Source organism: Bacillus capparidis, assembly GCF_017832095.1.
GTDB classification, from domain to species: Bacteria; Bacillota; Bacilli; order Bacillales; family Bacillaceae; genus Bacillus; species Bacillus gobiensis.
Genome location: NZ_JAFDST010000006.1, coordinates 57,672 through 173,014, shown reverse-complemented (window position 1 = coordinate 173,014; position 115,343 = coordinate 57,672). Strand labels below are relative to the sequence as shown.

Annotated in this window: 117 protein-coding genes, 1 tRNA gene and 1 riboswitch (2 of these 119 cut by a window edge); of the genes, 54 read left to right on the top strand and 64 right to left on the bottom strand. The window is 39.9% G+C overall.

Annotated features, from left to right (window positions below; genetic code table 11):
* The 10 genes from JOC74_RS20180 to JOC74_RS20135 form a co-directional block, all read right to left on the bottom strand.
* Positions 1-330, bottom strand: the 5' end (the start) of a protein-coding gene (locus tag JOC74_RS20180) for a PQQ-dependent sugar dehydrogenase (RefSeq protein WP_225970321.1). Its footprint begins 729 nt before the window's first position; only the first 330 of its 1,059 coding nucleotides appear in the window; it begins with the start codon at positions 328-330; its stop codon lies beyond the left edge, outside the window.
* A gap of 365 nt (positions 331-695) precedes the next feature.
* Positions 696-2,129, bottom strand: a complete 1,434-nt coding sequence (locus tag JOC74_RS20175; RefSeq protein WP_053602304.1) for an MDR family MFS transporter — start codon at positions 2,127-2,129, stop codon at positions 696-698.
* 766 nt (positions 2,130-2,895) lie between these two features.
* Complete coding sequence (locus JOC74_RS20170) at positions 2,896-3,972, bottom strand: glycosyltransferase family 4 protein (RefSeq protein ID WP_053602303.1); 1,077 nt, start codon at positions 3,970-3,972, stop codon at positions 2,896-2,898.
* Between the two features lie 50 nt (positions 3,973-4,022).
* A complete protein-coding gene (locus tag JOC74_RS20165) occupies positions 4,023-5,111 on the bottom strand; it encodes a glycosyltransferase family 2 protein (protein ID WP_053602302.1) in 1,089 nt (362 codons plus the stop codon).
* A 46-nt stretch (positions 5,112-5,157) separates the two neighbouring features.
* Complete coding sequence (locus JOC74_RS20160) at positions 5,158-5,877, bottom strand: glycosyltransferase (RefSeq protein WP_053602301.1); 720 nt, start codon at positions 5,875-5,877, stop codon at positions 5,158-5,160.
* Between the two features lie 646 nt (positions 5,878-6,523).
* On the bottom strand, positions 6,524-7,882 hold the full coding sequence (locus JOC74_RS20155; protein WP_053602300.1) for an LLM class flavin-dependent oxidoreductase: 1,359 nt from the start codon (positions 7,880-7,882) through the stop codon (positions 6,524-6,526).
* Between the two features lie 19 nt (positions 7,883-7,901).
* Positions 7,902-8,753: a MetQ/NlpA family ABC transporter substrate-binding protein gene (locus tag JOC74_RS20150; protein WP_053602299.1), complete on the bottom strand. Its 852-nt coding sequence runs from the start codon at positions 8,751-8,753 to the stop codon at positions 7,902-7,904.
* Between the two features lie 73 nt (positions 8,754-8,826).
* Positions 8,827-9,480: a methionine ABC transporter permease gene (locus JOC74_RS20145; RefSeq protein WP_053602298.1), complete on the bottom strand. Its 654-nt coding sequence runs from the start codon at positions 9,478-9,480 to the stop codon at positions 8,827-8,829.
* Positions 9,419-10,501, bottom strand: coding sequence for a methionine ABC transporter ATP-binding protein (locus tag JOC74_RS20140; protein ID WP_053602297.1), 1,083 nt, complete (start codon positions 10,499-10,501; stop codon positions 9,419-9,421). The genes JOC74_RS20145 and JOC74_RS20140 overlap by 62 nt, the downstream gene beginning before the upstream one ends.
* A 33-nt stretch (positions 10,502-10,534) precedes the next feature.
* Entirely contained in the window at positions 10,535-11,365 is an 831-nt protein-coding gene (locus tag JOC74_RS20135; protein ID WP_053605954.1) for a MetQ/NlpA family ABC transporter substrate-binding protein, read from the bottom strand.
* A gap of 363 nt (positions 11,366-11,728) precedes the next feature.
* Here JOC74_RS20135 and JOC74_RS20130 point away from each other — a divergent pair, with 363 nt between their 5' ends.
* The 16 genes from JOC74_RS20130 (at position 11,729) to JOC74_RS20055 (ending at position 23,910) form a co-directional block, all read left to right on the top strand.
* Positions 11,729-13,045: a homocysteine synthase gene (locus tag JOC74_RS20130; RefSeq protein WP_053602296.1), complete on the top strand. Its 1,317-nt coding sequence runs from the start codon at positions 11,729-11,731 to the stop codon at positions 13,043-13,045.
* 335 nt (positions 13,046-13,380) lie between these two features.
* The gene (locus JOC74_RS20125) at positions 13,381-13,569 is read left to right on the top strand and encodes a YezD family protein (RefSeq protein ID WP_053602295.1); all 189 of its coding nucleotides are present in this window, start codon (positions 13,381-13,383) and stop codon (positions 13,567-13,569) included.
* A gap of 185 nt (positions 13,570-13,754) precedes the next feature.
* Positions 13,755-13,922 (top strand): Fur-regulated basic protein FbpA, encoded by a 168-nt coding sequence (locus tag JOC74_RS20120; protein WP_053602294.1) that lies wholly within the window; start codon positions 13,755-13,757, stop codon positions 13,920-13,922.
* A 34-nt stretch (positions 13,923-13,956) separates the two neighbouring features.
* Positions 13,957-14,421 carry a riboflavin kinase gene (locus tag JOC74_RS24035; protein WP_280882965.1) on the top strand — a complete coding sequence of 155 codons (465 nt, stop codon included), beginning with the start codon at positions 13,957-13,959 and terminating at the stop codon, positions 14,419-14,421.
* A 365-nt stretch (positions 14,422-14,786) separates the two neighbouring features.
* Positions 14,787-15,803 carry an LLM class flavin-dependent oxidoreductase gene (locus JOC74_RS20110; protein ID WP_053602293.1) on the top strand — a complete coding sequence of 339 codons (1,017 nt, stop codon included), beginning with the start codon at positions 14,787-14,789 and terminating at the stop codon, positions 15,801-15,803.
* Positions 15,793-17,121, top strand: a complete 1,329-nt coding sequence (locus JOC74_RS20105) for an LLM class flavin-dependent oxidoreductase (RefSeq protein ID WP_211086297.1) — start codon at positions 15,793-15,795, stop codon at positions 17,119-17,121. Before JOC74_RS20110 ends, JOC74_RS20105 begins: the two co-directional genes overlap by 11 nt.
* A gap of 14 nt (positions 17,122-17,135) precedes the next feature.
* The gene (locus JOC74_RS20100; protein ID WP_053602291.1) at positions 17,136-17,405 is read left to right on the top strand and encodes a glutaredoxin family protein; all 270 of its coding nucleotides are present in this window, start codon (positions 17,136-17,138) and stop codon (positions 17,403-17,405) included.
* A gap of 63 nt (positions 17,406-17,468) precedes the next feature.
* Positions 17,469-17,999: a GNAT family N-acetyltransferase gene (locus JOC74_RS20095; RefSeq protein WP_098945178.1), complete on the top strand. Its 531-nt coding sequence runs from the start codon at positions 17,469-17,471 to the stop codon at positions 17,997-17,999.
* A 23-nt stretch (positions 18,000-18,022) separates the two neighbouring features.
* The gene (locus JOC74_RS20090; RefSeq protein WP_053602289.1) at positions 18,023-18,841 is read left to right on the top strand and encodes a transporter substrate-binding domain-containing protein; all 819 of its coding nucleotides are present in this window, start codon (positions 18,023-18,025) and stop codon (positions 18,839-18,841) included.
* A 37-nt stretch (positions 18,842-18,878) separates the two neighbouring features.
* A complete protein-coding gene (locus JOC74_RS20085) occupies positions 18,879-19,580 on the top strand; it encodes an amino acid ABC transporter permease (RefSeq protein WP_053602288.1) in 702 nt (233 codons plus the stop codon).
* A 17-nt stretch (positions 19,581-19,597) separates the two neighbouring features.
* Entirely contained in the window at positions 19,598-20,308 is a 711-nt protein-coding gene (locus JOC74_RS20080; protein ID WP_053602287.1) for an amino acid ABC transporter permease, read from the top strand.
* A complete protein-coding gene (locus JOC74_RS20075) occupies positions 20,305-21,075 on the top strand; it encodes an amino acid ABC transporter ATP-binding protein (protein WP_053602286.1) in 771 nt (256 codons plus the stop codon). The genes JOC74_RS20080 and JOC74_RS20075 overlap by 4 nt, the downstream gene beginning before the upstream one ends.
* Positions 21,076-21,104: 29 nt before the next feature.
* Positions 21,105-21,719, top strand: a complete 615-nt coding sequence (locus JOC74_RS20070; RefSeq protein ID WP_082363659.1) for a GNAT family N-acetyltransferase — start codon at positions 21,105-21,107, stop codon at positions 21,717-21,719.
* Complete coding sequence (locus tag JOC74_RS20065; RefSeq protein ID WP_053602285.1) at positions 21,634-22,809, top strand: amidohydrolase; 1,176 nt, start codon at positions 21,634-21,636, stop codon at positions 22,807-22,809. The genes JOC74_RS20070 and JOC74_RS20065 overlap by 86 nt, the downstream gene beginning before the upstream one ends.
* Before the next feature lie 249 nt (positions 22,810-23,058).
* The gene (locus tag JOC74_RS20060; RefSeq protein WP_053602284.1) at positions 23,059-23,658 is read left to right on the top strand and encodes a TetR/AcrR family transcriptional regulator; all 600 of its coding nucleotides are present in this window, start codon (positions 23,059-23,061) and stop codon (positions 23,656-23,658) included.
* Positions 23,659-23,766: 108 nt separating this feature from the next.
* Entirely contained in the window at positions 23,767-23,910 is a 144-nt protein-coding gene (locus JOC74_RS20055; RefSeq protein ID WP_192841163.1) for a P-loop NTPase family protein, read from the top strand.
* Here the strand turns inward: JOC74_RS20055 and JOC74_RS24380 are convergent.
* The 3 genes from JOC74_RS24380 to JOC74_RS20040 all read right to left on the bottom strand — a co-directional run bounded on the left by JOC74_RS24380 (position 23,848) and on the right by JOC74_RS20040 (position 24,820).
* Positions 23,848-24,114 (bottom strand): aldo/keto reductase, encoded by a 267-nt coding sequence (locus tag JOC74_RS24380; protein WP_211086296.1) that lies wholly within the window; start codon positions 24,112-24,114, stop codon positions 23,848-23,850. The two genes, JOC74_RS20055 and JOC74_RS24380, sit on opposite strands and share 63 nt — an antisense overlap.
* Positions 24,115-24,164: 50 nt before the next feature.
* Positions 24,165-24,386 (bottom strand): aldo/keto reductase, encoded by a 222-nt coding sequence (locus tag JOC74_RS20045; protein WP_053602283.1) that lies wholly within the window; start codon positions 24,384-24,386, stop codon positions 24,165-24,167.
* Positions 24,387-24,529: 143 nt separating this feature from the next.
* A complete protein-coding gene (locus tag JOC74_RS20040; RefSeq protein ID WP_053602282.1) occupies positions 24,530-24,820 on the bottom strand; it encodes a putative quinol monooxygenase in 291 nt (96 codons plus the stop codon).
* A gap of 153 nt (positions 24,821-24,973) precedes the next feature.
* On the opposite strand from JOC74_RS20040, the gene JOC74_RS20035 reads away from it, so the two are divergent.
* Together JOC74_RS20035 and JOC74_RS20030 are read left to right on the top strand one after the other, a co-directional pair.
* The gene (locus JOC74_RS20035) at positions 24,974-25,189 is read left to right on the top strand and encodes a helix-turn-helix domain-containing protein (RefSeq protein ID WP_082363657.1); all 216 of its coding nucleotides are present in this window, start codon (positions 24,974-24,976) and stop codon (positions 25,187-25,189) included.
* Positions 25,146-25,460, top strand: coding sequence for a winged helix-turn-helix transcriptional regulator (locus JOC74_RS20030; protein WP_053602281.1), 315 nt, complete (start codon positions 25,146-25,148; stop codon positions 25,458-25,460). Before JOC74_RS20035 ends, JOC74_RS20030 begins: the two co-directional genes overlap by 44 nt.
* 240 nt (positions 25,461-25,700) lie before the next feature.
* Here the strand turns inward: JOC74_RS20030 and fsa are convergent, their stop codons facing one another.
* Positions 25,701-26,381 carry a fructose-6-phosphate aldolase gene (gene fsa, locus JOC74_RS20025; RefSeq protein ID WP_053602280.1) on the bottom strand — a complete coding sequence of 227 codons (681 nt, stop codon included), beginning with the start codon at positions 26,379-26,381 and terminating at the stop codon, positions 25,701-25,703.
* 200 nt (positions 26,382-26,581) lie between these two features.
* Positions 26,582-26,716, bottom strand: coding sequence for a BA3454 family stress response protein (locus JOC74_RS20020; RefSeq protein ID WP_053602279.1), 135 nt, complete (start codon positions 26,714-26,716; stop codon positions 26,582-26,584).
* Between the two features lie 380 nt (positions 26,717-27,096).
* Here JOC74_RS20020 and JOC74_RS20015 point away from each other — a divergent pair, with 380 nt between their 5' ends.
* The 3 genes from JOC74_RS20015 (at position 27,097) to JOC74_RS20005 (ending at position 29,186) form a co-directional block, all read left to right on the top strand.
* Entirely contained in the window at positions 27,097-27,735 is a 639-nt protein-coding gene (locus JOC74_RS20015) for a LysE family translocator (protein ID WP_053602278.1), read from the top strand.
* A 74-nt stretch (positions 27,736-27,809) separates the two neighbouring features.
* On the top strand, positions 27,810-28,595 hold the full coding sequence (locus JOC74_RS20010; RefSeq protein ID WP_053602277.1) for an aminoglycoside adenylyltransferase domain-containing protein: 786 nt from the start codon (positions 27,810-27,812) through the stop codon (positions 28,593-28,595).
* 24 nt (positions 28,596-28,619) lie between these two features.
* The gene (locus JOC74_RS20005) at positions 28,620-29,186 is read left to right on the top strand and encodes an SF0329 family protein (RefSeq protein ID WP_053602276.1); all 567 of its coding nucleotides are present in this window, start codon (positions 28,620-28,622) and stop codon (positions 29,184-29,186) included.
* A 226-nt stretch (positions 29,187-29,412) separates the two neighbouring features.
* Here JOC74_RS20005 and JOC74_RS20000 read toward each other — a convergent pair whose 3' ends face one another.
* Positions 29,413-30,501, bottom strand: a complete 1,089-nt coding sequence (locus JOC74_RS20000; RefSeq protein ID WP_053602275.1) for a citrate synthase/methylcitrate synthase — start codon at positions 30,499-30,501, stop codon at positions 29,413-29,415.
* Positions 30,502-30,602: 101 nt separating this feature from the next.
* On the opposite strand from JOC74_RS20000, the gene JOC74_RS19995 reads away from it, so the two are divergent.
* From JOC74_RS19995 to JOC74_RS19955, 9 genes are all read left to right on the top strand, one after another.
* Positions 30,603-31,478: a LysR family transcriptional regulator gene (locus tag JOC74_RS19995; protein WP_053602274.1), complete on the top strand. Its 876-nt coding sequence runs from the start codon at positions 30,603-30,605 to the stop codon at positions 31,476-31,478.
* A 246-nt stretch (positions 31,479-31,724) separates the two neighbouring features.
* Positions 31,725-32,459: a UMP kinase gene (pyrH, locus tag JOC74_RS19990; protein WP_053602273.1), complete on the top strand. Its 735-nt coding sequence runs from the start codon at positions 31,725-31,727 to the stop codon at positions 32,457-32,459.
* 367 nt (positions 32,460-32,826) lie between these two features.
* Positions 32,827-33,921, top strand: coding sequence for an ABC transporter substrate-binding protein (locus JOC74_RS19985; RefSeq protein WP_053602272.1), 1,095 nt, complete (start codon positions 32,827-32,829; stop codon positions 33,919-33,921).
* Entirely contained in the window at positions 33,911-34,762 is an 852-nt protein-coding gene (locus tag JOC74_RS19980; RefSeq protein WP_053602271.1) for an alkaline phosphatase family protein, read from the top strand. The genes JOC74_RS19985 and JOC74_RS19980 overlap by 11 nt, the downstream gene beginning before the upstream one ends.
* A gap of 17 nt (positions 34,763-34,779) precedes the next feature.
* Positions 34,780-35,616: an ABC transporter permease gene (locus JOC74_RS19975; protein WP_053605953.1), complete on the top strand. Its 837-nt coding sequence runs from the start codon at positions 34,780-34,782 to the stop codon at positions 35,614-35,616.
* Positions 35,613-36,425: an ABC transporter permease gene (locus JOC74_RS19970; RefSeq protein ID WP_225970319.1), complete on the top strand. Its 813-nt coding sequence runs from the start codon at positions 35,613-35,615 to the stop codon at positions 36,423-36,425. Before JOC74_RS19975 ends, JOC74_RS19970 begins: the two co-directional genes overlap by 4 nt.
* Complete coding sequence (locus JOC74_RS19965) at positions 36,406-37,410, top strand: ABC transporter ATP-binding protein (RefSeq protein ID WP_211086295.1); 1,005 nt, start codon at positions 36,406-36,408, stop codon at positions 37,408-37,410. Before JOC74_RS19970 ends, JOC74_RS19965 begins: the two co-directional genes overlap by 20 nt.
* Positions 37,407-38,186: a DeoR/GlpR family DNA-binding transcription regulator gene (locus tag JOC74_RS19960; protein WP_053602269.1), complete on the top strand. Its 780-nt coding sequence runs from the start codon at positions 37,407-37,409 to the stop codon at positions 38,184-38,186. Before JOC74_RS19965 ends, JOC74_RS19960 begins: the two co-directional genes overlap by 4 nt.
* A 12-nt stretch (positions 38,187-38,198) precedes the next feature.
* Positions 38,199-39,194, top strand: a complete 996-nt coding sequence (locus tag JOC74_RS19955) for a histidinol phosphate phosphatase domain-containing protein (protein ID WP_053602268.1) — start codon at positions 38,199-38,201, stop codon at positions 39,192-39,194.
* Between the two features lie 58 nt (positions 39,195-39,252).
* Here JOC74_RS19955 and JOC74_RS19950 read toward each other — a convergent pair whose 3' ends face one another.
* The 3 genes from JOC74_RS19950 to JOC74_RS19940 all read right to left on the bottom strand — a co-directional run bounded on the left by JOC74_RS19950 (position 39,253) and on the right by JOC74_RS19940 (position 42,156).
* On the bottom strand, positions 39,253-40,056 hold the full coding sequence (locus JOC74_RS19950; RefSeq protein WP_053602267.1) for a C40 family peptidase: 804 nt from the start codon (positions 40,054-40,056) through the stop codon (positions 39,253-39,255).
* Positions 40,057-40,288: 232 nt separating this feature from the next.
* Positions 40,289-41,695, bottom strand: a complete 1,407-nt coding sequence (locus JOC74_RS19945; protein ID WP_053602266.1) for a SpoVR family protein — start codon at positions 41,693-41,695, stop codon at positions 40,289-40,291.
* Between the two features lie 134 nt (positions 41,696-41,829).
* Positions 41,830-42,156: a DUF3889 domain-containing protein gene (locus tag JOC74_RS19940; RefSeq protein ID WP_053602265.1), complete on the bottom strand. Its 327-nt coding sequence runs from the start codon at positions 42,154-42,156 to the stop codon at positions 41,830-41,832.
* A 198-nt stretch (positions 42,157-42,354) separates the two neighbouring features.
* On the opposite strand from JOC74_RS19940, the gene JOC74_RS19935 reads away from it, so the two are divergent.
* Positions 42,355-42,594, top strand: coding sequence for a YhdB family protein (locus JOC74_RS19935; protein WP_053602264.1), 240 nt, complete (start codon positions 42,355-42,357; stop codon positions 42,592-42,594).
* Between the two features lie 309 nt (positions 42,595-42,903).
* Here the strand turns inward: JOC74_RS19935 and JOC74_RS19930 are convergent, their stop codons facing one another.
* The 14 genes from JOC74_RS19930 to JOC74_RS19865 form a co-directional block, all read right to left on the bottom strand.
* Positions 42,904-43,428 (bottom strand): NADPH-dependent FMN reductase, encoded by a 525-nt coding sequence (locus JOC74_RS19930; protein ID WP_053602263.1) that lies wholly within the window; start codon positions 43,426-43,428, stop codon positions 42,904-42,906.
* A gap of 12 nt (positions 43,429-43,440) precedes the next feature.
* A complete protein-coding gene (locus tag JOC74_RS19925) occupies positions 43,441-44,070 on the bottom strand; it encodes a response regulator (RefSeq protein WP_053605951.1) in 630 nt (209 codons plus the stop codon).
* A 2-nt stretch (positions 44,071-44,072) separates the two neighbouring features.
* Entirely contained in the window at positions 44,073-45,215 is a 1,143-nt protein-coding gene (locus JOC74_RS19920; RefSeq protein ID WP_053602262.1) for a GAF domain-containing sensor histidine kinase, read from the bottom strand.
* A gap of 139 nt (positions 45,216-45,354) precedes the next feature.
* Positions 45,355-47,103: a phospho-sugar mutase gene (locus JOC74_RS19915; protein ID WP_053602261.1), complete on the bottom strand. Its 1,749-nt coding sequence runs from the start codon at positions 47,101-47,103 to the stop codon at positions 45,355-45,357.
* A gap of 206 nt (positions 47,104-47,309) precedes the next feature.
* Positions 47,310-48,968 (bottom strand): glycerol-3-phosphate dehydrogenase/oxidase, encoded by a 1,659-nt coding sequence (locus tag JOC74_RS19910; RefSeq protein WP_053602260.1) that lies wholly within the window; start codon positions 48,966-48,968, stop codon positions 47,310-47,312.
* Between the two features lie 141 nt (positions 48,969-49,109).
* On the bottom strand, positions 49,110-50,600 hold the full coding sequence (gene glpK, locus JOC74_RS19905) for a glycerol kinase GlpK (RefSeq protein WP_053602259.1): 1,491 nt from the start codon (positions 50,598-50,600) through the stop codon (positions 49,110-49,112).
* 11 nt (positions 50,601-50,611) lie between these two features.
* Complete coding sequence (locus JOC74_RS19900) at positions 50,612-51,436, bottom strand: MIP/aquaporin family protein (protein WP_053602258.1); 825 nt, start codon at positions 51,434-51,436, stop codon at positions 50,612-50,614.
* Positions 51,437-51,633: 197 nt separating this feature from the next.
* A complete protein-coding gene (locus JOC74_RS19895; RefSeq protein WP_053602257.1) occupies positions 51,634-52,179 on the bottom strand; it encodes a glycerol-3-phosphate responsive antiterminator in 546 nt (181 codons plus the stop codon).
* A 90-nt stretch (positions 52,180-52,269) separates the two neighbouring features.
* Complete coding sequence (locus JOC74_RS19890) at positions 52,270-53,634, bottom strand: aspartate aminotransferase family protein (protein WP_098945282.1); 1,365 nt, start codon at positions 53,632-53,634, stop codon at positions 52,270-52,272.
* Positions 53,635-53,799: 165 nt separating this feature from the next.
* The gene (locus tag JOC74_RS19885; protein ID WP_053602256.1) at positions 53,800-54,702 is read right to left on the bottom strand and encodes an AEC family transporter; all 903 of its coding nucleotides are present in this window, start codon (positions 54,700-54,702) and stop codon (positions 53,800-53,802) included.
* Between the two features lie 243 nt (positions 54,703-54,945).
* A complete protein-coding gene (locus JOC74_RS19880) occupies positions 54,946-56,484 on the bottom strand; it encodes a bifunctional GNAT family N-acetyltransferase/carbon-nitrogen hydrolase family protein (RefSeq protein ID WP_053602255.1) in 1,539 nt (512 codons plus the stop codon).
* A gap of 57 nt (positions 56,485-56,541) precedes the next feature.
* Positions 56,542-57,195 (bottom strand): HAD family hydrolase, encoded by a 654-nt coding sequence (locus JOC74_RS19875; protein WP_053602254.1) that lies wholly within the window; start codon positions 57,193-57,195, stop codon positions 56,542-56,544.
* A 106-nt stretch (positions 57,196-57,301) separates the two neighbouring features.
* The gene (locus tag JOC74_RS19870; protein ID WP_053602253.1) at positions 57,302-57,727 is read right to left on the bottom strand and encodes a CBS domain-containing protein; all 426 of its coding nucleotides are present in this window, start codon (positions 57,725-57,727) and stop codon (positions 57,302-57,304) included.
* Between the two features lie 72 nt (positions 57,728-57,799).
* Positions 57,800-58,159, bottom strand: a complete 360-nt coding sequence (locus tag JOC74_RS19865) for a DUF5365 family protein (protein WP_053602252.1) — start codon at positions 58,157-58,159, stop codon at positions 57,800-57,802.
* A gap of 109 nt (positions 58,160-58,268) precedes the next feature.
* Between JOC74_RS19865 and JOC74_RS19860 the strand changes: the two genes are divergently transcribed.
* Positions 58,269-59,168, top strand: coding sequence for an RluA family pseudouridine synthase (locus JOC74_RS19860; RefSeq protein WP_053602251.1), 900 nt, complete (start codon positions 58,269-58,271; stop codon positions 59,166-59,168).
* 98 nt (positions 59,169-59,266) lie between these two features.
* Here JOC74_RS19860 and srtD read toward each other — a convergent pair whose 3' ends face one another.
* From srtD to JOC74_RS19845, 3 genes are all read right to left on the bottom strand, one after another.
* Positions 59,267-59,839: a class D sortase, LPxTATN-specific gene (gene srtD, locus JOC74_RS19855; protein ID WP_053602250.1), complete on the bottom strand. Its 573-nt coding sequence runs from the start codon at positions 59,837-59,839 to the stop codon at positions 59,267-59,269.
* 85 nt (positions 59,840-59,924) lie between these two features.
* A complete protein-coding gene (locus JOC74_RS19850) occupies positions 59,925-60,515 on the bottom strand; it encodes an NAD(P)H-dependent oxidoreductase (protein WP_158320283.1) in 591 nt (196 codons plus the stop codon).
* Positions 60,516-60,601: 86 nt separating this feature from the next.
* Entirely contained in the window at positions 60,602-64,132 is a 3,531-nt protein-coding gene (locus JOC74_RS19845; protein ID WP_211086294.1) for a CheR family methyltransferase, read from the bottom strand.
* A 188-nt stretch (positions 64,133-64,320) separates the two neighbouring features.
* Between JOC74_RS19845 and JOC74_RS19840 the strand changes: the two genes are divergently transcribed.
* On the top strand, positions 64,321-64,959 hold the full coding sequence (locus JOC74_RS19840) for a spore coat protein (protein ID WP_053602247.1): 639 nt from the start codon (positions 64,321-64,323) through the stop codon (positions 64,957-64,959).
* On the opposite strand, the gene JOC74_RS19835 is transcribed toward JOC74_RS19840, so the two are convergent.
* Together JOC74_RS19835 and JOC74_RS19830 are read right to left on the bottom strand one after the other, a co-directional pair.
* Positions 64,960-65,886, bottom strand: coding sequence for a collagenase (locus JOC74_RS19835; RefSeq protein ID WP_053602246.1), 927 nt, complete (start codon positions 65,884-65,886; stop codon positions 64,960-64,962).
* Positions 65,887-66,044: 158 nt separating this feature from the next.
* Positions 66,045-66,599, bottom strand: coding sequence for a YhcN/YlaJ family sporulation lipoprotein (locus JOC74_RS19830; protein WP_053602245.1), 555 nt, complete (start codon positions 66,597-66,599; stop codon positions 66,045-66,047).
* 158 nt (positions 66,600-66,757) lie between these two features.
* Here JOC74_RS19830 and JOC74_RS19825 point away from each other — a divergent pair, with 158 nt between their 5' ends.
* From JOC74_RS19825 to cspB, 3 genes are all read left to right on the top strand, one after another.
* The gene (locus tag JOC74_RS19825; protein ID WP_053602244.1) at positions 66,758-67,030 is read left to right on the top strand and encodes a hypothetical protein; all 273 of its coding nucleotides are present in this window, start codon (positions 66,758-66,760) and stop codon (positions 67,028-67,030) included.
* A gap of 340 nt (positions 67,031-67,370) precedes the next feature.
* A complete protein-coding gene (locus tag JOC74_RS19820) occupies positions 67,371-68,792 on the top strand; it encodes an NAD-dependent succinate-semialdehyde dehydrogenase (RefSeq protein ID WP_053602243.1) in 1,422 nt (473 codons plus the stop codon).
* Between the two features lie 297 nt (positions 68,793-69,089).
* Entirely contained in the window at positions 69,090-69,290 is a 201-nt protein-coding gene (gene cspB, locus JOC74_RS19815) for a cold shock-like protein CspB (protein WP_003155376.1), read from the top strand.
* Between the two features lie 182 nt (positions 69,291-69,472).
* Here the strand turns inward: cspB and JOC74_RS19810 are convergent, their stop codons facing one another.
* The 19 genes from JOC74_RS19810 to JOC74_RS19720 all read right to left on the bottom strand — a co-directional run bounded on the left by JOC74_RS19810 (position 69,473) and on the right by JOC74_RS19720 (position 90,225).
* Positions 69,473-70,420, bottom strand: a complete 948-nt coding sequence (locus JOC74_RS19810) for an ABC transporter permease (protein ID WP_053602242.1) — start codon at positions 70,418-70,420, stop codon at positions 69,473-69,475.
* Positions 70,413-71,339 (bottom strand): ABC transporter ATP-binding protein, encoded by a 927-nt coding sequence (locus JOC74_RS19805; protein ID WP_053602241.1) that lies wholly within the window; start codon positions 71,337-71,339, stop codon positions 70,413-70,415. Before JOC74_RS19805 ends, JOC74_RS19810 begins: the two co-directional genes overlap by 8 nt.
* 2 nt (positions 71,340-71,341) lie before the next feature.
* Positions 71,342-72,046 carry an ABC transporter ATP-binding protein gene (locus JOC74_RS19800; protein WP_053602240.1) on the bottom strand — a complete coding sequence of 235 codons (705 nt, stop codon included), beginning with the start codon at positions 72,044-72,046 and terminating at the stop codon, positions 71,342-71,344.
* The gene (locus JOC74_RS19795; protein ID WP_053602239.1) at positions 72,043-72,417 is read right to left on the bottom strand and encodes a GntR family transcriptional regulator; all 375 of its coding nucleotides are present in this window, start codon (positions 72,415-72,417) and stop codon (positions 72,043-72,045) included. The genes JOC74_RS19800 and JOC74_RS19795 overlap by 4 nt, the downstream gene beginning before the upstream one ends.
* A 4-nt stretch (positions 72,418-72,421) precedes the next feature.
* The gene (locus tag JOC74_RS19790; RefSeq protein ID WP_053602238.1) at positions 72,422-73,201 is read right to left on the bottom strand and encodes a hypothetical protein; all 780 of its coding nucleotides are present in this window, start codon (positions 73,199-73,201) and stop codon (positions 72,422-72,424) included.
* Positions 73,202-73,301: 100 nt separating this feature from the next.
* Positions 73,302-74,471, bottom strand: coding sequence for a sporulation protein YhbH (gene yhbH / locus JOC74_RS19785; RefSeq protein WP_053602237.1), 1,170 nt, complete (start codon positions 74,469-74,471; stop codon positions 73,302-73,304).
* A gap of 228 nt (positions 74,472-74,699) precedes the next feature.
* Positions 74,700-77,732, bottom strand: coding sequence for an efflux RND transporter permease subunit (locus tag JOC74_RS19780; protein WP_053602236.1), 3,033 nt, complete (start codon positions 77,730-77,732; stop codon positions 74,700-74,702).
* Between the two features lie 673 nt (positions 77,733-78,405).
* Positions 78,406-80,301 (bottom strand): ATP-dependent protease PrkA, encoded by a 1,896-nt coding sequence (locus JOC74_RS19775; protein ID WP_053602235.1) that lies wholly within the window; start codon positions 80,299-80,301, stop codon positions 78,406-78,408.
* Positions 80,302-80,634: 333 nt separating this feature from the next.
* Positions 80,635-81,117: a tRNA (uridine(34)/cytosine(34)/5-carboxymethylaminomethyluridine(34)-2'-O)-methyltransferase TrmL gene (gene trmL, locus JOC74_RS19770; RefSeq protein ID WP_098945281.1), complete on the bottom strand. Its 483-nt coding sequence runs from the start codon at positions 81,115-81,117 to the stop codon at positions 80,635-80,637.
* 41 nt (positions 81,118-81,158) lie between these two features.
* Positions 81,159-82,058, bottom strand: coding sequence for an amidase domain-containing protein (locus tag JOC74_RS19765; protein ID WP_053602234.1), 900 nt, complete (start codon positions 82,056-82,058; stop codon positions 81,159-81,161).
* A 37-nt stretch (positions 82,059-82,095) separates the two neighbouring features.
* Entirely contained in the window at positions 82,096-83,247 is a 1,152-nt protein-coding gene (queG, locus tag JOC74_RS19760; RefSeq protein ID WP_053602233.1) for a tRNA epoxyqueuosine(34) reductase QueG, read from the bottom strand.
* An 89-nt stretch (positions 83,248-83,336) separates the two neighbouring features.
* Positions 83,337-83,410, bottom strand: a tRNA-Gly gene (locus tag JOC74_RS19755).
* 151 nt (positions 83,411-83,561) lie between these two features.
* Positions 83,562-84,191 carry a YgaN family protein gene (locus JOC74_RS19750; RefSeq protein WP_053602232.1) on the bottom strand — a complete coding sequence of 210 codons (630 nt, stop codon included), beginning with the start codon at positions 84,189-84,191 and terminating at the stop codon, positions 83,562-83,564.
* Positions 84,192-84,265: 74 nt separating this feature from the next.
* Entirely contained in the window at positions 84,266-84,841 is a 576-nt protein-coding gene (locus JOC74_RS19745) for a YgaN family protein (protein ID WP_053602231.1), read from the bottom strand.
* Between the two features lie 188 nt (positions 84,842-85,029).
* On the bottom strand, positions 85,030-86,175 hold the full coding sequence (ssuD, locus tag JOC74_RS19740) for an FMNH2-dependent alkanesulfonate monooxygenase (protein WP_053602230.1): 1,146 nt from the start codon (positions 86,173-86,175) through the stop codon (positions 85,030-85,032).
* 28 nt (positions 86,176-86,203) lie between these two features.
* Positions 86,204-87,205, bottom strand: a complete 1,002-nt coding sequence (locus JOC74_RS19735) for an aliphatic sulfonate ABC transporter substrate-binding protein (RefSeq protein ID WP_225970318.1) — start codon at positions 87,203-87,205, stop codon at positions 86,204-86,206.
* Positions 87,171-88,553, bottom strand: a complete 1,383-nt coding sequence (locus JOC74_RS19730) for an LLM class flavin-dependent oxidoreductase (protein WP_053602229.1) — start codon at positions 88,551-88,553, stop codon at positions 87,171-87,173. Before JOC74_RS19730 ends, JOC74_RS19735 begins: the two co-directional genes overlap by 35 nt.
* Positions 88,554-88,587: 34 nt before the next feature.
* Positions 88,588-89,439 carry an ABC transporter permease gene (locus tag JOC74_RS19725; protein WP_053602228.1) on the bottom strand — a complete coding sequence of 284 codons (852 nt, stop codon included), beginning with the start codon at positions 89,437-89,439 and terminating at the stop codon, positions 88,588-88,590.
* A gap of 15 nt (positions 89,440-89,454) precedes the next feature.
* The gene (locus JOC74_RS19720) at positions 89,455-90,225 is read right to left on the bottom strand and encodes an ABC transporter ATP-binding protein (protein ID WP_053602227.1); all 771 of its coding nucleotides are present in this window, start codon (positions 90,223-90,225) and stop codon (positions 89,455-89,457) included.
* Positions 90,226-90,558: 333 nt separating this feature from the next.
* On the opposite strand from JOC74_RS19720, the gene bioD reads away from it, so the two are divergent.
* From bioD to JOC74_RS19705, 3 genes are read left to right on the top strand one after another with little or no spacing between them, the layout of a single operon-like run.
* Positions 90,559-91,251 carry a dethiobiotin synthase gene (bioD, locus tag JOC74_RS19715; RefSeq protein WP_053602226.1) on the top strand — a complete coding sequence of 231 codons (693 nt, stop codon included), beginning with the start codon at positions 90,559-90,561 and terminating at the stop codon, positions 91,249-91,251.
* The gene (gene bioA / locus JOC74_RS19710; protein WP_053602225.1) at positions 91,248-92,633 is read left to right on the top strand and encodes an adenosylmethionine--8-amino-7-oxononanoate transaminase; all 1,386 of its coding nucleotides are present in this window, start codon (positions 91,248-91,250) and stop codon (positions 92,631-92,633) included. Before bioD ends, bioA begins: the two co-directional genes overlap by 4 nt.
* Positions 92,630-93,202, top strand: a complete 573-nt coding sequence (locus tag JOC74_RS19705; protein ID WP_053602224.1) for a biotin transporter BioY — start codon at positions 92,630-92,632, stop codon at positions 93,200-93,202. The genes bioA and JOC74_RS19705 overlap by 4 nt, the downstream gene beginning before the upstream one ends.
* Before the next feature lie 53 nt (positions 93,203-93,255).
* Here JOC74_RS19705 and JOC74_RS19700 read toward each other — a convergent pair whose 3' ends face one another.
* Positions 93,256-93,891: a class I SAM-dependent methyltransferase gene (locus JOC74_RS19700; protein ID WP_053602223.1), complete on the bottom strand. Its 636-nt coding sequence runs from the start codon at positions 93,889-93,891 to the stop codon at positions 93,256-93,258.
* A gap of 229 nt (positions 93,892-94,120) precedes the next feature.
* Here JOC74_RS19700 and JOC74_RS19695 point away from each other — a divergent pair, with 229 nt between their 5' ends.
* The 10 genes from JOC74_RS19695 (at position 94,121) to JOC74_RS19650 (ending at position 103,396) form a co-directional block, all read left to right on the top strand.
* Entirely contained in the window at positions 94,121-94,240 is a 120-nt protein-coding gene (locus JOC74_RS19695) for a YjcZ family sporulation protein (protein ID WP_082363653.1), read from the top strand.
* A gap of 68 nt (positions 94,241-94,308) precedes the next feature.
* Complete coding sequence (locus JOC74_RS19690) at positions 94,309-94,404, top strand: YjcZ family sporulation protein (RefSeq protein WP_082363651.1); 96 nt, start codon at positions 94,309-94,311, stop codon at positions 94,402-94,404.
* 323 nt (positions 94,405-94,727) lie between these two features.
* Positions 94,728-96,341, top strand: coding sequence for an ABC transporter substrate-binding protein (locus JOC74_RS19685; RefSeq protein ID WP_225970367.1), 1,614 nt, complete (start codon positions 94,728-94,730; stop codon positions 96,339-96,341).
* Between the two features lie 13 nt (positions 96,342-96,354).
* Positions 96,355-97,320, top strand: coding sequence for an ABC transporter permease (locus JOC74_RS19680; RefSeq protein WP_053602220.1), 966 nt, complete (start codon positions 96,355-96,357; stop codon positions 97,318-97,320).
* Between the two features lie 12 nt (positions 97,321-97,332).
* On the top strand, positions 97,333-98,229 hold the full coding sequence (locus tag JOC74_RS19675; protein ID WP_053602219.1) for an ABC transporter permease: 897 nt from the start codon (positions 97,333-97,335) through the stop codon (positions 98,227-98,229).
* 28 nt (positions 98,230-98,257) lie between these two features.
* Positions 98,258-99,283: an ABC transporter ATP-binding protein gene (locus JOC74_RS19670; RefSeq protein ID WP_053602218.1), complete on the top strand. Its 1,026-nt coding sequence runs from the start codon at positions 98,258-98,260 to the stop codon at positions 99,281-99,283.
* Position 99,284: 1 nt separating this feature from the next.
* Positions 99,285-100,133, top strand: coding sequence for an ATP-binding cassette domain-containing protein (locus JOC74_RS19665; protein ID WP_082363648.1), 849 nt, complete (start codon positions 99,285-99,287; stop codon positions 100,131-100,133).
* 115 nt (positions 100,134-100,248) lie between these two features.
* Complete coding sequence (locus JOC74_RS19660; RefSeq protein WP_053602217.1) at positions 100,249-101,661, top strand: Asp-tRNA(Asn)/Glu-tRNA(Gln) amidotransferase GatCAB subunit A; 1,413 nt, start codon at positions 100,249-100,251, stop codon at positions 101,659-101,661.
* Positions 101,662-101,959: 298 nt separating this feature from the next.
* Positions 101,960-102,352 carry a hypothetical protein gene (locus JOC74_RS19655; protein ID WP_053602216.1) on the top strand — a complete coding sequence of 131 codons (393 nt, stop codon included), beginning with the start codon at positions 101,960-101,962 and terminating at the stop codon, positions 102,350-102,352.
* Positions 102,353-102,418: 66 nt separating this feature from the next.
* Entirely contained in the window at positions 102,419-103,396 is a 978-nt protein-coding gene (locus JOC74_RS19650; protein ID WP_053602215.1) for an HD domain-containing protein, read from the top strand.
* 46 nt (positions 103,397-103,442) lie between these two features.
* Here the strand turns inward: JOC74_RS19650 and JOC74_RS19645 are convergent, their stop codons facing one another.
* The gene (locus tag JOC74_RS19645) at positions 103,443-104,666 is read right to left on the bottom strand and encodes a Zn-dependent hydrolase (protein ID WP_053602214.1); all 1,224 of its coding nucleotides are present in this window, start codon (positions 104,664-104,666) and stop codon (positions 103,443-103,445) included.
* 374 nt (positions 104,667-105,040) lie between these two features.
* Between JOC74_RS19645 and JOC74_RS19640 the strand changes: the two genes are divergently transcribed.
* From JOC74_RS19640 to JOC74_RS19630, 3 genes are all read left to right on the top strand, one after another.
* Positions 105,041-106,480 carry a YfcC family protein gene (locus tag JOC74_RS19640; protein WP_053602213.1) on the top strand — a complete coding sequence of 480 codons (1,440 nt, stop codon included), beginning with the start codon at positions 105,041-105,043 and terminating at the stop codon, positions 106,478-106,480.
* A gap of 588 nt (positions 106,481-107,068) precedes the next feature.
* Entirely contained in the window at positions 107,069-107,287 is a 219-nt protein-coding gene (locus JOC74_RS19635) for a hypothetical protein (protein ID WP_053602212.1), read from the top strand.
* Between the two features lie 12 nt (positions 107,288-107,299).
* On the top strand, positions 107,300-108,004 hold the full coding sequence (locus tag JOC74_RS19630; RefSeq protein WP_053602211.1) for an HD domain-containing protein: 705 nt from the start codon (positions 107,300-107,302) through the stop codon (positions 108,002-108,004).
* A gap of 123 nt (positions 108,005-108,127) precedes the next feature.
* Here the strand turns inward: JOC74_RS19630 and JOC74_RS19625 are convergent, their stop codons facing one another.
* Both JOC74_RS19625 and JOC74_RS19620 read right to left on the bottom strand, forming a co-directional pair.
* The gene (locus JOC74_RS19625; protein ID WP_053602210.1) at positions 108,128-109,312 is read right to left on the bottom strand and encodes a styrene monooxygenase/indole monooxygenase family protein; all 1,185 of its coding nucleotides are present in this window, start codon (positions 109,310-109,312) and stop codon (positions 108,128-108,130) included.
* A 159-nt stretch (positions 109,313-109,471) separates the two neighbouring features.
* The gene (locus JOC74_RS19620) at positions 109,472-109,900 is read right to left on the bottom strand and encodes a cell wall hydrolase (RefSeq protein WP_053602209.1); all 429 of its coding nucleotides are present in this window, start codon (positions 109,898-109,900) and stop codon (positions 109,472-109,474) included.
* A gap of 174 nt (positions 109,901-110,074) precedes the next feature.
* Here JOC74_RS19620 and JOC74_RS19615 point away from each other — a divergent pair, with 174 nt between their 5' ends.
* Entirely contained in the window at positions 110,075-110,869 is a 795-nt protein-coding gene (locus JOC74_RS19615) for a PhzF family protein (protein ID WP_053602208.1), read from the top strand.
* A gap of 296 nt (positions 110,870-111,165) precedes the next feature.
* Here JOC74_RS19615 and JOC74_RS19610 read toward each other — a convergent pair whose 3' ends face one another.
* Both JOC74_RS19610 and thiC read right to left on the bottom strand, forming a co-directional pair.
* Positions 111,166-111,348: a YfhD family protein gene (locus JOC74_RS19610; protein WP_053602207.1), complete on the bottom strand. Its 183-nt coding sequence runs from the start codon at positions 111,346-111,348 to the stop codon at positions 111,166-111,168.
* Between the two features lie 621 nt (positions 111,349-111,969).
* Positions 111,970-113,742, bottom strand: coding sequence for a phosphomethylpyrimidine synthase ThiC (gene thiC / locus JOC74_RS19605; RefSeq protein WP_053602206.1), 1,773 nt, complete (start codon positions 113,740-113,742; stop codon positions 111,970-111,972).
* Between the two features lie 129 nt (positions 113,743-113,871).
* Positions 113,872-113,985: riboswitch (TPP riboswitch) on the bottom strand.
* 225 nt (positions 113,986-114,210) lie between these two features.
* Here thiC and JOC74_RS19600 point away from each other — a divergent pair.
* Positions 114,211-114,642 carry a DUF3888 domain-containing protein gene (locus tag JOC74_RS19600; protein WP_053602205.1) on the top strand — a complete coding sequence of 144 codons (432 nt, stop codon included), beginning with the start codon at positions 114,211-114,213 and terminating at the stop codon, positions 114,640-114,642.
* A 124-nt stretch (positions 114,643-114,766) separates the two neighbouring features.
* On the opposite strand, the gene JOC74_RS19595 is transcribed toward JOC74_RS19600, so the two are convergent.
* Positions 114,767-115,343, bottom strand: partial view of an aldo/keto reductase gene (locus JOC74_RS19595; protein WP_053602204.1) — the 3' portion only. The gene runs 314 nt beyond the window's last position; only the last 577 of its 891 coding nucleotides appear in the window; the start codon falls outside the window, past its right edge; the stop codon is at positions 114,767-114,769.

Sequence of the window (115,343 nt, the reverse complement as noted above, 5' to 3'; positions counted from 1 at the left end):
AGCTTCACGGTTTTCACCAAAGTCTGGATGAAGCACGAATCCTAAAAGTCCGCCTTCCCCTACTGCATGAACCTCTTCCTTAAGCTGAAGCTGCATTTGTTCAACTTGACCATCGATAACCGAAGATATCGATCCATTTCTCTCCGTTAAATAAAATGTGCCATTGAATCCAGCAATATTCCACGGGATATCTAAATGCTCGGCAATAACCTCGTTATCCGGTGATTCAACTCCTGGTGCGGTTGTTTCACGGGGCTCCTCATCCGGTTCATTTTGGGAACAGCCCGTCATAAGCAGCAACAATAAGAGTAACGACAGCTTCTTATACAAAAAAATCCCCCTTTTAATAGCCTGTCCGATTTTTCTTCCTTTTCTTCTTCCACATGATTATGGGGATGTCCTCTAAATGAGACGGAAGATTCGAGAGATTTGATGAAAAACTAATCTTTCAAGCTCCAGATTTTCTGCGATTTTCGTCATGCTGGCAATGGAACTATAGAATACGGACTAACACGGTTGTCATTATTTATTCATCCCATCGATAGAATAAAAAAAGACCCTTAAAGGGCCTCATGATTTAGCTAAATTGACATGTTAAGAGATTATCACATTGTTTTCTTCTAGAGAGTTAGTCGTTAACGTCAAGTTGCTGGAGAAGTTATGCTTATTCACATAAGTTCTTTTCAATACAACAATTACTTAGTTTCAACCTGTTTCTCTCTCTTTAAAGTAAGTGCTAATAAGAAAGAAACAACAGCAAAAACCAGAGCTGCATAATAGACAGAATGAACTCCTTTTGTCATGCCTTGTATTTTGAGAATCATTTTATTCGCTTCAGACGACTCTTCAATAAAGTGTTGAGATGTCATTGTCATTACACTTGTATAAAGAGCTGGACCGATGGCACCTGCAATTTGATTAATTGTATTCGAAATGGCTGAGCCGTGAGCGTGCAGCTCTTTCGGAACTTGGTTTAGTGCCAGCGTCATAACAGGTCCAACGGTTAGTCCTACGCCAATCGTAAAGAAGGCATATAAAATCATAGCTTCCATTGTGGTTGTTTCACTCGAAATGCGAGTAAATAAACCTAATATAAAGAGTAAAAGAACTAAACCAACGATTAGGAGCGGTTTAAAGCCAATTTTATCAAATAATCTTCCCCCTATCATCGCGGTGAAGGCGAGAGTTATTCCACCAGGTAGCATAAGTATTCCGGTTTCTAAAGGAGATAACTCAGCAGCCGTTTGAAAATAGAGAGGTAAAATAAGCATCATCGAAAACTGGATCATCATGATCAAAAACATCAAAAAGATGGACCGAGAAAAAATAGATGATTTAAATGGCTCCATACTAATCAGAGGAGATTCCATCTTTGTTTGTTTTTTCACAAAAACAGCAAGGGCTATCACTCCAATAGCAAGTGTAATCCATACAAATGGATTGCTCCATCCAGAGCCTTCGCCAGCTACACTAAACCCATACACGACTCCTCCAAAACCTAGAGTAGAGAGAACAACAGAGGGAATATGAATGGTCGGTCTAGAAGTTTTCAACACGTTTTTAAGTTTATAAACGGCAAACAATAATATAACCACTGCTGCGATAAAAAGTCCTAAGAAGATAATGCGCCATGAGTAATATTGAATGGCTAAACCTGAAAGTACAGGTCCTATGGCCGGCGCAAATAAAATTGCTACTTGAAATATCCCAATCACTGTTCCGCGCTTATGTATGGGTACAAGCGTTAACATCGTACTCATGACTAATGGTAAAACAATGCCTGTTCCTAGGGCTTGAATCATTCTGGCTATTAACAGTACCGAAAATAAAGGCGTGATAAGAGCCATAAACGAACCAACTACATATAAGCCCATTGCTGTGATAAACAACTGTCTAAGCGTAAATCTTTGAATCAAAAAGGCAGATATGGGAACTGATATTCCAATAATCAGCATATATCCCGTAGTTAGCCACTGAGCGGAACTTGTACTAACATGAAAATTTGAAATGATGTTTGGTAAGGCAACATTCATAACCGTTTCACTTATTAAACATAGGAAATTCCCTAAAATTAAGATGAAGAGAATAAGTTTACTTTCCCTGCTCATCTTGTCTTCACTGATTGTCATAGTCTTTCTCCTTCTGTATAGATATCGAGTAATAAAGTCAAAGCTTGTTTTTATTAATTTTTTCTTTATCTCCATTTGACAAACCCATATGAAGTTTCGGCATGCCACGAGCAACAAGTCGAATAGACGACGCTAACAAACACGGGTGACGTTTTGTCCGTTCACTTTCCGGACGATCCGCCCATTTGTGATAACAGCTTCGGGGAAACATTCATCACTTTGCACATCTTCTCTACACAATTTGAAGCGATTCTCCTAGATGAATGAGAAAATTACCAGTGGTCTTTCGCGAAGAAGTGTATAGCATTTTTTTATAATGGCATTCTCCTCCTCCAATTCACGAATTCGCTTTTGAATTGACCCTCTGATATTCTACTTGTTTTGGTCGATCCTCATTTGTACCGTTCTTCTTTTGAAATCTTCATCATACGTTTTTCTCTCATGTAGACACCTCAAATGTTTATTTAGTTTATCATAAACTATGTTAACTTTTTTAGTCTAATATCATTACTCATATTCATACAATTTGATTTCCTTTAATTAGTACAACTTTGCTTAAAACAAAGGAGGTTGCTAGGAGGCTGACTCTTCACCTCTTACAACCCTCTCCGAATATTTTCTTATAAATCAGCAAGAACTGATAAATTACATCTTCAATAAAACAGGCTAACGCGTATGTCAGCCTGTTTTGTTATTTGATATTCAGATAGTTCGGGTCCTTCAAAATACAAACCATATGAAGCAGAAATGCTTGCGGACTCCGCAATTATTCAGTCACACCCAATGCCGTAAGCATATTTATAAAATTATGGCTGTATTGATCATGGCTAAAATTTGTACTTACATGGATCAATCCATTGGAGCGTATATATTCTCTTAATTCCACATTGGTCATTAAATCAATCGCTTCTAAAACTGCTTGCTGTACATTCCCTAATATATAATACTTTCCAGTTTGGTTGTAAATAACAGAGCTTTTCACACCGTCAGAATTCGTCGTTAAAATCGGACACCTGCAGCTTAAAGCTTCCAGGGCTGAATAGGGAGCGCCCTCCACCTTGGATGTCATACATAGAAAACCACCTGAGTCTCCGATTATCGAAAAATACTCAGCCATTTTTGCATTTGGAATATTTTCAAAGATTGAAAGATTATTTACTAAGCCTAACTGATATATCAATTTTTCAAATTCTATGCGTTCATGAGGAACAGAAAGCGTTTTGTCTTCAAACATATATAACTGTATATTCGGGTTAAATTGATGGATGAGCTGATGGCCGATGTGGAGGAATTCTCTCCAGTTTTTATTATCTTCAATCCGGCCAATCCAAGCGATGATTGGATGTGGAGCTTGTGGGAGCTTTTGATAACCAAATTGACCTGTATCGAAACAATTATTGAAGCTGAATTTTGGGATCGCGGGAAATAATTCGTCCATCAAATCTACAATATGCGGAGTTTTAGGATTGAGTAACGCATTTGCATGACTGTTGATTGCGGGACTGCCGTTAGTGAGGAATTCTCTTGCAAATTTTTTTGAACCTAGACCTTGAATTTCTATAATTAACTTTCCTTGATAGCCTAAACTTCTGAATAATGGCAGAATATTATAATCAGAGACGATAACAATAGCACTATATTGTCCATTGTCTAATATTTCTTTAATCATTTTTGGATCTTTTCCAATAAAAGTAGGACCATCAAAGTGATTGACCATATCTCTCCTAGTTTCATAATACAGACAATGGCAGTTGATATTGAATTTTTTCAAAGCTGCACATCTCTGACGGTTCAAAGTTTCAACCCCGCCGCTTGGTATATAAAAAACAAATAATACGTTCATTCAATTCCCCTTAAAGGAGCCCACCTCCAAAAAAATATGAGTTTTCTTGTTTAAGCCTTCCTGTAACCGAGACTATTCGAAATGTTTAACATATTAATTAATTTGGTTAGACATAAACTATCTTTTAAATTATAACCTTTTGAATATAGTAATGTGATGGCGGTCGATGTCGTATTCATATGATGCGAGAGGTTTAGTTCTGCTTCAGAAGTTTCTATCACTCTAATTCTGACATCAGTTATCCCCATATTTACCAATTTGTTTCTTACCTGATGCGTACAGTCTAGTATGATTAACAAGTAGTGAGAATAGTATTGTTCCAATAGATTTTCTATATCTTCAAATGTTTTATCATCGAGAGTGAATACAGGAAAAAGAATGGTTGTTTCGTATGGTATCCCTCTTCGTTTACGAGCTTTATCTCTGGCTGAATTAAACTGGTCCCGCCACCAGCGATGCTTTATATCATCAGTATGAATCTGTCTCGAAAGACTTAATGGTGAATGAAATCTGTAACCCATCAGATCTTCTGCTACAAATTCAATATCACAAATTTCTGAGAGACGCAGCCAATATTCATAATCCTCGACTGGCTCGAGATAATATCCGCCGGTTTGCTGTGCATAGATTTTTTTATACATAAAGGAGGTTCCAATAAAACCGGCATCCAGCATGTCTTCTTTCTTACAATTTCGTTGCCATTCACGGAATCCATCTTGTTCGGATTTGCTATACTTGCAGTTCCCGTGTTCATCTATATGATCAAAACAACTATAATCAAGTCCAACATTTGAAGGTGCATTTATTAGTTTTTTACGGAGCTTTTTTATAAAATCAGGATATAAAATATTATCACTTGATCCCCATGTTAAATATTGAACCTCATCTATAGTAAATAAGTAATCAAATCCAGTGTTCAGAGCCTTTGAAATTCCCTCGTTGACCGGCTTTTCAATAATTGTTATTCTTGGATCATTTTGATAAGAATAAATAATGTTCCTCGTCTCTTCATTTGCACCATCAATTACAATTACTAGATGAAATTTTTTGTAAGTTTGTTGGAGAACTGAATTTAAAGCCAATATTAAATAATGAGGATCTTGGTTATAAACCGGCATTACCATTCCAACGTCGTTCATTGTATTACCTCCGAATTAGTGATTCACTTTTATTAAAAATTCAAAATTAGTTATGCAGGTCCATTTCTTTAGTAATTAACTTACCTATTGCACTATCATACCTTTGTTTTATCATTTCAAATTCTTTAATTAATATCTCATGAAACCTTTGAGTTCCCATCTGATTGTGGATTCGATATTTAACGAGCGCTTCATGCATATAAAAGAATTCATAATGCTGCACGGCACGAAGCCAAAAATCGTAATCCTGTGTAAACTTTAATTTCTCATTAAAAAAGCCAATTTCCGAGAAAATCTTTTTATTCATCATGACAGTGCAGCCATTAATCGGATTTGAGACTAGTAAAAATTGCAAAAAACTAATTTTATCCATAAAGTATTTACCTGCAAATTCTGAGAAAACATGGGTATTTTCATTAATTAACGAAAAATTTGTATAGCTAATAGGGGTATTTTTCTGTCTCATGAAGTTTAGTTGTTTTGATACTTTATCTTTGTAATATAGATCGTCTGAGCTTAACCAGGCGATATAATCCCCTGTTGCATTCAAAATTCCTAAATTAAGAGCACTCGCCGTGCCTCCATTTCCCTTTTCCACATATACGATCCGTTTTAAAAAGGGAGTTAATTTTTCCGTATATTCAGTCGACCCATCGTTTACGACAATGACTTCAATGTTGGGATATGTCTGGTTTAATGCACTCTCAATCGCTTGGTCGATGTATGGGCAATTGTAGAATGGAATTACAATAGAAACCCTTGACATAAATGTTCTCTTCTTTCTAATAATATTTTGATTTGAAAACCAAAACTTCTCTGCTTTAAGCCAACTCACTTGCCTAATGACTTATTTATTAGGTTTGATTGAAAAGGAATTTCTCTTGTGAATACGATACGTGTTTGAAAAAAATTTCAACGTTATGTCATTCTTCTTCCAGGTCTTCGTTTTAGGTGCTAGAAAATCTTGTCGGGTCTGACCTCTCTTAATAAGCGATACAATATGTTATATGATAGATAAAAAAAGGATAGGGCTATTGCCATCTTTTCAAATTGTTTCTCAAAGGATTGAATGATTAGTATTAGTGGTCATGTACACAAAAAGGATAGATAGATCTAGAGTGAAAGGAAGGAATCGCTATGGAATATAATAATGAAAACATGAAGTCAAAAGGGGAGAAAACAAAAGGCTAGCCAAGAGGGACAAAAACACATAGGAGAAGATGTAGAGAACGCCAATCAAATTGCTAAGAAAAATGGAAAGAATATAATCAAAGATGCAACGAATGAACCGGGGCTCGGCGATCAAGACACGTCAGAAAATTAAATATTAAAAACTATTTTTAAAGAAGGCGGACCATCACGTGTACGCCGCCCTATTTTTTATACTTACTTTGAATTCTAGTAATTCTGTCTCATTTAGAAACTGTTTTATTTGTCCGGTCTTCTTGAACAAATTGATTATTAGGCTTATTGAGGTCTAAATGATCTCTAAGAGTATCTCCTTCATAATCGAGACGGAATAACCTCCGTTCCTGCAAAATAGGAATTACAAGATTCACAAAATCATTAAGCCCATCTGGCAGCAAGGGGAATTGAACCATAAATCCATCAGCAGCTTTTTCAGTGAACCACTTTTCCATCTCATCTGCAATTTGAGCAGGTGTACCGACAAATCCGTCTCTTCTTGCTGCACCAAAAAATCTCGTGTAAAGGTCGCCAATAGTTAGGTTTTCTTCCTCGATGATTTTTTTCATTTCAGTAAACTGGCTTTGGATACTGTTAACAGGAGGAAATTCCACCTCTGATGCAGGTGTATCAAGGCTGTATTTTGTGAAATCGACATTGCCCATGTATCCTGATACGAACTTCAAGCCTTCGTATGGATCAACGAGCTTTTGCAAGTCATAGTATTTTTGCAGAGCTTTTTCCTCAGTTTCTCCAACGATCGGGGAAATGCCGTGAAGGATGTGGAGTTCATCCTCGGTTCTGCCATACTCTGGGAGCCTTGCTTTAAGCTCTTTATAAAAGCTCTTTGCTTCCTCAATATTATCCCGATGGGCAAATACAACTTCTGCGGTTCTTGCCGCCAACCTTTGCCCCGGCTCAGAAGAACCAGCTTGAATTATTACCGGCTGTCCTTGCGAAGAGCGTGCAATATTTAATGGTCCTTTTACCGAGAAATATTTCCCTTTATAATGGAGTTCATGTACTTTATTTTGATCAAAAAACTTTCCTGATTCCTTATTATATATAAATGCATCATCTTCCCATGAATCCCATAACCCCTTGACAACATCAAGGAATTCTTCCGCTCGTTCATAGCGATGATCATGCTCCCAGTGATTTTCGCGGCTAAAATTCAGAGCAGTTTCTCCTGTAGCATCAGCCGTAGTCACAACATTCCAGCCTGCTCTCCCTCCGCTTACGTGATCTACAGATGCAAACTGACGCGCAAGCGTGTAAGGTTCATTGTAAGTCGTTGATGCTGTTGCCGCGATTCCGATTTTCTCTGTAGCCGTCGCCATTGCTGTAATGATTACGATTGGATCAAACCGATTCAGGATCTGCGGATGAGATTCTGCGTTTACTGCCAGGCTATCTGCAATGAAGGCAATATCAAATTTCCCTTTTTCCGCGATTTGTGCAAGCATTTTATAATAGGAAGGATCAATGCTTGCATTCGGTTTAGAATCAGGATGCCGCCATGAAGCAACGTGCATGCCTGTGCCGATTAAATACGCCGCAAGCTTCATTTTTCTAGCTTTTGTCATTTCCTTCCCCCCATTTAACCTATTTACTTTTATAAGTCTCTTTATAAGTACTCAATTCTTCCAAGCTAATAAAGGTTGGAATATAGTTTCCTTTATATGTTTCTTCTATGAATTTAGCAGTATCATCAGATTGATAGATTTCTACGAGTTTTTTTAAAGATGCTTTATCCTTATCTTCATTTCTCGCAGCAATGATATTAATATACGGCTTCGCTGTTTTACTTTCGTGAATAAGCGCGTCCTTCAAACTAAGGCCGGCTTCAACAGCGACACCATTGTTAATAATTGAACCTGCTGTGTCCTGCATGACTCGTGGAGTATTGGCTCCATCAACCGGAACAATTTCTATTTTCTTAGGGTTATCTTTAATTTTATCTTCACCGCCGTTACCATCAAAGTCATCAACAACGGTTAAGAGGCCTGCTTCCTGCAGAAGGATTAATGCCCTGCCCCAGTTTGACTGGTCATTTGGTACAGCAATTTGCGCTCCATCAGGAATTTCCTCAACAGATTTATATTTCTCAGAGTAAAGGCCCAGTGGAGCAATAATAGTCGTACCAATTGGCACAATATCAGTACCATTCTTTTCATTAAAAACATCTAAATAAGCAACGTGCTGAAATGCATTTACATCAATATCTCCCGCTGCTAATGACTGATCCGGGTCATACGCGGAAGAAAAATTCACAATTTCCAGCTCCAATCCTTCTTTTTCTGCCTTATCCTTGATAAATTCCCACGTACGAAGCTCTGAATTTCTAATGCCTACCTTAATTTTATCTTTTTCTCCTTTTCCGCTGGATGACACGCTTGAGCAGCCTGTTAAAGCAAGAATAACGATGAAAAATATGAATAATGCCGATTTCTTCATTTATAATTCTCCCCTGTCTTTTTATAACCAACGCTCTAATTCCCACTATTTGCAATTATGAAATAACAGTCTTTTATACTCTTCTGATTTTTCGTTCGACAACATTGCCGATCGACTGGATACCCTGTACGATGATAACAAGAAGAACTACAGTAACGACAATCGTAATCGTACTGAACCGTTGATAGCCATAGGTGATGGCCAAGTCTCCAAGTCCGCCTCCTCCAATAGCACCAGCCATTGCAGTCGCTCCTATCAATCCAATCGTTACCGTCGTTAAGCTTAGGATCAGGGAAGCAAATGCCTCAGGTATTAAAAATCGGAAAATGATTTGCATCTTTGAAGCACCCATTGCTTGGGCTGCATCGATAATGCCTTCTTTTACCTCAAGCAAGGAATTCTCAACAAGCCTGGACATATAAGGCCCAATATGTAAAACTAGCGGAACTATGGCGGCTGTTGTACCTATCGTTGTACCGACAACCAGCCTGGTAAACGGAATGATAGCCACGAGCAATATTATAAACGGAATAGATCTGAAGATATTTACGACCGGATTCAAGATCGAAAAAATAAACCGGTTTTCAAAAATATGTCCTTTTCGTGTAACAACCAGCAAAATTCCCAGCGGAATCCCAATCAAAGCTCCGAAAAAAAGCGAAGCACTAACCATGTACAATGTTTCCAACAAGGCTGCTATGATCAGTTCTGTGCTTACTTCTAACATTATCAATCACCTCTCTAATATTGACTTTTTGTTCTGAAATATAGGCCCTGGCACGTTCAATTTCAGCTTCGGCTCCTATCAACTCCACAATTAAATGACCGAATGGAATTCCTTGAAGCTCAGTAATATTTCCAAACAAAATATTGGCTTCGACGTCAAAAAGCTTGGCTACATCAGAAATAACATGCTGCCCTGTACTAGTTCCAAGAAATTCAAATTTATAAATTTCGCTATAGCGTTCACTGTTTTCCAGCAAATCATAAACACTTTGCGGAATTTCATCACGAACGATCGAACGAACAAAATTTTTGGCGGTCTCGGTTTGTGGATTTGAAAAAATATCAAAAACACTTCCCGTTTCAATAATTTTGCCGCCCTCCATTACGGCTACCCGATTGCAAATCTGTTTGATAACGTCCATTTCATGTGTAATGATCAATATCGTAATTCGATATTCTTCATTGATTTTTTTGAGCAGCTTCAAAATAGATTCTGTTGTTTGCGGATCAAGTGCCGAGGTTGCTTCATCACATAGTAGAATCGAGGGATTTGTCGCTAAGGCGCGAGCAATGCCCACCCTCTGCTTTTGTCCTCCTGAAAGCTGGTCTGGATAATTTTCAACTTTATCCTCCAGACCGACAAAACGAAGCAGCTCCTCCACTCGCTGTTTTATTTCCTTTTTAGGCTTTTTACTTAATAAAAGAGGCATTGCTATATTTTCAAACACCGTTTTTGAATCAAGTAAATTAAAATGCTGAAATATCATGCCGATATTTTTCTTCGCTTTCCTTAGCTCTTTATCGGACAATTTTGCCAAATTTTGCCCATCAACTATGACTTCTCCGGAAGTTGGAGATTCCAGCAAATTAACAGTACGGATCAGCGTGCTTTTACCTGCACCACTTAATCCGATTACGCCGAAGATATCACCTTTATCTACTGTTAATTGAATATCTTTTAGTGCTTCTATCTTTTTTCCGCCGCTTTCAAACATTTTAGAAACTTTTTCAAATTTAATCATGGCAATCCCTTCCCTGCATTATGTTAAGCTTTACTAGAAAGCCGGAATTACAGCACCCTCGAATGTATCTTCTATATATTTTCTAACCTCTTCTGTAGTTAGTTCCTTTGCCAGCTTTTGAATGCTTTCATCATCTTTTTTGTCTGGCGTCGTTACTAAAATATTTACGTAAGGAGATTCCTTTCCTTCTATAATCAATGCATCGTCAACCGGTTTAAGATCAGCCTCCAGGGCATAATTCGTATTGATCGCCGAAGCTTCCACATCATCGAGAGAGCGGACTAGAAGCGGTCCATCAACTGCGATAAATTCAAGTTTTTTCTCATTCTTTGAAATGTCTTCAACTGTAAAGGCATTATCGCCGGATTGATCATTATCAAGTTCGATAATCCCATTATCAGCAAACAGCTGCAGTGCGCGCGAAAAATTCACTGGATCTTTTGGAACAGCAACCTTTGCCCCTTCTGACAATTCATCAATCGATTTTATTTTTTTTGAGTAAACACCGAAGGGCTCAATATGCACTCCTTTTACATTGACAAGATTCAGTCCGCTATCTTTATTCGTTTGTTCTAAGTATGGTGTATGTTGAAAATAGTTTGCATCTAGTTCACCGTTTGCCGTTTGTTCATTTGTTTGTATCCCATCATTAATAGCTACAACCTCAAGTTTAATTCCCTGTTCTTTCAATTTAGGTTCAATAAACTTTAATATTTCTGCGTGAGGTGTTGATGCTGCGCCTACTTTTAGGACGACATCCTTCTTCTTGTCGCTCGTTCCAGTTGATGCTGCGCTGTCATTGTTGCCGCATCCACTTGCAATCATTAATAATATAAGTAAAATAAACCAGCGATACTTCTTCATTTGTCCGTCTCCCCCAAAATGATTCTTATTAAAATTACCTTTTATAAAAAAAGACAAAAACATTGAGAATATAATAATACTCATCGTTTTCGTCTCCAGTGGTCCGGTCGACAGTTATTTGATTGTATGATGGCTAACGATAAGGTATTCACATTTATTCCAACTAAACTTATCAGATTAATCTTGTTAAAAACAATAGCAAACACATTTTTACCTGTCAATAACAGCTTATAAAAATTTTAAAGATGATAACTTCTTTAAAACACACTTGACAGATAGGAATTATTGTAATAATCTCTGAATTAATTTTCAAAACAGAAATAAAAGAGGAAAATCATTTAGCAAATCTAAGGAGGAATTCAAATGTCAGAAGAAAGACGATTACGAAGCGAAACAAAATCTATTCATGCTGGACAGCAACTTGATCCCGCCACTTTATCCCGTGCTGTACCTATTTATCAAACCACTTCATTCGGATTTCGTGACAGTGAACATGCAGCAAGCTTGTTTGATTTAAGTGAAGAAGGCTATGTATATACACGAATTATCAATCCTACTACAGATGTTTTCGAACAGAGAATTGCCTCTTTAGAAGGCGGCGTTGGCGCACTAGGCGTTGCATCTGGACAGGCCGCAACCACATACTCTATTCTCAATATCGCTTCTTCTGGTGATGAAATTGTTTCCTCCAACAGTTTATATGGGGGAACATACAATTTATTTTCCTCTACCCTGCCCAAATTCGGCATTCACGTGAAGTTTGTAGACCCTGTAGACCCTGAAAACTTTAAAAAAGCCATTACTTCAAAGACGAAAGCCATTTACGCAGAATCTGTAGGAAACCCTAAAGGCGATATTTTAGATATTCAATCCGTTGCAGATATCGCTCATGAAAACGGTATCCCTCTTATTGTAGATAATACATTGCCGAGTCCGCATCTTTTGCGGCCGATTGATTTCGGAGCAGATATTGTCGTTCACTCAGCAACGAAGTTTATCGGCGGTCATGGAACCGCCATAGGAGGAGTGATTGTCGATAGCGGAAAATTCGACTGGGCTGCCAGTGGAAAATTCCCAGACTTAACCGAGCCAGATCCAAGTTACCACGGCATCGTTTACACTGAGGCTGCAGGTGAAGCCGCTTATATCACAAAAGCCCGGGTTCAATTATTAAGGGATATAGGTGCAGCTCTATCTCCATTTAATTCATTTCTTTTGCTTCAAGGATTAGAAACATTGCATCTTAGATTAGAACGGCATAGTGAGAATGCTCTGAAAACTGCAGAATTCCTAGAATCGCATGAACTGGTCGAATGGGTTAGTTACGCAGGTTTAAGCAGCCACCCATCATATTCGTTAGCTCAAAAATACTTACCTAAAGGACAAGGAGCTATTTTGACATTTGGAATAAAGGGCGGCGTAGAAGCAGCCAAAAAATTGATTGACTCTGTACAGCTATTTTCTCATTTAGCAAATATAGGAGACTCTAAGTCACTTATTATTCATCCGGCAAGCACAACACACCAACAACTGTCTGAACAAGAACAGCTCTTATCCGGGGTAACACCAGAACTTATACGATTGTCTGTAGGGACAGAGGCAATTGAAGATATATTAGAAGACTTAGACTCGGCACTTAAAGCCAGCCAACAATCGAAAAAGACTACACACGCTTCATAAACTTATTACCTTTTAGTAAAACGGTCATTTACAAAACGCTTCACGCTTTTCGTATTCACAGGACCCCTTATATAGGGGTTTTTCATTTTTATATGAGTATGTCTCAGCCCTCCCTCATGTTCATCCAGAAATAAGCTGATTAGATAGAAAAGAAAATATTTTTTTAAAAAAATCATTCTTGTGTTGATTTCGCTGAAAATCCATTATATGATATATAAAACCTATATAACCAATTGTTTAACTCGGAATTAATTTCTTATTTATCGCTGAGTCTAAATCCCGGCAAAAAGTCCATTTTGTTCGGGAGAATTACACTTGAAAAGGGGAGAAAGTAGTTGTCTTCAAAAAATAAAATTGATCAAGAAGTCATTGATAAAATCATCAGTTTTTTGGAAGGTATTGAGTATGGAACAATCCAGATCACCATCCACGACTCTCAAGTAACACAAATCGAAAAAGGTGAGAAATTTCGTTTTTCTTTGAAAAAAGGCGAGGAGCAGTTAAGAAGATTTAAAACGAACTAGAATAATGGTTTCAAAACTAACGAGCTTATATTTAACAATAATTTCTTATTTTCGACCTGCTTGTATGAAACCAACTGGATAATTAGAGGTTAAATTTATGTTATAAATGTGGAATTTTTTGTTTTGAATGACTCTTCTAATGATAAACGATAAAACGTTAGCTTTCTAAAGGGGAGGATAAATAAATGTCCAAGTTGAGTGAAGCAGTATATCGGAGGAAAGAAAAATTAATTGAAGAGTTAATTGCATTAGGTATATATAAAAAAGAGGAACATCATCTCTATGAATTAACATTATCTGAGATTGAAACTGAATACAGTCATGAAATAGAACGAAAGAAACCACTTGAATAACTTAAAGGCTTAATCGACTAAAGGAGTGTTTTCGTTGGCATTAACAGCTTCATCTCCAAACTTTAATGAAGATCGGCTTATTTCAGGCAGAGTAGTCACAGGCAGGAAGCTAGGAAGACAATTAGGCTTTCCTACAGCTAATATTGATGCGAATGTTAACGGCTTGGTTAATGGAGTTTACGGTGTCGTTGCCGAACTCCGTGAAACGAAGTATTTAGGTGTAATGAATATAGGTGTAAAACCAACTGTTGATTCAAATTTACAAAAAACAACGGAAATATTCCTATTAGATTTTAATGACAATATATACGGAGAATATTTAGTATGCGAGTTACTCTTTAAAATTAGAGAGGAAAGAAAGTTTGCTTCATTAGAGTTATTAAAGCAACAAATCAAGGAGGATATTTTATATGCGAAAGAACGTTTTAAACTCACTGGAATTACTACAAAATCCGAGCAAAACTACTTTACTGAAAAACGAGTATTTAAATCTTCCTGACTTGAGCTTTTATAACAAATGCAATCAAATGTACCGTATAAATAGAGGGGTATATAATTCAATAGATAATTGGTTTTACGAGTATGGTGTGATTAATATTATGTTTAGACGCATCTATATTTTAGCTTTTTTAGAATTTGTGAAAGACGAAAATCATGATTCTCAGAAATTTATGAGATTTGGACATGGCGGACTGACGATAAAACTTAAGGAATTCACTACGACTTTTTCAAATGAATATTTTGTGACCAGTCAACTGGAGCAGCAATTCTTACACTAGAAGAATGTGCTGCTTTTTTTATCATTAATTTTGAAAGTCACAGGTCGTTAGATAGAAAACTGATTAATAACTGGAGGAACAACATATGGGTTATAAGCTTGGTTTGTTGGATCAAAGTCCAATTCATGATGGAGAGACAGCATTTGATGCACTGCAGCAAACGATTCGTCTAGCCCAACAGGCAGAAGAATGGGGCTATTCACGTTTTTGGGTTTCAGAACATCACCATGCAGAGCAACTGGCTGGATCATCACCTGAAGTGTTAATCTCCTATTTGCTGGCCAGGACGAATTCTATCCGTGTAGGATCAGGCGGCGTTATGCTTCAGCATTACAGTCCTTATAAAGTAGCTGAAAATTTTCACGTCCTATCCACATTGGCACCTGACAGAGTAGATCTTGGCATTGGAAAAGCTCCAGGCGGCCTCCCCCTTTCCACAAGAGCACTGCAGTTCGGAACGATAAATGATGGAAAAGATTTTGAAGGCAGATTCTCATTTCTGCATCAATTACTTGAAAATTCAGTCGATAAAACGCATCCGCTTGCGGGTATTCAAGCTACACCGCTTCCGGCTGGAAAAACGGAGAACTATTTACTTGGCGCAAGTCCTAAAAGTGCAGAATTGGCTGCTAAATTTGGCTGGAATTTCGTTTTTGCAAGATTTATTAACAGCGATGATACGATTCTTGAAAAAGCGGCCAAAGTTTATCACAGTCAATATCCTGAAGGAAGGTTTATCGTATCGGCCGCTGTTATCGCTGCATCCACACAGCATGAAGCTCAGCAACTTGTAAAATATCAAAAAGTGTTTAAGGTCCATTTAAAAAGCGGGAGGAGATTTACCCTTCAATCAGCCGAGCAGGCAGAAGCCTTTGGAACGCAAGCCGGAGAGCCGTATGAGGTAACTGCACATGAGTTAGATATAATTGCCGGAACTCCGGCGTTTGTACACGAAGAACTAGAGCATTTGCATAAAACATACGGCGTGGATGAGTTTATATTGCATTCCCCCATCCAGCAAAAAGAAGCAAGAAGCACGTCTTTTTATCTATTAAGCCCTGCTTATACGAATGCAAAAAGGAATGAAAAATATGTCTTATAAAAAACAAATTCAATTTGGTGTCATGCTCCATGGAGCCGGGGGACATATGAATTCGTGGAAGGATCCAGCAGTTCCGGCGGATGCAAGTGTAAACCTGAAGTATTATCAATCTATTGCAAAGCAGGCTGAAGCAGCAGGGTTTACATTCGCATTTGTTGCAGACGGGCTGTACATTAACGAAAAATCAATCCCTCACTTTTTAAATCGTTTTGAACCTATTACGGTTTTATCTGCACTTGCAACAGTTACATCAAAAATCGGCTTGGTTGGAACATTGTCAACATCTTACAGCGAACCATTTACTGTCGCCCGCCAATTTGCATCATTGGACAAAATAAGCGGCGGTCGTGCTGGCTGGAATGTTGTTACTTCCCCGCTCGAAGGCTCTGCGGATAACTATAACAAAGGAAAGCATCCGTCTCATGCACTGCGTTATGAAATTGCAAATGAGTACTTGCAGGTTGTCAAAGGCTTGTGGGATTCATGGGAGGATGATGCTTTTTTACGGAATCGGGAAACGGGGCAATTTTTCGATCAAAATAAGCTCCACACACTAAATCATAATGGCCGGTTCTTTCAAGTAAAAGGACCGCTCAATATTGAAAGATCTAACCAAGGACAGCCGGTTATTTTTCAGGCAGGTGCATCAGAAGCAGGACGAAATCTTGCTGCAAAAGAAGCCGATGCAGTGTTTACTAATGCCGAAAGCCTTGAAGAAGCACAATCGTTTTACAAAGATGTGAAGCAGCGGGCTGAATCGCTTGGCCGAAATAGAGATGAAGTCCGTATTTTCCCTGGCATTCACCCGATAACTGGAGAAACGATTGAAGAAGCTGAAGAAAAGTACAGATCTATACAAGAACTTGTATCCATAGAAGATGCACTTAATTACTTAGGCAGATTTTTCGATCATTTTGATTTTAGTGTATTTCCACTCGACGGGCCCTTTCCCGATGTTGGTGACGTAGGTAAAAATAGCTTTCAGTCGACAACTGATCGAATTAAACAGAAAGCACGGGAACAAAATTTAACACTTCGTGAAGTTGCCCTGCAGGTAACAACGCCGAAAAGCACTTTTTTTGGGACATATGAACAAGTTGCCAATCAATTCATTTCCTGGATTGAAAACAGCGGCGCAGATGGATTTATTTTTGGAGCACCGATCCTATCAAGCGGTTTGAATGATCTCATTGAGAATGTCATTCCGATTCTTGAAAAAAGAGGGTATTACAGCCGCGAGTATAAAAGCGATACGCTTCGAGGAAATTTGGGTCTTCCCTATAAGGAAAATCAATATACAAAACACACAGTTTATTAAAGGAGGAAGTTAATTTGTCAAATACATTTTCAGTAATCGTCTGGTCAAAAGAAGGATGCCATTATTGTGAGGAAGTCAAACAATATCTGAAAGAAAAACAGGTCGGTTATCAAACGATTGATGTCACAGACAACGATGATCGCCGGGACATTTTAGAAGCAAAATACGGCGTCCGCCATGTACCAGTAGTTGAAATTGGTAAAAATGGAATTTACGAAGGCGTAACTAAGGTTGGTATCGACCATGTAGAGAAAGCATTGGCACCGTATTTACAAACTTCGTAATGTTTTTCGTTTTAATCCGAGTAAAAACATTAGATTAATAAATATTTCGGGGAGGGAATGAAATTGACGCAAACAATCCGATTGGCTTTACCGGAGGATGCTCACACCGTCCTAGAACTTACACTTCGGTCATACGAACCGATCCGAAAACTGAACATTAATTTTACAGCTGCAAATGCTGACTTACAGCTTGTTTTGAATAATATCACCCGAAATGCGATGTACGTTCTTGAAGACGAAGGTAAGATTATTGCGACTGTAACAGTCAGGTATCCTTGGGCTAATCCTGATCACAGCGATCCTTACCCGTTCATCTGGTGGTTTGCCGTAGATCCGGAATACAAACAGAAAGGTATTGGTTCAAAGCTGCTCAATTTCGTAGAGGAAAACGTGCTACGCGATCAAGTGAAAGCTCCAGCAGTTTATTTAGCTACAGCCGAACGCCATCCTTGGCTCGTCTCGATTTATGAACGAAGAGGTTACCGAATTTTTGATGAAAAAATATACGAAGGCGACAAAATCGTCTTTCTTCGGAAAATTTTAAACGAACCTCTATACCGCATAATTGAAAACAAAGAACCAATTAGCAGTTAATAAGTTTGTTTTAGGAGGAAATGATGGATAAGAAAATCTGGTTACTATTCATATTATTATTTACTTTTTTAGCTTCAGCATGCTCAGGTGGAGAAACATCGGCAGGCTCTGATTCTGGAAGCGCAAAGAAAAATGTTCAAAAAATTATTGTCGGAACGGGCACACAATTCCCGAAAATCTGCTTTTTGGATGAAAACGGCAAGCTGACCGGGTATGATGTGGAGCTCGTTCGTGAGATTGACAAGAAGCTTCCGGAATACGAATTTGAATTTAAAACGATGGAATTTTCTAATCTGTTACTTAGCCTTGAAACGAACAAAATTGATTTTATTGCTCATCAAATGGAAGTGAATGAAGAGCGCCAGAAAAAATTCTTATTCAATAAAGAACCATATAACGTGTTCCCTCTCCATGTGGCGGTTCAAAAGGACAATAATACTATTCAATCGATCAAAGATTTAACTGGAAAAAAAGCAGTCGTTAGTGCAACGAGCAACTCCGCTGTATTCCTAGAAAAATACAATAAAGAAAACAATGCGGGTATTGATATTGTGTATTCGGGTCAAGGTGCTGATGATTCGATCAATCAAATTCGCACAGGTCGTGCGGACGCAACAATCACCACTCCATTTGCTGTTGATTTTAGAAATGAACAGGCGGATGCCCAGCAAAAAATTGTCGGCGAGCCGCTGTTGAATTCAAAGGTGTACTTCCTGCTCCGCAAAAATGAAACAACTTTGCAAAAGCGAATTGATGAAGCTCTTGTTGAACTAAAAAAAGACGGAGTTGTAAGTGAGCTAAGTAAAAAATGGCTTGGTGCTGACTACACAGTAGATTTTTAATAGTAGTAGTTTTAAACAAATCGAGGTGGTTTTAGAATTGGGGAAAGCATTTGATTTTACGTTAATTTGGGAATTTTTTTATACTCTTATTCCATATTTAGGAGTGACACTTCAAATTCTTGCCGTCTCAATCGTGTGTGGAATGGTCATCGGGATAGCAGCTGCTGTCCCGAGGCTTTTTCGTATTCCGATACTCTCACAGCTGGTTATCATTTACGTTTCATTTATTCGTGGAACGCCAATTTTAATTCAATTGTTCCTTGTTTTTTACGGCGTTCCGGCATTGCTCTCAATCATTAACCTTGACTTATCAAGAATGGAACCGATTTATTTCGTTATGATCACATATGCGATCAGTAACGGAGCCGTCTTTTCAGAAATTTTCAGAGGAGCTGTTCAATCTGTCGACTACGGGCAATCTGAAGCCGCATATTCAGTCGGAATGAATGATGTACAAACCTTTTTTCGCATAGTCATCCCACAGGCGATTGGTATTGCATTGCCCAATATTGCAAATTCTGTCGTGGGATCACTAAAGGACACTTCCCTTGCATTTACGATTGGTGTCATGGATTTGGTCGGCCGCGGCGAAACTTTAATTGCATCGAGCGCTCATGCTCTAGAAGTGTATATTTCACTTTCAGTCATTTATTACATCGTAGTGCTCATTTTTGAAAAATTATTTCGTTTATTTGAAAAGCATATCAACCAATATAAATCAGCTGTGCTAAAGCATTAATAAAGGGAGAGATTAATTTGGCAATTGATATTCCGTTTATTTGGACGGCTTTAACTGAAATAGTAAAGGCTCTGCCAATTACAATGATGCTCACACTTATCCCTTTATCTATCGGTTTTTTAATCGGGTTGGCAGTAGCGCTGATCCGAGTGTATGAAGTGAAAGGATTGACTGCAATTGCGAACGGATATGTCTCATTTTTGAGAGGGACGCCAATCATCATGCATATCATGATCATTTATTTCGGATTGCCGCTTCTTATTGATAAAGCAGCAGTACAGCTCGGATTAGAGTCCAATTCGCAAAATATCCCTATCATCATTTTTGTCCTGACAGCTTTGTCGTTAAGTGCCGGGGCATATTTATCAGAAGTGATTCGTTCGGGCATATCCAGCATTTCTAAAGGACAGGCGGAAGCTGCGTATTCTGTGGGAATGAATACGTTTCAGACACTGTTTCGCATCATTCTGCCACAGGCACTTGCACAGTCCATCCCTAACTTCACCAATATTTTTATCGGATTTTTGCATACATCATCTATTGCGTTTATCGTTTCGCAAAAAGAATTAACCGGAGCTGCCAATATTGTCGCTTCAACCAATTTAAAGTTTCTTGAAGCTTTTATTGCTGCGGGAATTATTTACTGGGTATTGACGATTCTTGTAGAAAGCCTATCGTCTCTTATGGAGAAAAAAGCTACATCTTATACAAGAGGAGGAGTTCGATGATTTATCTGCAGGGCATAAAAAAATCATTCCTGCATCAGGAAGTGTTAAAGGGCATTAATCTAACAATCGAAAAAGGAGAAGTCGTTACGATTCTCGGTCCAAGCGGTTCCGGAAAAACCACACTGCTTAGATGCGTAAACTATCTGGAAAAACCGGATGCTGGCACGGTCCACGTTGGTGCTATAAAGCTCGAAGCAAAAGAGGCTAAGAAAAAAGATATTATATCACTTCGAAAACAGTCTGCAATGGTGTTTCAGCACTACAATTTATTTGCCCATAAAACTGTCACTGAAAACGTTATGGAAGGACTAATTATCGCAAAAAAAATCAATAAGGCGGAAGCAAAAGAGCGAAGTGAACGAGTATTAGAAAAAGTCGGACTTTCCAATAAGCTGAATCATTATCCCAGCCAGCTTTCCGGCGGCCAGCAGCAGCGAGTCGGCATCGCACGCGCCCTGGCACTAAACCCGGAAGTTATTCTATTTGACGAACCGACATCGGCTCTCGATCCCGAACTCGTTGGTGAAGTTCTCTCTGTTATTAGAGACATTGCAAGAGAAGGAATCACGATGCTTATCGTTACTCATGAAATGAATTTCGCCCGTGAGGTATCAGACCAGATTCTTTTCATGGACGAAGGTATCATCGTTGAGAAAGGTACACCGTTTGAAATTTTCAACAGCCCCAAAGAAGAACGAACTCGCAGGTTTTTAAGACGTATTTCAAGAGATGCGGCTGACAACTGGCTGCAGGAAGAAGCAAATTAAGGAATAATGCGTAAGGAGGATAGATCTAAATGTCTCAAAACGTATCGATCACTGATCTAGAGGAACAAGATAGAGAAACCGTACGCCAGTTGTTGATCGATAGTTACAGTCAATATGAGAAGAAATTTGAAAATCCTGATATGTGGCTGAACTATTTAGCGAATATTAGTGCCTCAGTTGATAATCCACAAATTGATCGAATCCTGGTAGCGAAAAACGGGCAATCTGTACTCGGGACACTTCAGTTGTTTGAATCCTCGGAAAAGGCATATGGCCGTCCGGAACTGGAGATTTTTTCGCCGATTGTCCGTCTGCTTGCGGTTCATCCAGAAGCGCGGGGGCGTGGTGTCGGCCAGGCTTTGCTGAAAGAAAGCTGTCAATATGCAAAATTAAAAAGGGCAGAAAGCTTGTATTTGCATTCAACCGACCTGATGCAAAAAGCGATTCAATTGTATGAATGGCTGGGATTTAAACGAGACGAATCCAAAGAATTTTACAATCAAAATATACTTGTAAAATGCTATCGCTTTGATCTAATAAAAGAAGAAGGTGAATTTCATGAGCCCAACAGAACTAGAAGCCCGTTTAATTTCAATCCGCCGCCATATGCACCAATATCCAGAGCTGTCAAAAGAGGAGTTTGAAACGACAAAAGCGATCACAGGCTGGCTTCAAGAAAAACAGATTGAGATTCGTCCAACTTCGCTTGAAACGGGCGTATTTGCCGATATTAAAGGTGGAAAATCCGGAGCAACAATTGCTGTACGTGCCGACATTGATGCTTTGCCGATCGAAGAAAAAACAGATTTGCCGTACGCTTCAAAAATAAAAGGTAAAATGCATGCATGCGGACATGATTTTCATACAGCTGCCGCTATAGGTGCAGCTTATCTACTAAAAGAAGACCAGGAGAACTTACAGGGAAACATTCGTTTTTTGTTTCAGCCAGCTGAAGAATCAGGTGGAGGTGCAGTTAAAGTCATAAAAGACGGACAGGTTGATGATGTTGATGCAATTATCGGCCTTCATAACAAGCCGGAATTGCCGGTGGGTACGGTCGGGATAAAAAGCGGTCCAATCATGGCGGCTGTGGACCGCTTTAAAGTGAATATCAAAGGTAAAGGCGCTCACGCAGCTCTGCCAAATAATGGACGTGATCCGATTGTGGCTGCAGCACAGCTTATTTCATCTATACAAACGATTGTCAGCAGAAACGTATCACCCTTGCAGAGTGCTGTCGTTAGTGTAACGAGAATAGAAGGCGGAAGCACTTGGAATGTCATCCCTGAAGATGTAACGATTGAAGGAACGGTCCGAACGTTCGATAACACTGTCCGAAAGGAAGTAAAGGAACGGTTTTATTCTGTAGTAGAGCATGTTAGCGCCGCGTTTTCTCAGGAAGCAAAGATTCAATGGTTTGCTGGGCCGCCGCCGCTGATTAACCATTCGGAAATAACAGATGCAACCCGGGCCGCTGCCAAAAGGCTGTCCCTGCACGTCATAGATCCGGATCCGTCAACAGCCGGCGAAGACTTTGCTTACTATCTTCAGAATATCCCAGGATCGTTTGCTTTCTTCGGAACAAGCGGAAATGAAGACTGGCATCATCCTTCATTTACGGTTGATGAAAAAGCTATCGTTAAAGCCGCATATTTTTTATATGAAAGTGCAAAAGAACTGCTTGCTCAGCTGATGAATGTTAATGGAAAACAGAAAGTCTTTTCCGACTCATAATATTGGGCAGGAAAATTTAGAAACTTTGTCCCCCCTCCTGCCATACACATATTGTTGATTAGATTGACATCCTCCTTATGAAAGTTGGTTTTGGGTTATCCATTTTCAAAGGCAAGGATGTCTTTTTATTTATGCAAAAGCACGCAATCAACTTTCGCGCCTAATCCAGTTGTTCTTCTTTCAATCCATTACAAAGGATTCATGCTATGATAAAATCATACAAACAAACATAGAGGAGTTCAGAATGCTATGGCCCCATTAAATGAAAATCAATTGGAACAAATTCGCAATGAACGTAAAAATCAAATCATGTCTGCCGCTTTAAAGGTGTTCGCTGAAAACGGTATTAAACTGACGAAAATTAGCATGATTGCTGCCGAAGCGAGTATAAGCCACGGCCTGCTGTATCATTATTTCAAGTCCAAAGAAGAGGTTTTGCACGAAAGTCTTAAATGGGCAATGACCGGAGCAACCGAATTATTTCAAGAAATTAAAGCACTGCCGTTAACTCCTATTGAAAAAATCAAACATTTTATCCGTATCGCATTAACAGAAGGAAACAGCGATGTGTTTCGAGTGATTCAACATATCCTTCGAGCAAAATATCCTGTACCCGAACAATCGAAAGAGCTGATAGAACATTCTTCTGAAGAGTACGCACAACAACTGCTTCCGTTGTTTATTGAAGGTCAAGAAAATGGAGAGATCATCCAGTCAGATCCCCAAGAATTACTCGAGCTTTTTTTAACTGTCATTTCTGGGTTAATGATGGAAGGGGATTTTAATTGGTGGAATGAAAATATGGACAGGAAAATCGATCTACTTTTGAGGATGATATCGACACGCTAATCGAAAGCAAATTTTTATTAACAAAAGGTGGTAAGGCATTCATTCTTATATTGACTGATTTGGTCAATCTAAATTAAAGGGGATTTTCATTATGGGAGTGAGGTATTTATGGAGAATGCTCTAATTGAGGTTAAAGAACTAAAGAAAGCCTATGGAAATAAAGTTGTCTTAAATGGACTCAGCTTTAACTTAGCACGCGGATCCATTTTTGCTTTGCTTGGGGAAAACAACAACCGTCCGCTTAAAGTTTGATACACCGATGTAACGAACCTTCCCCTCTTGTTGCAATTTAGCAAGTGTTTGCCACCTTTCAAGATAATCTTCCTCTGGATAAGGCCAGTGAATTTGATAGAGATCGATCTCATCGAATCCCAGGGGTCTCAGGCTTCCCTTAACCTCTTGACGAATAGAATTTTCCTTAAGACAATGTGTAACACTATCTTCCGAACTGGGCAAAATTCCACACTTCGTAAATATATAAGGACGCTATTGAGAACCAATTTCCTTTAGTGCTTTCCCAACAATTTCTTCTGAGTGGCCATATCCATAAATGGCAGCTGTATAATCCAGTTGATTCCTAGATCGACAGCTCGCTTGATCGCATCATTAGACTCACGGTCATCCTGAGTCCCCCAAGCGAATGCCCAACTGCTGCCACTGATTGCCCAAGCACCAAAGCCAATCGGAATAATAAAAAGATCAGACGAACCCAGCTGTCTTGTTTGCATCATATACCTCCATATTAATATTTCGTAATTTAAAATGACAAAAAGTACAAGTGAGGCCGCGTAGAATAGTAAATAACAAAGTGACACCTCGAAAACGAAAAAGGAGTCTGTCACTTTGTATTTTTAACAACCAGAGAATCTGTTTATGATGTGACTGTTCCTTTTATTAACCATGTCGGACCTTGCGCATAAGCCGAAATTTCATCAAAAAAAGCTTTAAAGTAGGGTCCTTGGCAATGAAGGTCAAAAGCGGCTTCATCCTCATAAGCCTCATTAAGATAGAACCGATTGGGATTATCCTTATCTTCAATCAATTCAAATCGAAGTGTTCCGGGCTCATTGGCACTGGAGTCACGGCCATCTTGAAGTGCGGCACGTTTAAAATGTTCACGATGCTCTGCTAGTATTTCAAAACTAACGGCAATTACGTACATAAGATTTTTTCCCCTTTCTCCTTATGGTAAGGATCAGAATTAGATTTTGGAGTATTTCCTTTCATCCCAAGTATGCCGCCATCTAGAGAGTTGAACAATGACCCCAGTTAGACTAGAATAAAAACTACTACCCTAAAAAAGGAAGATAATCCGATGAACGATAAGCAAAGAAGAGCAGAATTGGCTGACTTTCTTCGTACACGTCGGGAACGATTGTCCCCAACCGCTTTTAATATTACAGTAGATGGAAGAAGGCGTATGCCAGGGCTGCGGAGAGAGGAATTGGCTCAGATATCAGGTATTAGTTATACTTGGTACATGAAGCTTGAACAGGGGCAAAATATTCAAGTGTCAGAGCAAGTGCTTTGAACTAATAGGAAAAAGGTGGACGGGTTTAATTATTTATGTGTTAATGAACGGACCTAAACGTTTTAGTGAAATTCATTCGATCATTCCGGATTTGAGTAAACGTATGCTTACGGAGAGAATGAAAGAACTTGAGGAGCATGGAATAGTTATACGTCATGTCATACCTGAACGTCCTGTACGGACAGAGTACTTACTGACAAAAAAGGGAACGGAATTAGGAAAAATTCTTGGTCACCTCACTGATTGGGCTGAAAGTTGGATTAAGGATTAATTCGAAGCGGTTTAAACCGCTTAAAAAGGAACAACGCACAAATTCACCATAAATTATTTAATTTGTTTTCTGTACGTTTAAATTAATAAAATGACAGTCATTCAGCAATTTTCCATTAATATCGATCTATGTATGAGATTCGGTTCGGACTAGCTTTTTAACCGCTAAAAATAAAAGTGGCGCTAGTATGATTATAGAGAAATCGATACTAACGCCACTTTTTAAGACGGATTGACACTTTTATTTTAGAACCTCAATTTTAGACGCTTTTTCCCAATCAGCAGCAAATTTTTCAATGCCTTGATCCGTTAGAGGGTGTTTGGATAGCTGCTCTATCACTTTATAAGGAACGGTCGCAATGTGAGCACCAGCCATTGCTACACGAGTGACATGATCCGGATGACGGACAGAAGCAGCGATAATTTGTGTATCGAAGTTTTGGATACGGAACAATTCAGCAATTTTCTCTACCAGCTGCACCCCGTCTTCTGATATATCATCAAGACGGCCAAGGAACGGCGATACATATGTCGCACCAGCACGAGCAGCTAATAGCGCTTGGTTCACAGTAAAAATTAGAGTTACATTGGTTTTAACGCCTTTATTCGTAAGATAGCGACAAGCTTCTAAACCATCTAACGTCATAGGAAGTTTAATAGTTACTTTCTCATCTCCGCCATTGATTTTTATTAGCTCATCTGCTTGTGCGATCATCTCTTCAGCTGTAATAGCGTCAGGGGTTACTTCTGCTGAAACAGATTCAACCGCAGGCACGGTTTGGCAAATTTCCGCAATACGATCCTCGAATTTTATCCCTTCTTTCGCAATTAAGGAAGGATTTGTGGTAACGCCTGATAAAACCCCGATTTTATATGCTTTTTTTACATCATCAAGATTAGCAGTATCAATAAAAAATTTCATAATTAATAACCTCCATTTTAATGTACGTTTATTATTCTTCATAGAATTACAACATAATGAGTGATACTGATGTAAAGTTTACTTTTATCCTCCCCCTTCTACTGTTACAACTGCAGTAACATTTATTATAATCTTCCTTTAACAAACCGAACCTAACATAGAAGTTCTTGTTAGATTTTTCTGAAAATTAAAATTCGATATCATTGTGTCCATTGTTTTTCAACTTGCTCTTGAGCCAAACGTAATATTTCTTCTTTCGCAATCTTTCGATCAACAATAACGTTTGTTTGATAGTTTCTTCCTTGGAAGTTTACTAAAACAGTTATTTCCACCATCAATTCTCAATCCTTTCTCTAATTTAAATATATCCGTACAAAAAAGCTACTAGGCGACTTATGCTATAATCACAAAACTAAGCAGGATTTATTAAAGCCGGACACTACATAAAGAAGATACTTGGGAAAGATGAGTGAAGTTTTTCACTTAGGTTATTTTATATAACTATAATATTCCTCCATATAAAGATACGTCAAGAGAAATATCTCAAAATTGTGAATTCGAATTAAATTAAAAAACACCTGCCTATAACTTCGATGTGTTTTTTTGTAACTGAATTGTTCTTTCGAAGGGTCATTCTTGCTTTGTTAAAAATTTGTATATTCATTTTCAATCTTCTATGTTAATCTGAACGTATTATTTTTGGAGGTGCATGAATTTGCTTGGGATAACGAGTTTTTGGCTTTTTCTCATTACAGGGATTATTTTAAATATTACGCCTGGTACAGATACGATTTATATCATGAGCCGCAGTATCTCTCAAGGAAAACTTGCTGGTGTATATTCCGTACTCGGAGTAAGTACCGGGGTTCTAGTCCATACGATGTTGGCTGCGTTTGGCTTATCAATTATTTTGACACAGTCTGTCCTCCTTTTTACTGCAATTAAGCTGATCGGTGCAGCGTATTTGATTTACCTCGGAATAAGGATGCTTTGGCAGAAGGGCTCTGCTCTAAGCAAGGAAATTCCTACTAAAGAGCATTTGTCGTTCAGAAAAATATATATGCAGGGCGTCATGTCAAACGTTTTAAATCCGAAGGTTGCGCTATTCTTCATCTCGCTCTTGCCGCAATTTGTGGCTACAGATAATCCTTATGGCCCTATTCCTTTTCTGATTCTCGGTCTAACCATATCTATTACGGGAACAGTTTGGTGTTTATTCATCGCTTATTTTTCCTCCTTTGCTACAACGAAGCTTAGGGAAAATCCAAAAATTGAAAGCATGATGAACAAGTTAACGGGAATTGTCTTTATTGGCCTGGGGATTTCATTAATGAAGACAAAATCAGCATCTTAGAGAAAACGGATTTGCCGGAGGAATTAATTATATCGGGACCTATACTTTTCATCCCTTAAGGTGGAGGTTCATTATTGAAAATCAATCATACAATTGAAAAGCTATCAAGTATCCTTCAAAACCATTTACAAAGCAATTTGGCCGGGATTTACCTTCACGGTTCCCTAGCAATGAATTGCTTTAACCCGATACACAGCGATATTGATTTACTCGTCATTTGCAAAAGCAAGCTAACTGATGATTCATTAAAAAGAAGATTAATTGATAACATGATGGCATTCTCTAATATCCATTATCCCAACCCTATTGAAATGAGTGTGATCCTCGGAGAATATGCTGGGAATTTTGTTTATCCGACTCCTTTTGAGCTGCACTATTCCGATTATCATAAAGAAAAATATACAGCAGATAATCAATATTTGGTCCACAATGATACGGATACTGATTTAGCAGCACATTTATACACGACGTATTACAGAGGAAAAACTATTTATGGACAGCCGATTAAAGAAATAATCAATTCTGTTCCGAAACACTACTATCTTGATTCCATAGTTCAAGATATTAAAAATGCAAAAAATGAAATTATTAAAAACCCCGTTTATTATTGTTTAAACTTATGCAGAGTTTTACGCTTTCTGCGAGATAAAGCCGTTACCTCTAAAAAAGAAGGCGGGGAATGGGGATTGAAGCATTTGGATAGAAAATATGCGGATATTATATCTGCTTGCTTAAGTCAATACTCAGGAAGATCATATAATGATAAATTAGATATTAATCCAGAAGTATTAACATCGTTCGCTGAATACATGCTACATGAAATCAAGCAAGAGCTTGGTAATAGTTATAGACTTCTCTGAAACTACTGAAAAGGAGCAATATCATTGCAATGGAGCAAGCTTAAGTCAACACTTGAAGAATTCATATGTAGTAGTTTAAAAAACCGAATCAAACTGCATGCGACAGTCTACAGAAAATCCCATGATGGACCTAGCCGAGTTTGGATAACCCTTGATAAAAAAGAGATCTTCTCTGCATCTATGATTACATATGAGGTAGAGCATGCAAAGCTTTACGAGAAAATAAAAGCGGAAAGAAAATTGAAGCCTATTCCTTATTCTTCTGATTGGAGACAAATGTTTCATTCGAAAGAAAGAGAAGCCTTAATCAAAGCATCGAATGAAATAGATAACATGTTGATCAACCAAGGTATTTTTGATCCCTTCGATGTTTATCAACCGTTTATGGCTTACAATTCACTTGCAATCGAGGACGCAATTAAGTCACCTGATGTCTTTACTCGTGCGTTTGCGATGTTTGACAAAAGGCTCGGAAAAAGGAGATTACTAAAGATTGGATTGCCATCGAATGCACATCCATTAATCGTGAAATTTTATAAGATTAGGTGTGAAGCGGAGGGAATGTACTTATCCTGCATTAACAGAGAATAAGCTCCAGATGTGAGGAATCGATTGAAATCCAGGATCGTTCAGACAAATATATACTGCGGGTTCCTGGATAAGCTCTATAATATGTGCCTCCTTTCCTTTTTATGTGCCTCTATCTACATTTTATATGCTTTCTGAAGCAGCTTTTGTCCGCGTCCATATTTTAAATATCCACACACCTAGCATAAGAAAAAAAGAGCAACCCATTTCTGAGTCACTCTCATTCTAATCAAACAAGCATCTTGCCGGTATACTTCGCCGAAGGTCTGTAAATCGTATTGTCGCTTGCCTGTTCCAGCACATGGGCACTCCAGCCGACGATTCTGCTAGCAGAAAAAATCGGCGTAAATAATTCGGAGTTTAAGTGAATGGCTTTCATTACGGCAGCCGCATAGAATTCGACATTTGTGTAAAGCTTTCTTCCCGGCTTGTATTCTTCCAGTAGGCGAATTGCCGTTTCTTCCACATGCAACGCAAGGTCAAGCTCACTGTTGTTTCCGGCTACCTCGCTTGTCTTTTTCTGTAAAGCTACTGCTCTCGGGTCTCTCGTTTTATAAACTCTGTGCCCGAAGCCCATTAATCTGTCGCCTTTTTCCAGCTTGTTTCTTAAATAGCTTTCTGCATTGTTTTTATCTTTTATTTCATCAAGCAGCTGAATTACGCCTGAAGGAGCTCCGCCGTGAAGAGGTCCCTTCATCGTTCCAAGTGCTGAGGTGATGGCAGAAATTAAATCCGACTCTGTTGATACGGTTACTCTTGCGGAGAAAGTGGAAGCATTCATTCCGTGCTCCATCGTTAATATCATATAGGCTTCCAACGCAACAGCTTCTGCACTGCTTGGCTTTTTTCCTGTTAGCATATACAAGAAGTTTTCAACGTGGCCAAGTGAATCGGAAGGCGGCACGAGCTTTTCTCCATTCATAGAACGTTCGCGAAAAGCGATGATCGTCGGAATGGCAGATATAAGTTCCAATGCCTCCTCATTTTTTGGCGGAAATTGGTGGGAAGAATCACCGAGAGAGGAGACTACTGTTCGAAGTACGGACATATGGTCCATTTCATGAGGCAAACTGCTAATCAGCTCTATGGCTGAATCTGAAAGGCTGCGATAACCAATTAATTTTTCTTTAAATGCAGCAAGTTCTTCTGAATCTGGCTTTCTATCAAAAAGCAACAGAAAAGCCACTTCTTCAAAGCTTGAAGATACTGCGAGATCTTTTGCATCATAACCTCTATAAATTAACTGGCCTACATCGCCATCGATGTGACTGATTTTTGTTTCTGTGCAAACAATCCCTTTTAATCCAACATGTACCATCATACTACCTCCTTTGTTCTTTACATTATACGTGATATACTTTTAAAAAAAATTAAATATTCTTCATATAATTAATTAATATTATTAATCAGGAGGCTTTCATGGATTTAAAATGGCTTCAAACCTTTGTTACAGCAGCAAAAAATGAAAACTTCAGACAAACTGCCGAAACCCTTTTTATTTCACAGCCTTCGGTTACCGTTCATATGAAATTGCTTGAGAAAGAACTTGGCATTAAGCTTTTTGAAAGAAAAGGAAGACAAATCTCGCTGACGGAGGAAGGAAGACAATACCTTCCGTATGCTCTCAAACTCTTAGAGGATTATGAGGACAGCATGGCGGATCTCCATCGGTTCAGACAAGGCTATTCAAATACGCTCAGCCTTGCCATTTCACCTCTTATCGCTGACACAGTTATGCCTTATGTTTTAAAGAGATTCACCACAGTGAACCCTGAGATTGAAATAACGGTGACAATTAGTGAATCAGATGAAATTGCGAATATGATCAATGACAATCAGGCAGATATTGGCTTAAGCCTGTTGAATGCACCGCAATCCTCACTAATTTGCAGGAGCCTCTATCAGGATCCAGTGATTTTGGTAGCTCCTCATGATGGCTGGGATGAATCGGCACCTCCGATTGACTGTGCCGAGCTCTTTGAAAATAATTTATTGTTTACTCATAGCCATCCGGTCTATTGGGACGACCTGCTTAGCAATCTGAGGATGAAGTATCCATTCATTCGTACGATGAAGGTCACTCAATCCTATATTACGAAACGGTTCATTTCCGAAGGGTTGGGTGTATCCTTCCTGCCTTCTTCTATCGTTAGGCGCGAGCTGATGGAAGGACGATTAATCAAAGTAGAGTGCAACAGTATCCAATTGCCGACAACAGGGGCTTACGTCCTATTTAAGCACGAAAATGCGAAGGAAAAAAAATTCTTGGAATTTTTGTCTCATTTTCGATTTTAAGCATAAGTATAAATTCCTCTTGACCTACCTCGACTTTTTAATATACACTGGATTCAAGAAATAGTCAGAAAAATCGAAAAAGGGAGAGAGCGAGATGAAACTGTTAAATAATTTGGTAAAAAAGAAGCATTCCACTCGTTTTTTCCCGAAAGAACTAGAGGTATTTACATACTTTTAGTTCTTTTTTTATGGTTTCTGGATCGTTAAAATTGAAGGGACTTAACAAAATGATCAGGAGGAATCGGGATGACACAGTACAAGCGTGTATTAATTAAGTTAAGCGGAGGCGCACTTGCTGATCAAGACGGTAATAGCTTTGGGTCTTTAAGACTGGAGCATATCGCAAATGAAATCTTAACCATTGTAAACAGCGGAATTGAGGTCTCAGTAGTTGTAGGCGGAGGAAATATCTTCAGAGGAAATTTAGCTGCTGCTTGGGGAATCGACAGAGTCGAAGCGGATAATATCGGTACATTAGGAACAATAATCAACAGCTTGATGCTTCGCGGGGTGTTAAAAAGCAAAACTGAAAAAGAAGTCCGTGTAATGTCTTCAATTCCGGTTGCTGCAGTTGCTGAGCCGTATATCCGCTTACGTGCTGTTCATCACCTCGATAAAGGGTATATCGTTATCTTTGGCGGAGGAAATGGACAACCATTTGTGACGACTGATTATCCAAGCGTCCAACGTGCGATTGAAACAAACAGCGACGCCATTTTAGTTGCTAAGCAAGGAGTTGACGGCGTCTTTACCTGTGACCCGAAGCTGGACAAAGATGCAAAGATGTATAGCCATCTGAACTACGATGATGTTGTAACAAATAACATCAGAGTAATGGATCAGTCTGCCCTGCTGCTTGCCCGTGATTACAACCTTCCTGTTCACATCTTTAATTTTGATGAGCCTGGCGTTATGAGAAAAATATGCTTAGGTGAGCATTTAGGAACGCTGATCAATCATGAGGTAACGAGAACTATATAGATTGTATAGTATGGTTCATATCATCTGATTACCTATTCGACTGTAAGAAAGGTATCAAAAATAAACATAAACTCTAGTAAATGCCTGTATCATTTTTAGATACAGGCTTTATTTTTGTTTTTCTGTCCGTATACAAATATATTCAAACATCTTCCCCACATTATCAAACTACTCTGTTCAACAAGCCTCCCTCCTATTACAAGCAACCCCCTGTAAGAGATGACAGTGTTAAACCTTCGGATTCTATTTAATTTACATTTATTTATTGTTTTTTTACGTTTGTTTAATGCCCTTTTTACTTTTGTTTATTACAATAATCTATGTAAACAAATAAAACAGAAATAAAACGGAGGATTAAACAAAACGAATGAAACGTATAACTAAAATTTTATCAGTCGGACTTCTATCAACCTCGCTTTTAGCTGCTTGCGGGCAATCTGAAACAAATACTGAGGAAACAAAAGCAGTAGCAGAAAATTTATCATTAGAGGAAATCACTCAGAAAGCAAAAGAGGAAGGTGAAGTTGCCAGCGTTGCAATGCCTGATAGCTGGGCAAACTGGGGCGAAACGTGGAAGGAACTTGAAAGTGAATACAGCTTAAAACATAAGGATACAGATATGTCGAGTGCTGAAGAATTATCTAAATTTGAGTCTGAGGGAAAGAATGCAACCGCTGATATTGGAGATGTCGGCATTAACTTCGGTCCGTTAGCAAAGGATAAAGGACTAACACTTCCATACAAAACATCTTATTGGGATGATGTTCCAGAATGGGCAAAGGATGATGAAGGACACTGGGTTTTGGGCTACACAGGTACCATCGCATTTTTAACAGATAAGAATAACGTGAAAAATCCGCCAAAAACATGGGATGACATCTTAAATGGTGATTATAAAGTAGCAATTGGCGATGTAACAAAAGGCACTCAGTCTCAATTTGCTGTACTAGCAGCAGCAATGTCTAAAGGTGGAGATGAAAAGAATATTGAGTCCGGACTTGAATATTTCGCACAGATCGCTAAGCAAGGAAGACTATCTTCTATAGATTCTTCCATTGCCAACTTAGAAAAAGGCGAAGTCGATGTAGCTGTTGTCTGGGACTTCAATGGATTAAATTACCGCGATCAAATTGACAAAAATCGCTTTGAAGTGACGATTCCTGAAGATACATCCGTTGTAAGCGGGTATACAACTGTCATTAATAAAAATGCCAAACATCCTCATGCAGCAATGCTTGCACGCGAATATATTTTATCTGATGAAGGACAAATCAATCTAGCACGAGGATATGCACGTCCTATCCGCGATAATGTGAAACTCCCTGCTGATGTGCAAGAAAAAGTTCTGCCTAAGGATCAATACAAAAATGCAAAGCCTGTAGAAGATTTTAAGGCGTGGGATGAAACAGCGAAACAGATTCCACAATTATGGCAAGAAAAGGTTCTTATCCATGTCAAATAATAAATTAGCAATGATTATACTTGACGGCCTGCGCTTTGACGCAGCCGTTGAGCAAATGGGATATTTAGGACATTTAGTTGAAAAAGGCTTAGCCTCCCGTTACTGTGTAAAATCAGAAATACCTAGTTTATCCAGGCCCTTATACGAGGTCCTCCTAACAGGAACCCCCCCGTATAGAAACGGAATTACGACGAATCAAACAGTAAGGCTGTCCCAACAAGAAAGTTTGTTTCATTTAACAAAACGGAATGGATTAACAAATGCAACAGCATCTTACTATTGGGTGAGCGAATTGTATAACCGGGCTCCTTTCGTCATCCACGAGGATCGAATTCAGCATAACCCGGAAAAAGTGATTCAGCACGGTATTTTCTATTTTGAAGACCATTATCCCGATTCTCATTTATTTGCGGACGCACATCACTTGCTTACCGCTTATCATCCTGATTTTTTATATGTACATTCGATGAATATTGATGATATCGGCCACAAATTCACAGCCAATTCAAAAGAATACAAGGGTAGTGTTTTAATGGCAGATTCCATTCTAGCCACAGTTATTCCTGCATGGATGGAAAAAGGATATCAAATCATCGTTACAGCTGATCATGGAATGAATGATGATGGCAATCACGGCGGAACATTAAATGATGTAAGGCACGTACCTTTATTTATCATTTCAGATCAAGTCGAACCTGGAGTTTACGAAGAAGAGATTTCCCAGCTTATGATTGCTCCTATTTCATGCCAATTACTGCGGATAAAACCTTCTGCTTCGATGATCCCGCTATCATTGCCAGGGATTAAAGCAAAAGAGCTCCAGTTCGAAGAAAGGAAGTAATAGTATTGAAGCCAAAAATGAACAAATTCGCCCTCTTTACACTTTTGCCATTCTTCCTTTTGATCGCAATGTTTCTTGTCGTTCCCGTTGTTACTATGATTTCGGCAAGCTTAAGCGGTGAGAATGGCAGCGGGTGGACTTTAGGTAACTATATTGAGATTTTCATCAATCCCTTTTATTATCAATCGTTCAAAAATAGTGCCATTATCTCTTTTACTTCTAGCTTAATAGGTGTAATCATCGCTACATTTGTTGCTTACTCCTTTACGAAATTTCATTCGGCATTTCAAGAAAAATTATTGCTTTTTGTTAATATGACTTCAAATTTTGCAGGAGTTCCGCTTGCATTTGCATTTATTATTTTGCTTGGAAACAGCGGTGTTTTTACTCTCTTATTTCAGCAGTTTGGAATAGACTTATTCCAACACTTTGATTTGTATTCTTGGGCGGGCTTAACTATGATCTACGTCTATTTTCAGCTTCCTCTGGCAGTCTTACTCTTGTTTCCTATTTATAAAGGAATTGATGAGAAATGGAAAGAGGCTTCATTTTTATTAGGAGCTTCCACTTTTACCTTTTGGCGAAAAATTGGTTTTCCTTATATTCTTCCAGCTATCACTGGCACACTTAGTATTTTATTTGCCAATGCAATGGGCGCCTATGGAACTGCTTATGCCCTGGTTGGAAGTAAAATTAATCTTCTCCCTATTCGGATTGGTGCTTTAGTTTCAGGCGATATTTATGCACGACCTGAGCTTGGGAGTGCATTGGCTGTTACCCTTGCATTATTGATGATGACCGCGATGCTTGTAAATGAGTGGTTATTACGTAAGGTTCGGAGGGATATGAAGTGAAAAAAAAAGTGTGGCAGCATCGCGTGACTGTAACGATTTTTATGATGTATTTAGCTTTACCGCTTATTGCAACCTTTCTTTATTCCATTGCAACAAGCTGGACGAAAACCGTCTTGCCAGATGGATATACGTTTAAATGGTATGCAGAACTATACGGAGACCCTCGATTTGTTGAAGCGATGACCAGAACATTTCTATTAACAGTCGGGTCGATGATTGTCATTATTCTCGTTATGGTTCCTACTGTTTTTGTTATTACGGTGTATTTACCAAAGCTTGAACGATTATTGAAAATCATTGTGCTGATGCCTTATGCCATTCCAGGAGTAGTGGCAGCGGTAGGACTGATACGTGCCTATGCAGGCGGAACAATTCCGATGATTATTGTTGTGTCTGGAGCCTTCTTTGTTGCAGTTTTGCCGTTTATGTATCAAGGTGTCCGGAATAGTTTACAATCGGTTGACTCCGTCAGACTAATGGAAGCAGCAGAGCTCTTAGGTGCGTCACGTACAAAAGCATTTACTCGTGTGATTCTGCCAAATATAAAATCAGGGATTATTGTTTCCTCTATACTGGCTTTCTCCATATTATTTGGGGAATTTGTCTTAACCAATTTATTAGTAGGCGGCAGCTTTGAAACAATTCAAATCTATTTGTTCCGGCGTATGAATGAAAGCGGTCATTTATCTAGCTCAGTGGTAATTTCATATTTTATCGTACTCGTCATATTGTGCTGGTGCATTATCAGGATTAGTTCAAAAAAGAAACAAAACAAAAGGAGAAAGTCAGATGAGCTACTTAACCATTGATAAAATATCCCTATCATTTGGTAACGTTAACGTATTAAAGAATTTGTCCCTTTCAATTGAAAAAGGCGAGCTTGTTACTCTTTTAGGACCTAGCGGCTGCGGTAAGTCTTCTCTTCTGCGAACAATAGCAGGATTGACAGCAGCAAACAAAGGCAATATCAATATTGATGAACGTACAATTACACATTTGCCTCCAAAGGACCGACAAGTTGGAATGGTTTTTCAGTCTTATGCATTGTTTCCAAATATGACTGTATATGAGAACGTCGCCTTTGGTTTAAAAATGTTGAAAATGTCAAAAGAACTGATTCAAGAAAAAGTAACAGCTATTCTTCAGCTTGTTGGAATACAAGAAAAAGAGAATGCCTATCCCCATGAGCTTTCTGGAGGTCAGCAGCAAAGAGCAGCGCTGGCTCGATCGGTTGTAGTCGAGCCGAAAATATTATTGCTTGATGAGCCTTTAAGTGCATTAGATGCCCAAATCCGGAAGAATCTTCAAACCCAGCTTCGTTTAATTCAACAAAAATTAGGCATTACGATGATTTTTGTCACACATGACCAGGAAGAAGCAATGGCGATCTCAGACCGGATTTATTTAATGAATAATGGAGAAATCGCGCAAGTTGGAACTCCAGAGGAATTATATACGAAACCAAACAGTGAATTTACCGCTCGCTTCATTGGAAATTATAACGTATTAACTCGTGCTCAGATTGACTGCATCTTCAATTCAAAGCATGAGTTTACAGGAGAGACGTTTGCAATTCGCCCCGAGGCGTTCAATGCCGAACCTTCGAAGGCTTGCTTTTCCATAAACGGAAAAGTACAGGACATTACGATATTAGGCAATATCGTTCGTTATGAGCTAAAAGTAGGCGGAGTATCCATCATGGTAGAGCAATTGCATCATTCAAATAAACGAATCATGTATAATGAAGAAAAAACCCTATTCATAGAAAGAGAGGATGTGATTTCCTTTCAATGAATCATCTAACAGAAGAAAGGAAGCAATCTATTTTAGTAGAGCTAGAGGATAAAGGAAAAGTGTTTGTTAACTTTCTTGCTGAACAACTGGGGGTTACCCCTGAAACGATTCGGCGTGATCTTGCCTCTCTTGAAGAACAAAGGCTGATAAAGCGTGTACATGGAGGAGCAGTTCCTTTTCGAGGAGAGAGGCTTGAGCCTTCTTTTGAAAAAAAACGAAAAATCAGGCAACAGGAAAAACAGCGCATAGGAGAAGCAGCAGCAAAATGCATCGAATCAAACGATACGATTATTATAGACGTCGGAACAACAACATTGGAATTATGCCACGCCATTAAAGATGTAGAGAATGTGACGATAGTAACCAATTCATTAAAAGCAGCTTCAGCCTTAAATGACCGATTGGAGAAAAAAGCTTTTTCCGGGAAAATAATCATCCTTGGCGGTATGCTGAATACATCTCAACAATCGATAAAAGGATCTTTAACTGCCCAAATGCTTGAAGCATTTCGTGTCGACAAAGCTTTTATTTCATGCGGCGGTATTTCCCGAGGATTCGTAAGCGATTTTGATATTGAAGAAATTGAAATTTCGAAAATGATGATGAGTATTACACGTGAAAGTTATTTATTAGCAGATCATTCAAAAATCAATAAAGAAGCTTTTTACCTTATAGGGGAGCTTTCCTTATTTAACTGGATAATAAGCGACATTCAGCCGGATAAGGAATGGCAAAGCTTGTTAATAGACAATGAAGTTACGTGGATTACAGCTTAGGAGGAGCTCTAAATGAAGGTAGACTACCATGTGCATCTGGAAGAAGGCCCTTACTCAATGCGTTGGCTGGATAGAACAAACAAAGCCATTGAATATTTTGAGTCCGCTCCTTTTTCAAAACATACAGTCGAATGGCTTGCTTTCAGCAGGCAGCGACTGCATAAACGTTTAGAAGAGGGAGCCTATTCTTCCTATTGGCTCGATTTTTATTTGCTTGAAGCATTGCGTAAAGGGATCAAAGAAGTTGGAATTGTTGATCATTTATATCGCTTCACCGAAACGAAACAATATTATGAAAAGTATATGCATCTTGGTAATGATCAACTTGGAACACTACAAAAAACATGGTTACATCAAGTGATGAACCAATCGATATCTGCTTTTACTAATACAATACATCAAGCAAAAGAACGCTGGGCAGAAAAAGGTGTAACATTAAGAATCGGAATAGAAGCTGATTATTTTGAAAGCGGGGAAGAAGAGCTCAATAATCTTTTATCCCTAGGAAAGTGGGACTACATAATTGGTTCTGTACATTTTTTAGATGGCTGGGGCTTTGATAATCCGGAAGCAAAATCTTTATTTGACGAACGAAATCTTGAAGATTTGTACGATCGTTTTTTCAAAACAGTAGAAAAAGGTATACGTTCAAATCTTTTTCATATATTTGCACATCTCGACAATCTTAAGCTATTTAACTATCGTCCTGATGAAAACCGTTTAGTTCCTTATTATCACAAAATTGCAAGAGCATTAAAAGAGACCTCTACGGCAACAGAAATTAATGCTGGATTATATTATCGATATCCTGTTAAAGAGATGTGCCCAAGCCCATTGTTTCTGCAAATTTTAGCGCAGTATGAGATTCCAATGACCATATCTTCTGATTCTCATTTTCCCGATGATCTCGGCAATTACGTAGAGCAAAACTCGCAAACCCTCAAACAGCATGGAATAAAATCGATTGCCACATTTAATCAAGGAATGAGAAAACTAGTTTCTATTTAGGATCAGGTTAACGAGATTAAAAAGCTGGTTCCATTTTCAATGGAGCCAGCTTTATTGATTAAAACTTTTTCGCGCCTAAATAACGCTGTTTCCAATAGCTTGTGGTCATATCGCTGGTCGTTACGCCGTCTGATCCAGCATGAATAAATTTGTTATCTCCTATGTAAACACCCATATGTGAGGGACCTGATTTATAAGTTGAGAAATAGACGAAATCCCCAACCGCAGGCGATGATACTTTGTCCATCATGTTCCAATAACCAGCAGTACTTGTTCTTTGCACGCTTTTTTGTTTATTGATGATGTACCAAATGAATCCGCTGCAATCAAATCCGGAAGGACTCGTACCTCCCCATTTGTACGATGTTCCGATGAGTGAGCGCGCATCATTGACAAGCTTGTCCGTGTTCAATGATGAATGCGAAGCTGGTTTGTCAGATTCACTAACATTATCTTGTCGAATATTTTCTCCATTTTTCGTTCTAACCTTCAAAACCTGTCCAATCCGAATAAGATCAGTTTTCAATCGATTGGTTTCCTTTAGTTCATTGACAGACATGCCGAATTTTTTGGCAATCTTCCACAGGCTGTCCCCGCTTACAACTTTGTATGTAGACGATGATGGAGCTTTAGATGGCGCTTTTGATTTTTCATTGATTTTCAGTGTTTGCCCGATATAAATATTGTCAGACTTAAGCTTGTTCTCTAGTTTGATTTGATTAACTGAGACACCGTATGTCTTTGAATATTTCCATAATGTATCACCTTTTTTCACTTTTACGCTAGCTGCAGACGCAGCTCCCGCAAATAATGACGATCCCAACAAAACAGTAGCAGAAACTGTAATTATATGTTTTTTCATGATTTCCTCCCTATGTAATAATACATATCTATTATAAGGAGGCGTTTACACAAGAAATAGACTTGACTTCATGCGACAAATTACTTAGTAATTCGCAGAAAAAAGTTTTTTATTAGGGTTGTTAAATATTTCATTTTCATTTCAAAGGTTGCATTCGTGTAACTGTAATTCATCCTAAAACAAAGCTGCCTGAACGTGTACAGGCAGCTTCAGAAGAGGAAAGGATCGTAAATTAAAGATACCGGCGATGGACTCCTTTGCCATCATACGAAAATAACACAGGTTTTTCTTCCAGAATGGTTTCGACATGGACGCTTCTTCCCCAAAGCTGATACAAATAGGGCAGAACCTTTTCCAAATATTTCAAATCGAGCTCAATGCCTTCATAGACATGCTTAATAAAAAGCTCATTATTTTTTAAATAATCACCATCTGTCACCATCAAATATGGAAAACCGCCATTCACCCTCATGCTGACAAGCTGGTCTCTTACCCCTTCCCACTCTTTATCTACTATTTTATAATCCCTGCCTTGCTTTTGGAATAAATAGAGATCTTCCCTCATGACAAGATCCTTCGTTAAGTAATTGCGAATAAAGGAAATATCCGATTCGATCTCTCTTACTTCAAACATTTTTTCTCTACCCGAATTCGGCTCTACTCCGATTTTTTTCATTTCTTCTGTCGGGTTATTATACCGTTCCTCTATATCTTCAAAGATCTTCAACCCCAAATAGTACGGATTAATACCTGTTTTTGACGGCTGAACCACCCCTGCATTCAGCTTTGAATATTCGATCGATTCATCTGAAGTTAAGTCCAGCTCGCGGAGAATTCGCTGATGCCAAAATGACGCCCATCCCTCATTCATTATTTTTGTTTCCAGCTGCGGCCAAAAATAAAGCATTTCTTCCCTCATCATCGTTAAAATATCACGCTGCCACGGCTCCAGTTCTCTTGAGTGCTCCTCAATAAACAACAAAATATCCTTTTCCGGACTTGGTGGAAAGAGCTTTTTCTTCTTTTCCTTGCTTCTTCTCGTTTTTTGTGCGTCTAATCCCCATAAATCATCATAGGGGGTCTGCTTTTCTTCCTGTTCAGGCTCCTCGTCATCCATGCTCCAAGTAAGCTTTGGACGAACTAGGGAAGGGTCAATGTGTTCCTGAACAGCCAGAACTGCGTCGAGAAAAGACTCTACCTCTTTCGTTCCATGAATTTTTTCGTAATGCTTGATTCGATCAGCTGTAGCGGCCATGCTCTCTACCATATCTCGTTTCGTATTTTGAAACCGGCAATTATTTTTAAAAAAATCACAATGAGCAAGTACATGGGCAACGATCAGTTTATTTTGAATTAACGAATTGCTGTCTAACAAAAACGCATAGCAAGGATTGGAGTTGATGACAAGCTCATATATTTTGCTCAATCCCAAATCGTAATGAAGCTTCATCTTATGAAACTGCTTACCAAAGCTCCAATGCGAAAACCTGGTCGGCATCCCATAAGCTCCAAAAGTATAAATAATTTCAGCGGGACAAACTTCATATCTCATCGGATAATAATCCAGACCAAATCCTTTGGCGATTTCCGTAATTTGTCCGATTGCCTGATGCAGCTCTTTATTTTCCTCCACATTCAAAAGCGTTCCCCCCCATATGGACTTATCCTTAAGTTTATGAATAAAACCCAAAAAAATGAAATGTACAAAAAGATCAAAGCAAATAAAAATCGACATAAAAAGCGATACCCGTGATTGGAATCGGGTATCGCTTTTTATAAGCGAAAAACGTTAATTGCTATAATATTTTTTGTTAAGGGGTCAAAATAAACCTCTGCATGAGCCGAATATGTTTCGTTGTTACGCTTAACAGTAACGCGAAAAACATCCTTTGTCTGTTCCTTGTTGACTTCAGTTCTGCCGATATATTTGTATTCCGTAAGTTTTGAACCCTTGAATTTATCTTCCAGAGCACCCCATGCAATCTTTTTCCACCTATCGTAAGCAACAGACTGCCCTTCTTCAGAAAAACTTTTTATGGAAAAAGAAGCTAAAAGAAGAACGCAGAAAAACAATGTCAGAACAAACGGAAACCTTTTCATATTGATCTCTCCAAAAAGTTGTTTCTCTTATCGTTCCCGTAAATACATAAATCATGCAAAAGAATAATTCAATCATTACGCCACTTTATGTATGCCTTTAATTGCTAAAGCAGAGCAGCAACCCATCCAACTATTCCCCGAAAAAAAGCAGAGAAAAAGCACAAACTAATTACAACTCCTACAAAGGAGGGGAAACGTATGGACATTGCAGATTACGACAAAGCATTGTATTATACACACCGATCACAATGGGATAATTTACTAATTCTCATGGTGCGTACGAATGACGATCTGTTATCGAAACGAATTGAACACTTTTTACACGCCTATAACTTCGAGGCAGACGACAGCATAGTCGAAAAAACGCTCTACACTCTGCTCCATTATATCGACCATGCACTGACAGAACAGGGAAAATTCGAACCAATATTAACATAAAGAGATAAAATCTGGCCTAAATATCAATGAAATTTTAGGCCAGCTTTATTGATTTCTGTGACTTAATCTAGACCGGGTTTACTTGCGGTTATTGGATTTTGTTTGTGATCTTGACCTGGTTATTTGTGATTTATGGATTATTTTTGCGATCTTGACCTGGTTATGCGCGATCTTGACCGGGTTATGCGGATTTCCTTACTTTATGCGCGATTTTCTTACTTTATGCGCGATCTCGAACAAGTAGCGCGCGGTCTTTAATCTATATTCTGGTCTTAGGTCGTTACCTTTCACAGCCGATCCTCTTCACTTTTATTTTTGTGAAGCGGTCATTTTTGCATACATTATAAGTTCTTCCATTACTTCCTTAATACCGGCTTCTGCATCCTCCGTTAACGTTCGGTTTTCATAATCGAAGTTGATTGGATCCAGAACGAGCTGTTTAGGGATGACATTGGCATATACTCCTCGCATGACCGTTCTCATGTTTGTTAATGCGTTGATTCCGCCTTTTCCGCCGCCGGCTGCTGCAATGATCCCGACAGGCTTGTGAGCAAATTGTTCAAAGCTTAAGAAATCAATCGCATTTTTTAATGCTCCGCTCATACCGCTGTGGTATTCAGGAGATAATAAAACGACGGCGTCAGATTGTTTTACTGTTTCTCTTAGTTTTGTGACATTTTCTAAAGAATATTGTTGTTCTTCTCCGTTAAAAATCGGCAAAGCATATTCGCTTAAATCAAAATATTCAGTTTGGTACGTATTGGCGATGTAATCAGCTGCGATTTTCGTTCTGCCTTTTTTTCTTGGGGTTCCGTTAATTACGGTTACTTTCATTTTTCCAGCTCCTTATACTTTTTCTTGGTATTTCACGGCAAATAGCGCAGCCTGTGTCCGGTCCGAAAGCTGAAGCTTTGACAATAGATTAGACACATGCGTTTTTACCGTTTTTTCCGTAATAAATAAAGAAGAAGCGATTTCTTTATTGCTTTTGCCTTTTGCAATTTCATTTAAAACATCGGCTTCTCTTTTTGTTAAAAGGTTCATTTTTTCTTTCTCTTCATTCAATGACATGTGGTCAAACACTAGTGATATGATTTTCGAATCAAGCTTGGATTTACCTAGATGCACTTCACGAATGGTTTCTAACAGCTCCTCGGGCTCTACGTCCTTCAAGTGATACGCTTTTGCGCCTGCCTGAATCGCCGGAATGACATGCTCCTGATCCGCGTAGCTTGTTACGACTACGATTTTGACGGAGGAATCACGTTTCAGCAGTTCCTTTGTAGCCTCAACCCCATTCATATCAGGCATGGATAAATCCATCAAAACGACGTCAGGCTTCATCCTGCTCACAACATCAATGGCCTCTTTGCCGTTCGCTGCTTCTCCTACAACTTCGATATCTGTTTGTGTTTTAAAGAAAAAAAGCAGGCCTTTTCTCACCATATGGTGGTCATCTACAATCGCAACTTTAATTTTCATGATCCTTTCTCCTCTTTCTCCGGGCTGATTATCGGCAAAGCCACTCTAATTTTTGTCCCTTTATTTTTTGCTGTTTTTACTGAAAACTTGCCGCCATATTTTTTGGTCCGGTCTTCCATTCCTTTTATGCCTAAGCTATGGATTTGAGCGTCCGGATCATAGCGAAAACCGATTCCGAAGTCTTCAATTTCCAAAAGGAGCTGCCCCTTCAATGAGATAATCGTTACAAACGCCTTGTCAGCTTGTGAATGTTTTTTGCAATTATTTAAAGCTTCCTGTGTGATCCTCCATATAAGCTCTTCTTCTTTAGCTGAAAGTGCAATGCTTCCTGTTACAGTAAGCTCAACCGGGAGTCCGATGAGTGAAGCGTAGTTTTCGATGGCTTCGACGATCCCGTTTTTTAGTCCTTCTGATCGCAATTCCCATATCAATGACTTCATTTCAGCAAGCGCGTCACGTGACAGAAGCTGTATAAAATTGAGCTGCTCCAAAAGAGATTCGTCGAGTGTCGTTTCTCGAGCCGCCTTGGCAGTCAGGCTTATGCTGAAAAGAATTTGATTAACAGAGTCATGAAGATCCTGAGCCAGTCTGTTTCTTTCCTTCAGTACTACATTTTGCTGTTCAATCTCACTTAACCGGATTCGTTTCACTGCCGTTCCAATTTGCAAAGCAACTGCTTCCAACAGTGCAAGCTCTTTTTCACTGTATTGATTTTTATTTGGAGATGCCACATTCAGAAGCCCGAATCTCTTTTTTTGATCCCTCAGCGGAACTGTCGCATGATGTGTTATCCCCTCTGTATCGCCAGTTTTTTGTTTGATTGCATGATAGATACGTTCGCAGTTGATAATATTAGTCGCTGATTTTAGCCTTCCATTCCAATATTGGTCAATACAATAGCAATTGCTGTCACACATCAGCCTGCAGTTTTCCCAAGAGAGAGCTTCAGGCAAGGCCGAGTGAGCAGCCAATTCAAACGTTCCATTATCCGCCACCAAGAAAATCCATCCCGTTTTGAAGCCAGTCAGATCCAACAATTTTTTCAGGACTTCATTTAAGACGATTTGTAAATCGTTCCCTTGATTAAGAGTTTCGGCAATTTCCTTTAATGTTTTTAATTCAGAAGGGCTTTCACTCATTGGTTTCTCTCTCCACTTGTCTTTTTACTTATTATAACAAGTTAGCTCAGCTCTTACCCTTTACAATTAGAACGAATTTTTCTAAGACTTTTGAATGAAAAAAAATCACCAGCTGCTAAGAGCCGGTGATTTTTTCTGATTATTTTGTTGTAGTTTGAGCGACGATGTCTTCCACTTTCTTCATTACGGCATCCTGCAGCTTCTCAAGGCGGTCATTGCTATCTTCTAGCGAATCACCTTTAACTGCAAAATAAAATTTTACTTTAGGCTCTGTTCCTGAAGGACGCAGGCAGAACCAAGATCCATCCTCCAGAAAATATTTTAAAACGTTAGATTTCGGTAAAGAAATAACTGTTTTGTCGCCATTTACAAGCATCGTTTTTTCGCTTATTTGATAATCTTCTTGGGATACAACTGATTTGCCGGCAATTTCAAGCGGCGGCTGATTTCTAAAGGTCGCTAAAATTGTGGCGATTTGCTCAGCACCTTCTTTTCCCTTTAACGTAAGCGATTTAAGGCCTTCTTTATAATATCCGTACTCTTTAAAAATCTCAATTAAACCATCGTACAAGGATTTTCCTTGTTTTTTATAAAAGGCACTTACCTCAACAGCCATAATTGCTGCTTGGACAGCATCCTTATCGCGGGCAAAGTCTCCAATTAAATAACCGTAACTTTCTTCGTATCCAAATTGGAAGATGTATTCACCGGTTTCTTCGTATTCTTTGATTTTTTCGCCAATAAATTTAAACCCTGTTAACGTATCAACTGTATCTAGATTGAATGATTTGGCTATATCTCTACCAATTTCACTCGTCACGATTGTTTTGACGACTACACCATTTTCAGGAAGGGTGCCAAGACGTTTTTTCTCAGAAAGCAAGTAATGAAGCATCAGGGCTCCAGTTTGGTTTCCTGTTAATACTTCGTATTTTCCTTCGTTATTTTTAACGGCAACCCCAAGGCGGTCGGCATCCGGGTCTGTACCGATTAAGAGATCCGCATCATGCTGTTCGCCTAATTTAATCGCATATTCAAATGCAGCGTGTTCTTCCGGGTTTGGAGACTCAACAGTTGAAAAATTAGGATCAGGAAGCTCTTGTTCCGGCACGACAATCACATTGTCATAGCCGAGAGCAGACAAGCCTCGTCTTACTGGTTTGTTCGCTGTGCCGTGAAGCGGTGTGAACACGACTTTTAAGTCTACTTCTTTTGAAAGGTTTGGATTCACAGAGATTGTTTTCAGTTTTTCAGTAAAGGCACTATCAATCTCTTCCCCGATGATTTCAATAAGATTTTTTTCCTTTAATTCTTCTTCTGATTTCACTTCAATATCCAGTTCATTTTTCACAGCATTGACTTGCTCGATGACAATGTCAGCCATAGCCGGTGGAATCTGTCCGCCATCATCGCCGTAAACCTTAAACCCATTGTATTCAGGAGGATTGTGGCTTGCCGTGATAACAATTCCGGCAGCAGCATTCAATTCCCTTACCGCAAATGACAATTCAGGTGTTGGTCTCAGTTCATCAAAAACGTAAGCCTTTACGCCCTCTGTTGCCAGCGTTTTCGCTGCTTCAATAGCAAATTCAGGAGATTTATGACGAGAATCGTAGGCAATCACGACACCTTTTTCTTTTGCTTCTTCTCCTTGTTTAATCAAATATTGGGCGAGTCCGTAAGAGGCTTTACGAACAGTGTAAATATTCATCCTGTTCGGTCCTACGCCAATTTCCCCTCTCATACCGCCTGTTCCAAATTCAAGATTCTTGTAAAAACAATCTTCAAGGGCTTTTTCATCTTCTCGTAAATTTTCGAGAAGTGTTTTTAATTCCTGGTCTAATTGTTCTGCATTTGTCCAGCGTTCGTAACTTTCATTCCAGCTCATATTTTGCCCTCCCAGTTTTTTAGAAGTTTTCATTTTATATGTAAGCTGTATAATTGCATTCCTAATCTGTTTTGATAGGGATGCTGCATTATACTGGCAATTTTATTATACAACGAAACACAATAAGACTGACATAGTAGATTTTGTCTAATTTCGACATAACTAGTATGCCAGTCGCATTACCTTTTGAGCATTCCAGTGAAGAATCATGCTTCTTTTGGCTGCACGGCTTCTTGAAGATATGTGTTTAAGTGATCTATATTTTTCTTTTTTTCTTCGTGCGACCAGTTTAGTTTACTACTCATCGCTTCTGCAACAGCTTCTTTGTGGCTGTTTACCCAATGAATGTCAAAATAAAGTGCACCCGTCCTCCGGATAAAAAAATCCTCTAAGGTCGTAGTCATTTCCTCTGATATGCTGTAGTCCAACTGGGCAAGAACGTATGCTGGCATTCCTAGGCAGACAGCTTCGTCTTTCATAATACGTACCCGATCATATACCGAACTGACGTTGGAACCGAAGCGTTTGGCCAGCTGTTTTGCTTCTTCCTCTGACAATCCGATGGACATGCCTTCTTTTACTTTAGCCTCGAGAAAAGACTCCAGGTTCTTTGCACCTCCTACGTGTCCCCCTGAAATCGGCATCGACTTCGTTTTGCCGGGACCGTGGTCCTTTTCTCCTTCTTTGATAAGCAGGTCGTTCACAACATCTACAATCTGCTCTGCCATTTTTCGATAGCCGGTCAATTTTCCGCCAGCAATCGTGATGAGGCCGGAATGTGAGCTCCAAATCTCGTCCTTCCTGGAGATTTCAGATGGGTCTTTACCTTCTTCATGAATAAGCGGACGTAGTCCCGCCCAGCTCGATTCTACGTCTTCGGCTTTCACCTTAAGATCAGGAAACATATAATTGATTGATTCAATAATATACTCTCTGTCTTGGACACTCATTCTCGGCCTTTCCAGTACATCCCCATATACTGTGTCCGTTGTTCCCACGTATGTTTTTCCTTCTCTCGGAATCGCAAAAACCATTCGGCTATCGGGTGTATCAAAATAGACAGCTTGTTTTAGAGGGAATATTGATTGATCAAAGACTAAATGGACTCCCTTCGTATGCTGAAGGTGTTTCCCCTCTTTACTGCGGTCTTTTTCTCTCAGCTCATCGACCCAAGGTCCTGTTGCATTGACGATTTTTTTCGCATACACGTTGTATGTTTTCTTCGTTTTTACATCTTGGATAACGACCCCGACAACTTTGCCATTTTCATAGAGAAACTCCTGAGCCTTTGCGTAGTTGACGGCTTCTGCACCATATTTAACCGCCTCCTTGAGCACTTCGATCGTCAACCTGGCATCGTCTGTCCGATACTCGACGTAATAGCCACCGCCTTTTAACCCTGTTTCTTTAATGAGCGGCTCTTTTTCCAATGTATCTTTAGTGTTCAGCATTTTTCTTCTCTCCGATTTTTTGACTCCAGCCAGAAAGTCGTAAATCCTTAGACCGATTGAAGTGGAAAATTTCCCAAATGTCCCACCTTTGTGCAAAGGAAGAAGCATCCATTCAGGAGTCGTGACATGCGGACCGTTTTCATAAACAACCGCTCGTTCTTTTCCAACCTCCGCTACCATCTTCACTTCAAATTGCTTCAAATAACGCAAGCCTCCGTGAACGAGCTTGGTAGACCTGCTTGAGGTTCCTGCAGCAAAATCCTGCATTTCGCACAATGCCGTTTTCATGCCTCTGGATGCGGCGTCTAGAGCAGTTCCCGCCCCCGTAATCCCACCGCCAATAATGAATAGATCGTACGTCTCTTTCGTCATATTTTCCAATGTTTGCTCCCTGTTCATTGCTGAAAAAACCATGCTTTCTTCCTCCTTTAATCGGCAAGAAAACAAAAAGAGACCGCAGAATACCCAAAGTAAGCTTCCTTACTTCGGTTCTGCGGTCTCTCCAAATCTCCTACCGATCTATTAACTTGTTTTTATTATAACATAGGAATCTAATTATTTAAAAGCCATTGCTGCTTTGACAGCTTTTTTCCAACCTTGATAAAGCTCATCTTTTTGCTGCGCAGCCATGTTAGAATCAAACCTTTTTTCAAGTTTCCAATGATTTTTGATTTCTGAAGAATCATTCCAAAAGCCGACTGCGATTCCAGCTAAATACGCAGCACCGAGAGCAGTTGTTTCATTGATTTCCGGACGTTCAACCGGAACGCCAAGCAGATCTCCTTGAAATTGCATCAGAAAATCATTTTTTACCGCGCCGCCGTCTACTCGTAGGGTCTTTAATGAAATTCCAGAGTCCTTCTCCATCGCATCCAACACGTCTTTTGTTTGATAGGCTAAAGATTCCAAGGTTGCACGCACAAAGTGCTCCTTAGAGGTGCCTCTTGTTAATCCAAATACTGCACCCCGAACGTCGCTGTCCCAATACGGTGTTCCCAGTCCGACAAATGCGGGTACTACATATACACCGTCTGTTGATCCCACTCTCTTTGCATAATTTTCACTATCCTTTGAATCCTTAAACATTCGCAGACCATCACGGAGCCATTGAATCGCTGAACCAGCCACAAAAATGCTTCCTTCCAGTGCGTATTCGATTTTTCCATCAATCCCCCATGCAATCGAGGTCAGAAGCCCATGCTCCGATTTAATCGCCTTCTCTCCTGTATTCATCAGCATAAAGCAGCCGGTACCGTATGTGTTTTTTGCCATTCCTTCCTCAAAGCAGGCCTGCCCGAACAAAGCGGCATGCTGGTCGCCAGCGGCACCTGCAATCGGAATGCTTTGCCCGAAAAAGTGATAATCGACCGTCTTTGCGTAGACATGCGAAGACGGTTTTACGTCAGGAAGCATCGATTTTGGAACATCCAGGATTTCGAGAAGCTCGTCATCCCACTCGAGTTCATGAATGTTGTACATTAACGTTCTTGATGCGTTCGAATAATCGGTGACATGCGCTTCTCCGCCCGACATCTTCCAAATTAGCCACGTGTCGATCGTACCGAACAAAAGCTCGCCCTTTTTCGCCTTTTCTCTTGCTCCTTCAACGTTGTCCAACAGCCATTTCACCTTTGTGCCTGAAAAATAAGCGTCGATCAAAAGCCCTGTTTTGTCTCTAAACTTATCATTATACCCCCTATTTTTCAGCTCTTCACAAATTTCTGAGGTTTGCCTTGATTGCCACACAATGGCGTTGTATATCGGCTGACCTGTATGTTTATCCCACACGACAGTCGTTTCCCGCTGATTTGTAATTCCTATCCCTTCTATCTGATTTGCCGCTATACCCGATTCGGAAAGCGCAGATGCGATAACTGCTAAAACGGATCCCCAGATTTCATTGGCATTATGCTCAACCCATCCGGATTTCGGAAAAAACTGCTTGAATTCCTTTTGAGCGGTATGAACTATTTTCCCTTCTTTGTTAAATAATATCGCCCTTGAGCTAGTCGTTCCTTGATCAATTGCTAATATATACGTTTCCATGCTGTCTCCCCCTATATATTTTTCACGTTAGTATTAGCGCTTTCATTTTGGTTCTTCCCGACGAAATACAGGCTGATAAACATAATAGCAGCTATAATAAAAACAGCCCAGAAGCTGCTGCTCATTTTCCCTTCAAATACGGCCCCGTAAAATACACCGGCCATAGCCCCTCCTAGTAAAGGACCAGCTACAGGCACCCATGCATATCTCCAATTCGAAGCACCTTTACCTGCGATCGGTAAAAGAGAATGCGCAATTCTCGGACCTAAATCACGAGCCGGATTAATGGCATAGCCAGTTGTCCCCCCTAAAGAAAGTCCGATGCTGACCACCAACAAACCGACGATTAAAGGATTTAACCCTTCTGTAAACTGATTCGCACCGATGGCGAATATACTTAAAACAAATATGAAAGTCGCTAATGTTTCACTTAAAAGGTTGGCAAACACATTTGGGATTGCAGGCCCGGTTGAAAAAACAGCAAGCTTTGCCTCTTGATCCTTCGTTGCTTTCCAATGAGGAAAATACTGCAAATAGACGAGCGCTGCACCGATAATCGCCCCAATCATCTGTGCCGCAAGATAGGCAGGTACCTTACTCCAGGCAAACTCACCGTTTATTGCCAGCCCTAAAGTAACGGCTGGATTTAAATGAGCTCCGCTGATTCCTCCAACAGCGTAAACAGCCATTGCAACACCCAGCCCCCAGCCAAATGTAATTACAATCCAGCCAGATTGATGGGCAAATGATTTTTTTAAATTTACCCCTGCAACAACTCCACCGCCAAAGACGATAATCAAAGCCGTTCCTATCACTTCACCCCAAAAAGCACCCATATTGTTTCCCCTTTCTGTATGCTGCTCTTTGTGTAATATCCACGGTTCAGAGACATAGAAAAATCCACAACAAACATCCTTTACAATTTCCGGTAAAGTGTTTGTTGTGGATCTCCGATTCTCCATCACGAGATATTAACTTGGTACTATCGTAACAAATTGTGAAAGCGCTGTCAATATGTATTTAAATGTATCTGCTATTTCCAAAGCCTTGTATTCGATGTCGTTACTGTCGCGGCTCCAGCTTCCAACGCCTGTTGAATATTTTCTTCCGTTCGAATGAAGCCTCCCGCTAAAATCGGAATCCCTGTTTTTTCCTTTACCTCTTTGATCAATAACGGAACAACGCCTGGCAGAACTTCAATAAAATCCGGCCTATATTTTTTGACGAGCTCGATGCTTTTATCCATAGCTCCTGTATCAAGCAAAAACATCCGTTGAATCGCCAAAACCTTCTTTTGCTTAGCTTTTGCTATGACACTCGTTCTGGTAGAAAGAATTCCCGCCGGCTTTAACTCCTGGCATATAAATTCAGTCCCGTATTCATCATGCTTAATCCCTTGAATAAGATCGACATGAACGAGCAATTTTTTATTATTGCTCTCCGCAGCTCTTAAAATACCCTTTAACTGCCCAAGATGAACGTCCAAAAGCACACCATAGCAAAAATCATTCTTTAGAAATTCATCAAACTGCTTCATATTTCGTATGGCTGGCAAAATCTTTTGGTTATGAAACTCCATCGCTTGTCTCCTCCATTGTTGTTTTCGAAAAAAATCGCCGAAAGCTAATTATCCTTGCGGCGAAAGCAACTGTTTGTCCTGTGCTTCACATTATACCCGGGAAAGAACCTTCTCGACACTTTCTGTCAACGTTGTTACAAGATAAGAATAGTCTTCCTCCTTCAGATTAAGCGGAGGGGCAAGCTGCAATACATTGTTGTAACCAGCAACAGTGTCGCCGTTCTTTCCGATAATTAGGCCTTTTTCTTTGCTCTTTTCGATGATTTGATTCAACCACTCCACCTGAGCAGGTTCTTTTGTCTCCTTGTTTTTTACAAGCTCGATTCCGATTAAAAGCCCGATACCCCTGACATTTCCAACGTAATCTAACGTTTCTAATTTTTTGAGATCTGCCAAAAGCCTTTCACCCAGCTTGCTTGATCGCTCAAATAAATTCTCATTTTCCATAATTTCGAGGTTTTTCAAGGCGAGCGCACAAGCTGCAGGATTTCCGCCAAAGGTATTTACATGACGGAAACGATCGTAAGCATCATTTCCTGAAAATTGTTCGAAAATTTCCTTTTTCACAGCTGTCGCTGATAGCGGAAGATATGCGCTTGTTATACCTTTTGCCATGGTAATAATATCGGGCTTCACGTCATAATTCATAAAGCCAAATGGTTTTCCCGTCCGGCCAAACCCGCATATCACCTCATCGCTAATGAGCAGAGCATCGTGAGCTTCGCAAATTTCCTTCACTCTTTTCATATATCCCTTTGGAGGTATGAGAATGCCTCCCCCCGTAATGACAGGCTCCATTATAACTCCGGCGATCGTTTCGCTCAATTCCCACGTCATCACCTGGTCAATTTGCTCCGCACTCTCAAGTGTTTCTTCATCTTCCGGGCGGCGGTAAAGATCCGGCGGAGCGACATGAAGAAATCCTTGGGTCAATGGTTCATATTTGTATTTCCGCTGCGCTTGCCCTGTTGCACTAAGGGTTCCTAAAGTATTCCCATGATAGGCGCGGTATCTTGCGATAAATTTATGCTTAGACGGCTTGCCTTTTTGGGCATAATATTGCCGTGCGATCTTAAACGCCGTCTCATTCGCTTCGGATCCGCTATTTGAAAAGAAAAAAACATAGTCACCATCTAGCCATTCATTAAGCTTTTCGGCAAGCTGTATTGCGGGCACGTGGCTGTTCGTTAATGGATAGTAGGGCATTTCCTTCAGCTGCTCGTATGCGGCTTCCGCAAGCTCTTTTCTTCCGTATCCGACATTGACGCACCAAAGGCCTGACATGGCATCTAAATACTTTTTTCCGCTAATATCCGTCACCCATGATCCTTCCGCTTTCTCAATCACTAAGCCTTTTTCATGATTCGCACCTTTCATTGCATGCCAAACAAATTGCCCGTCCTTCTTGTTCAAATCTTGAAATTGCTCTGTTTTTTCCAAAGTCATCAACTCCATTTTCAGATTGGATTTATCCCGCACGAGGCGGGTAACAATCAGCAATTGCAACGGATAGCTAGCTAAAAACATCCTGCTGATTGGCAGTTCACTTTATCAAAAACAGGCTGGCATATTGTGCATAAACTTGGTGTCGCTGCCAATCCTAGTTTATGTATTAAAAGACTATAAAATAATCCACATAAGTATAGGAAGCGTAACGATGCTTAATACTGTACTGATAAATGTGGCGCTTGATACCACTTCCGGTTTAGTTTGAAATTGTACAGCCATCAGCGTCGTATTAGCAGCAGTTGGCATGGCCGCAACTAAAATCATAATCTGCTTTGTCATATCATCAACCGGGAGTATAAACGTACAACCGTAAGCGATGATTGGTGAAATGATGAGCTTAAGAATCAATGAATACGAAATCATGCTGTATTCAATATTTCTAAATGAAATTAAAGCAAGCTGCATTCCGAGAATAATCATGATTGTTGGAATCGTTGCATCTGCAACCATATGTACCGCTGTCATTATTTCTTCGCTTAATGGAATATGCAGCAGCTGGAATACGACTCCGGCGATGGCACCGTAAACGACCGGCATTTTCGTTACCTTCGCTATGACCATTCTCATCCCATCAGATCCGGGACTTCCTTTTGCGGCATAATACAAGCCGACCGTACTCATGACAAGCTGCTGAAGCACCATTAAAATGACTGCGATGTCGAGCCCCTTCGTCCCAAAAAGTAAAAACACGACAGGTGTCCCGTAGTTGCCATTGTTCATAAAGGCAGAAGCAAGCACAACACCACATCGTTCCTGATTGTCGTAGCGATAAAAATAAGAAATAACATAAACGAGGGAGATTAATCCGTAACAAAGCAGTACGCAAAAAATGGAAAGGTACAAATAATCTGTCGTCAGTTTGTTTTCATAAAATGTTCGAAATGCGAGAACCGGTGATAATAGATAAAGAGACATTGTGGAAAGATTTTTTGTATCAAACCCTATTGTCTTCTGACCGATATATCCAAGTGCAAATATTCCAAACACCGGCAGTAAAATCAGCAAAAAATCCATGTTGCACCTTCTCATTCCAATAAAATATATAATGTCATTTTATTTGAAAATTGAAACAGTTGCAATCCAAGGTAGATAGAATCAGAGTGTGATGCTTAAAATCTATCAATCTTTGCGATCCCGCATGAGTATTTTGTTTATCGGCGATTTTCCGATTATATCGGCGAAAATAAAAATATATCGACGTTTCGACACAATCTGACACCAATACAAAAAAAGACGGAACTGTACACAGTTCCGCGCTTATTTTTTGTAATTAATCCTGTAAATATCATGTCTTCTATCTTTCAGCTGGCGGACGGTTCCATCCTGGCGCTGCCGCCTCAAGATTTCTAAATCAACATCTCCGATGACAACCATTTCGATATTCGGATTGCATTCTCCAACGATGCCGTCTCTTGCAAATTCAAAATCGGAAGGGGCAAAAATTGCAGATTGCGCGTACTGAATATCCATGTTTTCTGTTTGCGGCAAATTACCTACTGTCCCGGATATCACCGTATAAATTTGGTTTTCGACAGCCCTTGCCTGTGCGCAATATCTGACTCTTAAGTACCCTTGGCGATCTTCTGTACAGAAAGGAGTAAAAATAATTTTCGCGCCTCGATCTGTCGCTATGCGGGCAAGCTCAGGAAATTCAATATCATAGCAAATTTGAATCGCAATCCTGCCGCAGTCTGTATCAAACACCTTCACTTGGTCTCCGGCACTGATTCCCCACCATTTCTGCTCGTTCGGAGTAATATGAAGCTTATATTGCTTCTCAATCGTTCCGTCTCTTCTGAACAAATAGGCAATATTATAGACTTTCCCATCCTCTTCAACAAAGTGGGAGCCGCCGATTAAATTGATATTGTACTTTACGGCTAAATCAGTAAATAGTTTGATATAGTCCTCTGTATACTCAGTGATTCTTTGGACAGCCCTGCTTGGTGACCGTTCTTCCAGAAAAGACATCAGCTGGGTTGTGAAAATTTCAGGATAAACGGCAAAGTCGGAGCCCGCGTCTGACGCTACATCGGCGTAGTATTCCACTTGGTTTGCAAATTCTTCAAATGAATAAATCTGCTTCATCTCATATTGAATGACACAAATTCGAACTGGAAATGCAGTTTTAAAATACCGCTTCGATTTCGGATGATAATCCACGTTGTTCCATTCCATTAAAGTTGCGTAGCTATTTGAAGCTTTATCATCCGGAAGATAGTTCGGATTGATCCTCATAAGCCTGAATTCATTCATCAGTTGAAACGATAAAACCGGATCATAAATTTGTTGGCGAATGACTTCATCTACATATTCTCTCGGAGACATTTCATTTGCATACTTATGGTATTTTGGGATTCGTCCGCCAATAATAATGCTTTTCAGATTTAACCTTCTGGCAAGATCCTTCCTTGCTTCATAAAGTCTGTGTCCGATCTTCATTCCTCGATAATCAGGATGCACCATAATTTCAATGCCATACATATTGTAGCCTTCTGGATTATGATTCGTAATATATCCGTTATCTGTAATGTCCTGCCACGTGTGCCGATCGTCGAACTCATCAAAGTTCAATAGCAGGCTTGAGCATGATCCGATAATTTCCCCTTCAAACTCCGTACAAATTTGACCTTCTGGAAAATGTTCAATATGGCTCTCCAAATGTTCGATTTTCCATGGCTCCATCCCGGGGAAACAGAGGGATTGCAGCTTAATAATATTATATATGTCTTTTTTTTCAATTTGCCGAATGATCACTTTCTTTTCAAATCGTTTAAGATCTAGTTTTTCTGACAACCTCGTTCCTCCTTATATCATTTCGTTTATCCTCCCACCAATGTTAGAAGGTTCATTTTAACGTAATGTTTCGATCAGTTCCTTTAATTCCATTTCTGCCATAGACTCCAGCCGATGGTCAAATTCGCCGAATTCCAAATCCTTAGTGACACTGTTAGGGACGATGACACATTTCATACCTGCTCTTTTGGCTGCCAGCAAACCGTTGACTGAATCTTCAAAGACTAAGCATTCGTTCGGATCGACTCCTAAGCAAGCTGCCGTCTGCAAGTATAGCTCGGGATTGGGCTTCACTTCTTCAACGTCATCCGCTGTACGTATGCATTCAAAGAAATCATAAAGCTTAAGGCTCTTCAAATAATCCGACACCCATTTATAATCAGAGCTTGATGCCAAACCGATTTTTAGCCCGAGATCTTTTGCTACTAGCAAATAGTCTTTGACGCCGGGCCGTTCGATTTGGGACTCCATTTTTTTAAAATAACGGGTCCTGCGTGATTCCGTAAAGGAATCAAGGTCCAGCTTCGTTTTTGCTTGTTCTTGTAAATAAGTGAAGGGATGAAAATCAGAAATCGTGCCAACTACCTTTCCCCATACAGAAAGAGGAAGAGTCGCGCCGTGTTCTTCAAATATTTCCTGAAGAACTTCGTACTCTGCTGTTTCCGTATCTAAAATAAGTCCATCAAAGTCAAATATTACAGCTTTAAACATCTAGACCCTCCTTGCTTGCTTCTTAATAAAATATACCCTACTTTTATTCACATTCAAAATTATTTCTAAAGAAAAAGCCCGCCTATAAAAAGGCAGGTCTTTATGGTTACTGAGCATTTTCATGATCGGATATGTTTGACAGAGCCTCTCCGGCAGAATTGTTCGACATCTGGTTGACAGATAAGTCGCCCAGTGCGACGATTCCGATTAAATGATTGTTTTCTACAATCGGAAGCCTTCTGATTTGCTTACTTGACATAAGCTCCGACGCTTCCTCAAGGCTCATATCCGGGTTCCCTGAAATGATGTCTGATGTCATCACTTCTGAAATAGGCGCATTGTTTTGGTGATCTCCGGCGATTGATCTTGTTGTAATATCACGGTCGGTTATCATACCTTTTAACACACCGTCATCTACAACCGGAATTGCTCCAATTTTATGCTGATCCATTAATTCAGCCGCTTCCTTCACTGTTTGGTTGGAAGATACTGAAATTACGTTTTTTGACATAGATTCACTTACTTTTGTCATCTATAGCACCCCTTTCATGCTATAGTATGTACGTAACCTCGAGTAATATAGAGGAAGTTGAATCCATTTGGGTTAATGAATATGCTGTTTTCCGCTATGTATGCTTTCACTGGAATATGGAAATTGTAATCCAAAGGACCGAAGCTTGTTGAAATTCCACTCCAACCGATGGAGGTCAAGCTCATTTGAATTTTGCGGTTCGCAGTTTTCTTCGAGCAAAATATAAATTGTTTGCAGGCAAGAGATGATTTGCAAAGCCTCATCCATTGTTCCATTATACTGGCTTTCCGATAAATTGAGCACCCCTTGCTTTTTAAATGCAGCTATTTCATTAGCCGTGTAGCTACGTGTGAATATATGTGAATAGAACTTGCTTATCATTTCCTCAATGTATTTTTGCTGCTCTTCTGTCGCAGCGATTACAACCTTCATAATGGTACGCCTGCCTTCCGTCTCTAATTCGTTTAAAGGATAGCATACATACATAGACAAAGTAGAGAGGTAAGTGTTTCCTTGCCATTCAATGAAAGGAGAGAAAAAAATGCAACAAATTGGAAGAAGCATCTATTTCGCTGTTTCCGAGAAGGATGCAGGGTCGATGCTTTTTACTTTTCTGGCAGCTCAAGCCTGTGCTTCCAAAAAATTAATTCAATACTGGATTGCTAATCGAAAAATTAAGCAAAACCAATCATTTGTTAGTCATAATGCCCAACTGAATGAAAACGACAGCATTTCAATTGATTTTTATGAAAATGAGCCATTTGATGTTGTGCCTGAATATGGGGATCTGCCTGTATTGTTTGAGGATGACCACTTGATTGTTATTAACAAGCCGGCGGGGCTGGCAACCCATCCGAATGAAGCCGGACAAACCGGAACTTTAGCCAATTTGATCGCCTTTTATTTTCAAATGAATGGCGAAGAAAGACGCATTCGCCACGTCCATCGTCTTGACCAAGATACATCTGGCGCTATTGTGTTTGCCAAGCATCGCCTGGCACTGGCATTATTGGATCAACAAATGGCCAAGAAACAGATAAAGCGAACCTACCTTGCCATAGCAGAAGGCAAGCTAAAGAATGCCAGGGGGAAAATTGATCAGCCGATCGGGCGTGACCGCTATCACTCTGTAAGAAGACGGGTGTCCCAAACAGGTCAATCCGCGGTCACAAACTTTATCGTTAAGGGTTATGACGAAAAAAAGGACCTTTCGCTTCTCGAGCTTCAGCTGGACACAGGAAGAACTCACCAAATTAGAGTCCACAGCAGTTTCATCGGTCATCCGCTGGCTGGTGATACATTATACGGAGGGTCTGAAAGGTGGATAAAAAGGCAGGCGCTTCACTCCGAAAGCATAAGCTTTATCCATCCAATCACTAAGGAGGAACTTTTCATCCATGCGCCTCCTCCTAAAGACATGGACACGATTTTTTTAATATAAGAGATATTGCACATGAATTTCAAAAATCACAGGTACACCATTACATTTACAAAAGTTGACCTGAAGAATCATCCCTTTTCTTCGGTCAACTTTTTAACCTATTTCCGTTCTGCGTATATGATGTATCTTTCAGGAGCATTGCCAACATAGGAAAATGGATAGCACGTCGTTAATATTAGTTCTTCCTTCTCATGTTGCAGAGTAATGACAGAGGTATCATTCTGGTCGACAATTTTCGTATCGGTAATTTTGTATTCGAAAGTCCCATAGGAAAGCTGAATTTTCAATGAATCACCGATTTCCAGTTCTCCCGTCCGCCGGAATACTGTATCTCTATGCCCAGACATAACAATCTGGCCGTTCTGGTCGGGATAAAAGCTTCCTTTGTAATGGCCGACTCCTTTTTCAAGATCATCGGGATCAGTCCCTTCAACGATCGGAAGCTCCGTTTCAAGACGAGGAATGCTCAGTATCCCCACAGCATCACCCATAGTTGGAGTAAAGGATTCAACTGTGTTTTCCTTGCCGGACGGTTTATTAATGACTTCTTTTGCTTGAGCCATTGATTCACCTGTTTTAATATTTCCATCAACGATCTTCCATATTCCATAACCTGCAAAAGCAAGGCCGCAAGCAATTAACAAAAGGGAAAAGACTTTCATTTTTTTCATGTCAAAGCAAGTCTCCTATGTAACTTTTTTCTAAAGTATACCAAAAGAGAAGGCACAGAAATAGCAGGAAAATGTAAACTTTATATTATGATTCCTTTTGGAGAAGATTTATAATCGGTTCAACCTCAAGCAGCATTTTTCTTCGTTCTTCATGATCTATAAAAGGGACGGAGTAGAAATATTTATGAATGATGACTTCAATGCCGCATCTAGCAAGAATGCCCAGATCAATCGAGTTTCCCATTGATTTTACGAGCTGAAGCTGTTTCGCAATTTTCTCAGGCTGGCCTGTTGTTTGAAAAATAATTGCTCTTTTATCGTTCAGCAAACCGTTCAATCCATCTTTTGTCATATTAAATGCGAAGCCGTTTGTGAAGACCCTGTCAAAATACCCTTTTAAGATGGCAGGCAAGCCTGACCACCAGGTGGGAAAAATATACACAAGCAAATCAGCATCAATAATAAATTTTTGTTCCTCAAGAATTTCTTGCTCGACTTCTGATTGAGAAAAGGTCTGGTAATTATCCTTCATAAGGACGGGATTAAACTTTAGCTTGTACAGATCCCTCACGCAAACATTGTAATTTAACTCCTCCAGATAATGCGTGACACGATCCAAAAGAGAATAATTAAAGCTTGATGGATTAGGGTGTGCGATGACAATTAACGTGTTCATGCCTGCATCCTCCTTTTCCATAGTTTCATAAAAAAAATTAAAATTATGTATAAAAAGAAAGCCGCAGCGGATCCATGCGGCTTTTCTTACAAGCAAGGAAGGTAAATTTTCACTGTTGTCCCCTGGTCTTCTTCACTCTCAAAAATGATTTCTCCTTTATGGCTTTCAATGATTCTCATTGTAACCATCAGACCAAGCCCTGTTCCTTTTTCTTTCGTTGTATAAAAAGGTTCACCAAGCTTATCAAGAAAATCCTTCGAAATTCCCTTCCCTTGGTCTTTAATCATAATCAATACACGGTCTTCTTCACCCTTCGATTGAATCAATATTTCACCTTCAAGCTCTTCCATTGCCTCGATTGCATTTTTTAAAATGTTTAAAAACACCTGCTTGAGTTCGGATGGAACTGCACGAACCTCATTTACATCCTGGCAAAGCGCTTTTGTTATACGAACGCCCTTAAGCATTGCCTGTGCTTCTAATATCAAATAAACATCTTCGATAATGTCGTTCACACATATAGTCTCAAACTTGGATGATTTGGTTTTGGATAAAAATAAAAACTCATTGATAATTGACTCCAGCCGAATAAATTCCGATTGCATTACCTCTGCATATTCCTTGTGATACGTATTGCTTTGAATCATAAGCTGCAGAAAGCCTTTTAAGGATGTCAGCGGATTTCTGATTTCATGGGCAATTCCTGCTGCCAGCTGTCCGATAGCAGAAAGCATTTCTGATTTCATCAGCATTTTTTCCGAATTCTTTTGATGGGTAATATCCTCTGCGACCCGCATAATTTGCTGGATATTTCCTTCATTATCCTCGAGAGTAATAAAGGAAACCTTTTCCCATAAGTCTGTGCCGTTTCTCCCTTGAGAGTATTCTTCGCCGGTCCAGCTTTTATGTTTAAGCACATGGTCCCAATGGTCCTTAAATTCATGTACTTTGAAGGAATTTTGATAAATATCAAATATGTTTTGTCCAATGATTTCAAATTGCTCTTTTCCTAAAATCGAACAGAAATTAATATTGACGTATTTAATTCTTCCACTCGGAGATGCAACCACAATGCTTGAATTGCTGTGTTCAATCCTATGTGAACCAACTTGCAAGGCTTTGTTTGTAGCTTTAAGATCAGTTATATTGACTAAAAGAATGACAAGTCCGTCCGCTTTGGTTCCATTTGACAAATTCGGAATCATTTTGACAATATATATGTCCTTATTGTCAGCTTCCACCTCTTTTTGAATCGTTTTCATCTCGTTTAATGCCTTTTTCGCGTCGTCAAGAAACTCGCGATAATTTAACCGGCTGGCAATGTGGTAAATAGGTCTTCCAACATCACGGTCAATTAAATGAAAAACATTTGCTGCTTCAGAAGTAAATAGTTTAATGTTGTATTCATTATCCAAGAAAACAGTTGCGATATTAGAGTTTATCAGCATTTTTTCCATTTCACCCGCGGTTGAGGAAAGCTCTTCAATCTTTTTCTCGAAATTTCCATTTACGGTCATCAAATCTTCGTTTACAACCTGAAGTTCTTCATTTGATGTTTGGAGCTCTTCATTGTCAGCGATTAATTTTTCGTTGGTGGATCGAAGTTCATCATTTGAAATTTCAAGCTCTTCTATTGTTGTTTGCAGCTTGGAGTTTGTTTCGTTAATTAACATTTCTAATTTCTGAATACAATGATTCGGATAAATTTCCTGATCTAACATCAAAAATTCTTTTTTATTCGTTTTTATTCCTTCCAATTCTTTATGAATAAACAATACGTATAAAGGATAATGACGCACATTGAATTTGAATCTGCGGACTGTAATCTCAACAAATACGGGAGCGCCATTAATCGTGACCTTAATATGATTACGTCTGATTTCTGATTTATGATCTTTGATTTTCTTCAAGGCTGAACTGATTGGGACAGATAAATCGGCGGATAGCCTACTATAGATGCTGTTCGATGGACTGCCAGCCGGAGTCTTTAAAAACTGACTCGCATTTGGAGAAGATGCAATAATTTCTTCTTGATCATTGATAATCAAAAAAGGGTTCAAAAATTGATCGATTAGTGAGAGATACAGTTCATCCAATTGCAGATTTTTTCGCTCATCTATATTTTCAAACGTATTGGCCAACGCTTTCCCTGCTTCGAGAGCGTTTAGATGAAAGCGGTTCCGTTTTGCTTTCTGATCATAAAATGAGTTTTTGAATATTTTCCATTTCCAATCTACAGGCTGATAAACTTCGGACTGATTACCGATAGTCTCACTGGGTCCAAGAACTAATAATCCTCCATCACAGAGAGAAAAATGGAACAAAGAAAGCGCCTTTTCCTGCAATTTTCTTTGAAAGTAAATCATTACATTACGGCAGCTGATGAAGTCCAAATTAACAAAAGGGGTATCTCTTATTAAATTGTGGGGAGCAAAGATGATGTGATTACGCAGAATTTTCTTCACTGAATAGCGCTGCCCTGTTTTGTCAAAATATTTTTTCAGCCAATCGGATGGAATCGAAGAAACCTCATTTTCTGTGTAGCTTCCTTTGCTCGCTTTTTGTATTGACCTGCGATTAATATCGGTTGCAAAAATTTGTAAATCCATGTCCAATTTACGCTTTTCAAGCTCTTCACTAAAAAGGATGGCATACGAGTAAGCTTCTTCACCCGTCGAACATCCTGCTATCCATATTCTGCAGGTTTGTTTGTCTTTCTTTATGTTGTTTTCAATAATCTTTGGAATATAAGTCTTTCTCAGTTGATAAAAAAATTCTTCATCTCTGAAAAAGTGTGTAATCCCGTTCAATAAATCGTCATGCAGCCTTTGTAATTCTTCTGGATGATCCAATATAAAAATCATATATTCATCTAATGTCTCTAACGGATGGCCAAGTAATTTCATTCTTCTCTCAATACGGCGGAGTATACTTTTTTTCTTATACATCGAAAAATCAACTCCATTTTGATTTTGAATTTTATACAGGATTTGATCTATTGCCCCCTCTGAGAATGAATCATAATCATCCATTGATTCATGCAGCTGATTAATATATCCGGCTATGTTTTCGGGAGCCGCAAAAACATTGGCAAAAGAGTACATTGATGCCCCAGCAGCATCCTGCACGGTACTGAATCCATTGTACTGATGAACGATCTTCAACCCTTCAAATCCGTCTCTCTCTTTACCGGGCAGAACGATTGCAATTGCTTTTTCTTTTTGAGTTTTCGCAAGAGATTTTAAAAGTACATTAATTGGAAAGTGATTGTTTTCAATGATGGTATAAGGAGTAAGCTTTATTGTTTTATTTTCAAGAATCTCAACATAATGTTCTGGGGGACTGAGGTAGACCGTGTTTGCCATAATGGCAGAACCTTGTTCAGCCATTTCCACATTCAGCGAAAGGTATTTTTCCATCAGGCTGGCGGTAAATCCTTTATGTTTTACAGAGGGTGTTTGGACAACAATGTATGAAAGACTGTGTAGCGGCTTAACATCCTTAAAATAGTCAAATAGTGCATCGAGTCGTTCAACCGAAACCCCGATACCAATAATTATAGAAGAAGGTGTTAGTTTTTGATTTTCCGGCATAAAGTTCAAAAGTTCTTCATGCATAATTCCACCCGCCCATATTAAATTATTTGCTCTACCAATTCGTCAGGCAATAAAAAAAACCTTCCAAAAAAAACGGAATAATTACTATTACCTATAAACTTTTTTTTGCCTTATTTTAGTAGGAATACTTCCGTAGGAATTTTCCTACAATATTCATGTTACTCTCTTGAAAGGTGGAATATGACAAAATGCAGCAGCAAAATCAGCAAATAAACATGAATCAACAGAATATGCCTATGAATCATGGCGGACATGAGGTTTTTGATTTACAAGAAGTGTTGTCAGGTATGATAAGTGTACTGGATCAATATATAATGTTCAGACAATACGTAAAGGATCCGGAGCTTCTCGACATGTTGGACCGTCAATACCAGTTTATCTCAAATCATTATAACATTACGGTTGAATGCTTCAAAACAGGAAGGAAACCTGCCCAAGAAACTTCAACCTACATGATGAAACAAGATCGCCAAGTCACATATGGAATTAAGGCTGCCCAGCCAAAAAAACCTTGCCAATCATTATCTGAAGTAAAAGACGCAGGACTAAGCGGCCATATGCTTGGATTAATCAAATCACAAACTACCATGCTAACCATGGCAGCTCTTGAGTCAACCAATCCTGTCGTGCGAAGAGTTGTAGCAGATCAAATTCCAAATTATATTGAAATGGCCTACGAAATCTTTTTGTATCAAAATAAACATGAGTATTACCAAGTCCCACAGCTTTCACCAGAGGATATGCAAAAAGCAACCGCCTCTTTTGCCCCTGCAAACGGCAATCCACAAATGCCGAACGCAGGCTCGAATCAAGGAACCTTGCATTAACTAAGAAACGGCATCAAGATTCATTTCTTGTGCCGTTTTTTCTTCTGTAGAATATTCTTGTATAAATAATTTTTCAAAATCCTTCAAAGATTCATTCGTAGCCTCTTGAAAAGCTTTATTAAAATCTCCGTTCGTCCTCGTTTCATTAATAATGGAAAGTAAAATGTCTTCTCCAAAGCTTTCCACAAGCTCATTAATCATATAGTAGCTCTGCAAATAAATATCAGTTGAATAATCAAACCGGGAATTTTGCCAATCTTCGTCGGTCATTAATTTTTCAAAAGGCACAGGAGAAAGATCCATAGGCTCCAACTCAATTTCATAATTTGCTATCCACTCCGCAACCCCTTCATGAAACCATAACGGCATTTCCTCCGGGTCCACATTTATTTCCCTTAATTTTTGATGGAGAGCATAATGCGTATATTCATGAATAAGGATACGTTGATATAAATATACAGAAAACTCTTCTTCTGAGGCCAGTTTTTCCTTTTCTTCCGGCAAAAGGCCGATTAGCTGATTTTGCTCGGAATAAAACCCGGAAATATCCCGCAGGTTGGAGAATCTCTCCATCTGTCCCCTATTTTCAAAAAAAATTAAATCAAGAGTATCATCTTCAGGAGGATGATAGTCTAATAGATTTCGATTTACTTCAATTGCATAATCAAGCGTTTCCTCTGTTAATGGAAGAATATCCTCTTCCTCTTCTGAATAATACACATTAACATGCTGATATGGAATCATATCAAGTGATTCCTTAATTTCCTCTTCTGTATAAGATTCCTCTAGAAACGATATTGTTTCATTAACCAGTGCTCCTTCGTCCGTAAATGCCGCCAACAGAATTGGAAGTGAGGCAAGAATTATGTGTAAAACTGCTCCCGTTAATAAGATTATAACTGCTGTTACTTTTAAGAACTTTTCCAATTCAACACCCCGTTTACAACGAACAAAATATATGGTTAATCTTTATTGTATACCCAAATTCAAACAATTGATATTCCCTTTCTATATGATTTTATGATGGATGAAGCAGTTTTGACAAAAAAATCCCTTCCACGTAAGTGAAAGGGAAAGCAAAGATGTTATTCAGCTGTAGGAAAAACTCTGCGTACAGTTTCTCCAAACTCATCAAAGAATCCTGCAATCGGTTCTCCTTGGTTGATCCGATTTCCGTAATCCTGCATGCGATCAAAGAAATCCGGATTCGCTGAGACGTAAACGTTATTGATGCTCTCGTCGGTTGATTTTACTTTATCAGAAATTTTATTTTTTACATCATCTGTAATATTTCCTTCTTTATTTCCTTCTAAAGCTACGGCAACAAATGCGTTATTTTCAGTAACGATAACTGTCGCGTTTTCGACGCCTTCCACTTCATTCACTTTGTCAGCAGCTTCATCGGCAACCTTCATTTGGTTATCTTCATTTTGGTTACCTTGATTTTGGTTACCTTGATTTTGGTTATCATCAGCCATATCATTGCCCACGTTATCCGGTCTGTTCATATCCCTGTAATTTACATTTTCATAAGGATTGTTGTCCCGTCGTCCGTTATCCCCTGCATTATTCATTCCACAGCCGGCAGTGAGGATAAATGGTACTAAAATAGCTGATAGCGCTAATTTTTTGTTTATCATTAGTTAACCTCCTTTTCGTATTTAGGATTTTCAGATTCCAGCTTTTTTATGCACAATATTTCAAATAAAGCTGCAGTATAAGATCAATACAAATGGTAAACATAAAATTCAACGGGGATTTCGGATGAAGTTTATGCCAAAAAAAGGAGGCTGAGATTTTGATTAAAAAACGGTCAGGTTTTAACCAGTTACCGCTCTTACTTACAACTATTGCTTTTATTGCTGCCATGTCTCCTGAAGCAAGAAAAGGAGCAGCAAAAGCCTATTCTTGGCTCGAAGGCAAAGTAAATGGATTACGTACAGAAGCAGATTTGAAAACGGTTAATATTTCATCAACCAACCCCATTCATGTCAGCCCGGAGATCATGAATGTTGTAAATGACGAACCTATTCTTCACATGGTTGATGAAATAGAAGAAAGCTTGCATTAACCGTTTATAACCGAACACCTCAAATTTACTCCCGGTTACCTTCCTTATTCCTAACAAATTAACTTCATGCACCTTCCGATGTAGCTACTTTGCAAATAATGGATAAGGAAGGAACTGTATGTTTTGAAAAACAAACTTCCCAAAAAAAGATTACTTTAACCTGTTGCCGGCTGACTATGATTGCATTTTCAAGGATTGCACTGACTTGGAAATTGCAAGAAATCACATGAATTTTACTTATTCCTTTTCATTGACATTCCCTTTGAATTCTACTACTTTAGCTCTATACGAAATATTCTGATTTCATTATCGGAATTAAATAAGTAGTGGAGGGATTTTAATGAAGCCTCTTTATATCAACGGTGATTGGGTCACAACAAAAAACAAGCTATCTGTACATAATCCTGCTACCGGCGATATCGTTTCAGACGTTGCCTTTGGAGGAAAGGAAGAAGCGCAGTCGGCAGTTGATGCAGCTGATAAAGCGTTTTTAACATGGTCAAAAGCGACTGCAAAAGAACGCTCAGAAATTTTAAAAAAATGGTTCTCACTCATACAAGATCACAAAGAATCCATCGGCCGTCTAATGACTAGTGAGCAAGGAAAGCCGCTGCCAGAAGCGATTGGCGAAGTAGAATATGCTAACAACTTTGTGGAATGGTATGCGGAGGAAGGAAAGCGTGTATACGGTGATATTATTCCTGCTTCTTTTAAAAACAAACGCATTTATGTGACTAAACAGCCTATCGGAGTCATTGCAGCGATTACTCCTTGGAATTTTCCAGCAGCAATGATCACACGAAAAATTGCTCCCGCCCTTGCAGCAGGGTGTACTGCCGTGATTAAGCCGGCTGAAGAAACTCCTCTTACTGCCCTCAGGCTTGCAGAACTTGCACATGAAGCGGGAATTCCAAAAGGTGTCCTAAACGTAGTTTTAGGAGAAGCACAGGAAATAGCTGAAGTCTGGCAAAAGGATCCTCGTGTACGAAAAATCTCATTTACCGGATCGACCGAAGTGGGAAAAATTTTAATGCGCGGCGCCAGTCAAACAGTGAAAAAAGTCTCTTTTGAGCTTGGCGGCCATGCGCCCTTTATTGTTTTTCCAGATACGGATCTAGGTTTCGCTGTCAACGGGCTTCTTAAATCAAAATTCAGAAATGCCGGCCAAACCTGCGTCTGTACAAACCGAGTGTACGTACATGATTCAATCTACGAACAATTCGTCCAAAAAACGATCGAGAAAATTGCAGGCCTTAAAGTCGGAAGCGGATTAGAAGAAGGTGTTACGATCGGTCCCCTTATTAATCATGAAGCGAAGAAAAAGGTTCAATCCCATATAAAAGATGCAGAGGAAAAAGGAGGTCAATTGTATTATCATAATAACCAAACGATCAATGACGGTGATTTGTTCGTTCCCCCAGTAGTTATTTCGAACGCAAACGATGATATGCTCTGCATGAATGAAGAAACCTTTGGACCGGTTGCTCCAATTGCCAGATTCCAAACGGCTGATGAAGTGATCAAGCGAGCTAATGATACTCCTTATGGACTGGCAGCCTATTTATACACGGATAATTTAAGCGATGCTATTAAAGTAAGTGAAGGCTTGGATTATGGCATTATCGGCGTCAACGATTCTCTCCCTTCAGTGGTTCAAGCTCCTTTTGGAGGAATGAAAGAAAGCGGAATCGGCCGGGAAGGCGGATACTACGGAATAGAAGAGTATCTGGAAACAAAATACACATCGATTAGAATCAGATAAAGTGAACCTTTGATCAGGGGAGATTGCAATTCGCATTGAATATGCTAGTGAAGGCGTTGCAAATGGAAATCTTGCCCCCATAATAAGGGATAAATTATACAGAAACGCCTAGAAATTTTTCGAAAAAATTACCGATAATAGTTGAATTTCTGACAAATTCCTGATAAAGTAAAGTTAATTATTTTTGTTCGAACTATCTTTAAAGAAGAAAGTTTTGAAAGAGTTTTCGTCTTGGAAGTTTGTTTTAGAGCAAGAATAGTGAATTTAAGCGTTATGATCGCTTTAGGAGGAAATTTCATGCTAGAAGGTAAAGTAAAATGGTTCAATTCTGAAAAAGGTTTCGGTTTCATCGAAGTTGAAGGTCAAGACGATGTATTCGTTCACTTCTCTGCTATTCAAGGCGAAGGCTTCAAAACTTTAGAAGAAGGTCAATCTGTTTCTTTCGAAATCGTTGAAGGAAACCGTGGCCCTCAAGCTGCTAACGTTACAAAAGCATAATTTCAGATTAATCCATATGAAAAGACTCCCGATTTCGATCGGGAGTCTTGCTTATTTACTCTTTTCTTTTTCCTTTTTCTTTTCCCCAGTAATTACAGCAGCCACTCCTCTGAGTAATGACACTTTTATCGAAACCAAAGACCAAAAGCCCATATGAACTCCCCTATAGACAGCCTGCTTTGTTAAGCTGCAACGTCTCTTTTGGTAAACACAGTAAATGCCAAAACAATAAAGATAATAAAATAGATAATCAGCATGATAATGGAGAAACCAAGAGTCATTCCTTCTATTAACGGGGTTCCATCAAAGTATTGTGTCAGATCCGTGTTGGCAAACAGACTGTATTTCGCCCAATCAAATCTCATAGCAAGCAATCCGGTTACTGTGCCTCCCAAGACAAGGAGAAAGATGCTGATCCCGCTAGCCAAAGAATTGTTTCGAAATACTGACGAAATCATAAAAGCCATTGTCGAAAGCATGAAAAGGTCGATGGAATGCAGGCAATAGTTCGTTATTAAATGCAGAAGCATGCTTTTTTCTTGAACCGAGCCGTCATGATAAGCTAGATAAGGTGCACTCTCACCGCCTGTTCCAAAGAAAATAAGACCTACAATCGCTGTACTGATAAATAGAAACGCAAGCATCGCTACGGCAAATGTCAAAACCGTTATATACTTCGATAGTAATAGCTTAAAACGACCGATCGGCCGAATAATTAATAGTTTAATCGTTCCCCAGCTGAACTCGTTTGCAACCATGCCTGAAGCAATGATGATCGTAAACAATCCAACCAGCGTTGTAAAGCCCATCGTATCAGTTAAAAACGACCAGACTGTATATTCTCCCTCTGGAGGCAGATTATTTTCAATTCTGTACTCATTAATAGCAATCGTTTTTTGGTAGTTTTGTTTTAAGAGAGAATTTGAATCACCTACCTCTTTAAGAGCCGTATTCATCTCTTTATTCTGCTCTGTTAATTGCTGTTTCCAATTCGGATTTGACTCAGCTTGATCAGTTGTTCTGTTCATTATTCCAAAAGCAATGACCGAAACGAGAAGCAATCCTGCCATGACAATCGTTCCGGGACGTTTGATAATCTTTATCCACTCGTTTAGTATCAGCTTATGCATGAGCTTTTTCCTCCTTACTCTCTGATGTCATCTCAAGAAAACGATCTTCAAGCGTTTTGTTGACCCGTTTTATTTCATATAGTCGGACATTTGCATTGACCAGATGGTAAATTAAATCCGGAATTGCTTCTTTAGAGGCCTCGACCTGAATACCGTTTTCAGTATGTAATGGTTCAAGGGCGCCAAACATTTCTGCAGCTTTGTATGCCTGCTCAGGATCATCGGCTAGAATCACTAACGTTTCTTTTTGATCATTCGTAAATTCATGGACATTCTGGATATCTAGTAATTTACCATTTTTTATTATCGCAATCCTGTCACACATCAGCTCCATTTCAGAAAGCAAATGACTGGATACAATAACCGCTATTCCTTTTTCCCGTGCCAGCCTTCTTAAATAATCACGAATTTCTCTGATTCCGGCAGGATCGAGCCCGTTTGTCGGTTCATCAAGGATTAATATTTTTGGGTCATGAAGCAAGGCCTGAGCAAGCCCGAGCCGCTGCCTCATACCAAGTGAATAGGTTTTTACTTTGTCATGAATCCGCTTCTTTAAGCCAACCAGCTCAACAACCTCATCAATTTTTTCCTTAGTCACTCCTTTTGTCATACGGGCATATTGTTTTAAATTTTGATAGCCTGTAAGAAATTTATAAAGCTCCGGATTTTCAACAATGGCACCGATGTGAGCCGCCGCTTTTTCAAAATTTGCAGCGATGTTGTCACCGCAAATAATAATCTCGCCTTCAGAAATTTTCATATGACCAACCATCATTCGAATCGTTGTTGTTTTCCCGGCACCATTCGGTCCAAGGAATCCGAAAACCTCACCGGCATTCACTTCAAAATTGAGCCGATCAATAATTCGTTTTCCTCGAATCACTTTTGAGACGTCTTTTAACTCTAACAGCTTTGCCATGATCATTCTCCTTTGTTTTGAAATATTTCCTTCAGCCAATCCTTCACACAAAGATCTTCTTCTTCCCTAACCCGTTCGACGTTTTCTCGCGCCGCAATTTTCCCGTTTGCTATGACAATGACCTCGTCAAGCAACAGCTCAATTTCGTCAATCTCATGGGTTGCGATCAGCACTGTCTGCTTTTCAAGGTCAATGTGGCTAATCAGAATCTTCGCAATTGATTCCCGAACCATAGGATCAAGACCTGAAAACGGTTCGTCAAGCAAAAGGAAGGGAGCGTCTCTGGAGATTGCAAGCACGAGCTTTAATCTACCGCGATTTCCTTTCGAGAGCTTTTTAATTTTTTTGTTTCCGTCTAATTTCATTAGGTTCAAAAGCTCATTTGCCTTTTGCCGGTCAAAGTCCTGAAACTGGGTTTGATAAAATGAAAGCATATCATTTACTTTGAATGGCTCATAAAGCATATCAAGCTCCGTCGAATAGGCTACCCTCTCACTAATTCTGCGGGATACTGCTTGATCCTCTACAAGTATCTCCCCTCGATCCGGAAAAACAAGTCCCGAAATGATCTTCAGAAAGGTCGATTTACCGCTGCCGTTCGGACCTAGCAATCCGTAGATTTTTCCCGGTGTAAGAGAAAGTGAAACGTGATCAAGAGCATATTCTTTTCCGTACTTTTTAGTCACCTGCTTCAATTCGATACTCACTCTGGATTCCCCTTTTTCAAAAAAGCTTCAAGCCCTTCCAGCATTTCTGCTTGTGTTAAACCAAGCTCCTTAAGCTGGTTGACATATTCCTCTGTCGCCTCGTTTTTCATCTTTTCCTTTAGATCGAGAATGATTTGATTATTTTCTGCAAGAAACGTGCCTTGACCGCGCCTAGTCTCCACGATCCCCATCCTTTCCATTTCACTGTAAGTCCGCTGAATTGTATTCGGATTAACACCGGTTTGAATCGCCATCTCTCGGACAGAAGGCAGCTTATCGCCCTGCTTCAATTCTCCGCGTACCACCTGTTTAAAGACCTGCTCGGCAATCTGCATATAGATCGGCTTTGACGATGAATAATTTTTAGCCATAGCTTCACACCTCAACGTGCTTATTTAAAAGCCTGCAGGATACATAGAGCAGAATGACACTTAAGAGAACATAATAAATAATCGGAATAACGGAAAACTTTACTGTCATAACATCCATCGACCATCCGGAATTCTTTTCATAAAGAAAGGCAAAGTTTGTTTTGATTGGGATCACCCACTGATCAAACAGCGATAATTTTTTCGAAACATGAGCAAGAAGCGATTCCGTCATATTGTAGAGAATGAAAAGAACTAAAATAATCAGCGCTCTAACTTTTTTTAAGATCGGAAATTTTTTCAGTGATGAATAAATCGACCAATAAAAGATAACCCAAATCATCAACATGATAGATCCTGTTAAAACTGCTAAATTGATCAACAACATGTCATTTATCGTAACGATACCGTTATCGATGATTTTCGGATTAACAAAGAATGTAATTACGAACCAATTCTGCAAAAATAAAAGGATTTGTGAAAGGATCTGGCAAATAAAAGTAACCGTCATTTTTGACAAAACCAATATGTAACTGCTTTGCGGATTATGCAGCCATAGCTGGCTTTTCCCTTCCTTTTGCAGCTGGTAATACATCAAACACGCTGAAAAAAAGCTTTGGATTATAAGAGACGTCACGATAAAGCCAACCATCGCTAATGGTTCATTTATATATTTGGAAAATCCGTAGAATAAAGCCAAAAGGATGAACGAGGCAGCGATCCATAAAACTAAGGCAGATCGTGCCATCTTGAAATCCTTTCGGACGAGCCCTCGAAAAGCAATCAAGCAAAAACCTCCTAACAATCATGTACTAGTGTTCTATTTAGATAGTACACTAGTACACAAAAAATGGCAAGAAAAAATCCTTCTTACTTGAAGGACTTTTTTAAGCAAGCTTCGCGGCTTCTTCTTTATAAAAAAAGCTTTTTAACGCTTGGAACACATCGGATTTTTGTTTTAGGATATAGTATTTGAATTTTTCATCATTTATATTTTTATAGGCCGACATGAGAGTTGAATGGCGGTTATACTGATTGACTTCGCCGTAGCAAAACAGATTGGTTTTTTTCATAAGCTCGTTGACAAGCTTGACGCACCTGGCATTATCTGATGTTAAGTTATCCCCATCCGAGAAATGAAACGGGTAAATGTTGTATCTGGCCGGATCGTATTTTTGATCTATGATTTCTAATGATTTTCTATAAACGGAAGAACAAATCGTACCTCCGCTTTCTCCCTTTGAAAAGAAATCCTCCTCAGGAACAACCTTAGCCTCTGTGTGGTGAGCAATAAATTCTATTTCTACCGTTTCGTACTTTGTTCTAAGAAATCTGGTCATCCAGAAAAAGAAGCTTCTGGCCATATACTTTTCCCATACACCCATACTTCCACTTGTATCCATCATCGCGAGAACGACGGCTTTTGAATCAGGCTTTACAATTTCGTTCCACGTCTTATATTTGAGATCTTCAGGATAAATCGGATAAAACGAGCGATTACCCGTCATTGCGTTTCTCTTAAAAGCGGAAAGCATCGTACGTTTCTTATCAATGTTTCCAGTTAACCCCGTCTTGCGAATATCATTAAATTCTATATCTTCAACAACAATATTGTCTCTTTCTTTTTGCTGCAAATTCGGGAGCTCCATCTCTCTGAAAAGAGCCTCCTCTAAATCCATTAGCGACACTTCGGCTTCATAGTAATCTTCGCCTGATTGATCTCCTGCCCCTGATCCTTTTCCGGCACCCTGCTTTTTCTCTGCACCGTCACGTGCCACCACATCACCAATCTGACTATCCCCATCACCCTGCCCGACATGTTTGTTTTTGTCATAGTTGTATCTGATTTTATACTCATCAAGTGAACGAATTGGAATTTTTACGACGTCTCTTCCGTTGGACATGATAATGCTTTCCTCTGTCACCAAATCAGGCAGATTGTTTTTTATAGCTTCCTGAACTTTTTCCTGGTGACGTATTTGATCATCGTAGCCTTTACGATGGAGGGACCAGTCTTCTTGGGAAATTGCAAAATGGCCATTATCTTCATGGGTCATGATTTCCCCTCCCTTTGCACCCTTTTTTGGTAGTTATACATACGTATTCCAGTTCACTGCTTTATATGAAACAAGTTATGAGAAATATTTATTTTTTATCTTATGCAAAAGTGGAATACTGTTGACAAACAATTTAGACAATAGGACAAATTATGCTTTTGTCCGAAAAAGCAAAAAAATGCAGCTCATGCCTTAATGCTGCATGAGTTGCATTTATAAATCGTTCTTTTATATACTGATTCTTGTTTTCGTTTCTTCAAGCGCTTTTCGCTCACGTTTTGACTTTTTGAAATACAGCAGTTCATAAATTACTGGAACGACTATAAGCGTTAATACGGTCGACACGCCAAGTCCTCCGATAACAACAACCGCCAGGCTTCCTGAGACGAGATTTCCAGATTCAGATTCTTTGAACAGTAACGGAAGCATCGCACAGATTGTGGCAACTGCTGTCATGATAATCGGCCGCATACGTACTGACGCAGCTTCTACCAATGAATCTCGAATGCTCATGCTCTCCTCATTTTGCTTCACACGGTCAAGCAATACAATTGCATTGGTCACGACTACTCCGATTAGCATCAAAGCCCCTAATAGCGATGTCACATCGACCGGAATTCTCGTAATAATCAAAGCAAGTATCGCACCGATCGCAGCGAGCGGCAACGAGAAAAGAATAGCTATTGGCGTACGAATCGTTTTAAAGGTTACGACCATGATGACAAATACGATTGCGATCGAAGCCAACATCGTAATAAACATATCGCTGAAATCGCTCGATTGATCTGCGCTTGCCCCGCCGACAAGCACTTCCGTATCATCAGGGAGATCGATCCCTTCTTCTGTATTATTGCCAAAGATGGCTGTTGAAATTTCTGCCGAGATATCAGAAACCTGTTTTGGATCAACATTTGCTGTAACTCTTACATATTGTTCGTTGTCCTTATGATAGATATTAGTCGGTTCTTCTTCTTTGGTTAAGGTTGCGATATCAGATATGGACGCCATACCCGTTTGAGTAGCAACCGGCAGATCTGCCAGGTCTTTTTCTGTTTTCGGATCGAATAGCGGCTCTACTTTTACGTCCGCTTGCTGGTCATTCACTTCTACTGTCCCGATTGGTGTTTGATTGAGAAGCGTACCTGCTTGCTGAACGACTTGGTCCGTTGTCGTTGCACCCGGTTTTACGGCAAATGAATAGACCGTCTTTTGATCCTCCTGATTTGAAGTTACTTTTTCGATTCCTTCAATCCCATCTATCTTGTCTTTAATCGTAAGCGCAACCTCTGACAGAGTCTCTGGATCGTCTCCGAGTACATCAACCGTAATCTCTGTTTGCCCTCCGCCCATCATGGAAGCTCCTGTAGCACTAAGCTGTGCTTCCGGGTATTGATCTTTTTCATCCGTAATGTTTTGCAAAAATTTCTCTTCATCCGTTCCTTCTTTTAAGGTCACCATAAATTGCGCTTGAGTTGGTGAACTGATTTGACCATACGATGCAGAGTCATCTGAATTACCCAGTTGAAGATAAGCATGTTCTACTCCTTCTTGCTCCAAGATATGCTTCTCAAGAGTCAAAGCGCCATCCTTTACATCCTCAATTGGTACTTCGTTTGGATAATCGAGAGTAGCTACCACGTAGTCATTTTTTGTCTTTGCTATAGAACCTTTCGGAAGAACCATATAGGCGCCGATCGAACCGGCAAACAAGACGAAAGCAGTTCCAAGGACAATCAGTTTATGACTTAACGACCAGGTCAAAAAACTTCCGAATCGTTTGGACGGTATGTGCTCTTTCAGTTTGCTGTTTTTTAATAAACCCGCACTCATCAAAGGAACGACCGTCAATGCCACGAGCAGGGACGCAAGCAGTGAATAGGTAATAGTCAAGGCAAATGGGAGAAGCAAGTCCTGTAGTCCTCCGTTGACTAACCCCATCGGCAAAAATACTGCTACAGTTGTTAAGGTTGATGCTGTAATGGCACTCCCTACTTCTTTTGTCGCGTCGATGATCATGGAAACTGAAAATTTTTCATTCTGCGACTTTCTAAAAATATTTTCAATAACAACGATACTATCATCTACGAGCCTTCCGACGGCAACTGCCACTCCGCCTAGGGTAAGAATATTAAGCGTGACACCCGAGACGGACAAAAGAAACAGAGTAAGTCCGAGAGATAAAGGGATCGACACGATCGTAATGAATGTAGATTTAAGATTTCGCAGAAAGATCATAATAACAATAGTAGCGAATAGAGCTCCAAGAAGCACTTCATTCATCATGCTGTGAACAGACGACTCAACCGTATCGGCAGTTTCCAAAATTACATTCGATTGCAGCTCGCCTTTATTATCTTCATTGATTTTATCACTTAATTCGTTTACTTTATGACTGACTGTAACAGCATTCGACTGACTGTCTTTTGTTACGACTAAGATTAGTCCGCCCTCGCCATTAATCCTTGTGAGCGAATCTTCCGGCTTTTTGATTTCAACGTTAGCTATATTCTTTAATGGCACTGATGGTACAATTTCAGCATTCTTTAATTCATCAATATTATTTACCTGCCCTACTACTTTTACATTCGTCGATCTTCCATCGATATTTTTTTCACCAATGGAAGCGTTTAGGTTCTGGCCTTGTAAAAGCGTCATGATTTGCTCAACCGATACATTGCTTTCCTTCATTTTTGTTTCGTCTAAAGTAACAGAAACATAGTCTTCAGCCACACCCATCGTTTGAACAGATGCAACACCCTCTATGTCCTTAAAAAGAGGAACGATTTCTTCTTCGGATTTTTTAATGTTTTCGCTTGTCAGACTGCCTTCAAACGATAAAGATACATATGAGACAGGGATCATTGATGTATTTAATTGAGAAATTGTAGGTTTAGACACATTCTGTGGAAGGGTCAATGCATTTAACAGATCCTCCACCTCAGCTTTAGCTTCCTTCATGTCCGTTTTTGCTTCCAGATGTACCTGTACATTTGAAAAGGAATCACCAGAGGTAGATAAAATATTCGTTTTGCCTTTTACACTGTCCAGGGCCTGCTCGATCGGATCGGTAACTTCACTCTCCATCGTATTTGCGTCCATTCCCTGTCCTGTAGTAATGACAGAAACCATCGGCATATCGGTTGAAGGGAAAAATTCCATCGGCAGCCGTATGTAACTGATGATCCCCATGACGAGAATGATAATTCCCATAATCCAGACAGCCGCCTTGTTTTTAAATGACCATTTTGTAATCCATGACATTATTGCTTACTCCTTCCAATTAAAAAATTTTTAGGTGAATTTAGTTTATGAATCCTTTATTACCCATCTAACTATAGCTAATTAAAATTTAAGACAACATTAGTTTCAGGCTGATTTTAGATCGGTCTAAAGTCGTATCTTTAATAACAGGACAATAAAAATCCCGCACCTTGTGTGCGGGATTTGACCGAGAATATACGGGGAGATTGGACTTTCGCGAGGTTTTAGGACTAGTTTGGGGATTATTCGACCCGAACTCAGTTTTATTCGGCCCACCTTCTAATTTATTGTGACCAATTGAGAAATAATTGCGACAAATCTTGCGTTTTTTCTGTCCTGGCTCGAAATCACCGAAAAAAAGTGGCACTTCTATACTTTGAACAATTTTTCTGACGATGCGCCCTCTCTTCAGACAGGCTGTCCTCCGGTTGGCACACTTTTGTGACTGGCCCTGTGATTAATTCGACCCGGTTTGGAATTTATTCGGCCCACCTTCTAATTTTTTGCGACCACTAGAGTGATTATTGCGACCAGATCGTATTATTTCAGTCCTAGCTCCTGAAAAATTTATTCCGAGTTGCTCGCTTTCTATACGTTATAAAGCCCTGCCCGTATTTCCCCCCCAAAAAAAACGACTCACGGCATCACATACCTTGAGTCACTACTATACAAATTATCGATTTAGCAAGCTTCCGACATATTTTAATAGTTCATTTGCGCTTGTGGAATTATAGCCGTGCTCGTCTATGAGCCTTGCGACAACTTCGTTTACTTTCTTCAGCTGCTGTTCATCAGGTGTTTTCGTTGAGGTTGTGATTTTAACCACATCTTTTAAGTCGGCAAATAGCTTTTTCTGAATCGCTTCTCTCAGTCTTTCATGAGAGTTGTAATCGAATCGTTTTCCTTTTCTCGCATAGGCGGAAATACGAATCAGGATTTCTTCGCGGAAGGCTTTTTTCGCATTTTCGGAAATGCCGATTTGTTCCTCTATTGATCTCATTAGTTTTTCATCCGGGTTCATTTCTTCACCGGTTAGAGGATCTCTTAATTTATTTTTGTTGCAATAGGCTTCCACGTTATCCAGATAATTGTCCATTAACGTTTTGGCGGATTCCTCATAGGAGTAGACAAACGCTTTTTGAACCTCTTTTTTCGCAATGTCGTCGTATTCTTTTCTAGCGGTCGAAATAAAATTCAAATAGCGGTCTCGTTCCTCTGTGGAAATGGAAGGATGCTGCTCGAGCCCATCCTTCAAAGATCGCAGCACGTCAAGCGCATTAATCGATTCCATATTTTTTCTGATGATCGTGGAGGATATGCGGTTAATGACATACCTCGGATCAATCCCCTTCATGCCTTCATCATTGTATTCCTTCTTCAAATCTTCCACGTCTACTGAGTTAAAGCCTTCTACGCTTTCTCCATCATACAGTCGCATTTTTTTCACAAGATTGATGTCCGACCGTTTCGGATCCTTCAGGCGAGTCATGATCGAAAACATCGCGGCAACCTTCAGTGTATGCGGTGCAATGTGAACCTCTTTCACGTCACTTTCTGAAATCATTTTTTCATAAATCCGTTCCTCTTCAGACACCTTTAAGTTATAAGGAACAGGCATAACGATAATTCTTGAATGGAGCGCCTCGTTCTTTTTATTGCTGATGAAGGAGCGATATTCCGTTTCATTCGTATGGGCTACAATCAGTTCATCTGCAGAGATTAAAGCGAATCTTCCCGCTTTAAAATTTCCTTCCTGAGTCAGGGAAAGCAGGTGCCAGAGAAATTTTTCATCACACTTTAGCATCTCCTGAAATTCCATCATTCCTCTGTTTGCTTTATTGAGCTCACCGTCAAATCGATAAGCGCGCGGATCCGATTCGGATCCGTACTCGGCGATCGTTGAAAAGTCGATACTGCCTGTCAGATCGGCAATATCCTGTGATTTTGGATCGGACGGGCTGAACGTGCCAATTCCTATCCGTTTATCTTCCGAAAAGAAAATGCGTTCCACTCGGACATCTTCAATCCTTCCGCCGTACTCCTCTTCCAAGCGCATTAAATTAAGCGGTGACAAATTCCCTTGGATTCTGATTCCGTACTCTTGGTAAAAATCCTCACGCAAATGCTGCGGGATTAAATGAAGCGGATCTTCGTGCATCGGGCAGCCCTTAATTGCGTATACCGCACCTTGTTCTGTGAGGGAGTAAGCCTCAAGCCCTCTTTTCAGTATCGTTACCAAGGTTGATTTTCCGCCGCTGACCGGACCCATAAGCAGCAATATTCTTTTTCTGACGTCCAAACGTTTGGCAGCGGGATGGAAATACTCTTCGACAAGCCGTTCCAGCGATTCTTCAAGACCAAAAAGCTCCCGATCAAAAAAAGTATACGTTTTTTTCCCGGTCCTTTCTTCGATTCCATGGTCTTTTATCATATTATAAACTCGCGAATGAGCAGATTGAGCGACTATCGGGTTTTCCTTGATAATTTCCAGATAATCAGCGAAGGTGCCTTCCCATTTCAGACGCTGCTCCTCTTCCCTATACTGCTCGATCTTCTTTAAAATATCCATAAGGACCTCCCTCATCTTGATTGATGCAAGTACTAATCTAGGTACTAATACAATCTATGCGAAGGTGTCTTCTTACATGCTAACGAAAGAACGCCCTTCTTTCCAAAAAGAGGGTTGTCCATTGACAAGACTGAAAGATAGGCTTCATAATTAAAGTAATTCAAGCTCAGAAATCGCTTGATGACAAGGGGGAAAAAGATGCGTACAGTCATAATGATGGGAGTTATACTAACGTTTCTGGTCTCTATCTTTACAGCTGGGTACGACAGCATGCCAGGCAGAAAAGTGAAATAAGGGGTAAAAAAAGGATCTCATGGAGCGAGATCCTTTTTTCTATATCAAATCGTTGTAGTTTTGCTGCCGCAACGCTTCATATATTAAGATTGCAGCCGTATTGGACAGGTTAAGCGACCTTACATGTTCCGTCATCGGCAGGCGCAGGCAGCGCTCCATATTGTTTTCAATTATTTCCTTTGGTAAACCGTTCGTCTCTCTTCCAAAAACGAAGAAATAATCGGTGGACGAATCCTCGTAGCTGAAGGAAGTATGGGGTTTTTGACCGAACTTCGTAATAAAGAAAAACTGCCCATTCTTATTTGCTTCAAATAATTCGTTAAGAGAGTCATGATACACAATATTTACAAACTTCCAGTAATCGAGTCCCGCTCTCTTAAGCATTTTGTCATCTGTTGAGAAGCCGAGCGGCCTGATCAGATGAAGCGTTGTATTCGTTGCCGCGCAAGTACGCGCAATATTTCCTGTATTGGCAGGAATCTCTGGTTGGTATAAAACCACATGCAGTGCCAAAATCTTCACCTCTGTTCTAATTGAGTAAACCGCCATCCATTATACCACTTTTACTTCTTCGACGTATCATCAATGATTTTGTAAAAGGTATATTTAATGGATGGTGTGTAGGCGGTTGAGTCCTCATACGACCAGTACCTCATCCGCGAATCATACGTTTGGGCGTTGACAAGCGGCATGCCCATCTTATCTTTTGCTACGACAATTGTCGTGTGGTTATATCTTCCGTCCCCTTCAAAGTCATAGCATATGACATCCCCTAGAGACAGATCTTCGGGTGATGACGTTTTTTCCGCCCTGAGCCCTGCCTTCGATCTGCCAAGAAAGCTTTTCATGGAGTGGGCAACGGTCCAGCTGTAGCTCCACGAATGGTTTTGCATCCACCAGCCGCTTCCCCGATTCGGATATCCTCTCATCGGCGCACTTCCTGCATGCAGACATTGTGAAATAAAGTTTGTGCAATTATCGTCAAAATTTTTATAGGCTGAATTTCGCTTATTCCACCATTTTTCTGCGTACTGGACAGCAGCAAGACGATCATACGTAAATGCCCGGCCGAGATCGTTTCTGCTGAAGTCTGCCATGACCATACCATCACTACGTAACGGTTGATGAAATGGTATTTCAACTTTCGAATCGTTTATCAGCATTTGGCCATAGAATAAAGCAGTTCTTTCTTCTATTTGTTCTTCTATATATAAATGATCTTTATCATTACAAAGATATTCGCTGTGAACTTTATATCTCACGTGATTAGACCCGTCGTCATCAAACTTGCTTTCCCCGAGCTTCACTTTCATCTTCGCTTTTACGATTTGTACCTGACGCTTTTGAAAGAGCTGTTTTTTTCGCTCCAGCTCATCAAAAATTGGATCTATCGTTCTTGCATTCTTTTCATTTAATAAATAGGAAAGACGATCTCGCAGAGTCCTTTCAATAAACTCCTTCAAGTACTGTCACCACCATACGTTTTTATATTAACGTATGTCAGGACTGGCTTGATTTAGTATTCATTGCCATTTTTAAACCCTTTTCAATTTCTTTCTTTGCCTCTTCGTCCCCTTCAGCCATCCACGCTTCATTTAGTTGGTTCGTATAATCTTCGCCGCCTATTTTGCCAATTGCCCAGGCAGCCGTGCCGCGAATGACAGGTCGGGGATCATTTTTCAGTAAAGAAGCAAGTTCCGGAAGAGCGGTTATATCCTTGTAGTGGGCTAATGCGATAATCGAGTTTCGCTGAATCGGTTTTTTCCCTCTCCACGAACCGGAAATATCCCCGAACTTCTCTTTGAATTCTCTATTGCTAATCGTTAACAAAGGTTTTAGCCGCGGCTTAACCACTTCAGGATCCGGCTCCATTTCTGGATGCAAATGAAAATCCTTACCTTTGTTTTCAGGACAGATCGTTTGGCATGTATCACATCCATACAGCCGATTGCCGATTTTGCTTCTGAATTCCTCCGGCAGAAAACCTTTTGTTTGAGTGAGAAAGGCAATACAACGCTTAGCATTTAGCTGTCCGCCTTGAATCAGGGCACCTGTCGGGCATACATCGACACATTTGTTGCACGTTCCACATTTGTCCTCGATTGGCGTATCCGGCTCGAAAGGAATATTCGTGATCATTTCACCAAGGTATACGTAGGAACCAAATTCAGGAGTAATGATCGCACAGTTTTTTCCCGACCAGCCGATTCCAGCTCGTTCTGCGACGGCCCGATCTGATAGCTCCCCCGTATCTACCATTGATTTTGTTCGGATATCCTCACGCTTTTCTCGAAGATATTCTTCCAATTTTGAAAGCTTTTCTCGTAATACGTGGTGATAATCCTTTCCCCAGGAGGCTCTGCAAAAAATCCCTCTGCGATCCGTCCTCGTTCCTCTTGGTGCGTTTTTCATTTTCGAAGGATAAGCAAGTGCAATGGCAATAATCGATCTCGCTTTTGGAAGCAGCAGATCCGGATTTGTCCGTTTTTCGATATCTCGTTCTTCAAAGCCGGACTCATATTGAAGGGCTTGCTGCGTAATCAGCCGCTGTTTTAAGCTTTCAAACGTATCTGCACTGGCAAATCCGATTTTATCAATGCCGATTTGATGAGCATACTCGATAACCTCTTGCTTTAGCTTGGTAACATCCATTTTTGCAAAACCTCCTTTCAAGTGAACATAGTAAAAAACGCAATGCTTCGTTATCTAAGAACGAAACACTGCGTTGCACACGATATGTATGGAGCGGGTGATGAGAATCGAACTCACGACATCAGCTTGGAAGGCTGAGGTTTTACCACTAAACTACACCCGCGGAGTCTAGAGCCTTTCCTTTCCGGTTCGACTTAATCTATAATACATCGTTATAAAACGATCGTCAATAGAAGAATGAAAAATTTTGTCGAAAAATATCTTGTTTCATTTTCTATCATCATCATTGCCATTTCGAGAGACGTATATACGTGTCAATCTGCTTTCACATAAAAGAGTATTACATGATCGTTTTTGATTAAATTGTTTTTGTTATCGTCGGTAATAGCACCCGTAAAATCTGTATCGTCTGAGTAACTATTTATATTGCAACCAATTAAAACCGGTTCTCCTAGAGGAATACTGCTTGGAAACTCAGCAAAACTGCTCATTCCGCTTGAGAGCGTATCAGATTCGAAGGTATCTAGATTCACGGATTTGGTCATTGCAGAGCCTTCATTATCAATCAACCCCATTTTTATTGTCTTCTTTATAGTTTCGAAATCATTTGTCTCATTCTCTTCTAATATAAAAAGAGTTCGCAGCCCTTTTGGCTTCTTTTTCTTAAAAAGATCAAGCTCTGGACCTTCGTATTTTTGAGTTATGTTTCCATCTTGATATTCCTCAACGTACATTCTAATACTATTAATTTCATTAGTTAATCCCGTTATCGTGGCTGAAAAATATTGTTCCCCAGCAAGATTAATCAATTCTCTTTCGCTGTCAGGGTACTCAGTCCATTTAATTTGGTTTTTTACACCAGAACAGGCAGTAAGGATTGCGGTTAAAAGAATACATATGTGTATTGCTATGATTTGTTTTCTTTTATTAAAAAAGGTTGCCAAGCCGATCTCCCCTGATTCTATGAAAAAAATTATCCTTCATTTAATTTGCCATAACATAATACAGAATCGCTTCATCATGGTTGGTTGATTAATTCTTCTATATTAGAATGAGTAACTTCACCTGATATTTCAATTTCTTCACTATCTTTCATTGTACAGCCAATAAGAACAGGCTCTCCTATCGTAATAGACTTTGGCACAGTACCAGAGGCATTCTCGACATGCTCAAAATACTCATTACCTTCTATTCTTTCTGTACCTTTAGTAGCTACCCCACGGTTGTTGTTTAAACCCATTTTTATTACTGTTGCTCCTGGCATAGCCGAGACATCCTCTTCCAAAATAAAAATGGCTCGTAATCCTTTCACATCCTTTTTCTCGCGAAGGAGATTCAGGTCTGCTCCACCGCCATACTTTGTTAAAAGCTTTCCATTTTCATAATGCTCCGCATACAAGCCTATATAGTATACTTCATCTGTTAATCCAGTAAGTGTTGCAGAAAAATATTGATCCGCCGTTACCTCCAATAGCGCCTTTTCATTTCTTGTAAACTCAGTTATTTTTATTTGGTTCGCTTCCCCGCAAGACGCAAGCAGAAGGAATAATAATAAACTGCTTGATATATAGATACATTTTTTTGCTAAAATCAACTAGGATCCTCCTGAGGTAATTTCTTAGATTTATAATATTATGAAAATTATACCTAATTTACAATAATAAATCTGTATTTGTCGAAAAATTTGTACAAAAAAAGGCTGACTTGCAGACTTTTAACGCCAGCTAAGTCAACCTTACTAAACCTTAATTGTGCACTTATTCATTTTTCCGACACGCAACTTTAAATCGATACTTTCTTCTTGTCAGGAAATTTTTGTTCTGCGATGACTTCCCCTGTGAGCTTGTGTCTGATTTGAGCGGCGAATGCTTCTCCCTTTTTAAATGGAAGGAGCGGAAAAACAAGCTCGGCAAATTGATAGGCTTCTTCGAGGTGAGGATAGCCTGATAAGATAAAGGATTCGATGCCAAGATCCTTGTATTCAAGGATACGGTCTGCCACAGTTTCCGGGTCGCCGACTAAGGCTGTGCCTGCTCCTCCCCTAACGAGTCCGATTCCTGCCCAAAGATTGGGGCTGATTTCAAGCTTTGTTCGGTCTCCTTGATGCAGCGCGGCCATTCTGTGCTGACCGACCGAATCCGTACTGAGGAGGGCTTTCTGGGAAGCTTTGATAGTTTTTTCATCCAGATGACTGATCAATTTGTCCGCTGCCTGCCATGCTTCCTTTTCTGTCTCTCTTACAATGACATGAAGCCTGATCCCGAATCGAATCGATCTCCCCTCTTTTTCAGCCTGTTCACGAACGGACTGAATTTTCTCCTTGACCTGCTCGGGCGGCTCTCCCCAAGTTAAGTAGACATCTGTATGCTTCGCAGCTACCTTTTGTCCTGCTGCGGAAGATCCGCCAAAATAAATAGGCGGATGAGGCGTCTGGACGGGAGGAAATAGAAGCTTGCCATCATTGATATTTACATGTTTTCCATTGTATGTGACCGTTTCGCCTGAAAGCAGCGACCGCCAAATATCAAGAAATTCGTCCGCCGCCTCGTATCGTTCATCGTGATCCAAAAATAACCCGTCGCCTTCCAGCTCCTTTGAATTGCCGCCTGCAACGACGTTGATCAAGACCCTTCCTTCTGAAATGCGATCAAGCGTAGCAGCCATCCTTGCAGCTACAGAAGGCTGCATCAAGCCGGGTCTGACTGCAACAAGAAATTTCAGGTTTCTTGTTTCCGCTGCTAAAGCACCCGCGGTCAACCACGGATCTTCACACGTTCTGCCAGTTGGAATTAATGCCCCGGTATATCCAAGCCGGTCTGCAGCTTGAGCGACTTGCTTCAGATAGGTGTAGTCTGTAGTTCTTCCTCTATGAGATGTACCCAAATATTGTCCGTCACCATGCGTAGGAATAAACCAAAGAATTTCCAAACTCTTTCTCCCCTCTTTCGCTTTGTTTTTACTTTAACGCTTCTTCTACAAATTGATTATCAATTACTTTCGAAGTATCCAGCTCTTTATTGATTCCGCCGGATTTATATAAAAAATCAGCCTGCTCTTGATGGGCTTTCGCAAATTCATCCGTTGTAGGAGACAATATAAACTCCGATTTTTTTAGAACAGTTTTAATAATTTCAACATCTAAATTCTCTTTTTTTGCTATTTCTTCAGACACTTCATCGATATTTTCGGTTACGTGCTTTCTTGCCTCTTCATACGTTTTTAAAAAGGTAACCGTCAATTCGGGATGCTCCTTTGTAAACTTTGTTCTTGCGACTAGAAAGCTTGGGGCATTAATATTTAAATCTTCTCCGGAAGCCAATATTTTTGCCTCTGTTTGGAATACGGCAGTAGTTGAATAAGGCTCCCATGTAGACCAAGCATCGACCGATCCATTATCCAACGCAGGACGCGCTTCATCAGGCTGCAGTTGAATTAACTGAATATCCGAATCCTTTAGGCCTGCACGATCTAGCGCCATGTAGAGAAAATTGTAGGCACTGCTTCCTTTGGCAACAGCGACTTTTTTTCCTTTAAGGTCTTTTAACTCCTTAATGCTGCTATCTTTTGGGACAATAATCGAATTCCCTTTTTTCCCATCACTTGTGACGGCTATTCCTCGAAAATCCACACCGCCGGATTGTCCGGCAATGAGAGGCGTTCCTCCGGTAGCCCCAAAGTCGATGCGGCCGGAAGCCAAGGCTTCAAAATGCGGCGGCCCGCTTGCAAACTCATGCCATTCTGCCTTAACTCCTTCTTTTTCAAACGCTTTTTCAAAATATTTCTTTTCTCTGGCATAGGGGAGAATTCCCGTTTTGCCCTGGACTCCAATATGAATAACTGGATTTTGGTTTGACCCTTTTTCTGCCCCTTGGCTGCCGCATGCCCCTAAAAGGAGCACTACCAACAATGCCGGCAGGACAAATTTAACCGATCTGATCAGATGTATGAACTTTTTCAATGGAAGACCTCCTGTTGTCTTTAGTAGAAAATTGACTTGCTGGGTAACCCAGACCATAGTGCTCTCTTAATGTATCTCCTGTATAGTTTTCTCTGAATAATCCTTTTTGGCGAAGGATCGGCAAAACCTTTTCAATAAAATCATCCAGTCCTTCTCCCATTAACTGAGGCATGATATTAAACCCATCAGCTGCGCCATTTTCGAACCATTCTTCTAAAAGATTCGCAATTTGCTCGGCAGTCCCAGAGATGGTGTAATGGCCTCTTCCACCAGCTAAGCGATGCAAAAGCTGCCTGATCGTCAAATTTTCTCTTTGCGCAAGATCTTTTATTAGCTTTGTACGGCTTTGGTGACCCCTGATGTGTCCCGTTTCCGAAAGCTCCGGAAGCGGTCCGTCAAGCGGATAACCAGATAAATCAAAGCCGATCCTGGAAGACAGCTGAGATAAGCTATGATCCGGATTGGCAAGGTGATGGAGCCGGTACTCTTTTTCCTTCGCCTCTTCCTCCGTGTTCCCAATTACCGGACAAATTCCCGGCAAAATTTTAATCTCATTGCGATTTCTCCCAAAGCCTTCCGCTCTTTGTTTTACATCCTCATAAAAAATTTGAGCTTCTTCCAGCGTCTGCTGAGCGGTAAAAACGGCTTCTGCGAATTCAGCAGAAAATTTCTTCCCATCCTTAGATGAACCTGCTTGAACGAGAACCGGCCTCCCTTGCGGAGATCGAGAAACATTCAACGGCCCCCTAACCTGATAGAACTCTCCCTTGTGATCAGCTCGGTGAACTTTGTCCGGATCTGCATATATACCGGCGGCTTTGTCTTTGATTAATGCTTCTTCCTCCCAGCTATCCCATAGTTTTAACGCTACCTCTAAAAACTCTTTGGACCGTCTGTAACGGAGAGCATGATCCGGTATTTTATCATAATTAAAATTTCGAGCTTCTTCATCCGTGCCTGAAGTGATGATATTCCAGCCAGCTCTCCCTTTGCTTAAATGATCGATGGAAGAGAACTTTCGGGCCAAATTATATGGCTCATTAAAGCTCGTCGACACGGTTGCAATTAAGCCGATTTTCTCTGTCACCACCGATATCGCTGATAATAGAGTTAACGGTTCCAACCTGCTGGCAGCACTATATTGAACCGCTTCTTTTGAGACAGCCAGACGATCTGCAAAAAAGATCGAATCAAATTTTGCTTCCTCTGCTTTTACAGCAATTTTCCGATAATACGAGAAATCATTAAGCTGATCAATTTCAGCAGCAGGGTGCCTCCAGGCCGCTTCATGATGGCCTATGTTATTCAAAAACAAATTCAGAATCATCTGTCTTTTCTTTTTGGCCATTCCCTAATCCCTTCTTTTCATATCATGTATTTGATTAGCCCTGAAAACTGTCTCGCCATTTCAGCAGCCGTTTTTCAAACAATTTCACGAGTGAGTCTGATAATTTCCCAAATACTGCAAAAATAATAATTCCCACAAATACGACGGAGGTTTGCGAAAACTGCCTCGCATCCATGATCAAATAACCAATCCCTTCACTTGATCCCATTAATTCAGCAGCGACTAGTGCAAGCCAGGCAGCACCAAGTGCCAAACGGAGGCCAAGCAGAATATTAGGAAGTGCTGCAGGCAAAATCAGCTTCGTTATCTGTTTCCATTTACTGAATTCAAGCACCTTTGCAACATCAAACAGCTTCGAATCAACACTGCGGATGCCCAAAAACGTGTTTACATACAATGGGAAAAATGCAGCCTTTGCAATTAATAAGATTTTCGAAATCTCACCGAAGCCAAACCACAGAATAAATAACGGAATCACCGCAAGCGTCGGAATTGTTCTGAGCATCTGCATCGTAGGGTCAATCGTTTCTTCCGTTTTACGGGAAAAGCCAACGAGTAATCCTAAAGTAAGCGCCAATGCACTTCCCAGAAAGAATCCTGCTGCCGCGCGCAGCAAGCTGACTTGAAAATGATAGGTTAAATTGCCGCTTTGTATCAGCCTGATAAACTCAGCGAGAATCACACTCGGTCGTGGAAGCAATGTTTCTGATATCCATCCGAAATACCCGGCAAGCTCCCATACAACCAAAACCAGAATCGGAAAGCCTAACCCCCTGGCAATGACTCCAAAATTATTTGTCCGCTTGTTTTTTTTAAGAGAAAGTGCTTTAGTCAGCTTATTTTCTTTTTCATATCCCGTTGTAATCGTCGCGCTTTTGTTGCTCATTTGTTATCACCTCTTTTATATTCCTGCACTGTCGACCAGTTCCGGTTCTTCGATTTTCTCAAATTCTTTTAATACTGTTTGGCGAATCTCTTGAAATGACGAAGATGCTTTTTTTCTTGGAAATGGAAGATCAACCGGTACAATTTTACGAATAGATCCCGGTCTTGCGTCCATGATTACGACTCGATTTGCCAAATAGACAGCTTCATCAATATCATGAGTAACGAAAATCATCGTAGTTCGATTGTTCTCCCATATATCGAGAAGCACTTCCTGCATATGTGATCGGGTGAATGCATCAAGAGCGCCAAATGGTTCATCCAAAAGCAAGATTTTCGGCTGCCTCAGCAGAGCTCTTGCTATGGCCACTCGTTGTGCCATTCCTCCAGACAGCTCTCGCGGGTACGATTTTTCAAAGCCTTCAAGCTTCACTAGTTTGATCAGCTCTTTTACTTTCTGGCTAGTATTCTCTGATTCTAATGAAAGGTTTGCCGCGATATTCTTTTCCACTGTCAACCACGGGAAAAGGCGCGGTTCTTGAAAAATAAATCCTTTATCAACACCTGGAGCATTTACTTTTTCTCCCTCCAGGACAATTTCGCCTGAATAATCTGAATCAAGGCCTGCTACGGCCTTCAAAAGTGTGCTTTTTCCACAGCCGCTCGGTCCAATCACTGTAATGAACTCCCCGTTTTTCACATCCAAATGAATTCCATCCAAAACATGTACGTTTCCTTTTGCTGTGTTGAAGGTTTTATTTAACTGCCGAATTTCCATTAAAGACATATGAATACTCCTTTCAAAATAAAAAAGCTCCTTTTCCGCAGGATATTAAAGGGGGCCCATCTGTACCATGGGGCAGATACAGATGGAAAGAAAAAGCTTAAAGAAATAATAATACAACTATCCCTATAAATCAAGTAGGAATTGAGGGATTTTAATTACTTAATTTTACATCCTTCTGTTTAAAAATCTCCGTTATAGCTGTGCAGCGGTTCATCCGCTTTTTTTTCACCAAAAAACCCACAATATTGAAGGGCACTCTACAGCATGATTACAAATCCGTTGTTATATGTTAACCTATTATTAAATTAAGTTAACATTTAAACAGGAGGAATTATGGCTCAACATTTTTGGATAGCAGGTACGGATACGAACGTAGGAAAAACATTGGTTACTTCTTATTTTATGCAATACTTTCAATCAAAAGGGTTTCATACAATACCTTATAAACCGGTTCAAACAGGAGTTGTGTTTCAAAACGCTACGGAACCTTATAGCGATTCAGAATTCTATAAGTTATATAGTAAAGAAACCCTACTAAATGAGCATATAAATAGCTATTCTTTTAAAGAACCCGCTTCTCCACATTATGCTGCCAAGCTTGAAGGCAAAGAGATTGAAGAAAAGCACATTTTGAAACATATTCATTTCTTAAAAAATGCTTATGACTATGTAATTTGTGAAGGTGCAGGTGGTTTATACGTTCCTTTAAGTGTGCAACGAAACTATCATTTGCTCGATCTTATTCATCATACTGGGTTACCAGTTGTTTTGACTGCAGGTACAAAAGTAGGAACGATCAATCATACATTACTTTCAATCAATGCTCTTAAAGCAAACCACATACCTATAATAGGCATTGTGTTTAATGGATATGAAGGCACTGAAGTCGAAAAGGATAATATGAGTACAATAAGCCGCATAACCGACTTACCTTCAATTGTGATACCAAAGTTAAATAATTTATCAGATTTAAAATATATTAATCTGGAAAATAAAGACTTTATGGAAAGGATAGCAACAATATGAACCACGCAATTTCAAACTTACAAAAAAGAGATTTGAACCATATTTGGCACCCTTGTTCCCAGATGAAGGATTATGAAAACTTCCCTCCGATTGTTATTAAAAGCGGGAAAGGAATTTATTTGTATGATGAAAATGGAAAAGAATACATAGATGCTGTTTCTTCTTGGTGGGTCAATTTATTCGGACATGCGAATAAACAAATCAGCACCTGCCTGGCAAATCAGGCATTTCAACTCGAGCACGTGATTTTTGCAAATTTCACCCATGAACCAGCCATATTACTTGCGGAAAAACTAGCAAAAATAACTCCAGACGGTTTAACAAAAGTATTTTTTGCAGATAACGGATCATCTGCAGTCGAAATCGCATTAAAAATGAGCTTTCAATATCATCAGCAAAAAAACAAACCAAATAAAAGGCGGTTTTTAGCATTTACAGACGCCTATCATGGCGAAACACTTGGTGCTCTGTCGGTTGGTGGCGTTGATCTCTATAGTTCCATTTATCAACCTCTATTGCTGGATACCTTACGGGCACAAGGACCCGATTGTTTTAGATGTCCATTCAATCAAAATCCAACCAATTGCGACACGCCTTGTATTTCGTCGGTAGAAAAAATATTAAAAAAGCATCATAGTGAAATAGCCGCAGTCATTATCGAACCTTTAATACAAGCTGCTGCAGGAATGAAAATGTATCCTCCTTCATATTTAAAGCAATTGAGAAAACTATGTACAAAATATGATGTTCATTTCATTGCAGACGAGGTTGCAGTCGGATTCGGTCGTACCGGGACTATGTTTGCGTGTGAACAAGCAGAAATTATGCCGGATTTCATGTGCCTATCAAAAGGAATAACAGGCGGTTATATGCCATTATCCGTAGTATTAACAACAAATGAAGTCTATGACGCATTCTATGATGATTATGAAAGCAATAAAGCTTTCTTGCATTCTCACAGCTATACAGGTAATCCATTAGCATGCAGGATCGCACTGGAAGTATTAAAAATCTTTAAAGAAGGTCAATACATAGAAAAAATCAAACAGAAGAGTACCTATATGAAGGAACTTGCCTCTAATATATACAATAACCACCCAAATATCGGAGAGTACAGACAAACCGGAATGGTAGGTGCAATTGAATTAGTAAAAGATAAAGAAACAAAAGAACCTTTTTCAAGTGAAGAACGAATCGGATATAAGATTTATCAAATTGCTCTAGAAAAAGGCTTGCTTTTAAGACCATTAGGAAATGTCCTATATTTTATGCCTCCATATGTTATTGAGACGGACGAGATTGAAAAAATGATCCTTACAGCAAGTGAATCGATTAATGAGTTTTTTGCAAGTTATAATGACAAAGGCGGAAAATTAATATGAAGAATAAATCAACGGTTTCATTAACAGGGACAGCAATGTTTGCTGCGTTAACAGCAGTAGGTGCATTTATAAAAATTCCGCTTCCATATGTACCGTTTACTCTTCAAATATTATTTGTATTTTTAGCCGGAAGTCTTTTGGGAAGTAAAAAAGGAATGCAGAGCCAGCTGGTTTATGTCAGTATCGGTTTGCTCGGACTCCCTGTATTTACACAGGGAGGAGGAATCGGATATTTCCTTCAGCCTACATTTGGTTATTTAATTGGTTTTATTCTTGCTGCCTATGCAGTAGGCTGGATCATTGAAAAAATCTCAAATCCAAAGACGCACCATTTTATTCTTGCTAACATAGCCGGTTTAGTGATTGTTTATGCAATGGGGGTTCCTTACTTGTATTTGGCATGCAATACATGGTTAGGAATTCCGAACGGATGGACTCATATTGTCATGATTGGATTTATCAATAGTATTGGAGGAGACCTCATTATCTCGGTATTTAGCGGCATGTTAACTTCAAAATTATATGGGACTCTTTCTATCATGAGAAAACAAAATGTGATCACTGACTAATATAAGCAACTAAAAGAGCATTGCGCCCTGAAAGTTATCTCAGGGCGCACACATTACTTAACAGCGTCAATAATCCAAACAAATGGATTCATTTGCTTAAAATGAACTTTGAATCCGATTCGCTCCATCATTTCTTTAAGAATCGGTAATGTCGTATAGTGCTCTGTCATTAAATCCTCTGCCAGCTTATTGTAGTTTTGGCTCTTGGCATTACAGATTGCTTTCTGTTTTGACTCATTGCTTTCAAATAATGTGTCGGCAAACAGTATTTTTCCTTTCTTGTTAAGCAGCTCATAATATTGCTTCAGTGCCCGCTCCTTCTCCACATCATTTAAATGATGAAAGGCATAGGTGCTTACAATAGTATCTACGCTTTCGATTGGAAGAGAGTAAGAAAGAAAGTCTCCGTCAAAGAGAGACAAGGAAGGGAGCTTTTTTTTCGCTTCTTTTCTCATCATTTTTGCCGGTTCAACCCCGTATACAACAAGTCCGCCATTCAGCAGCTTTTTGCTAAGATTTCCAGTGCCGACCCCGAATTCAAGAACAACCCCGTATGCTTCACTCGCCACTGTCTGCAAAATATGATCATAGTTTGAAAAAACCTCTGCGTATTCAGGATCTGCCCCTGCAACAGCCTGATCGTAACTGCCCGCCCACTCATCAAACAATGGGATAAACTCCATTCCCATCCAAGCATCCCCCCTCATTTATAATTAATTTTACCTGTATAGTATGAATTAAATGCATAAAGGTGAGCCGCAAATAAAACTATTAAATTAATTTGTGACTTATAGGACATGTGTGGAATTTCTCTATTTTTTATACGTTTGTCTAAGCCAACCTAGTAAAAATACATAAATTAGAAGTAAGAATTGTGTATTTGACAATTCCTAATACTCGAGTAGGAGGCGAAAGTATATGTCATATGGTTTTTGTGGTGGTTACGGCGGCTACAGTGGTAACGGATCTAACTTTGCGATAGTTCTCGTATTGTTCATTCTATTAGTTATTGTCGGCGCTGCATTCTTGAACTTCTAATATTTATTGAAGGCCTTGTAAGGCTACGAACAAAACAAAAATCTCATTGCAATTGGAGGTGCACTCTCATGGGTGATAGATTCGGAAGCACTTTTGCGTTTGTCGTTGTCATTTTCGTATTGCTTGTCATTGTCGGAGGCTCTTATTCAGGCTACGGCTACTAAGATGACAAACTTTCTGGGGCAGGTTTTAACCCAAGCTTGCCCTTTCATATCCACTATCCTGTTTTATGCAGCTACATTGGACAAGCCACGTCTTATTATAGAAATCCAAGCTCCTCCTACTATTTTCTTAGAAATCCTTTTCGACTTTCAAATTGTTTTATTTTCTAACATGTCATTTCACCTAATACAAGATAGTTTCGTTAGAAAAACTTACAAGTTATTAACATACTTAATCGTTTGATAGTACAATCACTTGTAATTCATTTATACCAAATAATAAATTTCAAGGAATAGTTGTTAGGAGGGGTAACACCTTGAAAAAAATGATCTGTCTATCTCTTATGCTAGTGCTCTCTTTGAACCTCTCATTAGCAGGATGCAGCCAAACGAAGCTGGCAAGCCCTCAAGGTACCTCTAAGGAAGGCGGAACGTTGATTGTCGGAATGGAATCTGACGCCGACCTTTTGGACCCGCACCGAGCTGGGGGCTGGGTAACAATGCGCGTAAACAATCAAATGTTCGAGCCATTAATTGGTGAAGATTTAAGCAAATCTTCTCAGGAAGCTCCTGTGCCTGAGCTCATACCTGTTCTAGCAGAAAGATGGGAGAAATCCGCCGACGGCAAAACCTACACATTTGATCTGAGAAAAAAGGTAAAATTTCACGATGGAACCCCGTTTAATGCTGATGCTGTATTATTTAATATTCAACGGCTTACCGATAAGAACTTTGAATACTATGATAAGCTTGCAGCCGGCCGTACAGTGCGCACCTTTAAATACTTTGATTCAGCCGAGGTAGTAGATGAAGACACCATAAATATTCATTTAAAACAGCCATTTGCTGACTTCCTCCGAATGCTTGCGCAAATTAATTCGCTGCAAATCGTTAGTCCTGACGCAATTAAAAAATATGGTAATGACGGGTTTGGCGAACATCCCTCCGGAACCGGCCCATTCACATTTTCAGAAAGAAAACGCGGAGTACAAATTACTCTAACGAGAAATGAGAACTATTGGGGCACAAAGGCTCATTTAGATAAAGTTATCTTCAGGCCGCTTTCAGATGCCTCCAGCAGAGTGCTCGCATTGCAAAATGATGACGTCGATTTAATTGCAGTTCCGCCGCCTGATTCAATCGAAAATTTTAAAAATCAAGGCTTCCATGTGATTTCCGGAACACCGCCCCACGTCTGGTACCTTACGTTTAACTTTGACAATGACTTTATGAAAAATAAAAAGGTCCGGCAAGCGATCAATTACGCGATTGACCGAAGAGGTTTAGCGAAGCATCTGCTCAGAGACACTGCTTCCCCTGCGTATTCGATGATGAGTCCCGGCAGCCCGCTCTATGATCCGCAAGAAAATACGTATGAATACAATCCGAAAAAAGCAAAACAACTATTGAAGGAAGCTGGTTATGAAAACGGATTTCGAACCATTTTGAAAACCTCAGTTGATGGTTCAGGACAGCTCATCCCTGTCGATATGGCGGAATGGATTCAAAGGGATTTAGGGAAAGTCGGTATTAAAGTTTCCTTGCAAACACAAGAATGGATTTCGTACCTGGCCGGCTACAATAATGGAATGTCAGAGGAAATCGGCATGAATCAAATGTCGTCGGGCAGAACGACACCCTACTTCTTGGCCATTGCTTCCCATTCAGCTTACAGCGCTCCCGGCGGCTTTAATTCAGGGAAATACAAAAATAAAGAGCTTGATGAAAAGATGGATGCTGCCGCAAATTCAGTCAGCGTAGAGGATGCCAATCATTTGTGGAAGGAAGCCGAGAAAATGATTATTGAGGATGCTCCTTTTGCACCAATTGTCAATGACTCTGCTCCTTATGTCGTTCATCCAAGAGTACAGGATTTTGTCGTCCCCGCAGAAGAATGGTACACCTTGGCTCCGGTTTGGGTTAAAAAAGAGGAAAATTAAGGAGGTTGGACTGATGGGAAAATTTTTAGCGGGACGGATCGCTTCTGTCATTCCGGTGATGTTTGGTGTCACCATTGTTGTTTTTCTGCTTATTCAGCTGATTCCTGGAGATCCTGCGAAGTCCATTCTCGGACCTGAGGCTACTCCAGAAGCTGTTAACGATTTGCGGAACGAATTGGGATTAAACGACCCTGTCTATATCCAATATTTATCTTGGATAGGAAATATTTCACAGGGTGATCTAGGGTTTTCCTATACGATGCATACCTCTATTGTAAACGAAATGATACCAAGGTTTTTAAACAGTCTAATATTAACTGCAGCAAGCCTGCTCATCTGTGTATTTTTCGGTGTTTTGTTCGGTTTGATAAGCGCTATTAAAAAAGGGGGCATTTTCGATAAAGTTAGCATGGGAGCTGCCCTAATAGGTGCGAGTATGCCGGTTTTCTGGATTGCCTTAATGCTCATGTGGCTATTCGGACTCCAGCTGAAATTATTTCCAGTAAGTGGAATGTACAATTTCAGGGACCCTGGGGGCTGGATTGATCTCCTTCATCATCTTGTTTTGCCAGCGTTTGCGACAGCAACTGTGTCAACGGCTGTAATCGCGCGGCTTTCAAGAAATACGGTGATCGATATTTTGCAGCAGGATTACGTCAAATACTTTGAATCATTCGGCATATCCACCGGAAAAATCCATTTCAGACATGTGATCCGAAATTCACTCCCTCCCATTATTAATATCTCCGGCCTACAGGTTGGTTATTTGATGGGCGGAGCGTTATTCAGTGAGATTGTATTTAACTGGCCGGGAATTGGACAGCAGCTCTATCTTGCGATTAATCAAAATGATTATCCCGTTCTGCAAGCAGGAATATTAATCATCGCGATAACCTTCGTCATTATTAATTTAATAGTCGATTTAGTAAATGTCTGGCTGAATCCTAAACTTAGAGACTCGCTGGAAGGAAAATCGTAAAGGAGTGAGACCATGTCTTCTGAATCACAGCTCAAGCTAGCTTTCAAAGCTTTTCTTAAAGATAAGTTGGCAGCAGGCGCTGCTATTTTCATTCTGCTATCATTTGTTGTTGCGTTATTTGCTCAGTGGATTGCTCCGCTTGATCCAACCGATGTTCCCGACCCGAGCAAGCGCTTGGTACCTCCTGGTTCTGAAGGATTTCTGCTAGGTACGGACCAGCAAGGAAGAGATATTTTAAGCCGGTTGATATTTGGCACACAGACGACGTTAATTAGCGCTATTCTCCCTGTTCTCATTTCAGCTGCTATCAGCCTGATTATCGGCATAACAGCGGGATATTTTCAAGGCTGGGTCGGAAATGTACTGATGAGAATCATGGATGTTTTCTTTGCTTTTCCAGCGGTGCTGTTAGCCATTGCGATTGCTGCGATTCTTGGTCCCGGCATCCTAAATGTAATGATTGCCATGGTCATTGTAAGAATCCCATACATGGCGCGAGTCGTTTATACAGATACCGTCCAAGAAAGCCAAAAGGAATATGTTGAAGCGGCAAAAGCCTTCGGAGTCAAACCGAGAGAGATCATGTTTAAGCAAATTCTCCCGAATGTATTACCATCCCTGATTATTTATAGTACGACGATTCTCGGAGTAACCATTACAACAGTAGCCGGTTTAAGCTTTATTGGGCTTGGGGTACAACCGCCTGTTGCCGATTGGGGAAGAATGGCAAGCGATGGCAGCGATGTGCTGATACAAGGATATCCTCACGTTACATTTTTGCCAGGTTTAGCGATTGCCATGTTGTCTCTTGCCTTCAGCATGGTTGGTGACGGACTGAGGGATGCTTTCGACCCATATGAACGGTCAAAAATGAAATTCACCTTGAGGAAACGAAAAAAAGCAGCATGAATTTTTCATCAATTAAGGAGGGAAAGGCATGACTGTAAATGCTACTGAAGAAACCCTGAACTTACTTCAGGTTGAAAATTTATCGACAGAAATAAAAACACCTGATGGCATAATGACAGTGCTTGAAGATATTAACCTCACTATGAAAAACGGGGAAATTCTTTCGATTGTCGGGGAATCAGGCTCAGGAAAGTCAATGACCATCCATTCCATCCTGCAGCTGATTCCTAACCAATTATTGTATGGCTATCACGGAAAAGTATCAATTGAAGGAAAAAACTTAACTTCCTTACGCCCTAAGGAAGTGAAAGACATCCGCGGCAAAAAAATATCATTGATTGCCCAAAACGCGATGACCTCCCTCGACCCTTCTTACAGGGTAGGCACACAAATCGTTGAAATCATCACCTCTAAAACGAATAAAAGCAAGAAAGAGGCAAAGGAAAAATCGCTTGAACTCCTCAAGCAGATGGGTGTTGATGATCCAATGAAAATCTACCAATCCTTTCCCCATCAGCTGAGTGGCGGATTAAAGCAACGAGTTGTGATCGCGATGTCTCTCGCCTGTGATCCGGATTTAGTCATTGCTGATGAACCAACGTCAGCTTTAGATCCGACCGTTCAGATACAAGTGTTGGATCTGTTAAAAAAAATCAACAAGGAGCTGGGCACAGCCGTACTTATGATCACCCACGATTTCGGTGTTGTCGCCCGAATATCTGACCACGTTGCGGTCATGTATGCCGGTCAAATCGTTGAGAAAGGATCAAAGGAGGAAATACTTTTTCATCCTGAGCATCCTTATACGAAAAGCTTAATGAAATGCATTCCTGATCTTTCTTGGATATTTGATCCCTCTAAAGGCAAAAAACCGCTTTGGCAAATTCCCGGAGAGCCGCCAAATTTAAAAGAAGTAACAAACAGCTGCCGATTTGCTGCGCGATGCCCAAGTGCACAATCTAAGTGCACAGCCTCCATCCCAATGTTAAAGAAATTATCCGGGGGCAGCCAAGCACACGAAGTACGATGTTTTTTAACGGAAGGAGTGATTTAACATGGCGAATCGTCCGTTATTAGAGGTTCAGAACCTGGAAAAAGTGTATGGGGCAAAAAAAAATTGGCTCTTCAAAAACGAAGGCTTTCAAGCGGTTAAAAATGTGTCATTTTCGATTAACAAAGGGGAATCCTTTGGTCTCATCGGTGAGTCAGGCTCAGGAAAATCAACGATAGGAAGAATGATTCTCCGTCTGACAGAGCCGACTGCAGGTAGTGTCTTTTATAATGGCGAACCACTCTTGACGCTTAAACCGCAACAAATGGAAGCGTACCGAAGCAAAATGCAGATTGTGTTTCAGGATTCTGGTTCAGCGTTTAATCCAAGAATGACGATCGGTGAACAAATCGCCTATCCCCTGCTCAAACAAAATAAGGAAGCGCGCCAAACAGCCGATCAAAAGGCTGCAAGCCTCCTTGAGAAAGTCGGCCTCCAGAAAAATTTCGCCACACGCTATCCGCATGAGCTTTCCGGCGGCCAGCGGCAAAGAGCCGGAATTGCCAGGGCACTGATCCTAAACCCAGAGTTTCTCGTTCTTGATGAACCCGTATCAGCATTAGATGTCTCAGTAAAAGCACAAATCATTAACCTTCTGCAGGAGCTGCAAGAAGAATTTAATTTAACGTACCTATTTATCGCCCATAATCTTGACCTTGTTGCTTATTTTTGCGACAAAGTCGGCGTCTTATCCAAAGGAGAGCTGATAGAAACCGCACCGACGATCGAGCTTTTCAGACACCCTAAGCACGAGACAACCAAAAAGCTATTAAAATCGATCCTAACCTTAAATGGAGATTTTGATGATTTCAGGGAGAGCTTTCGCCCAGCATTGAAAGGAGTGGTTAATTGATGAATGAAATGAGTTTGACAGATTACTTGATTGAAATATTAAAAGTAAAAAAGCCAATCGTTTCTGCCGAAGAGGAGCCTTCATTTACGTATTTTAATGGAGAGGAGAAATAGAAATGAAATCTTTTTATTTTCAATCCATCGCGGATCTTTCAAAGAAAATCGCCAGTAAAAACGTATCTCCTGTCGAATTGACCAGCCTATTGCTGAACCGTATTCAAGCAATTGAACCGGCTCTTAATGCATATATTGATGTGCTTGCGGATGATTCGAAAGAGCAAGCCAGACAGCTGGAAGAAGAGGTGCTGCAAGGGAAAATCAGAAGCCCGTTACACGGAGTGCCAATTGCTATTAAGGATATATTCGAAACGAAAGGAAGGGTAACGACTTCTGGATCAAAGCTGTTTACAAAGTGGAAATCAACCGCCGATGCTATCGTCGTCCAAAAACTAAAGGCAGCCGGTGCCATCATTATCGGAAAAACGAATTTACATGAATTTGCAATGGGCGCAACAACAGAGAATCCTCATTTCGGTCCTACGCGAAATCCTTGGAACGTGAACAAAATTCCCGGCGGATCAAGCGGCGGATCAGCGGCTGCAGTAGCCGCGGGAATGTGCTTTGGCGCTATCGGCACAGATACTGGCGGTTCGATCCGGCTTCCTTCCGCCTTATGCGGCATTGTCGGATTAAAGCCCACTTACGATGCCGTAAGCAGAAAAGGGTGTACTCCATTAAGCTGGTCGCTTGATCATATTGGCCCAATGACGAGGACGGTTGAAGACAGCGCGATTATGCTAAATGCAATTACGGATGATCCGAGGGCATTTGTCCAACTTCCCTTTGAAGCAGAAAATCTGGCAGGCGTAAAAATCGGACTGCTTACAGGTTATTTTATGGAGGGGCTGGACGACGAGGTGAAGGGCATATTTATGCAAGCAACGTCCAGGCTATCCGCTTTAGGAGCTGAAGTTGTAGAAGTACAGCTCGAGAATGTCGAAGAAGCTTTGTACGCCCAGCAAATCATCTCCAAATCTGAAGCCTTTACCTTCCATGAGCCGATTTTCGAAAAATATTCAAGTGATTATGGTACTGATGTACAGGTCCGGCTGAATTCAGCGGAATCCGTGACAGCGAGCGACTATTTAAATGCGCAAAGACTGAGAAAACACTTTAAAGGCTCGGCACTAAAGGCTATGGAAGACTGCGATGTACTCCTTTCTCCAACGAACAGCAGAGAACCATTGGATATAGGCACAAACCCTCCCCATGAAACGATTCACACGATTTTCAAACTAGGAAAAACTCCGATCGGCAACTACCTTGGCTTCCCCGCCATTTCGATTCCATGCGGCTTTACTTCCAATGAACTGCCGATTGGAATGCAATTGATCGGGAAACCTTTCGCCGAGCAACAAATTCTGTCAATAGGCTCCGTTTATGAAAATTCTGAACGATGGATAAAAAAGCTTGAACTAAATCAAGCCTACGAAAATGAAATGAATCAGGATGCCGTAAACATAAATTAAAGAATTCCTTGGGAAAGCTGAGAATACACAATAAATATAAGAATCTAAGTGTAAAACTGTATAGGGTTTTACACTCTTTTTTATGTATGGCTTTGTTTCACGCCTCTACGAGAAGGATTTTTTTACAATTACAACTTATCATGCATCAGTTGAGAATGAACAACTCAGAAGCTAGTATTATCACCCGCGGTCTATACATAAAATTATTTAACTAAGCCTTAAACCACTGATGTACTTAAAGATTTTCAGATTAAATTTGCAGTAATGGAATATGTATAACTTTAAGGAGGTTTTATGAATGGACGATACATACATTCAATTTGCTGCTAGTATTAGCGCTGTGATTTTTTTAGTTATTTCGATGCTTCAAACACTGCTCGCTTTAGGCTTCCCGTTAGGAGAATACAGCTGGGGTGGATTTCACAAAGGAGTCTTACCTGTAAAATTACGAATTGCCAGTATGATTTCTGCAATAATTCTTCTTATTATAGGGTTTGTCTTTTTAATCCATTCAAAAATTATATTAATAGAGATTACTTCTTTAAATATCATAGTTTGGATATTCACGGTATTCCTAGGGTTAAATACGATAGGAAATCTCGTATCAAAAAGTAAAAAAGAGAAACTGATCATGGCACCACTTTCTTGTATCGCATTTCTGTCCTGTTTATTTGTTACAATTTTCAGTTAATAGTTGTCAAAATGTATTTATAAGGTTTTATTCTGCTACAATGAAGAAAAAGGCAGGCGTGGTCATTTGATCATTTCAGACCCAATTTACGGAGAATTCATCATAGACGGTGTCCTTGAACAATTAATTCAAAGCCAGCCAATCCAACGATTAAAAGGAATCCATCAAGGCGGTGCAAGCTATTTAGTGAATCCGGAATGGAATGTCACAAGATATGAGCATTCTCTAGGCGTAATGCTGCTAATCAAAAAACTAGGCGGTTCTCTCGAAGAGCAAGTGGCTGGATTGCTTCATGATGTGTCACATACCGCTTTTTCGCATGTGATCGATTTTGTGTTTGATAATCACGCTGAAGACTATCATGAAAAAATCGTCCATGAAGTTGTGGAGAAATCAGAAGTTCCCGGTATACTTGAACAATTTGGCTACGATTATAAAGAAATTCTCTTCAATGATTCGAAATGGACATTGCTTGAACAAGCAGCTCCTGAGCTGTGTGCAGACAGAGTGGACTACACCTTGCGAGATATGTACCGCTATCGCCAAATCTCTTTAGAAGAAGCTAGACAGTTTTTAGATGCTCTAATTGTCGTTAATGGAAAAATGTATCTTAATCGATTGGAAAATGCAGAATGGTTTGTCCAGACGTATTACAAAGAAGTCATTGATTTCTTTATGGATCCCCTCAACATTTACGGCTATCATATGCTGGCAGATACTTTAAAGCTCGCATTAGAAAAAAAAATCATTCGCCTTAGCGACTTGCTTGGCACCGATGAAGAAGTCCTAGCTATCCTCCGCTCTTCAAATGACCAGCATATACAAGAACTTATGCAGCAAATCCACTACGATATAGAAGTCAGAGAAGATCTTAACGACTTTGATATCCATCGAAAAAATAAAGTACGTCTTATCGACCCTGCCGTACTGTTTGGAGATGAACTGGTACGCGCATCCACCCTGTCCCCTAGGGTGAAAAGAATGGGTGATAAAGCGTTATTTAAAGCCACAGAGGGTATGCGTGTGAAAATTATTTCAAACTAATACAGCTGCGGCTGTCCGAAAACTCGAACAACCGCAGCTTCTTTCCCTATTTGATCAACGAAACCACCGTATCCAGCAGCACATTTGCTGCCTTTGTGTATTCTTCATAGGAAGTGAATTCCGCTTCACAATGGCTTTGTCCGTTTTTACTAGGAGCAAAGATCATGACAGAGGGGATAAAGGAAGCGATGAATTGTGCATCATGCCCTGCTCCGCTGAACATTTTTTTGTAGGAATAACCTAAAGATTGAGTAGAATTCTCCATGTGATCGCATAACTTCTTATCAAACCAAACCGTATCTCGGCTCCACCTTTTCTCAGCCTTTACGCTGCAGTCTCCTACGATAGCCGGGAGCTCAGCAATAATTTCTTCAACCTTACGAATCACCTCTTCATCCTTGTGTCTCGCTTCCAGAGAAAATACAACCTTATTCGGAATGACGGTATGAATATTCGGTGTAACATTCATTTCACCCATTGTATAAACCAACTGATCATCTAGTTTCCCGAGTTTTTCTCGAAGCTCTGTAATTAAATCATTCGTTGCGAATAAGGGGTCTTTCCTCATCCGCATAGGTGTCGTTCCCGCGTGATTAGATTCGCCGATTACTTCAATTCCATAACAGACCATGCCTACGACACCTTCAACGATACCAATATCTAGTGACTCACTCTCTAAAACAGGGCCTTGTTCAATATGTAATTCCAAATAGGCTGCTGCTTCCTTCAACCGATTCTCTATACTTCCTTCATATCCGCTCGACTGTAACGCTTGTTCAAAGGTGATGCCCTCTTTATCCTTTTTTTGCAGTATTTCCCGTTTATTAAATTTGCCGGCTATGACTCCAGATGACATCATTGCAGGGTCAAATCTCGCCCCCTCTTCATTAGTGAAATTGACGATCGTGATCGGTACCCGCGGTTTTATTTGATGATCCACCAAGGTTCTGACGACTTCGAGCGCCGCGAGTACACCTAATGTCCCATCGAAACGCCCGCCTTTTTTCACTGAATCAAGATGTGATCCCATAACAATTGGCGGAGCATCCGAAGCACCCTTCAAGGTAGCATAAATATTCCCCATATCATCAAATCGAACGGACATGCCTAAGCTCTCGCAGCATGAACAAAAATAGTTTCGAGCTAAAATATCAGGTTTAGATAAAGAAAGTCGTGTAACTCCCTTATTCTCCGTGCGGCCGAAGCTTGCGAAATTCTCCAATTCCTCTTTTAACCTGAATCCGTTAATAAGCAGTTTTTGCAATTCCATCCTCTCAACCTCTTTTCCTATTTAACGTTTATTCTGTCTACTATTCTGTCTACGTTTTTCCGTACTGAGGGTTCAATTGTTGATATATCATTTTATCATGTTTTTTTCGAATATATAGAATTTTGTGATATTGTATGACAACTGATTCTTAGTTTCATATACATTCATGATTCAGAACAAATCTATTTCACCTAATTTCTTCATAAAAAAGTACACAGCATTATTTCCGCATCTTCTTGTACACATCATCTAAAAAAAATCCGATTCTTTATTCACTTTGAATAATGACATAATATCTAGAAATCTATATCATGTAAGAATACTTAACATGACTCGTAATTATAAATAACGTGTTTTTAGGAGGAATGATCGATATGGAAAATAACAGCTCTCAACATCTTAATTTAGAACCCTCAGTCTCAAAAAAGAAATTTACAATGCCTCATATTTATGTCATTTTATTTTTATTTAGTGCAGTAGCTGCAATTGCAACGTATTTTGTCCCGGCTGGTGTTTACGAACGCGTCCCCGGACCGGAAGGGAGAACGACAATAGACCCCGACTCATACAAGGCAGTTGAGCAAACTCCGGTTGGATTGGTAGATTTTATTACAGCCATACCGAATGGGTTAATTAGTGCCGGAGAAGTGGTCTTTTTTACACTAATCATTGGCGGGATGTTTATGGTTCTTCGGGAAACTGGGATTATAGAAATCGGTGTCGATAAACTGACGAGGAAATTCTCAACTAAAAGTATTACCGTCATACCTGTTTTAATGATTGTGTTTGCACTTATATGTAGTTTAATCGGAACGCAAGAATTGAGCTTAGTATATGTTCCGGTTATCTTGCCTTTGTTAATAGCATTAGGTTTTGATTCAATGGTAGCAGCTGCTATAGCATTAGTGGCAACAACAGCAGGCTTTACGACAGGTTTTTTAAATCCGATCAATACAGGGTTAGGTCAAAAACTGTCCGGTGTTCCTCTATACTCTGGTTTAGAATTCAGAATCATCGCATTTGTGCTCATAGTTGGAGCAGGTATCTTTTACGTTATCCGTTATGCGAAAAAAGTGAAGAAAAACCCAGAAAACAGCTACGTATATGAAGAAGATTATGCGAAACGTGAGCTTTATTCAAACAATGAAGCTACAGAAAAACGCATTGCAACAACCAGACAAAAAATTGCATCTGCAGCATTGTTCATATTGTTTGCCATATTAGTTTATGGAGTGTTAGTACAAGGCTGGTTTATGGTTGAAATGGCAGGAATATTTATTGTTATTGGGATCGTAGTCGGTTTACTCTCCGGGTTGAAGCCGATTGAGATTTGTGAAGGTTTTAATAAAGGTTTTCGTAAGGTATTAGTTGGTGCTTTAATTGTTGGGGTAGCAAGAGCAGTTGCTGTCGTAATGGAGAAAGGCCAAATTATGGACACGATCATTCATAATCTCGGCCCAGTTGTCGGTGAACTACCTTCTATCTTAAGTGCAATTGGAATGTTTTTCGTACAAATGCTGTTTAGTTTCTTAGTGCCATCCGGCAGTGGACAAGCATTGGTAACGATGCCGATTATGGCTCCATTATCCGATTTGATCGGTGTTACAAGACAAACTGCTGTACTTGCTTATCAATTGGGTGATGGACTTGGAAATATTTTATTCCCTACTTCAGGATATTTCATGGCGACGCTTGTAATAGCGGGTGTTTCTTGGCAAAAATGGGTGAAATTCTACTTGCCATTGTTCTTGATTTGGAGTGGTATTGCCATTGTACTGCTAATTATTGCCCAAGCCATTCAATGGACGGGATGATTTTAAGCATATATGTTCTATGGAATTAATATTGTCACTCTCCTCACGTTTTAAAACGTGGGGTTTTCTTTTTTCACAGAGAATTTTGTTTTTTAGTAAATAAGATAAGAATTATGCTTGATACATATCTTCCCGTATACAGTATTTTCTTCGTTATTCCCATGCAACCGCTAAATAAGTCTCTGCTTCTCTTTCACACAATCCATCCGTTCACAAGGCTGTTATGCTCAATGTGCATACAAATCGCAATTGTTTTTCTTTAAAAGTTAATTGAGTCTCCCCCCTACATCTGCAGATCTATAATCGCTAACACTTTAATCGATACTTTTTTTACCAATATTGCATTTAATCACCTGATCGAATGAGGACAATTGTCCTTTCGTCATATTAGAAAATAGGTTTGAAAGGAGGTTAATCTATACATCAGTACTGATATAAATAGGATTAAAGGGTGAAGTTATTGAATATTCAAGAATTATTATGCTATTTTAGGTCCAAGCGGAGGAGGAAAAACGACCTTATGTCAGACGGTAAACGGTATTATACATAACGACATCAAGGGAACAGAGTTTATAGGAGAGGTCACCATTGAAAAAAAAGCTTTCCGACTTTGGTATAAAGACTTTTTATCACGATCTTCAATTTAAAGATGCCGTTGTCCACGCTTCTTTTCAAGAGATTAGTCAATACCCAGAATCTATTAAAGAGAATATGTATTTCATGCAATATGGAGTTCGTCACGTAAATGACGAATATCTAAAAAGCGGGCTGAATTTTTTAAAACAGCACCAATGGAAAAGTTGGTAGGAGTGAATTTAAATGGATATCGTGTTAAAAACAAAGGAATTTGTTAGAGAAAAATTATCGGGTGAAGGAACTGGTCATGATTGGTGGCACATCGAACGAGTGTATAAAAATAGTTTATCGTTAATAGAGAAAGAAACTGTTGATCATGTAAACAAAGAAGTCATCGAACTGGCTGCTCTCCTTCATGACATTGCAGACTGGAAGTTTTACAACGGGGATGAAACCATCGGACCAAAAGCAGCGAGAGAGTGGTTGGAATCTCAAAATATAGAACAATATGTTATTGAACATGTTTGTGAAATTATAATGAATCTTTCATTTAAAGGTGCGAACACGAAATCTTCAATGAAAACTTTGGAAGGGAAAATTGTACAAGATGCTGATCGTTTAGATGCCATTGGAGCAATTGGCATTGCAAGGGCCTTTGCATACGGAGGATATAAAGGACAAGAATTATTTAACCCTATGATTACTCCGAAAGAGCACAGAACATCTGCTGAGTATAAATCACAGAATACTACAACGGTTAACCATTTTTTTGAAAAGCTATTACTATTAAAAGAAAGAATGAATACTGAGGCAGCAAAGGAAATTGCACATGAACGACATCATTATATGGTCGATTTTCTAAAAACCCTTCTTAAAGAAAACCAATATGAGAATTCCCTGCATTATAGTAAGTTGCAAAACTTCCAAAGTAAAGGTTCATTCAGATAATTAAAACACATAGGACGTACCCATTGAAGGAAAATCCCTTTATAGTAGACAATTTAATAAGGTTTTTTTCTGTCTGCTATAAAGAGATTAAATTATTTTAATATAAGTCTCTTTTTATGATGATTAAGAGTTACTTTTTGTCGTTTGAAAAAAATCCTGATGCGCAGTACTTGGATCTGCAAACCATCCGGCAACCCCATCTGCAATTTCCTGATTTTGGACACCTTCCATAAGCATTTGAACAATATGCTCTGGAAGCGGCTGTGTCATTGCATTTGTCCATTCTGTGACTTGTTTCACAAATGTTTTCGTTCGGTTCCAATACCTTTCTCCTAGCTGGGAATCCCACGTTGAATGCTTGAATTCTATCAGGGTATCAGCCAATTGTTCAGCACAATAAGAAGAAAGGTTACAGCCTTGACCAGAAATAGGGTCATTAAGAAAAACGCTATCTCCACAGCCGAGAACCAGCTTATCGTGATATGTAACATAAGGTCTTCGAATCACAGGTGTAATGGCCATCTGAAGGAAGGCTTTGTTATCACATAGAGCAAATTGTTCCTCGTTTATCCGGTTATAAATATCCGGGAAAAAATTTTGCGTAATTACTTTCATTTGTTCTGTAAACAATTGCTCATCTGTTATTCCTTTAAATACATCCAATTGCTTATCCGGAACTGCCGTAACAAACAAGATCGTCACAGGCCCCTGTTCGGTCACGGCAGGTATTTCAAACATTTCACCCTGTCCAGGGAGAACATTTACGTTTACACCAAGAGGTTGATTCGGCTTTATTCCCGTGAAATAACCTACAATACATTTCCGCTCAGGCAAATGGAAAGGCGATAAATCTTTTTCAAGCGGAAATGGCAGCAGAGGTCCTGATTTTCCTGTGCAATCGATCACTAAATCATACTGTTCTATTAAAGTCTTCATATTCTCTTTTTCTACTCTTTTGCGATGGAAAGCAACACCTTGCTTTTCTAAATCGTTCATGCAATCGGTATAATACAAACGCTGATCAACAGATAGGGCGGGCTCCTTCAACATTCCAACGAAAAGCTTTTTGGTTCCAATCGTGATATGGATGCTTTCCAGAAGATTTTCCACTTTCGCTTTCGGCATTTGATACCGTTTTTCTCGTGCTCTTGTTGATCCAAAGTGAACTTGGGTAGACATAATCCGGCCATCACGAATCTCATCTGGAGATCGATGGTGAATGACGGTCACTTCAAAATCTTCTTTAAGAGCATAAGCTAATTGCAGACCTGCAATCCCACTGCCAACAATACATATACGTTTTTTCAAGAATATCACTCCTTAAGTTTTCAAAAATATGTAATCACTTTGGACATAGCATGTGACATTTACTGAATTCTAGATCGACGACATAATTCCTGTTTAATGTGTTACACGAACAATCAAAAAGCCTTCCTCGAGATGGAAGGCTTGAAAATTTCACCTGTATTAAAATGTATTATAAATTGCTTCGCATTCTCCTTGCGCCGGTTCATAAAAGCAATGATTTTTAAAACGGGCGACATGGGGCTGGCCATACCATTGCGGTGGACATGCTCCCGGCGGCTTAAAGTACCACAAACTGAATTTTGCAGGCCAAAATCTCTCACCCTGTACGCTTCTTCTGGCTAAACGCCTATCTTGTTCTCTCGCCCGTTGATAAAAATAACCGTGTGTTACCGCTTCAAACGCATGAGGCTGATGGATCACCGCCGGAATCGTGTTGACATTTTTAAAATCGGAGCATCTGACCCTCACCCGGTTAATCGTAACGTTGCCAACAAGAAGCATCCCTTGCTGCCCTTCCCCTTCCGCTTCTGCCCTCAGCAGCCTTGCTAACATGTCAATATCTCTTGTATTTGCTCTTACAACTGCCATAAAAAACTCACCTCCGCTTTCTTCCTTATAGTCTATTGCTCTTCGCTTAATAAGATGAAAAAGAAATGTGGGGATACATTATGGTGATAACTGTTCTATATTCATGATCTGTTCTATCCGTGAATGCGGTATGATAATTGTAGAATACATACAAATGTTAAGGAGAGATACGTAATGATTTTGTATACAGTCGATGCCTTTACGAATCGAACGTTTTCTGGCAATCCGGCAGCAGTGTGCCTTCTGAAAGAAGAGCTTCCTGATTCTGTTCTGCAGTCCATTGCCACGGAAATGAATTTGTCGGAAACGGCGTTTGTCATAAAAGAAAACGAAGGTTACAATTTACGCTGGTTTACACCAAAGGTTGAAGTCGATCTTTGCGGACATGCGACCCTTTCTGCGGCTCATGTACTATGGGAAAGAAATGAAGTAAGCGAAGATCAGCCAATTACTTTCTCCTCCTTAAGCGGTCCGTTAACGGCTAAGAAAAGTGGCGGCTGGATCGAATTGGACTTCCCGACAGAAGCACCGGTAAGCTGCCCTGTAAGTACAGAGCTGAAAGAAGCCATCCATACACCGATTGTAGAGGCAGCAAAAAATCGCCTGGATTATATTATTGAAGTAGAAAATGAACAGCAGGTTCGAAACATAGCCTTTGATACTGAAAAAATGACCGCGCTAACGAATCGAGGCTTTCTCATTACAAGCAGAAGTGACAGGCCTGATGTCGACTTTGTTTCCAGATGTTTTTTCCCTACGCTTGGTGTGCTTGAGGATCCCGTCACTGGCTCGGCCCACTGCGGATTGGCTCCATATTGGGCAAAGAAATTGGCAAAGAAAGAGTTTTTCGCCGAGCAGCTTTCTGAAAGAGGCGGAAGACTCAAGGTCGTTTTACAAGGAGACCGCTGTTTATTGAAAGGAGAAGCGATAACGGTATTAAAGGGCGAATTGGCATTTCCAGAAAGCTAATTTTAGTGCAAGGATAGTCGTAAAATGTAATACATCTGCGGAATAATAAAAAAGGAGCAATCACAGCAAAACCTGTGTTCTCCTTGGGGCCAAGTTATCAAGATTAAAAAAACAAAAAACATAGGCTGTTTGTACATAACTAATGATGTAAACAGCCTATTTATTAAGAAACTTTCTGAAGCAATCGGATCTGATTCTTGAATGACGGATATCTTACTAGCAGAAAACATAATGAAATTTAAATTTGTTGTTTAGGTTCTCCCTGCATTCATTTTCCAACTGTTGACGTTTTTAATCTATTTACTTTTTCTTTTCACACCTGTAGGCCCAAATCCCGGTCTTTCTTCTATTTGATAGGTTTCATCGAGTTCTTTTGAAAGCTCGACTTCTTCATTGCTTAACCCGGCAGCCTGATGTGGATCCTGTGAAATTTTCTTTTTATGGTTATTTCCCTTATGCCCATGATTCATTCTTCCCATGTAAATACCTCCTTCCTGAATTTAGAATACCGAAATTACAATTATTTTATTCAAACATGTTCAAGGTGAACGCTGCTTGTTGAGAGGCGAGGCTTTGACCGTGTTAAAGGGAGAATTCAAGAAATAAGCGGACTTCATTATTAAAGTTCCGTACTGGACATTCCCGGCCATAACGGGAACGAAATTGGGAGCTGCCAAAGCCTGCAATCTTCGTCATAGACCAACCAGGAACCGTCACGTTTGCTCACGTAAAATCAAATATACAAAACGAACAGAACCTGCGTGTCGATGACATCGTTTAAAAACTGAAATAAAAATGAAGAGAGAGGGAAATAAAACGATCCCCTCTCTCTTATTATTTGGTGCTCATTTTTTAATAAATCCTATTATACATCCACGTGATTACTCCAAATGTTACAAAGGCGGCAAGCGTTACAAAGACAACATAACCAAGTCTTGTTTTCGTCATTGTATGTTTGTCATAGAAATTAGGGCTTCGATCGAAAAACCAACCGACAGTTCGACAATCATAAGAAGAACTACAAGAAAAAAGTTTTTCACAAGCTTCATCTTAAACCACCCTATTTGCTTTAACTTAATAATAACACAAATTCCCATTCGTTATTTATAAATCTTACTCCCGCCTTCGACGAATTCCTTCGCCTTTTCCTTGAGGCCTTCGTCAATCGCTTCCTGTGTATCAAGATCATTTTCCTTCGCGTAATCTCTAATATCCTGGGAAATCCTCATGCTGCAGAATTTAGGTCCGCACATGGAACAGAAATGAGCCGTTTTCGCCCCTTCTGCCGGCAAGGTTTCGTCATGATATTCTATTGCCCTCTCCGGATCAAGAGATAAGTTAAACTGATCTCTCCAGCGGAACTCAAATCTCGCTTTCGAAATTGCATCATCTCTGATTTGCGCACCTGGATGTCCCTTTGCCAAGTCCGCGGCATGGGCTGCGATTTTATACGTGATGACTCCCTCTCTTACATCGTCTCTGTTAGGAAGGCCTAAATGCTCCTTAGGCGTCACGTAACAAAGCATCGCCGTTCCATACCAGCCGATCATCGCTGCTCCAATTGCTGACGTAATATGGTCATAGCCCGGCGCAATATCTGTTGTCAATGGCCCAAGAGTATAAAACGGGGCTTCCTTACAAATTTCCATTTGTTTATCCATATTTTCTTTGATTTTATGCATCGGCACGTGTCCCGGCCCCTCAATCATCACTTGGACATCGTGTTTCCAGGCGATTTGCGTCAATTCCCCAAGGGTTTCGAGTTCAGCAAATTGGGCTTCGTCATTTGCATCGGCAATCGATCCCGGCCGCAAGCCGTCTCCTAAAGAGAACGCAATATCGTATCTCTTCATGATCTCACAAATCTCTTCAAAATGGGTATAGAGGAAGCTTTCTTGATGATGAGCCAAGCACCACTGAGCCATAATCGCCCCTCCCCTGGAAACGATTCCGGTCACCCTTTTAGCCGTGAGCTGAATGTATCGAAGGAGAACTCCGGCATGAATTGTGAAATAATCAACACCTTGTTCAGCTTGTTCAATCAGTGTGTCTCGGTATACTTCCCACGTTAAGTCTTCGGCTACCCCGTTTACTTTTTCAAGAGCTTGATAAATCGGAACCGTTCCAACCGGTACCGGGCAATTACGAATAATCCATTCCCGGGTCGTGTGAATGTCCTTCCCTGTCGAAAGATCCATCATCGTATCTGATCCCCAGCGTATCGCCCACGTCATTTTCTCAACCTCTTCCTCTATGGAAGAAGTCACCGCTGAATTCCCAATATTCGCATTAATTTTTACGTGGAAATTTCTCCCGATAATCATCGGCTCACTTTCCGGATGGTTAATGTTTGATGGGATAATCGCGCGTCCTGCTGCCACTTCATCCCTGACAAATTCCGGTGTCATATTTTCACGAATGGCGATGAATTCCATTTCGGGAGTAATGATCCCTTTTCTTGCATAATGGAGCTGAGTCACATTTTTTCCTTGTTTGGCACGAAGCGGCTTTCTGATTAAGCCCGGATGGTCCGCTTCATTGCTCACTGTACGATATCCATTATCCTCCGGTTTAACCTTACGTCCTTCATATTCTTCAACATCATCTCGTTCACTAATCCAATTCGAACGAAGCGGCTTTAAACCTTCCTGAATGTTGATGTGTTGATTTTTATCAGTATATGGTCCGCTCGTATCATAGACTCGTACCGGTGCATTTGCTTGTTCCCCAAACGATCCGGTGGTACGGCTTAATTCAATCTCTCTCATTGGGACTTGAATGTCTTGTCTTGAGCCTTCCACATACACCTTCTTGCTCCCTGAAAAGCTTGACATAATTGAAATGTTTGTTTGCTGTACAGATTCTTTCTTCACTTTCCTTCCTCCTTTTTATTATGTTGAAGGACAGGATCCAGAATAGCACCAACACGAAAAAACCAGATCCAAATGAAAGGACCTAGTTTAAAGTCAGTAAAAAAGAAGTAGATTATTGGATACAATAATCTTCATAATCCCTTACTTCCCCACGCTGGTACGAACCAGATCAGGTCCAAAGGGTTAAGAAGCATTCAGCGCTCCTCTCTCAGCCCGCAACTTTGGGCACCCCTAGTAAACTATTAATTTCTTCAACATGGTATCACGTTTAAGCAAAGAAGAAAAGGGTACTTTTTCACCATTTGGAATGTTTTTGCACAATTTTTTGAAAAACAGGGAGGGAAAAAATGATTTACTCTCGTTAAAAAAACAACCTAAACAGCATCGGAATAGTCTATTTATCCCCTAATTATTAGTAATTAATAAGGTTGTTATTAGGGGAAACTAAAAAAACAAGTGGGAGGAATCATGATAAAAAGGTTTGTGATTGTGTTAGTTGTTACTTTTACGGCAAGTATGTGTTTTAACTGTGAGGCAGAAACTGTTTATACTCCTCCTATGAATTCAAGAGAAGAATTGTATCAAGATATTTTTGTTTCATTGCTTAGTGTTGAAATTGATAAAGCCGTAAACGAATACTACAAAAAGGTTTTAAACTACTCACCTATGGTTTACCCATATCAAGTGTATATAGAGAAAGCAGAACGAATAGGCGAATATCGACGATTTGAATTTACAGTAATAATAAAAGTGACTCCAGTTGTAGGACCACATATTCAAGTTGGACTAGACAGACTAACATTATATATCAATGGGAGTGGACGAGTTAACCTTAAAAAGTATGAACATTTAAGGGACTATGAATTGCCTGAACACTGGCAGCACATATTAATACACTAAGAGGAGAAAACCTCCTCTTTTCCCACATAGAGATGCACGCCGGGCAATTACTAGCAGAGAGCAAGAAAAGAGAAGGAGCACTTTTCTCCAATTTTCTTATTCAAAAATGCATCAAGATAAATTTTCAAATAATATCTAAAGGCATCTTTTTTCTCGGTTCTGGGAAAGCCTCATCAATACGATTCAAATCTTCTTGAGTCAGTTCAACCGAAACCGCTTCTGCATTTTGATAAACGTGCTGCTCTTGCACCGCTTTTGGAATGGCAATCACATGATTGGATCGTATAGTCCAAGCAAGGGCTATTTGAAGTGGCGAAACATTATATTTTTCAGCAATCTTATTTACATTATCATCACTGAGCAATTGTTTTCGTAATGATCCTCCTTGGGCGAGAGGGCTATACGCCATAATCGGTATTTTATGATCTTTATGCCAAGGCAGTAAATCAAAATCAATTCCTCTCGAGCCCAGGTGGTATAAGACTTGGTTCGTGGCACAATTCCTTCCGCCCTTTGTATTCCAGAGTTCTTCCATATCAGCCGTGTCGAAATTGGAGACTCCCCATCGTAATATCTTTCCTTCTTTTTTCAATCGTTCCATCCCTTCAATGGTTTCTTCTAATGGAACACTGCCTCTCCAATGTAATAGGTATAAATCCAAATGGTCAGTGCCAAGGCGATTCAAGCTATTTTCGCATGCA

Excerpts from the sequence above, each read along its gene's own strand:
- JOC74_RS20175 (WP_053602304.1), bottom strand. The coding sequence starts at position 2,129 with ATGACAATCAGTGAAGACAAGATGAGCAGGGAAAGTAAACTTATTCTC.
- JOC74_RS20170 (WP_053602303.1), bottom strand. The coding sequence starts at position 3,972 with ATGAACGTATTATTTGTTTTTTATATACCAAGCGGCGGGGTTGAAACT.
- JOC74_RS20165 (WP_053602302.1), bottom strand. The coding sequence starts at position 5,111 with ATGAACGACGTTGGAATGGTAATGCCGGTTTATAACCAAGATCCTCAT.
- JOC74_RS20160 (WP_053602301.1), bottom strand. The coding sequence starts at position 5,877 with ATGTCAAGGGTTTCTATTGTAATTCCATTCTACAATTGCCCATACATC.
- JOC74_RS20155 (WP_053602300.1), bottom strand. The coding sequence starts at position 7,882 with ATGACAAAAGCTAGAAAAATGAAGCTTGCGGCGTATTTAATCGGCACA.
- JOC74_RS20150 (WP_053602299.1), bottom strand. The coding sequence starts at position 8,753 with ATGAAGAAATCGGCATTATTCATATTTTTCATCGTTATTCTTGCTTTA.
- JOC74_RS20145 (WP_053602298.1), bottom strand. The coding sequence starts at position 9,480 with ATGTTAGAAGTAAGCACAGAACTGATCATAGCAGCCTTGTTGGAAACA.
- JOC74_RS20140 (WP_053602297.1), bottom strand. The coding sequence starts at position 10,501 with ATGATTAAATTTGAAAAAGTTTCTAAAATGTTTGAAAGCGGCGGAAAA.
- JOC74_RS20135 (WP_053605954.1), bottom strand. The coding sequence starts at position 11,365 with ATGAAGAAGTATCGCTGGTTTATTTTACTTATATTATTAATGATTGCA.
- JOC74_RS20130 (WP_053602296.1), top strand. The coding sequence starts at position 11,729 with ATGTCAGAAGAAAGACGATTACGAAGCGAAACAAAATCTATTCATGCT.
- JOC74_RS20120 (WP_053602294.1), top strand. The coding sequence starts at position 13,755 with ATGTCCAAGTTGAGTGAAGCAGTATATCGGAGGAAAGAAAAATTAATT.
- JOC74_RS20110 (WP_053602293.1), top strand. The coding sequence starts at position 14,787 with ATGGGTTATAAGCTTGGTTTGTTGGATCAAAGTCCAATTCATGATGGA.
- JOC74_RS20105 (WP_211086297.1), top strand. The coding sequence starts at position 15,793 with ATGTCTTATAAAAAACAAATTCAATTTGGTGTCATGCTCCATGGAGCC.
- JOC74_RS20090 (WP_053602289.1), top strand. The coding sequence starts at position 18,023 with ATGGATAAGAAAATCTGGTTACTATTCATATTATTATTTACTTTTTTA.
- JOC74_RS20075 (WP_053602286.1), top strand. The coding sequence starts at position 20,305 with ATGATTTATCTGCAGGGCATAAAAAAATCATTCCTGCATCAGGAAGTG.
- JOC74_RS20070 (WP_082363659.1), top strand. The coding sequence starts at position 21,105 with ATGTCTCAAAACGTATCGATCACTGATCTAGAGGAACAAGATAGAGAA.
- JOC74_RS20065 (WP_053602285.1), top strand. The coding sequence starts at position 21,634 with ATGAGCCCAACAGAACTAGAAGCCCGTTTAATTTCAATCCGCCGCCAT.
- JOC74_RS20060 (WP_053602284.1), top strand. The coding sequence starts at position 23,059 with ATGGCCCCATTAAATGAAAATCAATTGGAACAAATTCGCAATGAACGT.
- JOC74_RS20055 (WP_192841163.1), top strand. The coding sequence starts at position 23,767 with ATGGAGAATGCTCTAATTGAGGTTAAAGAACTAAAGAAAGCCTATGGA.
- JOC74_RS20045 (WP_053602283.1), bottom strand. The coding sequence starts at position 24,386 with ATGCAAACAAGACAGCTGGGTTCGTCTGATCTTTTTATTATTCCGATT.
- JOC74_RS20040 (WP_053602282.1), bottom strand. The coding sequence starts at position 24,820 with ATGTACGTAATTGCCGTTAGTTTTGAAATACTAGCAGAGCATCGTGAA.
- JOC74_RS20035 (WP_082363657.1), top strand. The coding sequence starts at position 24,974 with ATGAACGATAAGCAAAGAAGAGCAGAATTGGCTGACTTTCTTCGTACA.
- fsa (WP_053602280.1), bottom strand. The coding sequence starts at position 26,381 with ATGAAATTTTTTATTGATACTGCTAATCTTGATGATGTAAAAAAAGCA.
- JOC74_RS20020 (WP_053602279.1), bottom strand. The coding sequence starts at position 26,716 with ATGGTGGAAATAACTGTTTTAGTAAACTTCCAAGGAAGAAACTATCAA.
- JOC74_RS20000 (WP_053602275.1), bottom strand. The coding sequence starts at position 30,501 with ATGGTACATGTTGGATTAAAAGGGATTGTTTGCACAGAAACAAAAATC.
- JOC74_RS19995 (WP_053602274.1), top strand. The coding sequence starts at position 30,603 with ATGGATTTAAAATGGCTTCAAACCTTTGTTACAGCAGCAAAAAATGAA.
- pyrH (WP_053602273.1), top strand. The coding sequence starts at position 31,725 with ATGACACAGTACAAGCGTGTATTAATTAAGTTAAGCGGAGGCGCACTT.
- JOC74_RS19985 (WP_053602272.1), top strand. The coding sequence starts at position 32,827 with ATGAAACGTATAACTAAAATTTTATCAGTCGGACTTCTATCAACCTCG.
- JOC74_RS19980 (WP_053602271.1), top strand. The coding sequence starts at position 33,911 with ATGTCAAATAATAAATTAGCAATGATTATACTTGACGGCCTGCGCTTT.
- JOC74_RS19975 (WP_053605953.1), top strand. The coding sequence starts at position 34,780 with ATGAACAAATTCGCCCTCTTTACACTTTTGCCATTCTTCCTTTTGATC.
- JOC74_RS19965 (WP_211086295.1), top strand. The coding sequence starts at position 36,406 with ATGAGCTACTTAACCATTGATAAAATATCCCTATCATTTGGTAACGTT.
- JOC74_RS19960 (WP_053602269.1), top strand. The coding sequence starts at position 37,407 with ATGAATCATCTAACAGAAGAAAGGAAGCAATCTATTTTAGTAGAGCTA.
- JOC74_RS19955 (WP_053602268.1), top strand. The coding sequence starts at position 38,199 with ATGAAGGTAGACTACCATGTGCATCTGGAAGAAGGCCCTTACTCAATG.
- JOC74_RS19950 (WP_053602267.1), bottom strand. The coding sequence starts at position 40,056 with ATGAAAAAACATATAATTACAGTTTCTGCTACTGTTTTGTTGGGATCG.
- JOC74_RS19940 (WP_053602265.1), bottom strand. The coding sequence starts at position 42,156 with ATGAAAAGGTTTCCGTTTGTTCTGACATTGTTTTTCTGCGTTCTTCTT.
- JOC74_RS19935 (WP_053602264.1), top strand. The coding sequence starts at position 42,355 with ATGGACATTGCAGATTACGACAAAGCATTGTATTATACACACCGATCA.
- JOC74_RS19930 (WP_053602263.1), bottom strand. The coding sequence starts at position 43,428 with ATGAAAGTAACCGTAATTAACGGAACCCCAAGAAAAAAAGGCAGAACG.
- JOC74_RS19920 (WP_053602262.1), bottom strand. The coding sequence starts at position 45,215 with ATGAGTGAAAGCCCTTCTGAATTAAAAACATTAAAGGAAATTGCCGAA.
- JOC74_RS19915 (WP_053602261.1), bottom strand. The coding sequence starts at position 47,103 with ATGAGCTGGAATGAAAGTTACGAACGCTGGACAAATGCAGAACAATTA.
- JOC74_RS19910 (WP_053602260.1), bottom strand. The coding sequence starts at position 48,968 with ATGGTTTTTTCAGCAATGAACAGGGAGCAAACATTGGAAAATATGACG.
- glpK (WP_053602259.1), bottom strand. The coding sequence starts at position 50,600 with ATGGAAACGTATATATTAGCAATTGATCAAGGAACGACTAGCTCAAGG.
- JOC74_RS19900 (WP_053602258.1), bottom strand. The coding sequence starts at position 51,436 with ATGGGTGCTTTTTGGGGTGAAGTGATAGGAACGGCTTTGATTATCGTC.
- JOC74_RS19895 (WP_053602257.1), bottom strand. The coding sequence starts at position 52,179 with ATGGAGTTTCATAACCAAAAGATTTTGCCAGCCATACGAAATATGAAG.
- JOC74_RS19890 (WP_098945282.1), bottom strand. The coding sequence starts at position 53,634 with ATGGAGTTGATGACTTTGGAAAAAACAGAGCAATTTCAAGATTTGAAC.
- JOC74_RS19885 (WP_053602256.1), bottom strand. The coding sequence starts at position 54,702 with ATGGATTTTTTGCTGATTTTACTGCCGGTGTTTGGAATATTTGCACTT.
- JOC74_RS19875 (WP_053602254.1), bottom strand. The coding sequence starts at position 57,195 with ATGTTTAAAGCTGTAATATTTGACTTTGATGGACTTATTTTAGATACG.
- JOC74_RS19870 (WP_053602253.1), bottom strand. The coding sequence starts at position 57,727 with ATGACAAAAGTAAGTGAATCTATGTCAAAAAACGTAATTTCAGTATCT.
- JOC74_RS19865 (WP_053602252.1), bottom strand. The coding sequence starts at position 58,159 with ATGAAGGTTGTAATCGCTGCGACAGAAGAGCAGCAAAAATACATTGAG.
- JOC74_RS19860 (WP_053602251.1), top strand. The coding sequence starts at position 58,269 with ATGCAACAAATTGGAAGAAGCATCTATTTCGCTGTTTCCGAGAAGGAT.
- srtD (WP_053602250.1), bottom strand. The coding sequence starts at position 59,839 with ATGAAAAAAATGAAAGTCTTTTCCCTTTTGTTAATTGCTTGCGGCCTT.
- JOC74_RS19850 (WP_158320283.1), bottom strand. The coding sequence starts at position 60,515 with ATGAACACGTTAATTGTCATCGCACACCCTAATCCATCAAGCTTTAAT.
- JOC74_RS19845 (WP_211086294.1), bottom strand. The coding sequence starts at position 64,132 with ATGCATGAAGAACTTTTGAACTTTATGCCGGAAAATCAAAAACTAACA.
- JOC74_RS19840 (WP_053602247.1), top strand. The coding sequence starts at position 64,321 with ATGCAGCAGCAAAATCAGCAAATAAACATGAATCAACAGAATATGCCT.
- JOC74_RS19830 (WP_053602245.1), bottom strand. The coding sequence starts at position 66,599 with ATGATAAACAAAAAATTAGCGCTATCAGCTATTTTAGTACCATTTATC.
- JOC74_RS19820 (WP_053602243.1), top strand. The coding sequence starts at position 67,371 with ATGAAGCCTCTTTATATCAACGGTGATTGGGTCACAACAAAAAACAAG.
- cspB (WP_003155376.1), top strand. The coding sequence starts at position 69,090 with ATGCTAGAAGGTAAAGTAAAATGGTTCAATTCTGAAAAAGGTTTCGGT.
- JOC74_RS19810 (WP_053602242.1), bottom strand. The coding sequence starts at position 70,420 with ATGCATAAGCTGATACTAAACGAGTGGATAAAGATTATCAAACGTCCC.
- JOC74_RS19805 (WP_053602241.1), bottom strand. The coding sequence starts at position 71,339 with ATGGCAAAGCTGTTAGAGTTAAAAGACGTCTCAAAAGTGATTCGAGGA.
- JOC74_RS19795 (WP_053602239.1), bottom strand. The coding sequence starts at position 72,417 with ATGGCTAAAAATTATTCATCGTCAAAGCCGATCTATATGCAGATTGCC.
- yhbH (WP_053602237.1), bottom strand. The coding sequence starts at position 74,471 with ATGACCCATGAAGATAATGGCCATTTTGCAATTTCCCAAGAAGACTGG.
- JOC74_RS19780 (WP_053602236.1), bottom strand. The coding sequence starts at position 77,732 with ATGTCATGGATTACAAAATGGTCATTTAAAAACAAGGCGGCTGTCTGG.
- JOC74_RS19775 (WP_053602235.1), bottom strand. The coding sequence starts at position 80,301 with ATGGATATTTTAAAGAAGATCGAGCAGTATAGGGAAGAGGAGCAGCGT.
- queG (WP_053602233.1), bottom strand. The coding sequence starts at position 83,247 with ATGGATGTTACCAAGCTAAAGCAAGAGGTTATCGAGTATGCTCATCAA.
- JOC74_RS19730 (WP_053602229.1), bottom strand. The coding sequence starts at position 88,553 with ATGGCCAAAAAGAAAAGACAGATGATTCTGAATTTGTTTTTGAATAAC.
- JOC74_RS19725 (WP_053602228.1), bottom strand. The coding sequence starts at position 89,439 with ATGAGCAACAAAAGCGCGACGATTACAACGGGATATGAAAAAGAAAAT.
- JOC74_RS19720 (WP_053602227.1), bottom strand. The coding sequence starts at position 90,225 with ATGTCTTTAATGGAAATTCGGCAGTTAAATAAAACCTTCAACACAGCA.
- bioD (WP_053602226.1), top strand. The coding sequence starts at position 90,559 with ATGGCTCAACATTTTTGGATAGCAGGTACGGATACGAACGTAGGAAAA.
- bioA (WP_053602225.1), top strand. The coding sequence starts at position 91,248 with ATGAACCACGCAATTTCAAACTTACAAAAAAGAGATTTGAACCATATT.
- JOC74_RS19705 (WP_053602224.1), top strand. The coding sequence starts at position 92,630 with ATGAAGAATAAATCAACGGTTTCATTAACAGGGACAGCAATGTTTGCT.
- JOC74_RS19700 (WP_053602223.1), bottom strand. The coding sequence starts at position 93,891 with ATGGGAATGGAGTTTATCCCATTGTTTGATGAGTGGGCGGGCAGTTAC.
- JOC74_RS19695 (WP_082363653.1), top strand. The coding sequence starts at position 94,121 with ATGTCATATGGTTTTTGTGGTGGTTACGGCGGCTACAGTGGTAACGGA.
- JOC74_RS19690 (WP_082363651.1), top strand. The coding sequence starts at position 94,309 with ATGGGTGATAGATTCGGAAGCACTTTTGCGTTTGTCGTTGTCATTTTC.
- JOC74_RS19685 (WP_225970367.1), top strand. The coding sequence starts at position 94,728 with ATGATCTGTCTATCTCTTATGCTAGTGCTCTCTTTGAACCTCTCATTA.
- JOC74_RS19680 (WP_053602220.1), top strand. The coding sequence starts at position 96,355 with ATGGGAAAATTTTTAGCGGGACGGATCGCTTCTGTCATTCCGGTGATG.
- JOC74_RS19675 (WP_053602219.1), top strand. The coding sequence starts at position 97,333 with ATGTCTTCTGAATCACAGCTCAAGCTAGCTTTCAAAGCTTTTCTTAAA.
- JOC74_RS19670 (WP_053602218.1), top strand. The coding sequence starts at position 98,258 with ATGACTGTAAATGCTACTGAAGAAACCCTGAACTTACTTCAGGTTGAA.
- JOC74_RS19665 (WP_082363648.1), top strand. The coding sequence starts at position 99,285 with ATGGCGAATCGTCCGTTATTAGAGGTTCAGAACCTGGAAAAAGTGTAT.
- JOC74_RS19660 (WP_053602217.1), top strand. The coding sequence starts at position 100,249 with ATGAAATCTTTTTATTTTCAATCCATCGCGGATCTTTCAAAGAAAATC.
- JOC74_RS19655 (WP_053602216.1), top strand. The coding sequence starts at position 101,960 with ATGGACGATACATACATTCAATTTGCTGCTAGTATTAGCGCTGTGATT.
- JOC74_RS19645 (WP_053602214.1), bottom strand. The coding sequence starts at position 104,666 with ATGGAATTGCAAAAACTGCTTATTAACGGATTCAGGTTAAAAGAGGAA.
- JOC74_RS19640 (WP_053602213.1), top strand. The coding sequence starts at position 105,041 with ATGGAAAATAACAGCTCTCAACATCTTAATTTAGAACCCTCAGTCTCA.
- JOC74_RS19630 (WP_053602211.1), top strand. The coding sequence starts at position 107,300 with ATGGATATCGTGTTAAAAACAAAGGAATTTGTTAGAGAAAAATTATCG.
- JOC74_RS19620 (WP_053602209.1), bottom strand. The coding sequence starts at position 109,900 with ATGGCAGTTGTAAGAGCAAATACAAGAGATATTGACATGTTAGCAAGG.
- JOC74_RS19615 (WP_053602208.1), top strand. The coding sequence starts at position 110,075 with ATGATTTTGTATACAGTCGATGCCTTTACGAATCGAACGTTTTCTGGC.
- JOC74_RS19610 (WP_053602207.1), bottom strand. The coding sequence starts at position 111,348 with ATGGGAAGAATGAATCATGGGCATAAGGGAAATAACCATAAAAAGAAA.
- JOC74_RS19600 (WP_053602205.1), top strand. The coding sequence starts at position 114,211 with ATGATAAAAAGGTTTGTGATTGTGTTAGTTGTTACTTTTACGGCAAGT.